Origin of the sequence: Sphingomonas phyllosphaerae (assembly GCA_036946405.1) — a bacterium.
In the GTDB taxonomy this organism is placed as follows: Bacteria; Pseudomonadota; Alphaproteobacteria; order Sphingomonadales; family Sphingomonadaceae; genus Sphingomonas; species Sphingomonas phyllosphaerae_D.
This window is the reverse complement of the sequence record JAQIJC010000001.1, coordinates 1,583,712-1,699,054: the sequence shown is the minus strand read 5'-3', so window position 1 is coordinate 1,699,054 and position 115,343 is coordinate 1,583,712. Positions and strand designations below refer to the sequence as shown.

Annotated in this window: 105 protein-coding genes and 2 tRNA genes (2 of these 107 cut by a window edge); 64 read left to right on the top strand and 43 right to left on the bottom strand. The window is 67.8% G+C overall.

Annotated elements, in window-relative coordinates:
- Positions 1-329, top strand: the 3' end of a protein-coding gene (gene acs / locus PGN12_08125) for an acetate--CoA ligase (GenBank protein MEH3103860.1). 1,600 nt of this gene lie to the left of the window's left edge; the window shows 329 of its 1,929 coding nt (coding positions 1,601-1,929); its start codon lies beyond the left edge, outside the window; the stop codon is at positions 327-329.
- A 265-nt stretch (positions 330-594) separates the two neighbouring features.
- Positions 595-1,533 (top strand): alpha/beta hydrolase, encoded by a 939-nt coding sequence (locus PGN12_08120; protein MEH3103859.1) that lies wholly within the window; start codon positions 595-597, stop codon positions 1,531-1,533.
- A gap of 147 nt (positions 1,534-1,680) precedes the next feature.
- Here PGN12_08120 and PGN12_08115 read toward each other — a convergent pair whose 3' ends face one another.
- The 3 genes from PGN12_08115 to PGN12_08105 form a co-directional block, all read right to left on the bottom strand.
- Positions 1,681-4,497 carry a TonB-dependent receptor gene (locus tag PGN12_08115; protein ID MEH3103858.1) on the bottom strand — a complete coding sequence of 939 codons (2,817 nt, stop codon included), beginning with the start codon at positions 4,495-4,497 and terminating at the stop codon, positions 1,681-1,683.
- Between the two features lie 309 nt (positions 4,498-4,806).
- A complete protein-coding gene (locus PGN12_08110) occupies positions 4,807-4,971 on the bottom strand; it encodes a hypothetical protein (protein ID MEH3103857.1) in 165 nt (54 codons plus the stop codon).
- Between the two features lie 45 nt (positions 4,972-5,016).
- Positions 5,017-7,113, bottom strand: coding sequence for a malate synthase G (locus PGN12_08105; GenBank protein ID MEH3103856.1), 2,097 nt, complete (start codon positions 7,111-7,113; stop codon positions 5,017-5,019).
- Between the two features lie 92 nt (positions 7,114-7,205).
- On the opposite strand from PGN12_08105, the gene PGN12_08100 reads away from it, so the two are divergent.
- Complete coding sequence (locus PGN12_08100; protein ID MEH3103855.1) at positions 7,206-8,150, top strand: LysR family transcriptional regulator; 945 nt, start codon at positions 7,206-7,208, stop codon at positions 8,148-8,150.
- On the opposite strand, the gene PGN12_08095 is transcribed toward PGN12_08100, so the two are convergent.
- Positions 8,088-10,703 carry a PAS domain-containing protein gene (locus PGN12_08095; protein MEH3103854.1) on the bottom strand — a complete coding sequence of 872 codons (2,616 nt, stop codon included), beginning with the start codon at positions 10,701-10,703 and terminating at the stop codon, positions 8,088-8,090. The genes PGN12_08100 and PGN12_08095 overlap by 63 nt on opposite strands.
- A gap of 137 nt (positions 10,704-10,840) precedes the next feature.
- Between PGN12_08095 and PGN12_08090 the strand changes: the two genes are divergently transcribed.
- Positions 10,841-11,518, top strand: coding sequence for a response regulator transcription factor (locus PGN12_08090; GenBank protein MEH3103853.1), 678 nt, complete (start codon positions 10,841-10,843; stop codon positions 11,516-11,518).
- A 1-nt stretch (position 11,519) separates the two neighbouring features.
- Positions 11,520-12,851, top strand: a complete 1,332-nt coding sequence (locus PGN12_08085; protein ID MEH3103852.1) for an ATP-binding protein — start codon at positions 11,520-11,522, stop codon at positions 12,849-12,851.
- Between the two features lie 114 nt (positions 12,852-12,965).
- Here the strand turns inward: PGN12_08085 and PGN12_08080 are convergent, their stop codons facing one another.
- From PGN12_08080 to PGN12_08060, 5 genes are all read right to left on the bottom strand, one after another.
- The gene (locus PGN12_08080) at positions 12,966-13,631 is read right to left on the bottom strand and encodes an epoxyqueuosine reductase QueH (protein ID MEH3103851.1); all 666 of its coding nucleotides are present in this window, start codon (positions 13,629-13,631) and stop codon (positions 12,966-12,968) included.
- Between the two features lie 215 nt (positions 13,632-13,846).
- A complete protein-coding gene (locus PGN12_08075; protein MEH3103850.1) occupies positions 13,847-15,481 on the bottom strand; it encodes a DUF853 family protein in 1,635 nt (544 codons plus the stop codon).
- Between the two features lie 228 nt (positions 15,482-15,709).
- Positions 15,710-17,245 (bottom strand): Do family serine endopeptidase, encoded by a 1,536-nt coding sequence (locus PGN12_08070; protein MEH3103849.1) that lies wholly within the window; start codon positions 17,243-17,245, stop codon positions 15,710-15,712.
- A 109-nt stretch (positions 17,246-17,354) separates the two neighbouring features.
- Positions 17,355-18,230 (bottom strand): protease modulator HflC, encoded by an 876-nt coding sequence (locus PGN12_08065; GenBank protein ID MEH3103848.1) that lies wholly within the window; start codon positions 18,228-18,230, stop codon positions 17,355-17,357.
- Positions 18,230-19,333 carry a protease modulator HflK gene (locus PGN12_08060; GenBank protein ID MEH3103847.1) on the bottom strand — a complete coding sequence of 368 codons (1,104 nt, stop codon included), beginning with the start codon at positions 19,331-19,333 and terminating at the stop codon, positions 18,230-18,232. Before PGN12_08060 ends, PGN12_08065 begins: the two co-directional genes overlap by 1 nt.
- Before the next feature lie 71 nt (positions 19,334-19,404).
- Here PGN12_08060 and PGN12_08055 point away from each other — a divergent pair, with 71 nt between their 5' ends.
- Positions 19,405-20,346, top strand: coding sequence for an Mrp/NBP35 family ATP-binding protein (locus tag PGN12_08055; GenBank protein MEH3103846.1), 942 nt, complete (start codon positions 19,405-19,407; stop codon positions 20,344-20,346).
- A gap of 471 nt (positions 20,347-20,817) precedes the next feature.
- On the opposite strand, the gene PGN12_08050 is transcribed toward PGN12_08055, so the two are convergent.
- Positions 20,818-21,519, bottom strand: coding sequence for a cytochrome c family protein (locus tag PGN12_08050; GenBank protein ID MEH3103845.1), 702 nt, complete (start codon positions 21,517-21,519; stop codon positions 20,818-20,820).
- A gap of 100 nt (positions 21,520-21,619) precedes the next feature.
- Here PGN12_08050 and PGN12_08045 point away from each other — a divergent pair, with 100 nt between their 5' ends.
- Positions 21,620-22,510, top strand: coding sequence for a prephenate dehydratase (locus tag PGN12_08045; GenBank protein ID MEH3103844.1), 891 nt, complete (start codon positions 21,620-21,622; stop codon positions 22,508-22,510).
- A 93-nt stretch (positions 22,511-22,603) separates the two neighbouring features.
- On the opposite strand, the gene PGN12_08040 is transcribed toward PGN12_08045, so the two are convergent.
- Positions 22,604-22,810 carry a hypothetical protein gene (locus PGN12_08040; protein MEH3103843.1) on the bottom strand — a complete coding sequence of 69 codons (207 nt, stop codon included), beginning with the start codon at positions 22,808-22,810 and terminating at the stop codon, positions 22,604-22,606.
- Positions 22,811-22,950: 140 nt separating this feature from the next.
- Here PGN12_08040 and PGN12_08035 point away from each other — a divergent pair, with 140 nt between their 5' ends.
- From PGN12_08035 to PGN12_08020, 4 genes are read left to right on the top strand one after another with little or no spacing between them, the layout of a single operon-like run.
- Positions 22,951-23,622: an HAD-IA family hydrolase gene (locus PGN12_08035; protein MEH3103842.1), complete on the top strand. Its 672-nt coding sequence runs from the start codon at positions 22,951-22,953 to the stop codon at positions 23,620-23,622.
- Positions 23,619-23,825 (top strand): hypothetical protein, encoded by a 207-nt coding sequence (locus tag PGN12_08030; GenBank protein MEH3103841.1) that lies wholly within the window; start codon positions 23,619-23,621, stop codon positions 23,823-23,825. The genes PGN12_08035 and PGN12_08030 overlap by 4 nt, the downstream gene beginning before the upstream one ends.
- Positions 23,822-24,529, top strand: a complete 708-nt coding sequence (locus PGN12_08025) for an ATPase (GenBank protein ID MEH3103840.1) — start codon at positions 23,822-23,824, stop codon at positions 24,527-24,529. The genes PGN12_08030 and PGN12_08025 overlap by 4 nt, the downstream gene beginning before the upstream one ends.
- Before the next feature lie 40 nt (positions 24,530-24,569).
- Positions 24,570-25,112: a hypothetical protein gene (locus PGN12_08020; protein ID MEH3103839.1), complete on the top strand. Its 543-nt coding sequence runs from the start codon at positions 24,570-24,572 to the stop codon at positions 25,110-25,112.
- A 159-nt stretch (positions 25,113-25,271) separates the two neighbouring features.
- Here PGN12_08020 and gmk read toward each other — a convergent pair whose 3' ends face one another.
- The 4 genes from gmk to PGN12_08000 all read right to left on the bottom strand — a co-directional run bounded on the left by gmk (position 25,272) and on the right by PGN12_08000 (position 28,521).
- Positions 25,272-25,931 carry a guanylate kinase gene (gene gmk / locus PGN12_08015; protein ID MEH3103838.1) on the bottom strand — a complete coding sequence of 220 codons (660 nt, stop codon included), beginning with the start codon at positions 25,929-25,931 and terminating at the stop codon, positions 25,272-25,274.
- Positions 25,932-25,962: 31 nt separating this feature from the next.
- Complete coding sequence (fghA, locus tag PGN12_08010; protein MEH3103837.1) at positions 25,963-26,793, bottom strand: S-formylglutathione hydrolase; 831 nt, start codon at positions 26,791-26,793, stop codon at positions 25,963-25,965.
- Between the two features lie 223 nt (positions 26,794-27,016).
- The gene (locus PGN12_08005) at positions 27,017-27,400 is read right to left on the bottom strand and encodes a VOC family protein (GenBank protein MEH3103836.1); all 384 of its coding nucleotides are present in this window, start codon (positions 27,398-27,400) and stop codon (positions 27,017-27,019) included.
- A 14-nt stretch (positions 27,401-27,414) separates the two neighbouring features.
- The gene (locus PGN12_08000) at positions 27,415-28,521 is read right to left on the bottom strand and encodes an S-(hydroxymethyl)glutathione dehydrogenase/class III alcohol dehydrogenase (GenBank protein MEH3103835.1); all 1,107 of its coding nucleotides are present in this window, start codon (positions 28,519-28,521) and stop codon (positions 27,415-27,417) included.
- Positions 28,522-28,735: 214 nt separating this feature from the next.
- On the opposite strand from PGN12_08000, the gene PGN12_07995 reads away from it, so the two are divergent.
- Positions 28,736-29,875, top strand: coding sequence for a CaiB/BaiF CoA-transferase family protein (locus PGN12_07995; protein ID MEH3103834.1), 1,140 nt, complete (start codon positions 28,736-28,738; stop codon positions 29,873-29,875).
- A 351-nt stretch (positions 29,876-30,226) separates the two neighbouring features.
- On the top strand, positions 30,227-30,871 hold the full coding sequence (locus PGN12_07990) for a DUF4375 domain-containing protein (protein ID MEH3103833.1): 645 nt from the start codon (positions 30,227-30,229) through the stop codon (positions 30,869-30,871).
- Positions 30,872-30,971: 100 nt separating this feature from the next.
- Here PGN12_07990 and hisF read toward each other — a convergent pair whose 3' ends face one another.
- The 5 genes from hisF to hisB all read right to left on the bottom strand — a co-directional run bounded on the left by hisF (position 30,972) and on the right by hisB (position 34,823).
- The gene (hisF, locus tag PGN12_07985) at positions 30,972-31,739 is read right to left on the bottom strand and encodes an imidazole glycerol phosphate synthase subunit HisF (protein MEH3103832.1); all 768 of its coding nucleotides are present in this window, start codon (positions 31,737-31,739) and stop codon (positions 30,972-30,974) included.
- A 40-nt stretch (positions 31,740-31,779) separates the two neighbouring features.
- Positions 31,780-32,757 carry a bile acid:sodium symporter gene (locus PGN12_07980; GenBank protein ID MEH3103831.1) on the bottom strand — a complete coding sequence of 326 codons (978 nt, stop codon included), beginning with the start codon at positions 32,755-32,757 and terminating at the stop codon, positions 31,780-31,782.
- Positions 32,758-32,762: 5 nt separating this feature from the next.
- Positions 32,763-33,497, bottom strand: coding sequence for a 1-(5-phosphoribosyl)-5-[(5-phosphoribosylamino)methylideneamino]imidazole-4-carboxamide isomerase (hisA, locus tag PGN12_07975; GenBank protein MEH3103830.1), 735 nt, complete (start codon positions 33,495-33,497; stop codon positions 32,763-32,765).
- Complete coding sequence (gene hisH, locus PGN12_07970) at positions 33,485-34,090, bottom strand: imidazole glycerol phosphate synthase subunit HisH (protein MEH3103829.1); 606 nt, start codon at positions 34,088-34,090, stop codon at positions 33,485-33,487. Before hisH ends, hisA begins: the two co-directional genes overlap by 13 nt.
- Positions 34,091-34,235: 145 nt before the next feature.
- Positions 34,236-34,823, bottom strand: coding sequence for an imidazoleglycerol-phosphate dehydratase HisB (hisB, locus tag PGN12_07965; protein MEH3103828.1), 588 nt, complete (start codon positions 34,821-34,823; stop codon positions 34,236-34,238).
- 75 nt (positions 34,824-34,898) lie between these two features.
- On the opposite strand from hisB, the gene PGN12_07960 reads away from it, so the two are divergent.
- The 8 genes from PGN12_07960 to PGN12_07925 all read left to right on the top strand — a co-directional run bounded on the left by PGN12_07960 (position 34,899) and on the right by PGN12_07925 (position 40,846).
- The gene (locus tag PGN12_07960; GenBank protein MEH3103827.1) at positions 34,899-35,384 is read left to right on the top strand and encodes a ClpXP protease specificity-enhancing factor SspB; all 486 of its coding nucleotides are present in this window, start codon (positions 34,899-34,901) and stop codon (positions 35,382-35,384) included.
- Positions 35,385-35,597: 213 nt separating this feature from the next.
- On the top strand, positions 35,598-36,011 hold the full coding sequence (locus tag PGN12_07955) for a GNAT family N-acetyltransferase (GenBank protein MEH3103826.1): 414 nt from the start codon (positions 35,598-35,600) through the stop codon (positions 36,009-36,011).
- Positions 36,012-36,209: 198 nt separating this feature from the next.
- Positions 36,210-37,604, top strand: a complete 1,395-nt coding sequence (gene fumC, locus PGN12_07950) for a class II fumarate hydratase (protein ID MEH3103825.1) — start codon at positions 36,210-36,212, stop codon at positions 37,602-37,604.
- A gap of 239 nt (positions 37,605-37,843) precedes the next feature.
- Positions 37,844-38,056 (top strand): hypothetical protein, encoded by a 213-nt coding sequence (locus PGN12_07945; protein ID MEH3103824.1) that lies wholly within the window; start codon positions 37,844-37,846, stop codon positions 38,054-38,056.
- Complete coding sequence (locus tag PGN12_07940) at positions 38,053-38,277, top strand: hypothetical protein (GenBank protein MEH3103823.1); 225 nt, start codon at positions 38,053-38,055, stop codon at positions 38,275-38,277. Before PGN12_07945 ends, PGN12_07940 begins: the two co-directional genes overlap by 4 nt.
- A 196-nt stretch (positions 38,278-38,473) precedes the next feature.
- Positions 38,474-38,821, top strand: coding sequence for a phosphoribosyl-ATP diphosphatase (locus PGN12_07935; protein MEH3103822.1), 348 nt, complete (start codon positions 38,474-38,476; stop codon positions 38,819-38,821).
- Positions 38,822-38,831: 10 nt separating this feature from the next.
- The gene (locus tag PGN12_07930; GenBank protein ID MEH3103821.1) at positions 38,832-39,224 is read left to right on the top strand and encodes an HIT domain-containing protein; all 393 of its coding nucleotides are present in this window, start codon (positions 38,832-38,834) and stop codon (positions 39,222-39,224) included.
- A gap of 86 nt (positions 39,225-39,310) precedes the next feature.
- Positions 39,311-40,846, top strand: a complete 1,536-nt coding sequence (locus tag PGN12_07925) for an amino acid permease (GenBank protein ID MEH3103820.1) — start codon at positions 39,311-39,313, stop codon at positions 40,844-40,846.
- 194 nt (positions 40,847-41,040) lie between these two features.
- Here the strand turns inward: PGN12_07925 and mscL are convergent, their stop codons facing one another.
- Positions 41,041-41,508 (bottom strand): large conductance mechanosensitive channel protein MscL, encoded by a 468-nt coding sequence (gene mscL, locus PGN12_07920; protein ID MEH3103819.1) that lies wholly within the window; start codon positions 41,506-41,508, stop codon positions 41,041-41,043.
- Positions 41,509-41,598: 90 nt separating this feature from the next.
- Between mscL and PGN12_07915 the strand changes: the two genes are divergently transcribed.
- Positions 41,599-42,138 (top strand): NUDIX domain-containing protein, encoded by a 540-nt coding sequence (locus PGN12_07915; protein MEH3103818.1) that lies wholly within the window; start codon positions 41,599-41,601, stop codon positions 42,136-42,138.
- Between the two features lie 324 nt (positions 42,139-42,462).
- Positions 42,463-43,026, top strand: a complete 564-nt coding sequence (locus tag PGN12_07910) for a hypothetical protein (GenBank protein ID MEH3103817.1) — start codon at positions 42,463-42,465, stop codon at positions 43,024-43,026.
- A gap of 423 nt (positions 43,027-43,449) precedes the next feature.
- Here PGN12_07910 and PGN12_07905 read toward each other — a convergent pair whose 3' ends face one another.
- On the bottom strand, positions 43,450-43,731 hold the full coding sequence (locus PGN12_07905) for an ETC complex I subunit (protein MEH3103816.1): 282 nt from the start codon (positions 43,729-43,731) through the stop codon (positions 43,450-43,452).
- Between the two features lie 179 nt (positions 43,732-43,910).
- Here PGN12_07905 and dnaK point away from each other — a divergent pair, with 179 nt between their 5' ends.
- The 6 genes from dnaK (at position 43,911) to PGN12_07875 (ending at position 52,524) form a co-directional block, all read left to right on the top strand.
- Complete coding sequence (gene dnaK / locus PGN12_07900; GenBank protein ID MEH3103815.1) at positions 43,911-45,815, top strand: molecular chaperone DnaK; 1,905 nt, start codon at positions 43,911-43,913, stop codon at positions 45,813-45,815.
- 142 nt (positions 45,816-45,957) lie between these two features.
- A complete protein-coding gene (gene dnaJ / locus PGN12_07895) occupies positions 45,958-47,076 on the top strand; it encodes a molecular chaperone DnaJ (GenBank protein MEH3103814.1) in 1,119 nt (372 codons plus the stop codon).
- Positions 47,073-48,047 (top strand): GTPase Era, encoded by a 975-nt coding sequence (gene era / locus PGN12_07890; GenBank protein ID MEH3103813.1) that lies wholly within the window; start codon positions 47,073-47,075, stop codon positions 48,045-48,047. The genes dnaJ and era overlap by 4 nt, the downstream gene beginning before the upstream one ends.
- 282 nt (positions 48,048-48,329) lie before the next feature.
- The gene (locus PGN12_07885; protein MEH3103812.1) at positions 48,330-49,982 is read left to right on the top strand and encodes an MFS transporter; all 1,653 of its coding nucleotides are present in this window, start codon (positions 48,330-48,332) and stop codon (positions 49,980-49,982) included.
- Positions 49,979-51,136, top strand: a complete 1,158-nt coding sequence (locus tag PGN12_07880) for an HlyD family secretion protein (protein MEH3103811.1) — start codon at positions 49,979-49,981, stop codon at positions 51,134-51,136. Before PGN12_07885 ends, PGN12_07880 begins: the two co-directional genes overlap by 4 nt.
- Positions 51,133-52,524 carry an efflux transporter outer membrane subunit gene (locus PGN12_07875; GenBank protein MEH3103810.1) on the top strand — a complete coding sequence of 464 codons (1,392 nt, stop codon included), beginning with the start codon at positions 51,133-51,135 and terminating at the stop codon, positions 52,522-52,524. Before PGN12_07880 ends, PGN12_07875 begins: the two co-directional genes overlap by 4 nt.
- A gap of 112 nt (positions 52,525-52,636) precedes the next feature.
- On the opposite strand, the gene PGN12_07870 is transcribed toward PGN12_07875, so the two are convergent.
- On the bottom strand, positions 52,637-53,623 hold the full coding sequence (locus PGN12_07870; protein ID MEH3103809.1) for a hypothetical protein: 987 nt from the start codon (positions 53,621-53,623) through the stop codon (positions 52,637-52,639).
- A gap of 12 nt (positions 53,624-53,635) precedes the next feature.
- Positions 53,636-54,415: a glycosyltransferase family 2 protein gene (locus PGN12_07865; GenBank protein ID MEH3103808.1), complete on the bottom strand. Its 780-nt coding sequence runs from the start codon at positions 54,413-54,415 to the stop codon at positions 53,636-53,638.
- Between the two features lie 57 nt (positions 54,416-54,472).
- On the opposite strand from PGN12_07865, the gene PGN12_07860 reads away from it, so the two are divergent.
- Together PGN12_07860 and PGN12_07855 are read left to right on the top strand one after the other, a co-directional pair.
- Positions 54,473-55,528 carry a glycosyltransferase gene (locus PGN12_07860; protein ID MEH3103807.1) on the top strand — a complete coding sequence of 352 codons (1,056 nt, stop codon included), beginning with the start codon at positions 54,473-54,475 and terminating at the stop codon, positions 55,526-55,528.
- Entirely contained in the window at positions 55,525-56,295 is a 771-nt protein-coding gene (locus tag PGN12_07855; GenBank protein MEH3103806.1) for a glycosyltransferase family A protein, read from the top strand. The genes PGN12_07860 and PGN12_07855 overlap by 4 nt, the downstream gene beginning before the upstream one ends.
- A gap of 155 nt (positions 56,296-56,450) precedes the next feature.
- On the opposite strand, the gene PGN12_07850 is transcribed toward PGN12_07855, so the two are convergent.
- Complete coding sequence (locus PGN12_07850) at positions 56,451-57,527, bottom strand: NAD-dependent epimerase/dehydratase family protein (GenBank protein MEH3103805.1); 1,077 nt, start codon at positions 57,525-57,527, stop codon at positions 56,451-56,453.
- 117 nt (positions 57,528-57,644) lie between these two features.
- On the opposite strand from PGN12_07850, the gene clpB reads away from it, so the two are divergent.
- The 6 genes from clpB (at position 57,645) to PGN12_07820 (ending at position 64,386) form a co-directional block, all read left to right on the top strand.
- A complete protein-coding gene (gene clpB / locus PGN12_07845; protein MEH3103804.1) occupies positions 57,645-60,224 on the top strand; it encodes an ATP-dependent chaperone ClpB in 2,580 nt (859 codons plus the stop codon).
- Positions 60,225-60,712: 488 nt separating this feature from the next.
- Positions 60,713-62,386, top strand: coding sequence for a malate dehydrogenase (quinone) (gene mqo / locus PGN12_07840; GenBank protein ID MEH3103803.1), 1,674 nt, complete (start codon positions 60,713-60,715; stop codon positions 62,384-62,386).
- 114 nt (positions 62,387-62,500) lie between these two features.
- Positions 62,501-63,229, top strand: a complete 729-nt coding sequence (gene dapB, locus PGN12_07835) for a 4-hydroxy-tetrahydrodipicolinate reductase (GenBank protein MEH3103802.1) — start codon at positions 62,501-62,503, stop codon at positions 63,227-63,229.
- Positions 63,226-63,885 carry an endonuclease III gene (gene nth / locus PGN12_07830; GenBank protein ID MEH3103801.1) on the top strand — a complete coding sequence of 220 codons (660 nt, stop codon included), beginning with the start codon at positions 63,226-63,228 and terminating at the stop codon, positions 63,883-63,885. Before dapB ends, nth begins: the two co-directional genes overlap by 4 nt.
- Complete coding sequence (locus PGN12_07825) at positions 63,882-64,250, top strand: hypothetical protein (protein MEH3103800.1); 369 nt, start codon at positions 63,882-63,884, stop codon at positions 64,248-64,250. Before nth ends, PGN12_07825 begins: the two co-directional genes overlap by 4 nt.
- A 59-nt stretch (positions 64,251-64,309) precedes the next feature.
- Positions 64,310-64,386 (top strand) — tRNA-Arg (locus tag PGN12_07820).
- A 245-nt stretch (positions 64,387-64,631) separates the two neighbouring features.
- On the opposite strand, the gene PGN12_07815 is transcribed toward PGN12_07820, so the two are convergent.
- Positions 64,632-65,261, bottom strand: coding sequence for a DUF4198 domain-containing protein (locus PGN12_07815; protein MEH3103799.1), 630 nt, complete (start codon positions 65,259-65,261; stop codon positions 64,632-64,634).
- A gap of 581 nt (positions 65,262-65,842) precedes the next feature.
- Between PGN12_07815 and PGN12_07810 the strand changes: the two genes are divergently transcribed.
- Together PGN12_07810 and PGN12_07805 are read left to right on the top strand one after the other, a co-directional pair.
- Positions 65,843-66,910: a radical SAM/SPASM domain-containing protein gene (locus PGN12_07810; protein MEH3103798.1), complete on the top strand. Its 1,068-nt coding sequence runs from the start codon at positions 65,843-65,845 to the stop codon at positions 66,908-66,910.
- A 53-nt stretch (positions 66,911-66,963) separates the two neighbouring features.
- A complete protein-coding gene (locus PGN12_07805; GenBank protein MEH3103797.1) occupies positions 66,964-68,346 on the top strand; it encodes a methyl-accepting chemotaxis protein in 1,383 nt (460 codons plus the stop codon).
- 16 nt (positions 68,347-68,362) lie between these two features.
- Here the strand turns inward: PGN12_07805 and mutL are convergent, their stop codons facing one another.
- On the bottom strand, positions 68,363-70,174 hold the full coding sequence (gene mutL / locus PGN12_07800; protein MEH3103796.1) for a DNA mismatch repair endonuclease MutL: 1,812 nt from the start codon (positions 70,172-70,174) through the stop codon (positions 68,363-68,365).
- 143 nt (positions 70,175-70,317) lie between these two features.
- Between mutL and PGN12_07795 the strand changes: the two genes are divergently transcribed.
- From PGN12_07795 to PGN12_07745, 11 genes are all read left to right on the top strand, one after another.
- Positions 70,318-71,358, top strand: coding sequence for a rod shape-determining protein (locus PGN12_07795; protein ID MEH3103795.1), 1,041 nt, complete (start codon positions 70,318-70,320; stop codon positions 71,356-71,358).
- 106 nt (positions 71,359-71,464) lie between these two features.
- On the top strand, positions 71,465-72,367 hold the full coding sequence (gene mreC / locus PGN12_07790; protein MEH3103794.1) for a rod shape-determining protein MreC: 903 nt from the start codon (positions 71,465-71,467) through the stop codon (positions 72,365-72,367).
- Positions 72,364-72,873, top strand: coding sequence for a rod shape-determining protein MreD (mreD, locus tag PGN12_07785; GenBank protein MEH3103793.1), 510 nt, complete (start codon positions 72,364-72,366; stop codon positions 72,871-72,873). The genes mreC and mreD overlap by 4 nt, the downstream gene beginning before the upstream one ends.
- Positions 72,870-74,999 carry a penicillin-binding protein 2 gene (gene mrdA / locus PGN12_07780; GenBank protein ID MEH3103792.1) on the top strand — a complete coding sequence of 710 codons (2,130 nt, stop codon included), beginning with the start codon at positions 72,870-72,872 and terminating at the stop codon, positions 74,997-74,999. Before mreD ends, mrdA begins: the two co-directional genes overlap by 4 nt.
- Complete coding sequence (gene rodA / locus PGN12_07775) at positions 74,996-76,108, top strand: rod shape-determining protein RodA (protein ID MEH3103791.1); 1,113 nt, start codon at positions 74,996-74,998, stop codon at positions 76,106-76,108. Before mrdA ends, rodA begins: the two co-directional genes overlap by 4 nt.
- 100 nt (positions 76,109-76,208) lie before the next feature.
- Positions 76,209-76,284: transfer RNA gene (locus tag PGN12_07770), tRNA-Lys, on the top strand.
- A gap of 168 nt (positions 76,285-76,452) precedes the next feature.
- Positions 76,453-77,940 (top strand): DUF4173 domain-containing protein, encoded by a 1,488-nt coding sequence (locus PGN12_07765; protein MEH3103790.1) that lies wholly within the window; start codon positions 76,453-76,455, stop codon positions 77,938-77,940.
- Positions 77,941-77,972: 32 nt separating this feature from the next.
- Positions 77,973-78,674 carry a response regulator transcription factor gene (locus PGN12_07760; GenBank protein ID MEH3103789.1) on the top strand — a complete coding sequence of 234 codons (702 nt, stop codon included), beginning with the start codon at positions 77,973-77,975 and terminating at the stop codon, positions 78,672-78,674.
- On the top strand, positions 78,671-80,224 hold the full coding sequence (locus PGN12_07755) for a HAMP domain-containing sensor histidine kinase (protein MEH3103788.1): 1,554 nt from the start codon (positions 78,671-78,673) through the stop codon (positions 80,222-80,224). The genes PGN12_07760 and PGN12_07755 overlap by 4 nt, the downstream gene beginning before the upstream one ends.
- Positions 80,217-80,759, top strand: coding sequence for a DUF2809 domain-containing protein (locus tag PGN12_07750; GenBank protein ID MEH3103787.1), 543 nt, complete (start codon positions 80,217-80,219; stop codon positions 80,757-80,759). The genes PGN12_07755 and PGN12_07750 overlap by 8 nt, the downstream gene beginning before the upstream one ends.
- Positions 80,743-81,486, top strand: coding sequence for a dienelactone hydrolase family protein (locus PGN12_07745; GenBank protein MEH3103786.1), 744 nt, complete (start codon positions 80,743-80,745; stop codon positions 81,484-81,486). The genes PGN12_07750 and PGN12_07745 overlap by 17 nt, the downstream gene beginning before the upstream one ends.
- A gap of 134 nt (positions 81,487-81,620) precedes the next feature.
- On the opposite strand, the gene kduD is transcribed toward PGN12_07745, so the two are convergent.
- The 6 genes from kduD to PGN12_07715 form a co-directional block, all read right to left on the bottom strand.
- The gene (gene kduD / locus PGN12_07740; GenBank protein ID MEH3103785.1) at positions 81,621-82,376 is read right to left on the bottom strand and encodes a 2-dehydro-3-deoxy-D-gluconate 5-dehydrogenase KduD; all 756 of its coding nucleotides are present in this window, start codon (positions 82,374-82,376) and stop codon (positions 81,621-81,623) included.
- Positions 82,373-83,209, bottom strand: a complete 837-nt coding sequence (kduI, locus tag PGN12_07735; protein MEH3103784.1) for a 5-dehydro-4-deoxy-D-glucuronate isomerase — start codon at positions 83,207-83,209, stop codon at positions 82,373-82,375. Before kduI ends, kduD begins: the two co-directional genes overlap by 4 nt.
- Before the next feature lie 14 nt (positions 83,210-83,223).
- On the bottom strand, positions 83,224-84,336 hold the full coding sequence (locus PGN12_07730) for a glycoside hydrolase family 88 protein (GenBank protein ID MEH3103783.1): 1,113 nt from the start codon (positions 84,334-84,336) through the stop codon (positions 83,224-83,226).
- Positions 84,333-85,619: an MFS transporter gene (locus tag PGN12_07725; protein MEH3103782.1), complete on the bottom strand. Its 1,287-nt coding sequence runs from the start codon at positions 85,617-85,619 to the stop codon at positions 84,333-84,335. The genes PGN12_07730 and PGN12_07725 overlap by 4 nt, the downstream gene beginning before the upstream one ends.
- A 61-nt stretch (positions 85,620-85,680) precedes the next feature.
- A complete protein-coding gene (locus PGN12_07720; GenBank protein ID MEH3103781.1) occupies positions 85,681-88,602 on the bottom strand; it encodes a TonB-dependent receptor in 2,922 nt (973 codons plus the stop codon).
- Positions 88,603-88,670: 68 nt separating this feature from the next.
- Entirely contained in the window at positions 88,671-89,405 is a 735-nt protein-coding gene (locus PGN12_07715; GenBank protein MEH3103780.1) for a FadR/GntR family transcriptional regulator, read from the bottom strand.
- Between the two features lie 127 nt (positions 89,406-89,532).
- Between PGN12_07715 and PGN12_07710 the strand changes: the two genes are divergently transcribed.
- Both PGN12_07710 and PGN12_07705 read left to right on the top strand, forming a co-directional pair.
- Positions 89,533-90,456 (top strand): DUF4861 family protein, encoded by a 924-nt coding sequence (locus tag PGN12_07710; protein ID MEH3103779.1) that lies wholly within the window; start codon positions 89,533-89,535, stop codon positions 90,454-90,456.
- Positions 90,453-91,730: a DUF2264 domain-containing protein gene (locus tag PGN12_07705; GenBank protein MEH3103778.1), complete on the top strand. Its 1,278-nt coding sequence runs from the start codon at positions 90,453-90,455 to the stop codon at positions 91,728-91,730. The genes PGN12_07710 and PGN12_07705 overlap by 4 nt, the downstream gene beginning before the upstream one ends.
- 160 nt (positions 91,731-91,890) lie before the next feature.
- Here the strand turns inward: PGN12_07705 and PGN12_07700 are convergent, their stop codons facing one another.
- From PGN12_07700 to PGN12_07680, 5 genes are all read right to left on the bottom strand, one after another.
- A complete protein-coding gene (locus PGN12_07700; GenBank protein ID MEH3103777.1) occupies positions 91,891-92,973 on the bottom strand; it encodes a glycoside hydrolase family 43 protein in 1,083 nt (360 codons plus the stop codon).
- Between the two features lie 47 nt (positions 92,974-93,020).
- Positions 93,021-93,590 (bottom strand): sugar O-acetyltransferase, encoded by a 570-nt coding sequence (locus tag PGN12_07695; GenBank protein ID MEH3103776.1) that lies wholly within the window; start codon positions 93,588-93,590, stop codon positions 93,021-93,023.
- 5 nt (positions 93,591-93,595) lie between these two features.
- Positions 93,596-93,808 carry a hypothetical protein gene (locus tag PGN12_07690; protein ID MEH3103775.1) on the bottom strand — a complete coding sequence of 71 codons (213 nt, stop codon included), beginning with the start codon at positions 93,806-93,808 and terminating at the stop codon, positions 93,596-93,598.
- Positions 93,809-93,835: 27 nt separating this feature from the next.
- The gene (locus PGN12_07685) at positions 93,836-95,191 is read right to left on the bottom strand and encodes an alpha-L-fucosidase (GenBank protein ID MEH3103774.1); all 1,356 of its coding nucleotides are present in this window, start codon (positions 95,189-95,191) and stop codon (positions 93,836-93,838) included.
- A gap of 64 nt (positions 95,192-95,255) precedes the next feature.
- On the bottom strand, positions 95,256-96,380 hold the full coding sequence (locus PGN12_07680) for a glycoside hydrolase family 43 protein (protein MEH3103773.1): 1,125 nt from the start codon (positions 96,378-96,380) through the stop codon (positions 95,256-95,258).
- Positions 96,381-96,665: 285 nt separating this feature from the next.
- On the opposite strand from PGN12_07680, the gene PGN12_07675 reads away from it, so the two are divergent.
- The 6 genes from PGN12_07675 (at position 96,666) to PGN12_07650 (ending at position 105,783) form a co-directional block, all read left to right on the top strand.
- Positions 96,666-98,498, top strand: coding sequence for an arylsulfatase (locus tag PGN12_07675; protein ID MEH3103772.1), 1,833 nt, complete (start codon positions 96,666-96,668; stop codon positions 98,496-98,498).
- A 65-nt stretch (positions 98,499-98,563) separates the two neighbouring features.
- A complete protein-coding gene (locus PGN12_07670) occupies positions 98,564-98,740 on the top strand; it encodes a YezD family protein (protein ID MEH3103771.1) in 177 nt (58 codons plus the stop codon).
- Between the two features lie 398 nt (positions 98,741-99,138).
- Positions 99,139-101,553, top strand: coding sequence for a TonB-dependent receptor (locus PGN12_07665; protein ID MEH3103770.1), 2,415 nt, complete (start codon positions 99,139-99,141; stop codon positions 101,551-101,553).
- A 12-nt stretch (positions 101,554-101,565) separates the two neighbouring features.
- The gene (locus PGN12_07660; protein ID MEH3103769.1) at positions 101,566-102,927 is read left to right on the top strand and encodes an MFS transporter; all 1,362 of its coding nucleotides are present in this window, start codon (positions 101,566-101,568) and stop codon (positions 102,925-102,927) included.
- Positions 102,928-102,967: 40 nt separating this feature from the next.
- Positions 102,968-103,900, top strand: a complete 933-nt coding sequence (locus PGN12_07655) for a TauD/TfdA family dioxygenase (GenBank protein MEH3103768.1) — start codon at positions 102,968-102,970, stop codon at positions 103,898-103,900.
- Positions 103,901-104,037: 137 nt separating this feature from the next.
- Positions 104,038-105,783: a methyl-accepting chemotaxis protein gene (locus PGN12_07650; GenBank protein MEH3103767.1), complete on the top strand. Its 1,746-nt coding sequence runs from the start codon at positions 104,038-104,040 to the stop codon at positions 105,781-105,783.
- 9 nt (positions 105,784-105,792) lie between these two features.
- Here PGN12_07650 and PGN12_07645 read toward each other — a convergent pair whose 3' ends face one another.
- The 5 genes from PGN12_07645 to PGN12_07625 all read right to left on the bottom strand — a co-directional run bounded on the left by PGN12_07645 (position 105,793) and on the right by PGN12_07625 (position 109,502).
- On the bottom strand, positions 105,793-107,124 hold the full coding sequence (locus tag PGN12_07645) for a hypothetical protein (GenBank protein MEH3103766.1): 1,332 nt from the start codon (positions 107,122-107,124) through the stop codon (positions 105,793-105,795).
- Between the two features lie 27 nt (positions 107,125-107,151).
- Positions 107,152-107,844: a hypothetical protein gene (locus tag PGN12_07640; protein MEH3103765.1), complete on the bottom strand. Its 693-nt coding sequence runs from the start codon at positions 107,842-107,844 to the stop codon at positions 107,152-107,154.
- A 1-nt stretch (position 107,845) separates the two neighbouring features.
- A complete protein-coding gene (locus PGN12_07635) occupies positions 107,846-108,556 on the bottom strand; it encodes a C39 family peptidase (GenBank protein ID MEH3103764.1) in 711 nt (236 codons plus the stop codon).
- A 2-nt stretch (positions 108,557-108,558) separates the two neighbouring features.
- Complete coding sequence (locus tag PGN12_07630) at positions 108,559-108,918, bottom strand: hypothetical protein (GenBank protein ID MEH3103763.1); 360 nt, start codon at positions 108,916-108,918, stop codon at positions 108,559-108,561.
- A gap of 71 nt (positions 108,919-108,989) precedes the next feature.
- Entirely contained in the window at positions 108,990-109,502 is a 513-nt protein-coding gene (locus tag PGN12_07625) for a hypothetical protein (GenBank protein ID MEH3103762.1), read from the bottom strand.
- On the opposite strand from PGN12_07625, the gene PGN12_07620 reads away from it, so the two are divergent.
- From PGN12_07620 to PGN12_07595, 6 genes are all read left to right on the top strand, one after another.
- The gene (locus tag PGN12_07620; GenBank protein MEH3103761.1) at positions 109,492-109,833 is read left to right on the top strand and encodes a hypothetical protein; all 342 of its coding nucleotides are present in this window, start codon (positions 109,492-109,494) and stop codon (positions 109,831-109,833) included. The two genes, PGN12_07625 and PGN12_07620, sit on opposite strands and share 11 nt — an antisense overlap.
- The gene (locus tag PGN12_07615) at positions 109,834-110,388 is read left to right on the top strand and encodes a hypothetical protein (GenBank protein ID MEH3103760.1); all 555 of its coding nucleotides are present in this window, start codon (positions 109,834-109,836) and stop codon (positions 110,386-110,388) included.
- 410 nt (positions 110,389-110,798) lie between these two features.
- Complete coding sequence (locus PGN12_07610) at positions 110,799-111,962, top strand: hypothetical protein (GenBank protein MEH3103759.1); 1,164 nt, start codon at positions 110,799-110,801, stop codon at positions 111,960-111,962.
- A 192-nt stretch (positions 111,963-112,154) separates the two neighbouring features.
- A complete protein-coding gene (locus PGN12_07605) occupies positions 112,155-112,829 on the top strand; it encodes a helix-turn-helix domain-containing protein (protein ID MEH3103758.1) in 675 nt (224 codons plus the stop codon).
- Between the two features lie 152 nt (positions 112,830-112,981).
- Complete coding sequence (locus PGN12_07600; protein MEH3103757.1) at positions 112,982-114,253, top strand: PQQ-dependent sugar dehydrogenase; 1,272 nt, start codon at positions 112,982-112,984, stop codon at positions 114,251-114,253.
- Between the two features lie 126 nt (positions 114,254-114,379).
- Positions 114,380-115,343, top strand: partial view of a TonB-dependent receptor gene (locus PGN12_07595; GenBank protein ID MEH3103756.1) — the 5' portion only. 1,502 nt of this gene lie beyond the right edge of the window; only the first 964 of its 2,466 coding nucleotides appear in the window; its start codon is at positions 114,380-114,382; its stop codon lies beyond the right edge, outside the window.

Sequence of the window (115,343 nt, the reverse complement as noted above, 5' to 3'; positions counted from 1 at the left end):
ATGCGCAGGTCGCCGAGGCGGCGGTGGTCGGGATGCCGCACGAGGTGAAGGGTCAGGGCATCTATGCCTTCGTGACGCTCAACAGCGGGGTCGAACCATCGGAAGAGCTGCGGACCGAGCTGCGGCAATGGGTCCGCGGAGAGATCGGGCCGATCGCCAGCCCCGATGCGCTGCAATTCGCGCCCGGCCTGCCCAAGACCCGCTCGGGCAAGATCATGCGCCGCATCCTGCGCAAGATCGCCGAGAACGACACCGGCAATCTGGGCGATACCTCGACGCTCGCCGATCCGACGGTGGTCGAAACGCTGGTTGCCGAGCGGGTGCAATAGGGCCGGAGTGCTGCTCCCCTCCCCTTCAGGGGAGGGGCTGGGGGCGGGGGACGCTTACGCGGTCGGCGTTCGAGGACGGGCCCCACCCCAACCCCTCCCCCGAGGGGGAGGGGCTTGATCTGATCGGGCGATGCTTCCGCACTAAACCAGCGGCAGACGGCGACATTTTTGCACGGACGCGACTTGTTAGCCGCTCAACGTTAGCGCTATCTTTTCTCTCGCTCGCCACGGCGGGACGCGAAAAGATAACGACGGAGGGATGGCCATGACGAGGCGCGAGGTTCGGAACGGATGGGTCGCGGGCTGGGCGGCGGTGCTGCTCGCGGGGGCAGCAGGTCCGGCACTGGCACAGGCCGACAAGATGACGCCGATCGCGACCCCGGCGCAGCCGACCGCGATCACGCTCGACACCGGGCCGCTGCCCGATGCGCCCAACAAGGAAGCGTGGCACCGCCAATATGGCAGCACCTTCACGCGCAACGTGACGGTCGCGACGCTGACGCCGTTTCTCCCTGCGCCCGGCACCGCGACCGGCGCGGCGGTGGTGGTGGCACCCGGCGGCGGCTTCCGCACGCTGTCGATGGAGAATGAGGGCTGGGACGTCGCCAGGGCACTGGCGAAGCGCGGGGTTGCGGCGTTCGTGCTCAAATACCGGCTGAACCAGACGCCGGCCGACATGGCCGGCTTCGAGAAGTCGATGAGCGAGATGTTCTCCGGTTCCGCGCCGCGCCCGCGGGTCGATCCGACCGCGATGACCGCACGGCTCGGGCCGCAGATCGCCGATGCGCGCGCCGCCTTCGCGCTGATCCGGCGCCGCGCCGGAGAGTGGAAGGTCGATCCCGACCGGATCGGGATGATCGGCTTCTCGGCGGGTGCGATGCTGACGATGGCGACGACGCTGGCCGGGGGGGATGCGAAGCCGGCGTTCGTCGCCGACATCTATGGCCCGCTCGGCGCGGTCGACGTGCCCGCCGACGCGCCGCCGCTGTTCATCGCGCTGGCGGCCGACGATCCGTTCTTCGCCAACGACGGGATCGGGCTGGTCGACAAATGGCGCGCGGCGAAGCGGCCGGTCGAGTTCCACCTCTACGAACAGGGCGGGCATGGTTTCGGCATGTACCAGAAGCCGACGACCAGCACCGGCTGGTTCGACGCCTATGTCCGCTGGCTGGGGATGCATGGGTTGCTGGCGAAGAAGCAGTAATCGCACATGCCGTCGCCCCTGCGCAGGCAGGGGCCTATGTCTGTATCGTCGCGCGGACGGTTGACACAGCAGCCGGCCGGCATGTGTCAAATGTCTCGACAAACGAAACAGTCATAGGCCCCTGCCTTCGCAGGGGCGACGGTATACCTAGAAGCGGAAGCGGATGCCGAGCGAGTAATAGCGCCCTTCCTCGCGGACATCGACCGGATAGCCGGCGTCGGCCGCGAAGTTGCGATAGTTCTGCCACGGCTGCGCGAGGATGTTGCTGACGTCCGCGGTCAGCGTGATATTCTCGAATGGCGTGTAGGACGCCGAGAAGTCGAGGCGCGAGATCGGCCGCACCGTCACGCCCGCAAATTGCGCCTCGCCCGGATTGCGCGTGAAGCTGTCGACATATTCCGAACGGCGATTGTACGACAGGCGCGCCGAGATCGGGCCCTTTTCGTAGAAGCCGGTAATATTGTACGTCCACTTCGACACGCCGGTGATCGGCACGACCGGCGCCGCCTCGCCCAGCGTCGACGGCAGCTGGTTGGTGCCGTCGAGATAGGTGACGTTCAACTGCGTGCCGAAGCCGCTGAGCAGGCCGGGCAGGAAGTCGAAGAAGGTCTGGAAGTTGGCCTCCGCGCCCTTGATGCTGCCTGAACCGGCGTTTTCGGGACGCGAGACTTGCAGGCGGCCGTAGGTCGGATCCTGGACGATCGACGTATAGTTGCTGATGAAGCCGAACAGGTCGCGGTAGAAGACCGAGGCGGTGAACGAGCCGGTCGGCGCAAAATACCACTCCAGCGTCGCGTCCCAGTTGTTCGAGGTCAGCGGCACCAGATCGGGGTTGCCGCCGCTGCCGCTCGCATCGAACGCGCCGCCGGTGACGGTGCTGCGCGTGATGTTGAAGGCCGGGTTCAGCTGACCGAAGTTCGGACGCGTCCGCGTCTCGGTATAGGCGAGGCGCGCCTGCAACTTTGGCGTGAACTTCAGCCGCGCGCCGAACGACGGCAGCACGTCGACGTAATTCTGGCGGTTGATCTGCGAGACGAACGAAATGACGTTGTCGGTGTTGAGCCGCGTCGTACCGCGATAGGTGCCGTCGTTGTTGACGACGCGGACGCCCGCGGTGCCATCCACCTCGATCCCGGCGACGGTGAAGTCGTAGCGCGCCATCGCATAGGCGGCGTAGGTGCTTTCCTGCGCGCTGAACCCGCCGTCCTCGCGTAGCGCGATCTCTTCCTGCCCGAAGCGGGCGACGCTGTCGCGCAGGTCGACGTTGTTGGGATCGCGCGCGATCAGCTGCGGGCCGACCGAATAGGTGAGCGCGCGGAGCGCATCGAAGTTCGAGCGGATCGAGGCGCGCGACGGCATCAGCCAGTTGCGGAATTGGGCGGCGGGCTGACGGAAACCATCCTCGACCTTTTCCAGCGCGCCGGTCGGCAGGCTGGCGAGCGGGATGCCGAGCGCATCGGTGGCGAGATAGCGGTCGCCCTGCTCCAGCTTGGCGGTGCGCGAGACCCAGCGCACGCCGAAGTCGAGCCGCTGGATCAACGGCAGCTCGGTATCGAGTTGCAGGTCGGCGCGCCACTGATGCCCGCCGCCGGTGGCGTGGTAGCGCTTCTGGTAGAAGCCGCGCCAGATGTAGTTGTCGGGGTTGAGCGCGTCGAAGCCGGGGAAGCTGAACGACGCGCCGCCGTCGCGATCGAACTCGACATCGACCTGCGGCGATGAGGCGAAGCGCGCGTCGAGGCTGTATTCGAGCTGCGAATAGGTGCTGTAGGTATACGCATAATCGCTGCTGATCTTCGCGCGGTCGCCCTTCCATACGAAGCCGATCGCGCCCTGATAGGTATCGGTGCGGTCGTTGAAGCTCGAGCGGAACTGCTGCGGGGCGAGCCCGCCGGTCTTGGTGAGGCTCAGCACCTTGCGCGGATCGCTGGGGTCGAGCACGACGTTGCTGAGCGTCGGGCGCGTCCCGGTCTGGCCGGGCAGCGCCAGCGTCGCTGACTCGAGCAGCGCGGTGAAATTCTCGTTCGACTGTTCGCCGCGATACGCCTGCCACAATCCGTCGGCATAGACCTCCAGCCGGTCGCTCGGGCGCCATTGCAGGCTGCCGTTGACGGAGGGGCGCGTGCGGGTGCCAGTCGCGAAGTAATTGCCGACCGAATTCGGGATGCGGAAATCGGTGCCGACGCCCGGTGTGGTGACGGTCAGATCGTCGGTGGTATTGCCCGCGTCACCCGCCGCGGTGCGCGTCCCCTGATCGTTGAAGCGGACCGCGTTACGGTAGCGGGTGCGCGTGATCGCGAAATTGACCAACGCGCCGATCTCGCCGATCCCGGTGTCCCAGCGGTCGGTGATCAGGATATTGCCGACCGGGTCGAGCTTGCCCGACTGGTCGTTGTACGCGCCGCGGATGCCGCCCGCGATCTCGAAGCCGGTGAAGTCGAACGGGCGGCGCGAGCGGACGTTGACCAGCCCGGCCAGCCCCGGCTCGATCAGGTCGGCGGTGCCGGACTTGTAGACCTCCAGCGCGGCGAGCGCGCCCGCGGGGAAGTCCTGCAAGGCGACGCCGCGGTTCTCGGCGGTGAAGATTTCGCGGTTGTTGAAGGTGGTGCTGATGTCGCCGAGCCCGCGGATCAGCACGCCATTGGCTTCGTCGTTCGAGCGGTTGACCTGCACGCCGGTGACGCGCGCCAGCGCTTCCGAAGCGTTGTTGTCGGGCAATTTGCCGATGTCCTCGGCGACGACCGCATCGAGGATCGAGGCGGAATCGCGCTTGAGCGCCTGCGCCGAACGAAGGCTGGCGCGCACGCCGGTGACGACGATGTCGTCGGCGGCGGGTCCGGTCGATGCGACCGGCGAGGTCGGTGCGACGGCGCTCGCCTCCTGCGGCAGCGGTGCATCCTGCGCGGCGGCGAAACCCGGCGTCAGCGCGGTTCCGGCGAGCAGCGCCGTTCGGAACAGGGTTTTCATCGTCGCCGTCATCGCATCTCTCCCACCTCCGCGATCCCGTTCGCGGCGTTTATTAATCAGACATAATCCGGGGAGGATTGCAGCGTCAACATCATCAAGGCTTCATGAAGCGCCGAATTGCAAGATTTGGCGGCCTGATTGCAGCTTGTTAGCAACATGGAATAGGAATGGAAGCGACGCGGAACGGCACAGCTTGTCTGACATTCAGTGCAAGTGACCGCGATTTTTCGGCGGTTTGCCCGGACCCGCGCGTCTGCCCGCGCGCCCACCCCTCAACGGTTTCGAGGAACGTCGCTCACCCGAGGACGATCAGGCGCCGAATTCGGCCACGACGGCGGCGGCCCGTTCGGCCCTCGCGCGATATCCCGCCGCCATCGAGTTCAGAAAGGCACTGTCGCCCCGCGAATCGAGATGACGCGCCAGCCGGCTGTAACGATCGGCCTGAGCGCGCAAATGAGAGATGACCGTTTCCACGAAGAAGGAGCGGATGACGCAATGTTCCGTTCCTTATGTTCACCGTTATGGGTCACCAACAAATTTACTACGCCGGCGATAGTCGTGGAGCAGCGGCTCGGTATAGCCGTTGGGTTGCGCCAACCCTTTGAAAACAAGTGATCGTGCCGCCTGCATTGCCAAAGCGTTCGATCTGAGCGGCCGATAGATCGGATCCGCGGCATTCTGTTCATCGACCCGCGCGGCCATGCGTGTAAATGCCGCGTCGACCTGTGCAGGGGTCGCGACGCCGTGATGCAGCCAGTTGGCGAGATGCTGCGAGGCGATGCGCAGCGTCGCGCGATCCTCCATCAGGCCGACGTCATGGATGTCGGGAACTTTCGAACAGCCGATGCCCTGATCGATCCAGCGCACGACATAGCCGAGGATGCCCTGCGCATTGTTGTCGAGTTCGTCGGCAATTTCCCGTTCCGACCAGTTGCGTCCCGCGGCGAGCGGGATCGTCAGCAACGCGTCGAGCGGCGCGACCGGCTCGGTCGCCCGCGCCGTCTGACGTTCGACGACCGACACGCGATGATAATGGGTGGCGTGGAGCGTCGCGGCGGTCGGCGACGGCACCCACGCGGTGGTGGCGCCGGCCCGCGGGTGCGCGATCTTCTGTTCGAGCATGTCCCGCATCCGGCCGGGCGCGGCCCACATCCCCTTGCCGATCTGCGCACGTCCCGCAAAGCCGCAGGCGAGCCCGATCTGGACGTTGCGATCCTCATAGGCGGCGATCCATGCGCTGTCCTTCATCTGCGCCTTGCGGACCATCGCGCCCGCCTGCATCGAGGTGTGGATCTCGTCGCCGGTGCGATCGAGAAAGCCGGTGTTGATGAAGACGACGCGGTCGCGCACCGCATGAACGCACGCGGCGAGGTTCGCGCTGGTGCGGCGTTCCTCGTCCATCACGCCGACCTTGATCGTGTGGCGCGCCAGCCCCAGCAGGTCCTCGACCGCGTCGAACAGCCGGTCGGTGAACGCCGCCTCGTCCGGGCCGTGCATCTTCGGCTTGACGATGTAGATCGCACCGACGCGCGAATTGGCCCGCGCGCCGTCACGATCGTGGAGGGCGATCAGGCTGGTGAGCGCCGCGTCGAGAATCCCCTCAGGTGCCTCGCTGCCATCGGGCAGCAACAGCGCGGGGGTGGTCATCAGATGCCCGACGTTGCGGACGAACAGCAGCGCGCGCCCCGGCAGCGTGAACGGCGTGCCGTCCGGCGCGACATAGGCGCGATCGGCGGCGAGCCGACGCGTGAGCGTCGCGCCATGCTTAACGAACGTCTCCTCCAGATCGCCGCGCATCAGCCCCAGCCAATTGGCGTAGGCGGCGACCTTGTCCGCGGCATCGACCGCCGCGATCGAATCCTCGAGGTCGCAGATCGTGGTCAGCGCCGATTCGAGGATCACGTCGGCCAGCCCCGCCGAATCGGTGCGGCCGATCGGATGCACACGGTCGATCACCAATTCGATATGCAATCCGTGATGGCGCAGCAGCCAATTGTCGCCCGCGCGCCCGGCAAGCTGCGCCGGATCGGCGAGCGCGGGTGGGTCGCCTGCCCAGTCGCGCCACCTGCCATGCGCCAGCGGCACCGCCTCGTCGAGGAAGCCGCGTGCCCAGTCGATCACCTGCGCACCGCGCGCGGGATCGTAGCCGGGGCCGGCCGGCGTGCCCGGCAGCGCATCGGTGCCGTACAGCGCGTCGTACAGGCTGCCCCAGCGGGCGTTGGCGGCGTTGAGCAGGAAGCGCGCGTTGAGGATCGGCACAACGAGTTGCGGCCCAGCGACGCGCGCCACTTCGTCGTCGACCACACCGGGCGCGATCGTGAACGGTGCAGGCTCGGCGACCAGATAGCCGATCTCGCGCAGGAACGCCTGATAGGCGGCCGGATCGTGCGGCTGCCCGGCGCGTGCGCGATGCCAGCCGTCGATCTGCGCCTGCAATGCGTCGCGATGCCGGAGCAGCGCCGCATTTTCGGGCGCGAAGCGCGCGTAGAGGTCGGCGAGGCCGCGCCAGAAGACGCCGGCCGCGATGCCGGTGCCGGGGAGTGCACGATCCTCGACGAAGGCGGCGAGTTCGGCGGCGACCTGCAATCCGGCGCGATCGGTATAGGGGTCGGTCATCGTCCAAATCCTCCTGACCGACAGCCTTAAACGGCTTGCGATCCCGTCGGTAGCAGGCAAAAGTTCCAAACACCTTTTCCTGTGGAGAACAAATGCTCGATCCCGATCACGTGCTGTTCGCGCAGGTCATCGAGGCGGGCAGCCTCTCCGCGGCGGCGCGCGCACTCGGCATCTCACCGGCGATGGCATCGAAGCGGCTGGCGCGGCTGGAGGCGCGGCTGGGCGTGCGGCTGATCCAGCGGACGACGCGGCGGTTGGCGGCGACGGACGCGGGCGAGCGGTTCCACGCCGATGTGCTCGCGATCCTGCGGGAGATCGCCGCCGCCGAGGCACGGGTAACAGGGATCCGCGACGAACCGGCCGGCGCGCTGCGCGTCTCCGCGCCGACCTCGTTCGGACGGCTGCACATCGCGCCGCGCCTCCACGACTTTCTGCGCGTGGCACCGCGCGTGTCGCTGGAACTGAACCTCACCGATGCCAATGTCGATCTGGTCGCCGAGCGCGTCGACGTCGCGGTGCGGATCGCGCGCGACATCCCGCCGAGCCTGACCGCGCACCGGCTTGGCGGCAGCCCGCGGCTGTTGTGCGCCGCGCCCGCCTATCTCGCCGAGCATGGCGCGCCGCGCACGCCCGCCGACCTGGTGCGGCACCGGCTGCTCGCGGCCGACGGGCAATGGCCGTGGCAGCTGGTCAACGGCCGGCGGCGACAGGCGATCGATGCGCAGAGCCGTGTCCGCACCAATTCCAGCGAGATCGTGCGAGAGCTGGCGCTGGCGGGGGTCGGCATCGCGATGCGATCGATCTGGGATGTCGACGACGCGTTGGCGGCGGGGCGGCTGGTCCCGGTGCTGCCCGGCTGGGAGGGCCCGCGCGACCTCGCGATCCACGCGCTCTACCCGCGCGCGCCGACGGTGCCGGCGGCGGTGACCGCCTTCGTCGCCTTCCTGCGGCGGACGCTCGACCCGCCGCCGTGGTCAGCCGGCGGCGTGGCGGGAGATCGGGATCGCGATCCGGCAGCGGACGCCGTCCACGCCTAGCACGAAGGAGGTCCGTGCGCCGAGCTGATAGGGCAGCGCATGTTCGATCAGCTCGCGCCCCTCGCCCGAGCCGAGCGGCGTGGTGCCCGGCGGCGGCATCGCGACGCCCGTCTCATGCCAATCGATATGCAGCCACGGCGTGCCATCCTCAGCCGGCGCGACCGTCCAGGTGATCGACAATCGCCCGCCCGCCGCGCGCAGCGCGCCGTATTTCACCGCGTTGGTGGCGAGTTCGTGGAGCGCCATCGCCAGCGTCTGGACGATCGACGACCGCAGCCGCACCCCCTTCGGACCGGCGAGCGTGACCGCGGTCGCCTCTCCGTCGAGCGCCGCCAGCTCCGCGTCGAGCAGACTATCGAAGGTGACGCGATCGTCGTCGGACAGTCGCGACAGCAAGCCCTGTACGCGCACCAGCGCCGACAGGCGATCGCCGAAGCGCTGGCGGAAATCGGGCAGGTCACGGCTCGACCGCGCACTCTTGTCGGCGATCGCGCGTACCACGCCGATCAGGTTGCGGGTGCGATGCTGAAGCTCGGCGATCAACACCTGCTGGCGCTCGGTCCAGGCGCGCCGTTCGGTGACGTCGATGATCGCGCCGACCATGCGCACCGGCTGCGCGGCTTCGTCGAAGAAGAAGCGACCGCGCGCGGAATGCCAGTGGAGCGAGCCATCGGGATGGACGACGCGAAACTCCTGCGCATAGGGACGACCGCCGCCCATCGCCTCCTGCATCAGCGTCTCCGCCTCGGCGCGGTCGTCGGGATGCAGGCGCGCCAGCCATGCGCCGTAGCTGGGCTCGACCGAACCGACCGGATAGCCCTGCAGTCGGTAGTGTTCGGCCGACCAATGAACCTCGTCGGTCGCGACATTCCAGTCCCATAGCCCGATGCCGCCGACCTCGACCGCGTTGCGCAGCCGTTCCTCGCTACGCGTCACCGCCTCGCGCGCCTGGCGCGACGCGGTGACGTCGGAGGTGATCCCGCCGATCAGCACCACCTGCCCCGCGCCATCGCGGATCGGGAATTCGGTCGTCCGCAGCCAGCGAATCGTGTCGTCGGACGCACAGCGGATGCGGTAGTCGACGGTGACATGCTCCCCGCCGCGCACCCGCGCCACCGCCGCCTCGACCCGCGCGCGGTCCTCGGGAAGGATCAACGCCAGCCAGTTGCGATAATGATCGCCGGTTAGCACCACGCGCCGCCGCTGGCCGTAGATCGTGCGGAACGCCGGGGTCACGTAGCGCCAGCGCAAGGTATCGGCGTCGCGAATCCACAAGGCGTCGCGCGAGGCGTCGCCGAACAGCCGCAACAGCTCCTCGCGCTCACGCAGCCGTTCGGTCGCCTGCCGCTGCGCCGTCACGTCGAACACGACGCCGTGGAGGATGCGCGTGTCCGGGCCATCGGCGCGACCGCGCCAGCGTAGCCAGCATCTCGCGGTCGGGCCGGCGACGATCTCCAGCTCGCCATCGAACTCCTCACCCGGCGCGATGCGACGCGCGGCGAAGCCTTTCACCGCGGCAAGACCATCCGGCGACAACCGGCCGTAGAAATCCGTCGCCGCGCGTGGCTCGTCGCTGGCCGGCATCCCCCACAAAGCGAAGAAGCGCACATCGCCGCGCACCTCGCCGCTCGCGAGATCGACGCGCCACGCCCCCATGCCGCCACCGTCGAGCGCGATGCGGCGCAGTTCCTCGCTGCGCCGCACGACCTCGGCGGCGGTGCGGCGCGCGGTGATGTCGATCCCGCTGCCGAACCATTCGGTGACCTGCCCCTCGGCGTCGAGCACCGGCAGCGCGCGCGACGCGACCCAGCCGATCGAGCCGTCCGCGCAGCGGACCCGATGCTCCAGCTCGAACATCGCCGGACCGTCGAGCGCCGCCGCGATCGCCGCGAACACCACGCCGCGATCCTCGTCGGGGATGAAGCGCTCCACCCAGTCGCCGATCGGCGCATCGACATCGGGCAGCATCTCGCGCCCGTCGAGCCGCAGCAATCGTCCCCAATCGGCGCTCATCCGGAACTGCATGTGCCGGCCGGTCGCCGCCATCATCCGCATCTGCGCCTCGCTGTCGCGCAATAGCGCGGCGGCGCGGCGGTGGTCGGTGACCTCGACGAGTTGCTGCAACGCGCCCGCGACCGCGCCGCTCGCATCGCGCACGGGAATCCAGGTGAGATCGAAGGTGCGGCGGTGGAAGGTGCCGCTCTCGTCGCGCAACGACGCCTCGCGCCCGGCGACCTGCACCGCCTGCCCCGCCCAGACGGTCGCCAGCCGCTGCGCGACCTCCTGCGTGTAGATCTCGCGCCAGCCCTCCCACACCGGACGACCGAGCAGCGCCGGATGCCGGTCGCGCGCGATCTCGATATAGGCGTCGTTGTAGAGTTGCAGCAGCGCCTCGCCCCACAGCAACGTCGCGGGGCGCGGCATCGCGAGCATCGTCTCGACCGCCGCCATCAGCTCGGCCGACCAGCCCGCGATCGGGCCCAGCGCGGTCGCCGACCAGTCGAAGGCGCGGATGCGCGCCGCCATGTCCCCGGTGCCGAACGGTCGCGTCATCACTGGCTCCATCCCGTCAGCAAAGCGCCCAACATTAAACTTTGGCAAGATAAGCCATTGGCGCTGCAAGCATGATAGCCGTCCGTGCGCCGATCCGATAGTGTCGGCGACAGTCATCAACATGGCGACAACCGATCATGAAGCTGCTGATCGTCGAGGACGACGTCGAATATGCCACCGCATTGCAGGCCGAACTGGCGCAACGCGATCATCACGTCACGATCGCCGAGACCGGGCCAAGCGCGCTGACCGCGGTCGAGCGTGACGCCTTCGACGCGATGATCCTCGATTCGATGCTGCCGCAGCTGAGCGGGGTGCGCGTCGTCGAGCGGCTGCGCGACGCGGGGCACAATCTGCCGGTGCTGATGCTGTCGGCGCTGGGGCGCTCGGCGGAGAAGATCGGCGGGCTGACCGCGGGCGCCGACGATTATTGCGTCAAGCCGACTCCCGCCGCGGAGATCGAGGCGCGGCTCAACGCTTTGCTGCGCGCGCGCGGCTGGACCGCGGTCGGCGACGGCGACATGCTGCGGGCGGGCGATATCGTCGTCAGCCCCGGCCAGCATCGCGCCTGGCGCGGCGAAGAGCCGCTCGACTTGACGCGGCTGGAGTTCGGATTGCTGACCGAGCTGGTCCGGCACGCGGGCAGCTATCTGACGCGCGCGATGCTGATCGAACGCGTATGGGGCTATGATTTCGAGCCGGGCACCAACATCGTCGACGCGCAGGTAAGGCTGCTGCGCCGCAAGCTGACCGCGGGCGGCGGCGACGATCCGATCGCGACCAAGCGCGGCGTCGGTTACATGCTGCGCGCGTGAGATGCGGCTGCTGGAGGCGTCGCTCGGGCGGTTGACCGCGCTGTTCCTCGGCGCGTTCGGCGCGGCGACCGCGCTGACCGGCTATGCCAGTTATTCGGCGTCGCGGCACACGATCGAGACATTGGTCGACCGCCGGCTCGACGAGGTCAGCCGCGCGCTGCTCGACGAATCGCTGCGCGGCAATGCGCCCGCGATCCTGTCGCGGATCGCCGCCTTGTCCGCGCAGCGCGAGACGGGCGACCTCGGCTTCGAACTGATCGACGCCAGGGGCGAGCGGCTGGGCGGCAACGTCACCGTGTCCGGGCCGGTGCCGGCGGGCTTTTCGACGCTCGGTGACAGCATGCTGCCCGGCGCCGCGACGTTCCGGATGCAGCGTCGTGACGCCGGCGGCGGCCTGCGACTGGTGACGCTGGTCGAAACCGAACCGATCGAGGGCTTTGCGGCGGTATGGCTGCGCAGCTACGCGCTCGGCTTCGGGTTGATCGTGCTCATCGTCATCGCGGGCGCAGTATCGTTCAGCACGATCGTGCGGCGGCGGATCGGCGAGCTGCGCACGACCGCCGAGGCGATCATCGACGGCGACCTGACGCAGCGCGTGCCGGTGGAGCCGGGCAGCGGCGCGTTCGCGGGGCAAGCGGCGACCTTCAACCGGATGCTCGACCGGATCGCGGCGCTGGTCGAGAGCCTGCGGCATGTCGGCGGCGATGTCGCGCACGATTTGCGCACCCCGCTGGCGCGGCTGCGCAGCCGGCTGGCGCTAATCGTCGCGGAGACGCCGACGCCCGCGCTGGAGGCGGCGCTGGAGCAATGCGACGAGTTGCTGGCGATGTTCTCGGCGATCCTGCGCATTTCCGAGGTCGAGGGCGGCGAGCGGCGGACGGCGTTCCGCGCCTTTCCGCTGGCGGCGGTCGCGGCCGACGTGACCGAGACGCTGGCGGCGAGCGCGGAAGAAGGCGGGCATCTGTTGACGCTGACCGCCGCGGAAGATGGTGACATCGAGGGCGACCGGCAATTGCTGACGCAGGCGGCGCTCAATCTGGTCGGCAATGCGCTGACGCACAGCCCGCCGGGAACGCGGGTGACGGTGGCGGTGACGCGTGCGGCGGCGCAGATGCGGCTGACGGTGACCGACGATGGGCCGGGCATCCCCGCCGCGGAGCGCGCGACGGCATTGCGGCGCTTCGGCCGGCTGGATGCGAGCCGACATCGTCCCGGCCATGGACTGGGGCTGCCGCTGGTCGAGGCGATCGCGCGGATGCACGGCGGGACGCTGGTGCTGGACGATGCGCGACCGGGGCTGGGCGCGACGATCGCGCTGCCGGTGGCGGGCTAGTAGCGACGTTAGCGTTCACGACACGCCCTTCGACAAGCTCAGGGCGAACGGAAGGCCATCTCCAACGTTCGTGCTGAGCTTGTCGAAGCACGTGCCCGACGCGCTCCGCCGTTGCTACTCCGCCTTGACCTCGTCGCCGTAGAACAACTCGCCGATCCTGATCTCTTCCCGGCCTTGCGACACGCGATGTGCATTGGTGTCGCGCAGCGAATAGACGCAGCCGCAATATTCCTGCTGGTAGAAATGCTCGCGCTTGGAGATTTCGATCATTCGCGCCGCGCCGCCGCCCTTGCGCCAGTTGAACGTCCAGTAAGCGATATCGGGATAATGCGCCGCGGCGCGCTCCCCGCAATCATTGATCTGCGCCATGTTCTTCCAGCGCGAGATGCCGAGCGACGAGGTGATGACCGGGAAGCCGTGCTCATGCGCATAGAGCGCGGTGCGCTCGAACCGCATGTCGAAGCACATCGTACAGCGCAGCCCGCGTTCGGGTTCGAACTCCATCCCGCGTGCGCGCTTGAACCAGTTGACGGTGTCGTAATCGGCATCGACGAACGGAATGTCGTGCTTCTCGGCGAAGCGGATATTCTCCTCCTTGCGGAGGATATATTCCTCCTTGGGGTGGATGTTCGGATTGTAGAAGAAGATCGTATAGTCGATCCCGCTCGCGGTCATCGCCTCCATCACCTCGCCCGAACAGGGCGCGCAGCAGGAATGGAGCAGCACTTTCTTCTGCCCGTCGGGCGGGGTGAGCAGCGGGCGGTCGTAATCGGTCGTCATGCGCGCGGCCTTAGCGGAAAATATGTGAGGGGTCAGCCGGGTTTGCAGCCCCTCCCCTTCAGGAGTCGCAGGTCGGTCATGCCCCCGGCATGACCTAAACGATGCTGGGCATTGTTTACCTGCGACTGGGTTGGGGTGGGGAATGTCTCACAGAGACGTCGGCCCGAGACTCCCCCACCCCCGGCCCCTCCCCTGAAGGGAGGGGTGGATGCCCACTACCGCCGCATCAACCCGCCGAGCACGCCGCGCACCACTTGCCCCAGCAAGCCGCCGCCGCTGCTCCCCCGCCGTGATCCGCCGAAAACCGCCTTGGTCAGCTCGTTCGCCACCGCGCGGCCGACCGCCGACGATGCCGAACGCGACGCGGAGGTCATCGCGCGGTTCCACGGATCGTTCGCCGCTTCGCGCTCCGCCGCGCGACGCGCGCGCTCTTCCTCGCGGGCGGCGCGATCCGCCTCGCGTGCCGCACGCGCGTCTTCCTTCGCCTGCGCCGCGGCGGCCTTCTCCGCGTCGGTCGAGGCGCGCGCGGCGGCGGCGGCGGCCGCCGCCTCCTGCGTCTTGGCGCCCAGCAACTCCTCGGCCGATTCGCGGTCGACCAATGTGTCGTATTTGGTGCCGATCGCGTCGGTCTGGATCAGCACGCGACGTTCCTCGGGCGTGACCGGGCCGACGCGGCTCGACGGCGGACGGATCAGCGTGCGCTGCACCGGCGACGGCGCACCGTCGCGCTGGAGCAGCGACACCAACGCCTCGCCGGTCCGCAGCTCGGTGATCGCGGTCGCGACATCGACACCGGGGTTGGCGCGGAACGTCTCCGCGGCGGCCTGCACCGCCTTGCGGTCGCGCGGGGTGAAGGCGCTGAGCTTGTGCTGGACGCGATTGCCCAATTGCCCCGCGACGCTGTCGGGCACGTCGATCGGGTTCTGGGTGATGAAATAAACCCCGACGCCCTTCGAGCGGATCAGCCGCACGACCTGCTCGATGCGGTCCAGCAGCGCGGGCGGCGCCTCGTCGAACAGCAGATGCGCCTCGTCGAAGAAGAAGCACAGCTTCGGCTTGTCGGCGTCACCGATCTCGGGGAGAAATTCGAACATCTCGCCGAGCAGCCACAGCAGGAACGTCGAATAGAGCTGCGGCGAGGCCATCAATTTGTCGGCGGCGAGGATGTTGACCAGCCCGCGCCCGTTGTCGTCGGTGCCGAACAGGTCCGTCAGCGCCAGCGCCGGCTCGCCGAAGAAATGCTCAGCCCCCTGCGCACGCAATTGCAGCAGCGCGCGCTGGATCGCGCCGACCGATTGCTTCGAGACATTGCCGTAGCGGGTGGTGAGTTCCTCGGCGCGCTCGGCGCAATGCGCGAGCATCGCCTGCAGATCGTCGAGGTCGAGCAGCAGCAAGCCTTCCTCATCGGCGACATGGAAGGCGATCGTCAGCACGCCTTCCTGCACCGCGTTCAGCCCCATCAGCCGCGCGAGCAGCAATGGCCCCATCTCGCTGATCGTGGTGCGGACCGGATGCCCCTGTTCGCCGAACAGGTCCCAGAATTGCACCGGGGTATCGGCATAATGCCAGTCGGTTACGCCGATCTCCGCGGCGCGCGCGGCGAAGATGTCGTGGGTCTTGGCCGTTGCCGCGCCCGGCATCGCCAGCCCCGACAAGTCGCCTTTCACGTCAGCAAGGAAACAGGCGACCCCGGCGTTCGAAAAGCCCTCGACGATCCCCTGCAAGGTCACGGTCTTGCCGGTGCCGGTCGCGCCGGCGATCAGGCCGTGGCGGTTGGCGCGCGCAAGGTCGAGCCGCTGCGGATCGGCCCCGCCCTCGCCCGCGCCGATCAAGATGCCGCCGTCCGCCACGCGTCTGTCTCCCGAACCAAAAGGGCCGCCGCATCATGCGATGCGACGGCCCGTTTTGCTAGTTGTTCGTCGCGCCACTGCATTCGTCACCCCGGACGTGTTCCGGGGTTCATGGTTCCGCAAACTCTACGGCTTGTGCGTTCGCGGTGCGGTGGATGCCGGAACAAGTCCGGCATGACGGAGGGCATTCGGGCGAGGCGCGATCATGATCGACGCGACGGCAAGGACTTACTTGATCTTCACCGCCATGAACACGCCGGTGGTCCGACCGCGCGTCAGGCTGAGCAGCACCGACGGACGGCCCGCCGCCTTGGCCGCTGCGACGACACGCGCGACATCGGCGCCGGTGCGCACCGGCTGCGAGTTGACCGCCGAAATCACGTCGCCGCGCTTCAGCTTCTGCCCGGCATCGCTCGACAGATCGACGCCGGCGACGACCACGCCCTGCACGGTCGAGTCGACGCCGATCGAACGCGCGATCTGCGGGGTGAGCGGCTGGACCGAGATGCCGATCGAACTCGACCCCGGCGTCGCCTGCGCGCCGCTGTCGTCCTCGGGCAGGCCGTCGTCGCCATCATTGTCGCCGTTGATCGCAGCGAGCTGATCGTCGGCCGGGCGCGTCGCCACGGTCGCGTTCAGCGACTGGCGCTTGCCGTCGCGGATCACGTCGAGCTTGATCGTCGATCCCGGCGCGGCGTTGGCAACCAGCGACGACAGCGTACGATCCGGCGTCACCGCCTCGCCATTGATCGCGACAACGACATCGCCCGCGCGCAGCCCGGCCTTCGCACCCGGACCGCCCGGCTCGACGCGGCCGATGATCTCGCCCTGATCCTTGGGAAGCCCCAGCGCCCCGGCGATATCGTCGGTCATCCGCTGAATGCTGACACCCAGATAGCCGCGCTTAACCGGTTCGCCCTTCATCAGCGTGGCGAGGATCGGCTTTGCCTCGGTCGCGGGGATCGCGAAGCCGATGCCGATGTTGCCGCCCGACTGCGAATAGATCTGGCTGTTGATGCCGATCACTTCGCCATTCAGGTTGAACATCGGACCACCCGAATTGCCCTGATTGATCGCGGCGTCGGTTTGGATGAACGTGTCGAAGGGACCCGGCTGCCCGGTCGAGCGGTGCACCGCCGAGACGATGCCCGCGGTGACCGTGCCGCCCAGCCCGAACGGCTGACCGATCGCGACCACCCAGTCGCCGACACGTGCGCGCGTCGAGTCGCCGAGTTTCACGAACGGCAGCGGGGTCGGCGAGGTGATCTTGAGCACCGCCAGATCCGAGGTCGGATCGCGGCCGATCAGCTTGGCCTTATATTCCTTGCGGTCCTGCAGCGTGACGGTGATCGACTCGACCGTCGCGCCCTTTGCCGCGGGCGCGATGACGTGGTTGTTGGTGACGACATAACCATCGGCCGAAATCAGGAAGCCCGAGCCGAGCGACTGGCCCTCGCGCGTCACCGGGGCACCACCGCCACCGCCGCCGAACTGGCCGAACAGGTCGCCGAACGGCGTGCCCGCGAACGGGTTCGCCTGCTGCTGGACGGTCACCTTCTGCGTGGTGGAGATGTTGACCACCGCCGGCTGAAGCTTCGCGACCATGTCGGCGAAGCTCATCGGCGCGCCGGCGCGCGGCGCGGCGGCGCTGATCGCGCCCGGCTCGTTCTGCGCGATCTGCGCGGTGGCCGGGTTCTGGAGCGCGAGCGACGCGGCCGTGCCGCCAAGCAGCAGGGCCCCGGTCAGGGCGTAAGCGTAACGCACGGTTTTCATGTCCTCTTGGTCACCCGATCCGAAAGTGAAGAATACACAGCCCCATGTGCGGCAATCGCGATGAACGGCGTTTGAATATGAACGCCTTGCTCATCGCCGATTAACGACCGCCGCCCTCGAACGCACGAAGATAGCCATTGTTCGGGCTCATGATGATATTGGTCGAACCTTCCGGCTGCTGATTGCCATCGGCCCCGAACGTGTGACGATAGCTCTGCATCGCGCGATAGAAGTCGTAGAAATCAGCGTCCTTGCTGAACGCCTCGGCATAGATGCGCGCCGCCTGCGCATCGGCCTCGGCGCGGACGATCTGCGCCTGCTTCTGCCCCTGCGCGCGGATCGTGTTCGCTTCCTGCTGACGTGCGGTGCGCATCCGCTGGAGCGCGCTGTCGAGCGGGCTGCCGTCGGGCAGGTCGGCATGCTTGATCCGCACGTCGACGATCTCCGCACCATACTGCCGCGCCGAGCCCTGCAGCGAGTTCTGGATCGCGTCCATCACCGCGCCGCGTTCCGGGCTGAGCAGCACCGCGAACGGCACCTTGCCGAGTTCGTTGCGCAGCGCGGTGCCGAGCAGCGGGCGCAGCTGATCCGCGACGCGCTCCTCGGTGTTCGAGGTGCTGCCGGTCGAGGTCACCGCCTTCAGCGGATCGACGATCCGAAAGCGCGCATAGGCATCGACGTTGAGCCGCAGCTGATCGGTCGACAGCACCAGCGTATTGTCGAGATCGGCGTCGAGCACGCGCTTGTCGACCCACACGATCTTGTCGATGAACGGCACGCGTGCGATCACGCCCGCACCGGTGTTGCCGATCATCTGCCCCGGCTGCCACTGGTTTACCAGCCGCACCGGATTGTTGAGCCGCAGCACCACCGCCTGCTGCGTCTCCGGGACGATCGCGAAGGTCGCTGCGGCAAGGATCGCCAGCACCAGCGCCAGCATCCCGATCGCGATCGGGTTACGCGTCAGCTGGCCCATCAGCGCTGCCCTCCCTGCGCCGGCGCGGCGGGCGCGGTCGAGGTTCCCTGCGTCGGCTCGACCAGCTTGCGCGCGCGATCGAGCGGCAGATACGGCGTCACGCCCGGCGTCTCGACGATCGTCTTGTCAGTCTTGGCCAGCACGGCCTCCATCGTCTCGTAATACATGCGGCGGCGCGTCACCTCGGGGGCGAGGCGATATTGCGCATAGACCTGGTCGAAGGCCGACGCCTCGCCCTGCGCGCGCGCGATCACCTGCTGCGAATAGCTGCGCGCGTTGTTGAGGTTGCCGACCGCTTCCTGCTGCGCGGCGGTGACGGCGTTGAAGTCGTCGACCAGCGCCGCCGGCGGCGACGCCTGCTTGATCGACACGCCCTGCACGCGCACCCCGGCCTGATAGCTGTCGAGGATCTGCTGCATCGTCTGCGTCACGCGCGCCTCGATCAGCCCGCGCCCGGCGCCGATCGCGTCGTTCATCCGCGTGGTGGCGAGCACCGCGCGCATCGCGCTCTCGGCGGTCGCGCGGACGGTTTCCTGCGGATCCTTGATCTCGAACACGTAGTTGCGCGGATCGGACACCCGCCAGCGCACCGTATAGGCGAGATCGATGATGTTCTGGTCGCCGGTCAGCACCGTCTCCCCGCCGTCCTGCGGAAACTCGTCGGTGCGCACCTGCTCGACGTCGACCTTGGTGACGTTGACGATCGGCGCGGGCAAGGTGACCCGGATGCCGGGCTCCAGCATCCCCGAATATTTGCCGAAATAGGTGACGACCCCGCGCTGCTGCGGCCCGATCTGGTGGATGGAGGTAAGCAGCAGCCAGATCGCGACCAGCAAGCCGACGCCGATCAGCCACAAGGTGCGCGCCGACGTACCGAGCGGCAGCTGCGGACGACCGCCGCCACCGCCGCCGCCGCCGACCCGCGTCTTCTTGAGGAATTCGTCGAGCGCGGTCGGCTTCGATGCGCCGCGCCGTCCGCCGGGGGGCACCGACCACGGATTGCGCGGGCCGGCACTGTCGTCGCCACCGCCTCCCCACGGTCCATTATTGTTGTCGGCAGCAAGGATGATCGGGCGCCGGAGCCAGCGTCGCAGGATGGTCATATGGTCTTTATAGGTGCGCCGTTCACGAAAAACAGTGGCAAGCGGCCTGCACCCGCCTACGGATCGCCGCCATGGACCAGAAAGATGTGGCAGCGGCGGTCGCCGCGGTGGCCGGAACCCGGGCGACCGTCCGAATCGAGGGCCAACGGATCGGGGTCGTGATCGACGCCGCCGGGCTCGACACGCCGGCGCGCGACGCGCTGGAGGCGAGCGTGCGGATGGCGGCGGCGCGGCCCGGCTACGAGGTGCGCACCGTTGTCACCGCCGAGCGCGTCGCGCGCCGGATCGTCGCCGTCGCCAGCGGCAAGGGCGGGGTCGGCAAGTCGACGCTGTCCGCCAATCTCGCCATCGCGCTGGCCAAGGCGGGGCGGCGTACCGGGCTGGTCGATGCCGACATCTACGGCCCGTCGCAGCCGCGGCTGATGGCGGTCGAGGGCACGCGGCCCGAGGCGCGCGACAAAGTGTTGCTGCCGGTCGCGACACCTTATGGCGTGCCGTTGCTGTCGATGGGGCAGTTGGTCGAGCCGGGCCGCGCAATCGCGTGGCGCGGGCCGATGACTGCGGGCGCGTTGGGGCAGTTGATTGATGCCGACTGGGGCGCGACCGACACGTTGGTGGTCGACCTGCCGCCCGGGACCGGCGACGTGCAGCTGACGATGGTGCAGAAGCACCGCCCGGCGGGCGCGGTGATCGTCTCGACCCCGCAGGACCTTGCGCTGATCGACGCGCGTCGCGCGATCGACCTGTTCGAAAAGGCGGGGGTGCCGATCATCGGACTGGTCGAGAATATGGCCGGCTATGCCTGCCCGCATTGCGGCGAGGTGTCGGATCCGTTCGGGCGCGGCGGCGCGGAGGCAGCGGCGCACGAGGCCGGGATCGCGTTTCTGGGGCGCGTGCCGCTGGATATTGCGATTCGCACGGCGTCGGATGCCGGGCAACCGCCCGCAGCGGGGGCGGACGATCGCGTGTTCGCGCCGATCGCGGCGCAGGTCGCGGCGTGGCTGGCGGGGTGATGGTGATGTCGCCGCGGAGTTGATCCGCGGCTTCGATCGTCACGCGAACGGCGCTCGTTCTGGGCACGTCCTTCAACAATCTCAGGACGAACGGAGCGGGTTAGGTTCGAGACAGACCTGATGTTTGATCCACCCGGCCTGAACCGTTTTTCCCATCGTCACCCCGGCGAAGGCCGGGGCCTAGTTGGGATGGCCCGCGAAATAAGGCGCTACCTCCATCATCAGCGTCCCCCAACTGGGCCCCGGCCTTCGCCGGGGTGACGCTTCAACTTGAATGAATCATCGTCTGGCGGGCGAAGCATCTCCTCACATGTCGCCTCGGACCTGATCCGGTGCCCCGCTTCTTCTTTCGCGCGTGAGAAAAAGCAGGCGACGAAGGAATGGCCGTCATTGCGAGCGTAGCGAAGTTATCCAGCGCCGGATCAGGACGCCCTGGATTGCTTCGCTACGCTCACCGTGACGAGCCGAACCCTACTGCTTTGCCGGCGGCGTTGCGCCCAGCGCCTTGTCTTCCTTCGCGGCGGGATCGACCGACGGCGCGCCCGAGGCCGGGGTGCCGGTGTTGGCGAGGTCGGCGGTGTCGCCCTTGGTCGCCTCGGTGACGTTCGCCACCGCCGGGTCGGTCGGTGCCGCCGCGCCTGCCGCCGGGGCGGTGGGAAGCGGGAGGTTTGAGCCCTGCTGGTTCAGATAGGCGATGATGTTCGCGCGGTCCTGCGGGTTGCCGAGCCCGGCGAAGGTCATCTTCGTGCCGTTGGCGAACTTGCGCGGGCTGGTCAGCCACGCGTTCATCTTGTCGAAGTCCCAGTTGCCGCCGACGCTCTTCAACGCGTCGGAGAAGGCGAAGCCGCCCTTGCCCTGCCCGATCGGCTCGCCCAGCGTGCCGTACAGGTTCGGGCCGATCCCGTTCGCGCCGCCCTGGTTGATCGTGTGGCAGGCCGCGCACTTCTTGAAGACCTCGGCGCCCTTGGCCGGATCGGCGCTGCCGAGCAGCGAGGCGATCGGCACCTCGGCCGCGCCACCGCCGCCACCGGCCTCCTCGACGCCCTCGATCGCATAACCCTTCTTCTCGGGGTTCTCGCCATGAAACAGCATGCCGCCCGCGATCGACAGCCCCAAGGCCGTCCCCGCCGCCGCCAGCGCCCAGCCGAAAATCGTGTTGGTCCGATCGTCCATGTCGCCGTTTCGCCCCTCTTCCGTGCCCGTTCCATAGAAAGGGCTCCCGCACACCGCAAGCGCTTGAGCGGCGCGACACGCTCTTCTAGGCGATCGGGTCATGCAAAGTTACGCCGCCCCCGCCCGTCCGATCGTCGCCGCCATGGCCGCCGCCGCCGCCGCCGACCCGGCGCGCGCGGTCGCTTTTCAGGGGGCGCCGGGCGCGAACAGCCATGTCGCGGTGCTGGAGGCCTTTCCCGACGCGCTGCCGCTGCCGTGCTTCAGCTTCGAGGATGCGCTGGACGCGGTGAAGACCGGCGCGGCCGATTGCGCGATCATCCCGATAGAGAATTCGCTGCACGGCCGCGTCGCGGACATGCATTTCCTGCTTCCCGAATCCGGGCTGGTCATCACCGGCGAGCATTTCCTCGCCATCCGCCACGCGCTGATCGGCTGCGGTCCGCGCGACGGGGTGCGGCAGGCGATGAGCCATCCGCAGGCGCTCGGGCAATGCCGCCACTGGCTGAAGGCGCACGGCATCGCGCCGATCAATTACCCCGACACCGCCGGGGCGGCGGCAGTGGTCGCCGAATTGCGTGACCCGAGCGTCGCAGCGCTCGCCCCGCCGGGCGCGGCGGCGATCTACGGGCTGGAGCTGCTGGCGACCGACATCGCCGATGCCGACCACAATACCACGCGCTTCGTCACGCTGGCGCGCGGCGCGCGATCGCTGTCGGGCGAAGGACCGTGGATGACGACCTTCATCTTCGCGGTGAAGAACGTCCCCGCCGCGCTCTACAAGGCGATGGGCGGGTTCGCGACCAACGGGGTCAACATGACCAAGCTGGAAAGCTACCAGCGCGGCGGCAGCTTCGCGGCGACCGAATTCTATTGCGACATCGAGGGGCGCCCCGGCGACCCCGCGTTCGACCGCGCGATGGAGGAACTGGGCTTCCACACCAAATGGGTGCGCGTGCTCGGCACCTATGCGCAGGCGCGCAAGCGGGGGTGAATTCTCGCGTCATTGCGAGCGTAGCGAAGCCATCCAGGGCGTCCTGATGCGGCGCTGGATTGCTTCGCTACGCTCGCAATGACGAAACGAGGATCAGATCGCCAGGGCCGAATCGGTGATGACGCCCCACGCCGCATAGCTGGCGGCCATCAGCGCCACCGAGCAGGTGATCCCGAACAACACATAGCCGATATAATTGAGCACCGGCGGGTTGGCGCGCTCCAGCTTGCGATTGCGCGATGCACCGCTCAGCACGAAACTCAACAGCATCCCATACGTTAGTGCAACGGCTTCGATCATTACCCGCCCTCGGCTCCAGCTAAAGTTGCGCACGCCCCCCGGCGTCCGTGCGCGATTAACCATAGCTTCGGTCCGTCACGAAGTCGTTAACGCGCGCCTCGCCGCTTGCCTCCCACGCTTCGCCGACTAACAGGCGGTATATGCCCATCAAGCTCGCGGTTTTCGACTGTGACGGCACGCTCGTCGACAGCCAAGCCAACATCTGCCGCGTCATGGAACACGCGTTTGCGACGTTTGGACTGCCCGCTCCGCCGCGCGCCGCGACTCGCGCGATCGTCGGGTTGAGCGTCGTCGAGGCGATGACATTGCTCGCCCCGGCGCTGGACCCTGCGACGCATCTGGCGCTCAGCGACACGTACAAGGCGACCTTTCGCCGGATGCGCGAAGCCGGCGAGCTGGACGCCGAGCCGCTGTACGACGGGTTGGTCGCCGCGCTCGACGCGCTGGCGGCGGACGGCTGGTCGTTCGGCGTCGCGACCGGCAAGTCGGATCGCGGCCTCGCGCATGTGCTGGCGGTGCATGGCCTCGCCGACCGTTTCGTCACGCTCCAGACCGCCGACCGTCATCCGTCGAAGCCCGATCCCGCGATGCTGCGCGCCGCGATGGCGGAGGCGGGCGCGCTGCCCCATATGACCGCGATGATCGGCGACACCACTTTCGACATGGCGATGGCTCGCGCGGCGGGTGCGCGCGCGATCGGCGTCAATTGGGGCTACCACCGCGAGGCGGCCTTGTGGCAGGCCGGGGCGGAGCGCCTCGCGCAGCGCTGCGCCGACCTGCCCCGGTGTCTGGCGGAATGTCTGGCGGCATGAGCGATCCGGCACGCGCGCGCTGGGCAGCGATCGTCGCGACGCGGCTGGCGGGAACCGCCGGCGCGTTGTTGGGGGTGGTGTTGCTCGGGCGCGCGCAGGCGCTTCCGGCGAAAATACTCGGGGTGGCGATCGTCGTCAGCGCCCTGTGGATGATCGCCACCGTGCCGCGCGCGCTGGCACGGCGCTGGAGGAGCCCGAAGTGAAGCGTTTCTGGACCGAGGTGTCGGTGGACGCCGACCGCGCGATCCGGCTCGACACGCGCCCGGTGCGGACGCCGGGACGCGCGCCGCTCGCGCTGCCGACGCTCGCACTGGCCGAGGCGGTCGCCGACGAATGGCGCGCGGTCGGCGAGACGCTCGACCCGCGTGCGATGCCGCTGACCGGGCTCGCCAATGCCGCGATCGACCGGATTGCGCCGGCACCTGACTCGTTCGCCGCCGGGCTGGCGGCCTATGCCGAAAGCGACCTGCTCTGCTACCGCGCCGACGCGCCCGCCGAGCTGGTCTCCCGGCAAGCCGCGGCGTGGGACCCGCTGCTCGACTGGGCGCGCGACCGCTATGACGTGCATTTCGCGATCGTCACCGGCGTGATGCACCGCGCGCAGCCGCCCGCGACCGTCGCGCGGCTCGGCGAAGCGGTGACGAGTCACGACGCCTTCGCGCTCGCGCCGCTGTCGCCGCTGGTGACGCTGACCGGCACATTGGTCGGCGCGCTGGCGCTTGCGGAGGGTGCGGTGACGCCGGACGCGCTGTGGACGGCGGCGATGGTCGACGAGAACTGGCAGGCCGAACGCTGGGGCGAGGACCCGCTCGCGACGCAGGCGCGCGAGGGCAAGCGCCGCGACTATGACGCGGCGGCGCGGTTCCTGTCGTTGCTGGACGGTGGTTGCGACCACGATCGCGAATAAGGCATACCCCCGTAACGATCGACGACGGGATGGATGAACGATGCGGGCGAGCGGAATGATGGCGATGATCGCGGCAGCAGCGATCGCAGGAGCGCCCGCACTGGCGCAGGATAGCGACGGGAGCGATCATCCGCTGCTTCCGCGCTACGTCGGTGCGGAGATCGACGGCTATCGGGGGCCTTCGCAGGACGAGGTGACGATCCCGACCGGCCCGATCGCCGCCGAGGATGACACCGCCAACCGTCGTCTGCTCACCGGGATCGTCACCCATATCGATTATCGTATCAAGCCGGCGACCGCCCCGCTGCAGATTGAGCGTTATCATGCCGATCTGCTGAAGGCCGCCGGGTTCGAGACGGTGTTCGCCTGCACCGGGCCCGCCTGCGGGCGCGACATGGGCGCGCTGATCCTCAATTCGGGGAAGATCGCGCCGAACGGACTGGCAGACGGATTGTTCAACGACCGTATCCGCGTGCGCATCGCGCGGCGCGCCGACACCTGGGTGCTGCTCCACATCGCCGAGGGGCCGGACCGGTCGCAAGTATTCGAGACGGTGGTCGAGGACGCGACGGCGGAGCAGTGACGGCATGCCCGTCAACACGCATCGGCGAAAAGCGCGATAATTGATCGCAAAACCCGTCATTCCCGCGCAGGCGGGAATCCAGACGCGCAGGTCTTTGCAACAGCCACTGCCGTAAGAGATTCTGGATTCCCGCCTGCGCGCGAATGAGCGTCCTCGCCCCTACCCCGCCGGTGTGCGCAGCTTGCGGATGAAGCCGATCAGCCCGGTCTGCCGCGAGCGCTTCAGCCGCTCGGCGGCGAGGATCGTCTTCACCTTGGCGTAGCAGCTCTCGACATCGTCGTTGACCAGCACATAATCATAGCCGTCCCAATGGCTGATCTCGGCATCGGCGCGGCTCATCCGGCGCTCGATGATCTCCTGCGCATCGGTGGCGCGGCCCTCCAGCCGGCGGCGCAGTTCCTCCATCGATGGCGGCAGGATGAACACCCGCACCACGTCGCCGCCCGCGATCTGGTGGAGCTGCTGCGCGCCCTGCCAGTCGATGTCGAACAGCACGTCCTTGCCGTCCGACAGCATCGCATCGACCGGCGCGCGCGGCGTGCCATAGCGTTGGTCGAAGACGTGCGCCCATTCGAGAAATTCGTGATTGCCGACCATCTCGCGGAATTTCTCCAGCGAGACGAAATGGTAATCGCGCCCGTCCTGCTCGCCCTTGCGGATCGCGCGGGTGGTGGCGGACACCGACAGCGACAATTCGGGCTCGCTGGCGAGCAACATCCGCGCGATCGTCGACTTTCCCGCGCCGGACGGCGAGGACAGGACGAACAACAATCCGCGACGCTTCATATGGTGCGGGTCGGCGGGGAGGCGATCGGGCATGGGGGCTGATGCCCCGCCCCGCCCGCTTGCGTCAAGCGCGCAGCCGCGCCGCGTGCCACGCCAGATGATCGGCCATGAAGGTCGAGATGAAATGATAGCTGTGGTCGTAGCCCGGCTGCATCCGCAACGTCAGGTCGATACCGGCATCGGCGCAGGCGGTGGCGAGCAGATCGGGGCGGAGTTGCTCGGCGAGAAACGAATCGGCATCACCCTGATCGATCAGGATTTCCGGCACGCGCGCGCCATCCTCGATCAGTGCGACCGCGTCGTGGCGGCGCTTGCCGGGCGCGTCGTCGCCGAGATAGCGGTCGAGCGCCTTGCCCCACGGCACCTTCGTCGGGGCGACGATCGGCGCGAAGGCCGAAACGGCGCGGAACCGCTCCGGGTGGCGAAGCGCGACGGTCAGCGCGCCGTGCCCACCCATCGAATGTCCCATCATCGACTGGCGGGCCATGTCGGCGGGGAAGTGTTCGCCAACCAGCGCGGGCAGTTCGGCGGTGACATAGGACCACATGCGATAATGCGTCGCCCATGGCTGCTCGGTCGCGTCGACGTAGAAGCCCGCGCCCTTGCCGAAATCCCACGCATCCTCATCGGGCACGTCATCGCCGCGCGGACTGGTGTCCGGCGCGACGAAGATCAGCCCGTGCTCGGCGCAGGCGCGGCGGAACTCGCCCTTGTCGGTGACATTGGCGTGCGTGCAGGTCAGCCCCGACAAATACCACACCACCGGCAACGTCGTGCCCGCCGCGTGCTCGGGGACATAGACCGAAAAGGTCATGTCGGTGCCGGTCGCGGTCGAGCGGTGGCGATACACGCCCTGCGTCCCGCCATGCGCGCGAGCGGTGGAGACGATTTCCATGGATGATCCTTTCAAGGCCGTTCTGTCAGGACATCGCCCCTATCCGTCACCCCGGACTTGATCCGGGGTCCCGCTCTTTAACTTCGGTCACCCCGAGAAGCGGGGCCCCGGATCAAGTCCGGGGCGACGAAATCGGGGGTGTCATTGCGAGCGCAAGCGAAGCAATCCAGTGAGTCGCGCGGAACTCTGGATTGCTTCGCTACGCTCGCAATGACGGCGCCGCTCACGCCGGCACGCGATACGCCCCGCACAGCTTGTTGCCGTCCGGATCGCGCAGATAAGCGAGGTAAAGCTGCCCGAACGGGCTGGTCCGCACCCCAGGCGCGTCCTCGATCGCGGTGCCACCATGGGCGACGCCTGCGTCATGCCACGCCTGCGCCTGCTCCGGCCCGCTCATCCGAAAACCGATCGTCCCGCCATTGGCGTGGCACGCCGGCTCGCCGTCGATCGGACGCGAGATCATGAACAGCGCGCCGTCATGCGCATAGACGACGCGGCCCTTGTCGTCCTGCCGCCCCTCGCGCCCGCCCAGCGCCGCGAAGAGCGCGTCGTAGAATGTCTTCGAGCGCGCCACGTCGTTAGACCCGACCATCACATGACTGAACATCGTCGTCCCCTCCCTCAATATACCACGACGCTGCGGATGCTCTCGCCGGCATGCATCAGGTCAAAGCCCTTGTTGATCTCGTCCAGCGTCAGCCGATGCGTGATCATCGGATCGATCTGGATCATGCCGTTCATATACCAGTCGACGATCTTCGGCACATCGGTGCGCCCGCGCGCGCCGCCGAATGCGGTGCCCTTCCAGACGCGCCCGGTGACGAGCTGGAACGGTCGCGTGCTGATCTCCTTGCCCGCCTCGGCGACGCCGATCACGATCGACTCGCCCCAGCCGCGATGCGCGCTTTCCAGCGCCTGCCGCATCACGACGGTGTTGCCGGTGCAATCGAACGTATAATCGCCACCGCCATCGGTCAGCGCGACCAGATGCTGGACGACGTCGCCGACGTCCCTCGGATTGACGAAGTCGGTCATCCCGAACTGCCGCCCCCAATCCTCGCGATCGGGGTTGATGTCGACCCCGACGATCCGCGCCGCGCCGGCCAGCCTCGCGCCCTGGATGACGTTGAGCCCGATCCCGCCGAGCCCGAACACGATCACCGTCGCGCCGACCTCGACCTTGGCGGTGTTGACCACCGCGCCGACCCCGGTGGTGACGCCGCAGCCGATATAGCAGCTGGTGTCGAACGGCGCGTCCGGCCGGATCTTCGCCACCGCGATCTCCGGCAGCACGGTGAAGTTCGAGAAGGTCGAGCAGCCCATATAATGGTAGATCGGCTGCCCCTTGTAGCTGAAGCGCGTCGTGCCGTCGGGCATCAGGCCCTTCCCTTGCGTCGCGCGGACCGCGGTGCACAGGTTGGTCTTGCCGCTGAGGCACGACTTACACTGGCGGCACTCGGGCGTGTAGAGCGGGATGACGTGATCGCCCGGCGCGACGCTGGTCACGCCCGCGCCGACCTCGCGGACAATCCCGCAACCCTCGTGGCCGAGCACGCTGGGAAACAACCCCTCGCTGTCGAGCCCGTCGAGCGTATAGGCATCGGTGTGGCAGATGCCGGTCGCCATGATCTCGACCAGCACCTCACCTGCCTTCGGACCTTCGAGATCGAGTTCAACGATCTCTAGCGGCTTCTTCGCCTCGAACGCGACGGCGGCGCGGGTCTTCATGGGGCAACCTCTTCGTGACTGGTGCGCGGGGTCTTAGGCGTCGATCAGGGACGGTTTCAAGGCTCGCTACACGCGGACTGTCCGGCCGACACGCTCCACCGTTCGTGCTGAGCTTGTCGAAGCACGCGAACAAGGCGCGCCCTCCGCAACACGCACTTCGACAAGCTCAGTGCGAACGGTTTGGTTTCGGCGCTCGCTGCTCTAGACCACACCCATGACCAATCGCCCCCTCGCCGGCCTGCGCGTCCTCGAACTCGCGCGCATCCTCGCCGGACCATGGGCGGGGCAGTTGCTCGCCGACCTTGGCGCCGACGTCATCAAGGTCGAGCGCCCCGGCGAGGGCGACGACACCCGCCACTGGGGCCCACCGTTCGTCGCCGACACGCCCGGCGAGCGCGGCTCGGCCGCCTATTATCACGCCTGCAACCGCGGCAAGCGCTCGGTGGCGATCAACATCGCCACCTCGGAGGGACAGGCGCAGGTGCGCGCGCTCGCCGCCGGGGCAGACGTGGTGATCGAGAATTACAAGGTCGGCGGGCTGACCAAATACGGCCTCGACCCCGCCGCGCTGCGCGCCGCCGATCCGCGGCTGATCGTCTGTTCGATCACCGGCTTCGGGCAGGACGGCCCCTATGCGCAGCGTGCCGGCTATGACTTCATCATCCAGGGCATGGGCGGGATGATGTCGATCACCGGCGAGCCCGACGGCTCGCCGCAAAAGGGCGGCGTCGCGCACGCCGACCTGTTCACCGGCGTCTATGCGACGGTCGCGGTCCTTGCCGCCGTGGTAGCACGCGCGTCGAGCGGCGTCGGCACGCATATCGACATGGCGCTGCTCGACACGCAGGTCGCGGTGCTCGCCAATCAGGCGCTCAACTGGATGGCGAGCGGCGTGGTGCCGCAGCGCGTCGGCAACGGCCACCCGAACCTCGCGCCGTACCAGAGCTTCCCGACCAGCGACGGCGACCTGATCGTCGCGGTCGGCAACGATCGCCAGTTCGCGAAGCTATGCGCGGTGCTGGCGGTGCCGGCGTTGGCCGAGGACGCACGCTTCGCGACCAATCCGGCGCGCGTGGCCAACCGCGCCGCCTTGCTCCCGCTGCTGGTCGCGCGCACCGTGCTGTGGCGCGGCGCCGATTTGCTCGCCGCGCTGGAGGCGGCGGGGGTGCCGGTCGGCCCGGTCAACCGCATCGATCAGGTCTTCGCCGACCCGCAGGTGATCGCGCGCGGGATGCAGCTGGCGATGGCCGGCATCCCCGGCCTCGCCTCGCCGATCCGCTTTGATGGCGAGCGCGCGGTGGCGGCGCGACCGAGCCCACGGCTTGGGGAACATGCTGGGGCGGCGTGGCTGTGAGACAAAGGAAGGGAGCATCCCGCTTCTGTATCGCATTGGGTCCCAACTAAAGATGCCCGGTCGCGTCCAGGGCAAGATGTTCGGGTTACCGATGGCGGTCGTCCATTGAACACGATTTTTCCCGTTTCCACGTGTCCCTTGGGAGGTTTCGGGAAAGTGCAATCGGGAACAGGTTTTGGGAAAGCGAAACCCGCAGGCATCCGTCAGCGCGACCGGCGCAGCGTGAGCCCCGTGATTGGTTCTCTTGCGGGAATGATGCCGGCGCCGGTTGCGATATAATTATCGGCCAAGTGGCATGTCCCCATTCGACATGGCAGGGAGTGATCCGAAAGATCGCCCGAGATACCAAGCATGTCCGATTGCCGGATCGCACACCTGTCCATCACGAGGCACGAGGCACGCTCCCCCGATCCGAGCGAGGCTTGCCTTTGGCTTGGTTACTTTATCGAAGAAGCGCTTGAACGTGGCTGGGCTGAGAACGAGCTCCCGCCTGACGCCATGCAGTTTGCCGCGCTATGGGATTATCATGGCGAGCGTGCCAATGGCGGACATGCTCAATATTATGAGAACAGGGATGGCGATCTAACCGCGTTGAGGAACGGATCGGAACTTCTTGGCCGTATTGGTCTGAGCCAACATGGAAAGCTAATCAATCACTTTATCGAGATCGCAAATACAAATGAAGATCGTATCAATGACCTTTATGCCAGCGGCAACAATGAGAATGTGAAAACTATATTCTACGACCTCGACGACTCGTTTGCGGAGTTGGAGATAAGCGAGGGCAAGCTCCTACATCATCTTCATGCCTGGGTTTTGCAGCAAAATTGGGTTGTTGTTGATGGTGCGGATGGCCCGGCCAACACCGATTGGTTGCGGCACATCGTTCCCGAGCCTCCATTGCGCGCAGCCCGCATGGCTGCACGCGAGAGACGCCGTCACGCTGAACATCACGGGTCGATGATGGCCCTGATCCATAAGCTCTGGCGTCGCTAACTACGGCCGACTTCCCGCATCCGGCTTCCCGATACTCGATCGTTTTCGGAAAAAGAGGCTGCACTGCATTTCGGCTAATGCGCCCCCCGCCCCCTCGCACCTACCCCAACGGCGCCCGCACCGGCACCCCCGCCGCCGCCAGCGCTTCATGCGCCTCCGCCACCGTCGCCTGCCCGAAGTGGAAGATCGACGCCGCCAGTACCGCCGAGGCGTGCCCCTCGACCACCCCCGCGACCAGATCGTCCAGCGACCCGACCCCGCCGCTCGCCACCACCGGCACCGCGGTGCGGTCGGCGATCGCGCGGATCAGGTCGAGGTCGTAGCCGCCCTTCGTGCCGTCGCGGTCCATCGACGTCACCAGCAACTCGCCCGCCCCCAGCTCGGCGAGCCGCAGCGCATGCTCAACCGCGTCGATCCCGGTCGCGCGCCGCCCGCCGTGCGTGAACACCTCCCAGCTGTCGCCGCTGCGCCGCGCGTCGATGCTGGCGACGCAGCACTGGCTGCCGAACCGCTCGGCGATGTCGGCGACCACCTCGGGACGCGCCACCGCGGCGGAATTGACCGCGACCTTGTCCGCGCCGGCCAGCAGCAGCGCGCGCGCATCCTCGGCGGTGCGCACCCCGCCGCCGACGGTCAGCGGCATGAAGCACACCGCCGCGGTGCGCCGCACGACGTCGAGGATCGTGCCGCGCGCCTCATGGCTGGCGGTGATGTCGAGGAAGCAGAGTTCGTCCGCCCCCGCCGCGTCATAGGCGCGCGCCTGTTCGACGGGATCGCCGGCATCGATCAGATCGACGAAATTGACGCCTTTGACGACGCGCCCGCCGGCAACGTCGAGGCACGGGATCACACGGGCGCGAACGGTCATGCGCGGCTCATGCCCGCGCGGCGGCAGCGGGGCAAGCGGATCACTCGGCCCGCTCCGCATAGCGCCGCGCCAGCCACGCGCAGACGAACAATTGCACCTGATGGAAGATCATCAGCGGCAACACGACCAGCCCGACGCTGTGCGACGGGAACAGGATCGCCGCCATCGGGATGCCGCTCGCCATGCTCTTCTTGGACCCGCAGAAGACGGTCGCGATCTCGTCGGGTACCGTAAAGCCCAGCGCGCGCGACGCCAGCGTCATCGCGCCGATCACGATCGCGAGGATCACCAGCGAGACGAGCACGATCGCCACCAATGTCAGTGGCGAGACATGCTGCCACAGCCCCGCGACTACCCCGGCGCCGAACGCGGCATAGACGACCACCAGCACCGATCCGCGATCGACCACCTTGGTCAGCAGCGGATGCGCGAGCAGCCACGCCTGCGCCCACGGCCTGATCGCCTGCCCGACGACGAACGGCAGCAGGATCTGGAGGGCGATGTCGCGCAGCGCGTCGAGCGACAGCCCGCCGCTCGCGGTCGCGAGCAGTTGCGCGACCAGCAACGGGGTGATGACCACGCCGACGAGGTTCGACAGCGACGCGCTGCACAGCGCCGCGGGGACGTTGCCGCGCGCGATCGAGGTGAAGGCGATCGACGACTGGACGGTCGACGGCAGCAGACAGAGATACAGCAGCCCGGTGACGATCGGCGCCGGCAGCCACGCGTGCGTTGCCGCCGCGACGCCGAGCCCGATCAACGGGAACAGCAGGAAGGTGCTGGCGAACACCAAAAGCTGTAACCGCCACTGCGCCAGCCCTGCCCAGATCGCCTGCGGCGCGAGCCGCGCGCCGTACAGCAGGAACAGCAACGCCACGGCGACGGTGGTGCCATGTTCGACCCACACCGCCGCTTGCCCACGCGCCGGCAGCACCGCGGCGAGCGCGACGGTCGCGATCAGCAGCAGCAGGAAGCGGTCGGCGCGCGCCAGCACCGCCTCGATACGCCCCGTCCTCACGCGAGTCAGCGTCCCGCCACCCGCAGCGCGTCGCCGAGGTCGAGCCGCCCGTCGTACAAGGCGCGCCCGGTGATGACGCCCTCGACGCCGTCATCGGCGTGCGCGGCGAGCTGGTGGATGTCATCGATATCCGCGACCCCGCCGCTCGCGATCACCGGGATGCGCACTTCACGCGCCAGCGCGACGGTCGCGGCGACGTTGCAGCCCTTGAGCAGCCCGTCACGCCCGACGTCGGTGAACAACACCGCCGCGACGCCCGCATCCTCGAATTGCCGTGCGAGGTCGGCGACGCGGGTGGTGGACACCTCCGCCCAGCCCTTTGTCGCGACCATCCCGTCGCGCGCGTCGACCGCGACGACGATCTGCCCGGGATAGCGCGCCGCCATGTCGCGGACGAACTGCGGCTGTTCGAGCGCGGCGGTGCCGATCACCACGCGCGCGACGCCGAGGTCGAGCCACGCCGCGACCGCCTCGGGCGTGCGGATGCCGCCGCCAAGCTGCACCTTGCCCGGAAAGGCCGCGACGATCCCGCGCACCGCCTCACCGTTGACGCTCTCGCCCGCAAACGCGCCATCGAGATCGACGACGTGCAGATGCGTCGCCCCCGCCGCCGCGAAGGCGCGCGCCTGCGCCGCCGGATCGTCGCCATAGACGGTTGCGCGCGCCATATCGCCCTCGGCGAGCCGGACGACCTGCCCGCCTTTGAGGTCGATCGCGGGGAAGACGATCAGGGACGCCATGCCAGAAACCTTTCGAGCAGCGCCAGACCGTAGCGCTGGCTCTTTTCGGGGTGGAATTGCACGCCCAGCACCGTGTCGCGTGCGATCGCGGCGGTCACTGACCCGGCATGGTCGGTGGTCGCGACCACGCCATCGCCGGCAAAGGCGTAGCTGTGGAGGAAATAGGCCTCGCCGGGGACGATCAGCGGATGGTCGTCGGTCGGCACCACGTCGTTCCAGCCCATGTGCGGGACTTTGGCGTCGCTGCCCGCCGGGTCGATCCGCCGCACGCTGCCCGCGATCCAGCCGAGCCCCTTGTGGACGCCGAGCTCTTCACCGGTTTCGGCGAGCAATTGCATCCCGACGCAAATGCCGAGAAACGGCGCGCCCTGCCCCAGCGCACGCTCCTCCAGCGCCGCGACCATCCCCGGCACCGCGCGCAGGTTCGCCGCGCAGGAACCGAACGCGCCGACACCGGGCAGCACGATCCGGTCCGCACGCCGCACCACCTCCGGGTCGGCGGTGACGGTCAGATCGGCGCAGCCCGCCGCGCGCAACGCATTCTCGACCGAGTGGAGGTTGCCGGCCTGATAGTCGATCAGCGCGAGCGTCATGCCCCCTCGCTTTCTTCGTCATGCCGGACTCTTTCCGGCATCCACCGTTCCACAAACACGCCAGCCATAGTGTTCGCGGCACGGTGGACCCCGGAACCAGTCCGGGGTGACGTCGTGCGCGGAGCCGGCGTCCCGAACCCCGAGGTCACAATATCCCCTTGGTCGAGGGGATCGCATCGGCCTTGCGCGCGTCGATCTCGACCGCCGCGCGCAGCGCGCGCGCCAGCCCCTTGAACATGCTCTCGGCGATGTGATGGTTGTTGTCGCCGTACAGCGTCTCGATGTGCAGCGTAATCCCGGCGTTCTGCGCGAAGCTGTGGAAGAAATGCTGGAACATCTCGGTGTCCATGTCGCCCAGCCGCGCCTGCGAGAAATGCGCGCGCCACACCAGCCACGGCCGCCCCGAGATATCGAGCGCGACGCGGGTCAGCGTCTCGTCCATCGGGCTCAGCGCGTCGCCGTAGCGGCGGATTCCGCGCTTGTCGCCGAGCGCCTGCGCCACCGCGCTGCCGATCGCCAGCGCGGTGTCCTCGACGGTGTGATGCGCGTCGATATGCAGGTCGCCGTCGCAGCGGACGTGCAGGTCGATCAGCCCGTGGCGCGAGAGCTGTTCGAGCATATGGTCGAAGAAGCCGACGCCGGTCTTCACGTCGTAGACGCCCGTCCCGTCGAGGTTGACGGTAACGGCGACCTTCGTCTCCGAAGTGTCGCGGCGGATCGTGGCGGTGCGCATATCGCGTCGTCCATAACGCGCATGACGTTCCAAGCAACCTTGACCATGCCGCGCACCGCGCTACCCATGGCGGCCATGAGCGATATGCTGCCCGACAGCCTGATACCTTACGACGAAATCGTGCAGGAAGCCCTGCGCGCGGTCGTGGGACGCGTGCTGGGAACCGTGGCCGAGTCGGGCGGTCTGCCGGGCGAGCACCACTTCTACATCACCTTCAAGACGCAAGGACCCGGGGTCGACATCCCGCAGCGGCTGATCGAGCGTTTCCCGGACGAGATGACGATCGTGCTTCAGAACCGCTTCTGGGACCTGACGGTCGATCAGGAGCGCTTCTCGGTGGGCCTCAGCTTCAACCAGGTGCCGTCGAAGCTGGTCATTCCCTATTCGGCGATCACCGGCTTCCACGACCCGACGGTCAATTTCGAGCTGCGCTTCCAGGCGCAGGAAGGCCCCGGCGACGGCCCCGGCCCGCACGACCCGGCCGAGAACGACGGTCCGAGCGTGACGCCGGTCGAGGACGGCTCGAACGTCGTGGCAGTGGATTTCAAGAGGAAGAAGTGACCGCGCCAGCGGCGCACCGGTGCGCCGCGGTCGCGAAGCGAGGCGCGGGCACGGCCGGCGCGCAACAAGCGCGTCCGACGTCATGGGATTTACTCCCATGACGTGCCTAACTGGTCCGTCACCCCGGACTTGATCCGGGGTCCCGCTTCTGCCGCGATCGGAAGAAGCGGGGTCCCGGATCAAGTCCGGGACGACGACAGAAAGGTTCACCGCATGATCGACCACATCCCCAATCCGGGCGAGGCCGAACTCGACGCGATCCTCGCGCCGCTCGCCGCCCACAACGACGCCGCCGCCGGCCCGACCGAGCGGCACAAGGTCGCGCTGGTCCTGCGCGACGAGGCCGGCACCGCGATCGGCGGCTTGTGGGCGGAGGCGAGCTACCGCTGGCTGTTCGTCAAATATCTCGCGCTCCCGCCGGACGCCCGCGGCAAGGGACAGGGCCGCGCGCTGATGCTGGCGGCGGAGGACGAGGCGCGGCGGCTGGGCTGCGTCGGGATCTGGCTCGACACGTTCAGCTTTCAGGCGCGCGGCTTCTACGAGAAGCTCGGCTACGGCGTGTTCGGCCAGATAGACGACTACCCGCCCGGCGAGGCACGCTTCTTCCTGTCGAAGCGAATCGGCTGAGCCACACACCCGTCATCCCCCAGCCACCCCTTCCGTCATCCCCGCGCAGGCGGAGATCCAGAACCTCTGACGTCGCGGCCCTTGCGAAAACCTGCGCGTCTGGTTTCCCGCCTTCGCGGGAATGACGAAGGTATATGTACGGGCGGACGGGGAGCGGCTTGCGCAACGACCGCCCGCCCGGTCAGTTATCCCCGCATGATCCACGCCACCCGCACCGAAACCGACTCGATCGGCCCCATCGAAGTCCCCGCCGACGCTTATTGGGGCGCGCAGACCGAGCGCAGCCTCGAGAATTTCCCGTTCGGCGCGCGCGAGCGGATGCCGATCGAGATCGTCCACGCGCTGGCACGCGTCAAACAGGCCGCCGCGCGCGTCAACCGCCGCCACGGGCTCGCCGCCGACAAGGCCGAGGCGATCGAACAGGCCGCGCAGGAAGTCGCATCGGGCCAGCTCGACGACCACTTCCCGCTCGTGATCTGGCAGACCGGCAGCGGTACGCAGAGCAACATGAACGTCAACGAGGTGATCGCCGGCCGCGCCAACGAGATCCTGACCGGCACGCGCGGCGGCAAGTCGCCCGTCCACCCCAATGACGACGTCAATCGCGGGCAATCCTCGAACGACAGCTTCCCGACCGCGCTGCACATCGCCTGCTCGATCGCGGTGCGGCAGCGGCTGTTGCCGGCGGTCGAGCGGCTCCACGCCGCGCTCGACGCCAAGGCGCAGCAATGGCGCGACCTCGTCAAGATCGGGCGCACGCATCTGCAGGACGCGACCCCGCTGACGCTCGGCGACGAATTCTCCGGCTATGCGCACCAAATCTACCGCTGCCTCAGGCGGATCGGGCCGGCGGTCGAGCAGGGCACCGACCGGCTCGCGCAGGGGGGCACCGCGGTCGGCACCGGGCTCAACGCGCCCGCCGGGTTCGCGCGCGATGTCTGCGCCGAACTCGGCGCAATCACCGGCATCGCGTTCAGCCCGGCCGAGAATTTCTTCGAGGCGCTGGCGAGCAACGATCCGCTCGTCCATCTGTCGGGCACGCTCAACACGCTGGCGGTGGCGTGCACCAAGATCGCCAACGACATCCGGCTGCTCGGCTCCGGCCCGCGCTGCGGGCTCGGCGAACTCGACCTGCCCGCCAACGAGCCGGGCAGCTCGATCATGCCCGGCAAGGTCAATCCGACCCAGTGCGAGATGCTGACGATGGTCGCGGCGCAGGTGATCGGCAACCATGTCGCGGTGACGGTCGGCGGCGCGCAGGGGCATCTCGAACTCAACGTCTTCAAGCCGGTGATCGGCGCGGGGGTGCTGCGCTCGATCGACCTGCTCGCGACCGGCTGCGACAGTTTCGCCGAGCGCTGCGTCGAGGGGCTGACCGCCAACGAGGCGCGGATCGGGGAACTGCTCGACCGCTCGCTGATGCTCGTCACCGCGCTAGCGCCCGAGATCGGCTACGACAATGCCGCGAAGATCGCCAAGCACGCCCACGCCGAAGGGCTGACGCTCAAGGAGGCCGGGCTCGCGCTGGGGCTGGTCGATGCGGAGACCTTCGACCGCGTGGTGCGACCCGAGGCGATGCTGGGGCGTTCGTAAGGCCCGTCGCCCCGGATTTGATCCGGTATCCACATTCTATGTTGCAGCCCATGCAGAACTAAAGCGCCACCCCGGCGAACGCCGGGGCCCAGTTGGGAGGCGCTGATGAGGTGCGTCGCGCTTCATCTCTCCGGCCTTTCCAACTGGGCCCCGGCCTTCGCCGGGGTGACGACCATAACTTGCCGGAACCCCGCCGCCCTACCGGCATTGTTGATGCGAAACGAACAGGGGTCATCACCATGGGTGCTACCACGATCGGCGCGCTGATCGGCGGCGCGATCGACTCGATGTCGGGCGACGACAGCGCGGCGGACGGCGCATTGTACGGCGCGATCACCGCCAATGTCCTGAAGGTCGTGCTGCCGGTGGTGGCGACCTGGGCGATCGGCTGGGGCGTGCTGAAGGGAATCGAAATCCTCGGTGACAGCGTATCGGAAAGGATCAAGGCATGATTCGCAGCATATTGGGTGGATTGATCGGGCGCGAACTCGACCGGCGCGGGCGTAACGGTGGCGCGGGCGGCGCGATCCTGGGCGCGGTCGCCGCCCGCGCGGTGACGCGGATGGGCCCGCTCGGCTGGGCGCTGGGCGGCGCCTATGTCGCGAAAAAGGCCTATGACCGGCACCGCGCGAGCAAGGCAGGCCAGCCGTCGCGTTACCCGCCGGCGGTTTGATCTCTCGATCGTCACCCCGGACTTGTTCCGGGGTCCACCGTTCCGCAGATCAGACGCGCGCACGCTCGCGAAACGGTGGATGCCGGAACAAGTCCGGCATGACGGGCAAGGCGTTCGCCGGGGTTTGGCCGCGTCCGGCATGACGACACCTTGCATCATTCTTGACCCCGCCCGCGCGACGCGGCACCCCGTCGCCATGACCGCTACCGACACGTTCGACCGGCTGTTCGCGACGATCGCCGCGCGCAAGGGCGCCGATACCGACGGCTCGTACACCGCCTCGCTGTTCGCGCGCGGCCGCGCCCGGATCGCGCAGAAGATCGGCGAGGAAGCCACCGAGATCGTCATCGCCGCGATGGGGCAGAGCCCACGCGCGATCATCCCGGAGGCGGCCGATTTCATCTACCATCTCTTCGTGCTGCTCGCCGATGCCGGACTGACCCCCGACGACATCCGCGCCGAGCTGGCGAAGCGCGAGGGCACCAGCGGACACGAGGAAAAGGCCGCGCGCGGCCCGCTTCCCCTCTCCTTCCGCCCCGAATGAGGACGAGCGCATGAGCGTCGACGCCACCCTGCCCTATGACGACGGCAACATCTTCGCGCGGCTGCTGCGCGGCGAGATCCCGTCGAAGCGTGTCTACGAAGACGATCATACGATCGTCTTCCACGACATCGCCCCTTGGGCACCGACGCACCTGCTGGCGGTGCCACGCGGCAGCTACGTCAGCTGGGATGATTTCTCCGCCAACGCCAGTGAGGCGGAGATCGTCAGCTTCACCCGCGCGATCGGGCAGGCGGCGCGCGCCGCCGGGCTGGTCGCCAGCGGCTATCGGCTGCTCGCCAATACCGGGCGCGATTCGCATCAGGAGGTGCCGCACCTGCACGTTCACATTCTCGGCGGGCGCGCGCTGGGTCCCATGCTGGTGCATAACGACGGCCGCGAATGAAACCGTCATCGTAACGCAACACTATTGCGCGCGCGCGATCCGCCGCTAGGCTCCCGTCATCTGAGATTCCGGGGGCTTCGACCTACATGATATTCGGGCGCGTCAAACCTCTCGACGCCATCCTCGCCACCGCCGAGAAAAAGTCGCTGCATCGCACGCTCGGCTGGTTCCAGCTCACGCTGTTCGGCATCGGCTGCGTGATCGGCACCGGCATCTTCGTGCTGACCGCGGCGGGCGCGCAAAAGGCCGGTCCCGGTCTGATGCTCGCCTTCGCGATCGCCGGCGCGATCTGCATCGTCGCCGCGCTCTGCTATGCCGAGATCGCGGCGATGATCCCGGTGGCGGGATCGGCCTATACCTATACCTATTCGACGATGGGCGAGTTGCTCGCCTGGACGGTCGGCTGGGCGCTGATCCTCGAATATGCGGTCGCCGCCAGCGCGGTCGCGGTCGGCTGGTCGGGTTATTTCACCGGCACGATCCTCAACCAGTTTCTCGGCGTCCATCTGCCACCCTGGCTGTCGGCAGCGCCGCTGGCACTGGGCGGCGCACCGGGCGGGCTCATCAACCTGCCCGCGGTGGTGATCGCGCTGCTCATCACCTGGCTGCTGATGATCGGCACCACCGAGAGCGCGCGCGTCAACGCCGTGCTGGTCGCGATCAAGGTCACCGCGCTGACCGCGTTCGTCGCGCTGACGTTGCCGAGCGATTATTTCAGCACCGATCGCTTCAACCCGTTCCTGCCCGCGGGCGTCTTTGGCGGCTTCGGCACCGGGGTGGGTGCGGTCGGCGCGGCGGCGACGATCTTCTTCGCCTATGTCGGGTTCGACGCGGTTTCGACCGCCGCCGAGGAAACCAAGGATCCGCAGCGCAACGTGCCGATCGGGCTGATCGGGTCGCTGCTGTTCTGCACCGTCTTCTACATCCTCGTCGCGGCGGGCGCGATCGGCACGATCGGCGGGCAGCCGATCATGGGGCCGAACGGCATCCCCTTCCCGGCCGGCTCCGAGGAACTGGCCCGCGAATGCGCGCTGCCGCAGTATAAGGATGCTTTGGTCTGCTCGGGCGAGGCACTGGCGCACGTCCTGCGGACGATCGGCTGGTCGGGGATCGGCAATCTGCTCGGCATCGCCGCCTTCGTCGCGCTGCCGTCGGTGATCCTGATCCTGATGTTCGGCCAGACGCGCATCTTCTTCGTGATGAGCCGCGACGGCCTGCTCCCGGAGCGGCTGTCGACCGTCCACCCGAAGTGGAAGACCCCGCATATCGTCACCGCGATGACCGGCGTCGGCGTCGCCTTTGCGGCGGCCTTCCTGCCGGTCGGTCAGCTGGCGGACATCGCCAATGCCGGGACGCTCTACGCCTTCGCGATGGTCGCGGTGGCGGTGATGATCCTGCGCCGCACCGCCGCCGCGCACCCCCGCAGCTTCCGCACCCCGGCGCTGTGGCTGGTCGGGCCGCTGACGATCGTCGGCTGCGTGTTCCTGTTCTTCAACCTGCCCTCGGCGGCGATGCTGGTGCTGCCGATCTGGGGCGCGATCGGGCTGGTGATCTACTTCGGCTACAGCCGCCGCAACAGCCATCTCGGGCGCGGGATCGTCGAGGTCCACGAAACACACTGATCGCGGGGATCGCGCAGCAAAACGGGCCGGGCGGAGCGATCCCCCCGGCCCTTTTTACGTCGCCCCTGCGCCGGGCAGGGCCCCATGTCTGTCTCGTACGGCGCATCCTCTGACACATACAGCGACGCAACTGTGTCAGACCGCTCACGACATTCGACAGCCATAGGCCCCTGCCTGCGCAGGGGTGACGGCGGTTAGGCCTGCGGCGGCACCGGCCCGCGCGCCTTCAGTTCGTCGCGGATCTCACGCAGCAGCACCACCTCGGCAGGATCGGCGGCCGGCTCGGCATCGCCCGCGGCCTTTTCGCGCTCGACGGTCGCGATCAGCTTGTTGACGCTGCGCATCAGCAGGAAGACGATGAACGCGAGGATCAGGAAGTTGATCACGACGGTGATGAACTCGCCATAGCCCAGCAGCGGCACCCCCGCCGCCTTGAGCTGCGCATAGCTGGCGAGCGACCCCTTGTAGTCCGCAGGCACCGGCCCGAGCCGGATGAAATAGCTGGAGAAGTCGAAGCCGCCGAACAGCGCCCCGACGATCGGCATGATGACGTCGTCGGTCAGCGATTTGGTGATCGTCGCGAACGCGCCGCCGATGATGACGCCCACCGCCAGGTCCAGCACGTTGCCGCGCGCGATGAACGCCCGGAAATCCTTGAGCATGATCGGCTTCCTTCCCTGTTGCACGATGTGACCGAGGGTAGGCGCGGTTTTTCGCTTCGCCAAGCGCCGCCGCGCCGATAAACGGGCGGCATGACCCATCCGCACCGCGACGCCGCCTTTCCGCCCGAAACCGCCTGGGAAGGTCGCTATATCAAGGTCGTCAAGCAAGGCGGCTGGGAGTTCGTCGCCCGCCAGCGCGGCATCCAGGCGGCGGTGATCGTCGCGATCGACGACGCCGACCGCGTCGTGCTGGTCGAGCAATATCGCGTGCCGCTGGGGTGTCGCTGCCTCGAACTGCCCGCCGGGCTGATCGGCGACGAAAACGAGGGCGAGGCGGTCGCGGTCGGCGCGGCGCGCGAGTTGGAGGAGGAAACCGGCTATCGCGCCGGGCGGATCGAGGAGCTGGGCTTCTTCCATTCCTCGCCGGGGATGAACAGCGAGGGCTTCACGCTGGTGCGCGCGCACGATCTGGTCCGGGTCGGCGACGGCGGCGGCGAGGCCGACGAGGATATCGAGGTGCATCTGGTGCCCCGCACCGGGATCGCCGCCTTCGTCGCGCAGAAGCGCGCTGCGGGCGTGGCGATGGACGTCAAGATGCTGGTGCTGCTCGCGGATGCGTTGATCGCGTAAGCGTCGCGTCAACCACCGTCGCCCCTGCGCAGGCAGCGGCCTATGACTGTTTCGTCTGTCGGAGCGTTGGACACACCAAGCGCCGCGCCTGTGTCGAACCACGCTCATCAACTTGAGAGACATGGGCCCCTGCCTTCGCAGGGGCGACGGTGTTTGGGGCGAACCGCCATCCCGAATACGTCGCCCCGGACTTGATCCGGGTGTGGATGCACAATCGAAGTGCAACGGGAAGAAGGCCTCGGCTGGGGTTTGGAAGCCGAGGCATTTTCTTGGTGTATGGTTGTGTCTGGCAAGGATGGCGCCGAGCGTTTGCTGTGACAAGCCGTGGCGATCGGTTTTGCGGGGGATGTCGCGGCGGAGTCGTCCGATGGCGTTCTCGACGCCGCCCTTTTGCCACGGCGAGCGGGGATCGCAGAACCAGGTATCGAGCCCGAGCTGGCGTTCGATCTGTGGGTAGCGGGCGAATTCCGAGCCGTTATCGAAGGTAATGGATCGTCGTGCGCGCGGCGGGACCGCGCGCAGCATCCGCACGAGCGCGGCGGCGACGGGATCGGCCTTGAGGCTGTCCTGACGCACCGCGATGGTGAGCCGCGACGTGCGTTCGTGTGCGATGATCACCGCATGTCCGGGCTTGGAGAAGAGCATGGCGTCTGCCTCCCAATGCCCGGGTTCCTGGCGGGTGGCGACATGCGGCGGCCGATCGTGGATCGAGGGGCCGGTTCGGCGCGGCCATCCGCCTTTGGTGCGCCAGCCCCGCTTGTACTTGGCGCGCGGCAGATAATGCCGCCACCGCCGGTCGTTGGTGCGCTTGAGCTGGGCATGGACGAAGCGGTAGATCGTCTCGTGGCTGATGATCCGGTGGCCGGCCTCGCGGGCGAGGCGGCCTGAAACCTGCTCGGGCGACCAGCCGGCGGCGAGACGGTCGAGGATGTTTTCACGCAGCGCGTCCTCGCGCTCCAGCCGGCAGCCATGCCAGCGGCGAGCCTCGGCCTGCGCCCGCGCATAGCCGGGGCGGTATCCGATCCTGGCACCGGCATTGCGCTTCAACTCACGCGAGACGGTCGACGGCTCGCGATCCAGAGCTGCAGCGATTTTCCGGATCGATTGCCCGGCTTCATGAAGCCGGGCAATCGAACACCGTTCCTCAAGCGATAGCTGGCGATAGGTCGACATGGCCGCACCTGTTTCAGGTGTTGCACTTCGCTTGTGAACTCAGGGGGGTCCCGCTTCTTCTTGCCCGGATCGCCGAAAAGCAGCGGGGCCCCGGATCAAGTCCGGGGCGACGGCATCGCGTGCTGAAACGATGTCACCTCAACGAAAATTATCCGCGTAGCTCTGCAGCTTTAGCTTCTTCTCCGGCGTCGGGATCACCGTATACGCCAGCCCCTGTGCCTCGGCATAGGCGACCGCCGCCTCGCAGGTCGGGAAGAACAGCCGGATTTGGTCGCGCGTGTCGCCGCTCCCGGCCCAGCCGGTCAGCGGATCGGGGCGCTTCGGCTCGCCGGGCTCGAACTCCAGCTGCCACGTATCGGTGCGGGCCTTGCCGGACTGCATGGCGTTCTTGGGGCGCTGGTAGATGCGGGCGGTCTGCATGATGGCTTCCTCCTACGGCGCACGCGGCGAACAGGCAATGGTTCCCGCCGACATCGCGCGGCAATCTTGCGGGCCGGATCACGCCACCTATATCGCCCTTCGTCACACGCGGTTGCGCTGCCGTAACGGGGCGTGGCGGCGATGAAGTCACAAATATGCAGGGGCTAGGTAAAGCACTCATGGCAAAAGTTATCGGTATCGACCTCGGCACCACCAATTCGTGCGTGGCCGTGATGGAAGGCGGCAAGGCCAAGGTTATCGAGAATGCGGAAGGCGCGCGCACCACGCCGTCGATCGTCGCCTTCGCCAAGGATGGCGAGCGACTGATCGGGCAGCCCGCCAAGCGTCAGGCCGTCACCAATGGCGACAACACGATCTTCGCGGTGAAGCGCCTGATCGGCCGCCGCTTCGACGATCCGGTCACCAAGAAGGATACCGAGCTGGTCCCGTACAAGATCGTGCGCGGCAGCAATGGCGACGCCTGGGTCAGCGCGGGCGGCAAGGAATACAGCCCGTCGCAGATCAGCGCCTTCACGCTCCAGAAGATGAAGGAAACCGCCGAATCGTATCTCGGCGAGACGGTCACGCAGGCGGTCATCACCGTGCCCGCATACTTCAACGACGCGCAGCGTCAGGCGACCAAGGACGCCGGGCAGATCGCCGGGCTGGAAGTGCTGCGCATCATCAACGAGCCGACCGCGGCGGCGCTGGCCTATGGCCTCGACAAGCAGGACGGCAAGACGATCGCGGTCTATGACCTCGGCGGCGGCACGTTCGACGTCTCGATCCTCGAGATCGGCGACGGCGTGTTCGAGGTGAAGGCCACCAACGGTGACACCTTCCTGGGCGGCGAGGATTTCGACAACAAGATCGTCGAATATCTGGCCGAGGGCTTCAAGAAGGATGAGGGCATCGACCTCGCCAAGGACAAGCTCGCGCTGCAGCGGCTGAAGGAAGCCGCCGAGAAGGCGAAGATCGAGCTGTCCTCGGCGGCGTCGACCGAGGTCAACCTGCCGTTCATCACCGCCGACCAGAACGGCCCGAAGCATCTGGTGAAGACGATCACCCGCGCCGATCTGGAGCGGCTGGTCGAGGATCTCATCAAGCGCACGCTCGATCCGTGCAAGAAGGCGCTGGCGGATGCCGGCGTGTCGGCCAGCGAGATCAGCGAAGTGGTGCTCGTCGGCGGCATGACCCGCATGCCGCGCGTCCGTGAGGTCGTGAAGCAGTTCTTCGGCAAGGACCCGCACACCGGCGTCAACCCGGACGAGGTCGTCGCGATGGGCGCCGCCATTCAGGCCGGCGTGCTGCAGGGCGACGTCAAGGACGTGCTGCTGCTCGACGTGACCCCGCTGTCGCTGGGCATCGAGACGCTGGGCGGCGTGTTCACGCGCATGATCGACCGCAACACCACGATCCCGACCAAGAAGTCGCAGACCTATTCGACTGCCGATGACAATCAGCAGGCGGTGACGATCCGCGTCTTTCAGGGCGAGCGCGAGATGGCGGCGGACAACAAGCTGCTCGGCCAGTTCGACCTGCTCGGCATCCCCCCCGCCCCGCGCGGCGTGCCGCAGATCGAGGTGACCTTCGACATCGACGCCAACGGCATCGTGAACGTGTCCGCCAAGGACAAGGGCACCGGCAAGGAGCAGCAGATCCGCATCCAGGCCTCGGGTGGCCTGTCGGACGCCGACATCGACAAGATGGTCCGCGACGCCGAATCGTTCGCCGAGGAGGACAAGAAGCGCCGGGCGGCGGCCGAGGCGAAGAACAACGCCGAATCGCTGATCCACACCACCGAGCGTCAGCTCGCCGACAATGGCGACAAGGTCGACGAATCGCTGAAGGGCGAGATCCAGTCGGCGATCGACGCGGCCAAGGCAGCGGTCGAGGGCGGTGACCCGGAGCAGATGAACGAGAAGAGCCAGGCGCTGGCGCAGGTCGCGATGAAGCTCGGTCAGGCGATCTACGAGAAGCAGCAGCAGGCCGATGCCGCGCCGCAGGGCGAGGCGGGTGCCGAAGAGGCCAAGAAGGACGACGTGGTCGACGCCGAATTCTCGGAAGTCGACGAGCAGAAGTAATGAAACGCCCTCCCTCTCCCCTGCGGGGAGAGGGTCGGGGTGAGGGGTAGTGAGGCAGGGTGGTCATGCAACAGGCGATAGCGTGCGTGGCCGCCCCTCACCCAACCCTCTCCCCACAGGGGAGAGGGCTAGAAGTGCCAGCATGACCGAAATCGACTATTACGAGCTGCTCGAATGCGAGCGCACCGCCGATGCGGCGACGATCAAATCGTCGTACCGCAAGCTCGCGATGAAGTACCACCCCGACAAGAACGCCGGGTGCAAGGACTCCGAGGCGAAGTTCAAGGCGGTCAGCGAGGCGTACGATTGCCTCAAGGACCCGCAGAAGCGCGCGGCCTATGATCGCTTCGGCCATGCCGCGTTCCGCAACGGTGGCGGCGGGCATCAGGCGCAGGATTTCGGCGGCTTCTCCGATATCTTCGAAAGCGTGTTCGGCGAATTCATGGGCGGCCAGCGCGGCGGGGGGCGGCAGCAGACGCGCCGCGGCGCCGACCTGCGCTACGACATGGAGATCACGCTGGAAGAGGCGTTCCATGGCAAGGAGACGGAGATCACCGTCGATATCTCCGCGCCCTGCGACACCTGCCACGGCACCGGATCGAAGCCCGGCACGCACGCGCACACCTGCCAGCATTGCCACGGCCACGGCAAGGTGCGCGCGCAGCAGGGCTTTTTCGTGGTCGAGCGCGCCTGTCCGCTCTGCCACGGCTCGGGGCAGGTCATCACCGATCCGTGCGGCGATTGCCGCGGCGAGGGTCGCGTCGAGAAGACCAAGACGCTCGCCGTCTCGGTGCCGCCCGGCGTCGACGAAGGCACGCGCGTCCGGCTGACCGGCGAGGGCGAGGCGGGCGCGCGCGGCGCACCGGCCGGCGACCTCTACATCTTCCTCCACGTCAAGCGGCACGCGCTGTTCGAGCGCGAGGGCACGACGTTGTTCGCGCGCGCGCCGATCAGCTTCACCACCGCCGCGCTCGGCGGGACGATGTCGATCCCCGGGCTCGACGGCAAGCGCCACGAGGTGAAGATCCCGGCCGGCATCCAGTCGGGCAAGCAGCTCCGCCAGCGCGGTGCCGGGATGCCGGTGCTGCAAGGCCGCGGCCACGGCGATCTGGTCATCCAGATCGACGTCGAGACCCCGACCAAGCTCAGCACGCGCCAGCGTGCCTTGCTGGAGGAGTTCCGCGAAACCGAGACCGGCGAGGAATGCCCGCAGAGCCAGGGCTTCTTCTCGCGGCTGAAGAGTGTCATTGCGGGCGAATGACCGATCCTGAAGAAAACGCGCCTCCGGAATCCAACGCGCCAGCGTCTCAACATTCGCAACATTCGGCGTCCGACGCGGGGGCGCAACATTGCGGCCTCGTCGCGGTGGTCGGCGCGCCGAACGCCGGAAAGTCGACGCTGGTCAATGCGTTGGTCGGGCAGAAGGTCGCGATCGTCAGCCCCAAGGCGCAGACGACGCGCACCCGGCTGATGGGCGTGGCGATCGAAGGCGATACGCAGCTGCTGCTGGTCGACACGCCCGGCATTTTCGAGCCGAAGCGCCGCTTCGACCGCGCGATGGTGTCGGCGGCATGGGGCGGGACCGAGGGCGCGGACGTGATCGCGCTGGTCGTCGACGGCAAGGGCGGGCTCGGCCCCAAGGTGACCGAGATCGCCGAGGCGCTGAAGGGCCGGCCCGAGCCGATCTATCTCGTGCTCAACAAGGTCGACCTCGCCGACAAGCCCAAGTTGCTGCTTCACGCGGAGAAGCTCAACGCGCTGCTACCGTTCGCGGAGACGTTCTTCATCTCCGCGCAGACCGGCGACGGCGTCGCGCATTTCAAGCGCGAGCTGGCCAAGGCGCTGCCCGCCGCGCCGTGGCATTATCCCGAGGATCACGTCTCCGACGCGACCGAGCGCGCGATGGCCGCCGAGGTGACGCGCGAGCAATTGTACCTGCAACTCCACGCCGAGCTGCCCTACGCCAGCGTCGTCGAGACCGAGAAGTTTACCGACCGCGCGGACGGCTCGACCGAAATCCACCAGCAGATCATGGTCGAACGCACCTCGCAGCGCGCGATCGTGCTCGGCAAGGGCGGCGCGCGGATCAGGGAGATCGGCGCGAAGGCACGCGCCGAGCTGGCGGTGCTGCTCGACCGCCCGGTGCATCTATACCTGCACGTGAAGGTCAAGCCCGGCTGGGACGAGGACCGCGGCGTCTACCGCGATCTCGGCCTCGACTGGGTGGAGTGACGCCTGGCCCCCCCCACCGTCGCCGCTGCGCAGGCCGGGGCCCATGTCTCTCTCCGCCGGTATGACCCTGATGGCGAACGCTGAGGCACAACCATTTGCCGCCACCCCGGCGAACGCCGGGGTCCAGTCACGCAGCGTACCTGGTTATCCGGCGCAGTCCCTCAACTGGGCCCCGGCCTTCGCCGGGGTGGACGTCGCGCAAATCGGCGGGCGACGTGCTCAAGGCACGAGGACTTGCCCACCCCTCATGACAGCGCCCGCAACCGCAGGCATGTAATTGAAATGGCGCTCCTCACCCGCCTCCGCACCGTCCTCGCCGAGGAACGCTGGGACTATGCCCCCCACGAGCGTCCGGTCATGCCCGGCTCGCCGGGCTCGCCCGACCACCCGCGCCGCCGCAAGCTCGCCTATGCTTTGGTCGCGATTCTCGTCGGGCTGACCAGCGGCTTCGGCAATGCCCTGGTCAGCGCGAACACCTTCACGCTGGCGGGCGCGCTCGGGCTCGATCCGGCCGAGATCGCGTGGCTGCCGACGGTCTATGTGATGACCAACGTCAGCATCAACCTGCTGCTCATCAAGTTCCGCCAGCAATTCGGGCTGCGGCCGTTTGCGATCATCTTCCTGTCGCTGTACCTGCTGCTGACGCTCGGGCATTTGTTCGTGCGCGATTTCTGGTCGGCGGTGCTGGTGCGCGGCGCCAGTGGCATGGCTGGCGCAGCGCTCAACACCTTCGCGCTCTACTATCTGATGCAGGCGTTCCCCGCCAAATGGCGGCTGCGCGCGATCGTGCTGGGGATCGGCATCCCGCAGCTCGCCACCCCGCTCGCGCGATTGTTCTCGCCCGAATTGCTGTCGATGAGCCAGTGGCGGACGCTCTATCTGTTCGAGCTCGGTCTGTCGGCGCTCAGCCTCGCCGCCGTCCTCGCCTTCCGCCTGCCGCCGACGACGCGGCAGAAGGCGTTCGAGAAGCTCGACTTCGTCACCTTCGCCTTGTTCGCCGGGTCGATGGGGCTGTTCGCGGCGGTGCTCGGGCTCGGGCGCTACGTCTGGTGGACGCAATCGGCGTGGATCGGCTGGGCGCTGCTCGGCGCGATCCCGATGCTGGCGGCAGCGCTCATCATCGAGCATCACCGCGCCAATCCGTTGCTCAACACGCGTTGGCTCGGCAGCGCCGACATCATCCGCTTCGCGGTCGTGACGTTGATGGCGCGGATCGTGCTGTCCGAACAGACCTATGGCGCGGTCGGGCTGCTGACCGTGCTCGGGCAGAACAACGACCAATTGGTGCCGTTCTTCACGATCATCTTCCTCGCCACCGTCGCGGGGTTCGTCATCAGCGCGATCACGCTCGACCCGACCAAGCTCGCACATCCGGTGATGCTCGCGATCGGGCTCGTCGCGATCGCCGCATGGGTCGATTCCTATTCGACCAGCCTGACGCGCGCGCCACAACTTTACGCGACGCAGGCGACGATCGCCTTCGCCGGCGCCTTCTTCCTCGGTCCGTCGCTGTTGTTCGGGATGACGCGCGCGCTGCAACAAGGCGCCGGACACGTCATCAGCTTCCTCGCGCTGTTCGGCGTGCTCAACTCGATCGGCGGGCTCGCCGGCACCGCGATCCTCGGCACGTACCAGGTGGTCCGCGAGAAGGCGAACAGCGCCGCGCTGGTGCAGGCGATCGACCCGACCGACCCGATCGTCCAGGCCCGCCTCCAGTCGGGCGCGAGTGGCGTCGCACGCGTCGTCGGCGATCCGACGCTGCGCAGCGCCGAGGGCGGCGCGCTGCTGTCGCAAGCCGCGACGCGCGAGGCGAACGTGCTCGCCTATGACGACATGTTCCGGTTGATCGCGGTGCTCGCGGCGCTCACCTTCTTCTATCTTCTGTTCCTCCTGCTGCGCCGTTCGTGGCGCGCGCGCGTTCAGGCCACCGCATGACCGATAGTCGTTCCCCCGTTGCCCCCGACCCCGTCACCGAGGAGAAATTGGCCGAAGACGCCGCCGCCGCGGCCCCTGCCCCGCCCGCCGGATCCGGGTGGCGCCCGCCCGCGCTGTCGCGCACCGCGGTCGCGCTGATCCTGCTGCTCGCGGTCGCCGGGATCGCTGCGGTGCTCGCTGCATGGCGGGTATGGCCGTTCACCACCGCGTACGAGTCGACCGACAATGCCTATGTCCGCGGCCGCACGACGGTGATCGCCCCGCAGGTGTCGGGCTACGTCACCCGCGTGCTGGTCCGTGACTTCGAGAATGTGAAGGCCGGCCAGCCGCTCGTCACGATCGACGACCGTATCTACGCGCAGCGCGTCGAACAGGCGCAGGCGCAGGTCGAGACCGCGCAGGCGACGCTCGCCAACGCCACCCAGACCGCCGCCAGCCGACAGGCGTCGTTCGGCGCGCAGGGTGCGGCGGTCGCCAACGCCCGCGCGCAGCTGATGCGCGCACAGGCCGACATGAACCGCGTCAACGATCTCGTCACTGACGGCTCGGTGTCGTTGCGCGAACGCGACCAGACCCTCGCCGCGCTGCGACAGGCGCAGGCGCAGCTGAATCAGGCCGAGGCCGCGCAGGAGATCGCGCGACAGGACATCCGCACCGTCGAGGTCGGGCGCGGCGGCCAGCAGGCCGGCGTGTCGGGCGCGCGCGCCGCGCTGCGCCTCGCGAGGATCGACTTCGCCAACACCGTGATCCGCGCCCCGGAAGCGGGCCGACTGAGCGAAGTCGGGGTGCGCGTCGGGCAATATGTGACCGCCGGATCGCAACTGATGTTCCTCGTGCCGCCCGAAACGTGGGTGATCGCCAATTTCAAGGAAGCGCAGACCGCGCGGATCTCGGTCGGGCAGCGCGCCAGCTTCACCGTCGACGCGCTCGCCAACGCGCGGCTCACGGGCCGCGTCGAGCGGATCTCGCCCGCCGCCGGCAGCGAGTTCGCGGTGCTCAAGTCCGACAACGCCACCGGCAATTTCACCAAGGTGCCGCAGCGGATCGCGGTGCGCATCCGCGTCGACCCCGGCCAGCGGCTCGCCGAGCGGCTGCGCCCCGGCATGTCGGTGCAGGCGCGGGTCGACACCGATGGTGTGCCGAGCCCGCAATGAGCAGGACCCGCGCGCTGTTACTCCCGCTGTTGCTGGCAGGCTGCGCCCTGCCGGGCGCGCGCCGCGCCGCGCCGGAGAGCGCGGCAGTCGTGCCGCCCCCGGCGTGGCGCAACGCTTTGCCGGTCGGTGGCCCGGTACAGGCCGGCTGGTGGCAGGGGTTCGGCGACCCGGTGCTGACCGCGCTGGTGGACAGGGCGCTGGCCAACAATCTCGACATCCAGACCGCCGCCGCGCGCGTCGAGGAAGCGCGCGCCGCCGAGGCACTGGCGCGCGCGCAATTGCTCCCGCAGGTCGGCGGCGCGGTGCCCGAGACGCAGGGGCAGCAGATCAGCGCGCTCGGCACCACCGCGCGCTCGGCCGCGGTGCAGCCGGGGTTGACGCTCAGCTACGATCTCGACCTGTTCGGGCGCCTGCGGCAGGCGACCCGCGCGGCGCGCGCGCAACTGCTCGCCACCGAAGCGGCGGCGGATACGGTGCGGCTCGCGGTCGCGGCCACCACCGCGCAGGGCTACATCACCTTGCGCGCGCTCGACCATCGGCTGGCGATCGCGCGCGATACGCTCGCGGCGCGCGCCGAGGCGCTGCGGATCGCGCAGCGGCGCTTCGAGGCCGGCTATACCTCGCGGCTCGAATACCGGCAGGCGCAGGCCGAATATGCCAGCACCGCGCAGCTCGTCCCCACCGCCGAACTCGCGATCACCCGCGCCGAAAATGCGCTGGCGCTGCTGACCGGCGACGTGCCGCGCGCGATCGACCGCGGGGTGACGCTCGAGCGGCTCGCCACCCCGGCGATCCCCGACGGACTGCCCGCCGACCTGCTCCGCCGCCGCCCCGACCTGTTTCAGGCCGAACAGACGCTGGTCGCCGCCGACCGCTCGCTCGACAGCCAGCGTGCGGCGATGCTCCCGAATCTCTCGCTGACCGGCGCGGCGAACCTCGTCCTCTCGACCGCGCTCGCGCAGCCGGAGCTGGTGTTCTCGCTCGGCGCCAGCATCCTCGGCCCGATCTTCGACGGCGGGCGGCTGCGCGCGCAGGAACGCGGCGCGACCGCGCGGCGCGATCAGGCCGCGTTCGCGTATCGCCGCACCGCGCTGACCGCGTTCCGCGAGGTCGAGGATGCGCTGGCCGGCGTGCGCCGCACCGGCGAGCAGGCGCAGGCGCTGTCGGAGCAGGTCGCGGCGTCGCGCGGCGCGCTCCAGAACGCCACCAACCGCTACCGTGCGGGCTATTCCAGCTATATCGAGCAGCTAGATGCACAACGCACGCTACTGACCGCCGAACTGTCGCTGGCGCAGGCGCGCGCCGATCGGCTCAACAGCTATGTCGCATTGTATCAGGCGATGGGCGGCGGCTGGTCGCGCGCCGATGTGGCGACGGTGGAGCGGTGACGCCATCCTTCGTCATTCCCGCGAAGGCGGGAATCCAGAACCTCTGACGTTTGTGACCCTTGCGAAAACCTGCGCGTCTGGATTCCCGCCTGCGCGGGAATGACGGGAGCGTTCACGGCAATCCCGCGATCTTGTCGCCGTCCGGCTCCTCCGCCTCGATGACGTCGGCACCCTCCACCACCGGCGGCTGCTTCGACAGCGACGTCAGCAGGTAGAAGACCAGATTGCTCCCCTGCGTCAGCGCGCCGCCTGCGAGCAGCAACCCCGCCATCGCCTCGCGCGGGCCGTGGATCGTCCCGCTCATTTCCAGCGCGGCACTGAGGAACAGCAGGTCGCGGTTCGGGATCACCGGCAATCGCGAGATCACCATCTGTGCGGTCAGGAACACCAGCCAGACGCTCCACGGCTCCTGCGGCAACACGACCGCCCATTGCGTCGCCTGCAACAGGACGGTGGCGACGATCCGCGCGCTGTGGATCGCCATGACCTGCGCCATCCGGCGCGCGGGCATCGCGATCAATTGCCGGCGCAGGCGAAACAACAGGGGCGCGACGAAGATCGTCCCCAACACACCGGCGATCAGCAGTGCCGGACCGGGATCCAGCCATTTGGCGATGCGCCGCGCGTCACCCGCCAGCGCAAAAGCGATCAGCAGCATCAGCGTCACGCCCCCGGAGGCGAGCGCGGACAGGATCGCATTGTCCTTCAGCCCGATCGCGATCGTCCTCTTGGACAGGCCGATGGTGCGTCGCAGCCAGACGAATAGATATAGCTCACCCGAATAACCGACCAGCGCACTGTTGAGGATGCGCTTGCGGATATAGATCGGAAAGCCGCCGGGCAGCGGTCGCGCGAAGATCGTGCGGAACACCGCGATCTCCGACGCCGGCAGGATCAGGAAGCCTATGACGAACAGGATGTAGAATAACGGATTGACCGGCAGGCTGGCGACCACGTCGCGCCAGCCGATCGCGCGGACCTTCAACACCATCCACGCGATCATGCCGACGAAGAAGGCGATCCGCGCCACCTTGCCCGCGACCTTCGCGCCCGAGCTTTCCGCCAGCGTGCGCCAGCGTTCGAGACGGTGCTCCAGCATCGCTGTGACGCGTCAGAAGATACCGAGCGCGCGCGATTCCGCGTAGAAGGCGTCGAACGACGCCTGCTGCCGCGGCGTCAGGCGGAATTGCGAGTAATTGGCGGTGGCGCCGAACAGCTTGCGGATGTTCCACTCGATGACGTGCTGCGGGCGCAGCGCCACCCGCCGGGTGAAGTGGTTGCGTTCCCACGTATTGCTGCCGTGGAAACAGCGGATCAGCAGCCCGGCCCATTCGGCCCCCATCGTCACGACGCCGCGCTTCACCCATGCGTCGCGGAAGGTGCTGTCCTCGCCCTTGCGCTCGGAGGGATAACGGATGCTGTCGTCGCGAACGTGCAGGATCGTGCTCGGCGCACCGCCCTGGATGTAACCGACATACGGCCGCTCCAGCCACGCCGGATCGTCGAGATGGACGAGCGTCGCGGTGGTCCAGCACGCCGCCTTGCCCCCCAGCACCTGCTGCTGGCGCGACAGACGTTCCGGGTCGAACCAGTCGTCATCGTCCCAATGCGACATCAACGCACCGCGCGCGATGTCGAGCGACAGGTTGCGCAGGTCGCCCAGCGTGCGCGCCGGATCCTTGACCAGCCGGTGGTGGATCAGCCGCTCGGGCGGAATTGCGGCGAGGATCGGCGTGTAATCCTCCTCGCCGTCGTCGACGATCACCATCTCGCGATTGGGGTAATCCTGCGCAAGGAAACAATTGATCGACCGCTCCGCCAGCTTGCGGCGATTGGCGGTGACCATCAGGCACGAAATGCGCGGACCGTCGTCGTTGAAGGGCGCGATCATGCGTGCGCTCCCGCGTGCTGGGCAGGAGCCCGCGAACCGGCTACCAGCGACCACTGCATGACGCGTATCATCTTCATCCTCAGCTATCCCACCTACGTCAGCGTCGCCGACCAGGCCGAATGGCTGGCGTGGAACAATCGCGATCGTCGGATGCCCGCTATATTATCGGCGATGGGGGTGGAAGTCGAGTTATGGGGGATAGGGCGCACACCGCAGGTGGTTGAGGCGGCGGGCGATGCCGGCACGCGCTACACCATTCGGCTGTTCGGCGCCGACAATCCGCGCCGCGCGCCGCGCGAACATGTCAGCGCCGCGATGCTGGCGGCGGCACGCGCCGCGAGCGACGCGCTGTTCGTCGTGATCGGCACCAACGGCGGGATCGGCTATCATCTGTACGACCGGCTGCTGAAGCCGGACGCGCGGCGCTATGCGGTCATCATCGGCGGTGACTACTGGAGCCGGTTGCTGCCGCACGCGAAGATGGTCTTCCCCGAATCGGCGTTTCAAGAAGATGCGCTGGCCCATCCGCGCTTCTTCTGGCGCACGCCGATCCCGCGCACCCGCATGCTGCGGCTGCCCAAGGCGATCGACACCGATCTGTTCCATCCCGAAGCGCGCCCGGCCCGCTGGGACGTGATCGCGGTCAGCCGGCTGTCGCGGTGGAAGAGCTTCGACGAGGTCGGCGCGCTGTCGCAGCGTTACCGCGTCGCGGTGGCCGGTGGCGGGCCGGATGCAGCGGCGCTGGCGAAACGCTATCCCATGATCGACTGGCTTGGGCACGTGCCGCATCGCGACGTCCCCGGCCTGCTCCACCAATCGCACGTCTATTTCCACGCCGGTCGCCGCGACTATTTCCCGCGTGCGATCGTCGAGGCGATGGCATGCGGGAAGCCGGTGGTCGGTTTCGGCACGCGCATGGGCGATGACGTCATCCCCCCCGACTGCGGATTGCGCGTCGACCGTGCCAGCTTCGCCGCCGCGACCGCCGCGCTGCTCGACGATCCGGCGCGGATCGCGGCGATGGGCGCGGCGGCGCGGCGGCACGCGGTGGCGACACATGGGCTGGATAGCAGCGTCGCGGCCTGTCAGGTGCTCGCGGGGATGCTTCGGTGAACTGGTCGTTCGTCATCCCTTACTACAACGAGGCCGACTATCTGCCCGCGACGCTCCAGAGCCTCGCGGCGCAGACGTTGCGACCGTTCCGGCTGGTGCTGGTCGACAATGGTTCGACCGATACGTCGGCGGCACTTGCGCGCGACATCGGCGCGACGCTGGCCGATGTCGACGTGGTGCATTTGCACGAGCCTCGCCCGGGCAAGATTCATGCACTGGAACGCGGCCTCGCGGCGGTGACGACGCCGTTCGTCGCGTTCGGCGATGCCGACACGATCTACCCGCCGCATTATCTCGCCACCGCCGAGGCCGCCTTCGCGCCGGCGGTCGTGGCGGTAATGGCCACCGACGTGCCGGCCGACGACGCCGCGGCCGCCTTGCGTAAGCGACGCCACATCCAATGCGTCAGCCGGCTATGGCCGCGACAGACGCACACCGGCGGCTATGGCCAGACGTTCCGCACCGACGCGCTGCGCGCCGCCGGCGGCTATGGCGAACGGTGGTGGCGGTACGTGCTGGAGGATCACGAGATCATGCAGCGCGTCGGCAAGCACGGCCGGATCGTCTATCCGTTCGACCTGTGGTGCGTGCCGTCGCCCCGCCGCGCGGACCGCAGCGCCGTGAACTGGACGGTCACGGAGCGGCTGCTCTACCATTTCACCCCCGCGGCCGCGAAGGACTGGTACTTCTACCGCTTCCTCGGCCCGCGGCTCGCGGCGCGGCGGATGGACAACCTCAACCTGCGCGACAAGACGTGGCTGAGCTAACCTGTTATCAGCCGTCGCCCCTGCGCAGGCATAGGCCCATCTCTGCCGAATGATGTGGAGAGATTGACACATGACGGTCGGCCTATGTGTCGACCTCTTTCACTGACGATATAGACATGGGCCCCTGCCTGCGCAGGGGCGACGTGGATAAGCGTTTACATTTCCGGCTCCACCCCGCGCGCCAGCCGTCCGCGCGCATAATCGAGCGCGCGTCCGATGCCTTCGTCGAGCGGGATCGTCTGCACCCACCCCAATTCGTCCCTGATCCGCGACGCGTCCGAATAGCGTTCCGCGACCCCGACCGGCTTGCCCTCGGTCCCCAGCACCGGCGCGTCATAGCCCTCGATCGCAACCATCCGCGCCGCGAGGTCGAGGAAGCTGGTCGCCTTCCCCGATCCGATGTTGAACGCCCGCGCGTCGCTCACTCCGCGACACACCAGCAGGCACGCCGCGCACGCATCGTCGATATGCACGAAGTCGCGCGTCTGGTGCCCCGATCCCCACACCCGCACCGGGTCGCGCCGCGCCGCGACCCGCAGCGCGATCGCCGGGAACGGATAGACCACGTCCTGATCCTCGCCATAGCCCGAGAACGGCCGCACCACGCCGACGCTCAGCCCGTATTTCTCATGCGCGATCCGCCCGAGATACTCGCCGGTCAGCTTGCTCCAGCCATAGGTATAATCGGGCAGCCCCAGCCGCTTCTCGAACGAGATATCGTCCTCGCACAGCGCGCGGCTCTCGCCAGCTTCCTGCAGGTCGATCGGATAGGCCGCGCTGGACGAGGCGTAGAGGATGCGCGCCGGCCGCGCGACCTTCGCCGACCACAGGAAGAAGGTGCTGTCGATCGCCAGATCGATCCCGACCGCCAGCGGATCGTTGTCGATCACGTTGCGCCCGCCGACCACGCTGGCGAGGTGATAGACTTCGTCGAACGCGGGCAGCTTCGCCAACCCCAGCGATGGCGTCATCCCCAGTTCGGCCTGCGCCACCGCGACGAAATCGGCGCGGATGAACCGCACCACCGCATCGTGCCCGACGACCTCGTGGAATGCCACGCCGTCCTCATCGCCGACATGGCGAAGCTGCGGCACCTCCCAGTCGGCCGGCGCCTTGCCGGTCGACAGATCGTCGATGATCCAGACCTCGTTGCCGCCCTCCGCGGCCAGCCTGGCGACCAGATGGCGCCCCACGAACCCACAGCCCCCGGTCACCAGAACACGACGCGCCACTTCTGCCTCCATGCTTGCGGGGGTCGCGGTGCCACCCTAGCTTCGGTGGCGCAACCCACCCCCTTGTGTTGCCCAAAGGCAACACCATCTGACACCCAAGAGAAACAGGGCTTACAGATGAACCTAGAGAAATTCACCGACCGCGCACGCGGCTTCCTCCAATCCGCGCAAACCGTTGCGTTGCGCATGAACCATCAGCAGATCGCGCCCGAGCATCTGCTCAAGGCGCTGCTGGAAGACGAGCAGGGCATGGCTGCCGGGCTCATCACCGCTGCGGGCGGCGACGCACGCCGCGCGGTGAGCGAAGTTGACGCCGCGCTCGCCAAGATCCCCGCGGTCAGCGGCTCGGGCGCGCAGAACCAGCCGGGCCTGTCGGCGGATGCGGTGCGCGTGCTCGATCAGGCCGAGCAGATCGCCCAGAAGTCGGGCGATTCCTATGTCACGGTCGAGCGGCTGCTGGTCGCGCTCGCGCTCAGCCTCAACACCGCGGCCGGCAAGGCGCTCAAGACCGCCAATGCCTCGCCGGAGGCACTCAATGCCGCCATCACGCAATTGCGCGGCGGGCGCACCGCCGACACCGCCAGCGCCGAGGACCGCTACGACGCGCTCAAGAAGTTCGCGCGCGACCTGACGCAGGCGGCGCGTGACGGCAAGCTCGACCCGGTGATCGGCCGCGACGAGGAAATCCGTCGCACGATCCAGGTGCTCGCGCGCCGCACCAAGAACAATCCGGTGCTGATCGGCGAGCCGGGCGTCGGCAAAACCGCGATCGTCGAGGGCCTGGCGCTGCGCATCGCCAACGGTGACGTCCCCGACGGGCTCAAGGACAAGACGCTGATGGCGCTCGACATGGGCGCGCTGATCGCGGGCGCGAAATATCGCGGCGAGTTCGAGGAGCGGCTGAAGGGCGTCATCGACGAGGTCAAGCAGGCCGATGGCGACATCATCCTGTTCATCGACGAGATGCACACGCTGATCGGCGCGGGCAAGTCCGAGGGCGCGATGGACGCCGGCAATCTGCTCAAGCCCGCGCTGGCGCGCGGTGAGCTGCATTGCGTCGGCGCGACCACGCTCGACGAATATCGCAAGCACGTCGAGAAGGACCCGGCGCTGCAACGCCGCTTCCAGCCGGTGTTCGTCGGCGAGCCGACCGTCGAGGATACGATCAGCATCCTGCGCGGGCTCAAGGAGAAGTACGAGCTGCACCATGGCGTGCGGATCACCGACGGTGCGCTGGTGTCGGCGGCGACGCTCAGCAACCGCTACATCACCGATCGCTTCCTCCCCGACAAGGCAATCGACCTCATGGACGAGGCCGCGAGCCGGCTGCGCATGGAGGTGGAGAGCAAACCCGAGGAAATCGAGACGCTCGACCGCCGCATCCTGCGGCTCAAGATCGAGCGCGAGGGACTGAAGCGTGAGACCGATGCCGCATCGCTCGACCGGCTCGACACACTGGAAGGCGAACTCGCCAATCTCGAACAGCAATCCGCCGAGCTGACGACGCGCTGGCAGGCCGAGAAGGACAAGATCGCGGGCGAGGCGAAGCTGAAGGAACAGCTCGACGCCGCGCGGCTCGAACTCGAACAGGCGCAACGGCAGGGCGATCTCGCCAAGGCAGGCGAGCTGTCCTACGGGCGCATCCCCGCGCTGGAGAAGCAGCTGGCCGATGCGCAGGCGACCACGCAGGGCGCGATGCTGCGCGAGGAAGTGACCGCCGATGACATCGCTGGCGTCGTCAGCCGCTGGACCGGCGTGCCGGTCGACCGGATGCTGGAGGGCGAGCGCGAGAAGCTGCTGCGCATGGAGGAAGTGCTCGGCAAGCGCGTGATCGGTCAGGCCGATGCGGTGCGCGCCGTCTCCACCGCGGTGCGCCGCGCGCGCGCCGGGTTGCAGGACCCGAACCGGCCGCTGGGCAGCTTCCTGTTCCTCGGGCCGACCGGCGTCGGCAAGACTGAGCTGACCAAGGCGCTCGCCGAATTCCTGTTCGACGATCCCAGCGCGATGGTGCGGATCGACATGAGCGAGTTCATGGAGAAGCACGCCGTCGCGCGGCTGATCGGTGCCCCGCCGGGCTATGTCGGCTATGAGGAAGGCGGCGTGCTGACCGAGGCGGTGCGGCGTCGCCCCTATCAGGTCGTGCTGTTCGACGAGGTCGAGAAGGCGCATGGCGACGTGTTCAACGTGTTGCTTCAGGTGCTCGACGACGGCCGGCTGACCGATGGTCAGGGGCGCACGGTCGATTTCTCGAACACGCTCATCATCCTGACCTCGAACCTCGGCAGCCAGTATCTGGCGAACATGCCCGACGATGCGCCGGTGGAGAGCGTCGAGCCGCAGGTGATGGAGGTGGTGCGCGCGCACTTCCGGCCGGAGTTCCTCAACCGGCTGGACGAGATCATCCTGTTCCACCGGCTGGGGCAGGCGCACATGGGGCCGATCGTCGACATACAGGTCGGGCGCGTCGGCAAGCTGCTGGCGGATCGCAAGGTCACGCTCGACCTCACTGATGCCGCGCGTGCGTGGCTCGGGCGTGTGGGGTACGACCCGGTCTATGGCGCGCGCCCGCTCAAGCGTGCGGTGCAGCGCCACCTGCAGGACCCGCTCGCCGAGCTGATCCTGCGCGGCGAGGTGAAGGACGGCGCGACCGTCCATGTCGACGAGGGCGACGGCAAGCTGGCGCTGTCGGTGAATTGACCGGGCGCTCGGGCGGGGTGGGTACACAACCCTCCCCGCCCTTCCCCACCCACCCTTCCCCACCCACCCTTCGTCATCCCCACCCTTCGTCATTCCCGCCCTTCGTCATCCCCGCGAAGGCGGGGATCCAGACGCGCAGGTCTTCGCAAGGGTCGGGACGTCAGAGGTTATGGATTCCCGCCTTCGCGGGAATGACGAAGGTCGCCGGAATGACGAAGGTCGCGGGGATGACGGTAGGCACCGGGTAACCTCGATGACCGAAACTCCTGCCATCTAGGGCCGCCCCTGGCACACCTTGTCACGCCCACAAGCCTTGCGCGGCGCAGGCGCCGGTGCCATTTGCCCTTCCGAACGATCCATTTTGGGTGAGGATTTCCTTCGGTTGCGCTCGCCCGCACGGCGCTGCGCTGCGCCCGAAACGATCACGAGCGATGATCTCCCGACGCGAACGGGTCGGGGGCCTGTCGTCATAGCGGAAAGACTCCCCGATGCAGACCAACCCGCCCACTTCCGGCGTCACCCGCCGCAACCTTCTAGGCGCCAGCCTCGCCGCCGGCACGGCCGCGCTCGCGCCCACCGCGCGTGCCGCGGCGACCGAGCGCAAGGTCGACGTGCTGCTCATCGGCGGCGGGATCATGAGCGCGACGCTGGGCGTGCTGCTCACCCAGCTCGAACCCGGCTGGTCGATCGACTTGGTCGAGCGGCTCGATACCGTCGCCGACGAAAGCTCGAACGGCTGGAACAACGCCGGCACCGGCCATTCCGCCTTGTGCGAGCTGAACTATACCCCGGTCAACGCCGCCGATGGCCGCGTGGAGATCGCCAAGGCGATCGAGATCAACGAACAATTCCAGATCACCCGCCAATTCCTGTCGTCGCAGGTGAAGGCCGGGGTGCTCGGCAACCCGCGCAGCTTCATCAATTCCACCCCGCACATGAACCTCGTCTGGGGTGACGAGAATGTCGCCTTCCTGCGCAAGCGCTACGAGGCGCTCGGCGCAAGCCCGCTGTTCTCGGGCATGGAATTCACCAACGACCCCGCGCGGATCGCTGAGTGGGTGCCGCTGATGATGGAGGGCCGCGCCCCCGGTCAGAAGCTCGCCGCGACGCGCTCCCCGCTCGGCACCGATTGCGACTGGGGCGAGGTGACGCGGCAATATATCGCGTCGCTCCGCAAGCGGCCAAACTTCACGCTCACCACCGGGCACGAGGTACGTTCGCTGGAGCGCAACACCGACGGCACGTGGCGCGTCACCGCGCGCGGCATGAAGGACGACAGCGAGCAGGTGATCACCGCGCGCTTCGTCTTCGCCGGGGCGGGCGGCGGCGCGCTGCCGATCCTGCAGAAGTCGGGCATTCCGGAAGCGGACGATTATGCCGGCTTCCCGGTCGGCGGGTCGTTCCTCGTCACCGAAAATCCGGCGGTGGCCAAGCGCCATCTCGCCAAGGTCTATGGCAAGGCCGCGACCGGATCGCCGCCGATGTCGGTCCCGCATCTCGACACGCGCTATCTGAACGGCAAGCAGGTATTGCTGTTCGGCCCGTTCGCGACCTTCTCGACCAAGTTCCTGAAGCAAGGCTCGTATTTCGACCTGCCCGCGTCGGTGACGCTCGACAACTTCCGCCCGATGCTCGCCGTCGGCTGGGACGATTTCGACCTCGTCGAATATCTCGCCGGGCAGCTCATCATGAATGACGCCGATCGGATGAACGCGCTGCGCGAATATCTGCCGGGCGCGAAGGATGACGACTGGCGGCTGTGGCAGGCCGGGCAGCGCGTGCAGATCATCAAGCGCGATCCGAAGAAGGGCGGCGTGCTCAAGCTCGGCACCGAGATCGTCGCCGCGAAGGACGGCTCGATCGCGGCGCTGCTCGGCGCATCGCCCGGCGCGTCGACCGCCCCGTCGATCATGCTCGACCTGCTCAAGAAGGTCTTCGCCGACCGGCTCGCGACCCCGGCGTGGCAACAGCGTATCCGAGCAATCGTCCCCAACTATGGCACGCCGCTCAACACGCAGCCCGATCTGCTCGCACGCGAATGGGCCGCGACCGCCGAAACGCTGCAACTGACGATCGCCCCGCCGGCCGTCCATGTCGCGTCGCAGCCCGCGCCGGCCGCAACGCGCGTCAAGCCGGATCGTCATCCCGATCTGGCGCTGTAACGTCGGCCCGGACCGGGGGAGCGGTACGGAAAAACTCCGCCCTCCCCCTGCCGCCGCGCGCGCTTTCGTGCGAAGGGGATTTGTCCGACACAATCCCCGGCAGAGTGACCAAGCATGACCAGCATCGGCATCTATGGCAGCAACGGTCGCATGGGCCGCGCGATCGCCACGATCGCGGCCGCCGAGGGCGTGACGGTTGCCGGCGGCGGCGATGCGGGCAGCGATCCGTTCCCCGTCGCGCACGCGGCCGATGTTCTGGTCGATTTCTCGACACCGGCCGCGCTCGAATCGCATTTGACGGCGGCAATTTCGGCGCGAACGCCGATCGTGATCGGCACCACCGGGCTGCTCGCGACGCACCAGACGTTGATCGAACGCGCCGCGGAATCGGTCGCGGTGCTCCAGACCGGCAATACCTCGCTCGGCGTGACGCTGTTGAGCGTCCTGGTGCGCGAGGCCGCGGCACGGCTCGGCGCGGATTGGGACATTGAAATCACCGAGATGCACCACCGCCATAAGGTCGACGCCCCCTCCGGCACCGCGCTGCTGCTCGGCGAGGCCGCGGCGGCGGGGCGCAACACCCGGCTCGCGGAGGTCCGCGTCGACAGCCGCGCCGGGCTGGTCGGCGCGCGCAGCGAAGGAACCATTGGTTTCGCGAGCTTACGTGGCGGATCGGTGGTCGGCGACCACAATGTCATCTTCGCGGGCGAAGGCGAGCGGATCGAGATCGGCCACCGCGCCGACGACCGCACGATCTTCGCGCGCGGCGCGGTGAAAGCCGCGCTGTGGCTCGCTGGCCGCGCACCGGGGCGCTACGCAATGGCCGAGGTGCTCGGGCTTTGAAGAAGGCCGACATTCTCGAATTCTACCGCCGTCTCGCCGAAGCCAATCCGCACCCTGAAACCGAGCTGGAATCGGTCAACGACTACACGCTGCTGGTGGCGGTCGTGCTCTCGGCGCAGGCGACCGACGCGGGCGTCAACAAGGCGACCCGCGCGCTGTTCGCGACGGTCGACACGCCGCAGAAGATGCTCGACCTGGGGCTCGACGCGCTCAAGCAGCACATCCGCACGATCGGGCTGTTCAACACCAAGGCCAAGAACGTCATCGCCTTGTCGCAGGCCCTTGTCGACGAACATGGCGGCCAAGTCCCCGCCAGCCGCGAGGCGCTGGAGAAGCTGCCCGGCGTCGGGCGCAAGACCGCCAACGTCGTGATGAACGTCGCGTTCGGCGCGGAGACGTTCGCGGTCGACACGCACATCTTTCGTGTCGGCAATCGAACCGGGCTCGCCAGGGGCAAGACGGTGCTGGCGGTCGAGAAGCGACTCGATGCCGCCACCCCCGCGCCGTTCCGCGTCCATGCGCATCACTGGCTGATCCTGCACGGGCGCTACGTCTGCAAGGCGCGCCGCCCCGAATGCTGGCGCTGCATCGTCGCCGACCTGTGCGCGTTCAAACCGAAGACACCACCCCCGCCGGCCCGCTCGGAGAGTTCATGATGCGCTTGTTGCCGGTCGCCGCCCTGCTGATCGCCGCACCGTCGTTGGCCCGTGACCGCGTCGCCGACCTACCGCCCGCGACGGTCGCCGGACCCTCGCGCACCTGCCTCTCGCTGGCGTCGATTGAGGAAACGCTGGTGCGAAGCGATCGGGTCATCGATTTCCGCACCTCCGATCGTCGCATGTACCGCGTCACCTTGTCGCACCGCTGCCCCGGCCTCGGCACCGAACGTCGCTTCGGCTATGCGACATCGATCGGGCAATTGTGCGCGCAGGATCTCATCACCGTCCTCTACGCCAGCGGTCCGATGCAGGGCGCGCGCTGCGGCCTCGCCCCCTTCCAGCCGGTGACGCTGCCCCGCTGACGATTTGCGATCAAAACGGGTAGCGCGACGCGGCGGTGCCTGCTAGGCGACGCAAATCGGCACCCGTAGCTCAGCTGGATAGAGCGCTGCCCTCCGAAGGCAGAGGCCACAGGTTCGAATCCTGTCGGGTGCGCCAGCTTTCCAAGGGAAAACGCTCAAGCCCCCGCCAATTCTTGCGAGAACACGCAGGAAAATGCGCTCCCAAAACCGGAACGCGCGTACAAAGCCCGTTCGGCCCACACCCGCGAGCACGTTGATCGCGAGGGTGCAATCATCTTGATTTCGTGACGCTCAAACGGTCGGCCGGTCGGCTGCGATAGATTCGCCGATCCCCACTCCCCACCCCCGAGCGCGCGCCGATCTGCCCGGCACGCTCGCGCATCACTCCACAAAATAGCTGGTCGTCGTCACGTGGTGCAGCGTGTGGATCGTCACGCCGCCGTGCTGCTGCTCGCCATCGTCGCGCGCCGCGGCGGTCAGCAGGTAACGCCCCTTCCCCGACGAAGGGACCGCCACTTCGCCCCGCTCGTCGGTGCGCAGCTTGCGGGTTTCGCGCGCCGGCGTCACGAGCGTGACCTCGGCACCGCCCAGCGGCTGGCCGTGGCGGACGACCGTAAACCGATCTGCGGACGCCGCCCCCGGAACGATCTCGAACGGCAACATCGCCCTCGGCTCACGTCGACCAGCACGCGCATAATAGACGATCGCCTCTCGCTTGGTGGCGGGGCCCCATGCGGGGAAGACGGCGTCGTCGATCGCACGCACGTCGTCGGTGCCGGCAGCCACCTCGATATGGTCGGTGCGGCGAACCATCGCCGCTTGCGACGACGGGATCAGTCGCGGCGCTTTCAGTTTCGCAAACTCCGGATCACCGCCGGCCGGCACCGGCTCAGCCGGCTCGCCAAGATAGATCCGGGCGGGAGCGTTCCCGTTGCGCTCGATCCAAACCTCGTGCGCCGCCGCAAGCGTCGAGGTGCCGAGCAAGGCGGCGGCGAGGATTGGCTTGATCATACCTTGTCTCCAACGAAGCGGTCAGTCGCCCTATTTCCCCAAGAACGGTAATAGGATGACTGCCGTACTGCACATGGCTATCATTCGCAACCTCACGCGTTGCGGTCGACGACCGGCGAGACACAGCTGCGCTCGCCCAGGGCCGACGGGCAACCAACGCTGGCCGCGGCAACGCTGGTTTCGGCGATCCGTGGTGCGAGCTGCACCCGCCGACCGCGACGCATCGTATCCCCGAGCTGCCATGGTTACCGACCAAGTGGCGGAGCACTGACCTCGCCCCACCGTCGAATAGACCTCTCAGCCAATTTCACGCCAATGATCGTTGCCCGTGACCTGAATCGGGACAGGACAATGGTGTCGAAGCGGCCCGGCATCGTTGCCCGCAGCACCTTTGCTCTCCGCCATCCTGCGGCCAAGTCGTCGGGTCGCGGAATATTTACCTTGTTCTCGACCGTCCGCTGCCCGCACTGACGAGACCGCGACTCCGGCGGATTGTTTCTTGACGTCAAAGCTTTGACCGGCTCAATGATGGTTCTGTGAAACCGCGATGACGCGCGGCAGAACTCTCCTAGAGGTGATTCTTGGTCGAAAGTAGCGCCGAGAAGGCGATCGCCAGAGCCGCGAGCGTGCTGGCGGGCAAGCTGCCGCAAGTACGCCAGATTTCGCGCAAGAGTTACGTACTCCGCAAGAATCTGACGACAAGGAAGATCCTCAATCTGGCGTCGCTCGCTTATTGCTTCGTGCGGGGGAAGACCGACGGCAAAGGCGTGCCCTTTCACATGAAAGTGGACGTCACGCCGCGGTGCCAGCTTAGCTGCCCGGTCTGCTTCCACGGCCAGCTGCAGAAATCCGAGCGGAACAAGCTGCCGAAAGCGATGGATTTGCAGATGTTCACGCAACTCGTCGATCAGGTGCGCGGCCGGACGCATGTCATGGCCCTGTACAACCTCGGGGAGCCGTTGCTGAACAAAGCGCTGATCCCGATGATCAAATACGCTCATGCGGCCAATATCAACACGTATATCACGTCGAATTTCAGCTTCCCTCTTTCGGATGCCGCCCTGCTTGAGCTTCTGAATTCGGGCCTGACCTCGCTCATCATCGCCGTCGATGGCATATCCGATACGACGTTCGGGCAGCAGCGGATCGGCGGCAACTGGAAAGCCGTCTCCGAAAATCTCGCGCGGCTCGGAACGCTCAAGAAGCCGGCGGGTCTGCAAATCACCCTTCAGTACATCGTTTTCGATCACAACAGACATGAACTGGATGAGGTCGAAGGGTTTTGCAGGAAACTGGGCATCGATCTGGTCGTGTTCGAGGGATCGACGACACCGTGGCTGATCCAGTTCAAGCCACGTGACGGCTGGAAGCCGCGCGCCAAGAAGACGCTGCCGCGTTGTGCATGGCCGTTCTTCTCGGCACTCGTCGGGTCGGACGGCAATGTTTACGGCTGCTGCAATTATCGGATGGACGAGGTCAACGACAGGAACGTCGATGCACGCCCGCTGGGGAGCATCGCGACCCACTCCATCGCCGATATCTACAAGGGGGAGCGATACCGGGAGGCGCGGCGTCTCGTCACCAATCCTCCGGCATCGGGGCCGAGCGTCGGCCACTTCTGCCATGGCTGTTCGGTCATCCAGGAATAAATCGATCAATCGTTAACCATCAGCCGCTACCGCTGCGGGCGGAGGTGCTGATTTTGACGCTAGATCAGACAATTACCGGGGCCTCGCGCGTTGCGGGCGAGCTGGGGATCAGGACGCTTGATCTGCAGGCGGACATCTCGGAGCTTTCGACGCGCGTCACCGCGCAGGCACGCACGATCGAGAGCGTCGATGCGCAGACCAGCCGCCTCACCGACGACGTCGAGAATGTCGCGGATGCCGCGCGCGAGGCGTCGGGCGCGACCACCGGCGCGCACGGGCTGCTCGCCAGCTCGCACGTCCAGATCGACGCCGCGATGGGTGACGTCGTCGATCTGATCGCGCAGGTCAGCCGCATCCACGACAGCCTCGGCGCGTTCACGTCGGCGTTGGAGGAGGTCGGACGCGTCACCGCGACGATTGATGCGATCGCCAAGCAGACCAACCTGCTTGCACTCAACGCGACGATCGAGGCGGCGCGCGCCGGCAACGCCGGGCGCGGCTTCTCGGTGGTCGCGGGCGAGGTCAAGAAGCTGGCGTCGGAAACCGCCGCGGCGACGTCGCGGATCAACACCTCGATCGCAGCGCTGACCACGCAGGCGGACGCGATGCTCGGCCGTGTCGACACAGGCGTCACCAAGGCGCGCTCGGCGCACCAGGGAACGCATGAGGTCAAGGCGCTGGTCGCACAGCTGCGCGGGCTGATGGACGGGCTGGAACGCAACAGCGAGAGCGTCGTGCGGCGGATCGGGTCGATGCTGTCGGCGGTGGTCGAGGTGAAGACCGGGCTCGGGCAATTGTCGGCGACCTCCAGCGACAATGCTGCCGGCCTGCACCGGCTGTCCAAGCGGCTGACCACCGTCAGCGACGACACCAACGAATTGCTCCAGTTGCTCGCCGAAAGCGACGCCGACACGCCGGATCGCCCCTACATCCACTTTGCGACCGCCGCGGCGCGGCAGGTGTCGGAGGGGCTGGCGCAGGCGGTGGCGTCGGGCACGCTCGACGACGCGACGATCCTCGGCGACACCTACCAGCCGGTCGCAGGCAGCGATCCGCCGCTCTTCACCCACCCAGCGATGGCGACGATCACGGCGCTCGCCCGTCCGCAGCAGGAGGCGGCACGCGCCCTGCCCGGCTTCTTCGGAATGAGCTTCACGGACCGGCGCTGCTTCGGCGCGGTGGCGATGCCGGAACGGTCGCTGCCGCAGCGTCCCGGCGAGCGTAGCTGGAACACCGAATATTCACGCGCCGGCGTGTTCTTCCACTTCCCCGATACCGAGGAGCAGGTGAAGATCACCAAGCCGTTCTGCCTCAAGGCGTATCGCCGCCTCGCCTCGGATGGCAGCGTGATCCTGCTCAAACAGGTGATCGCGTCGATCAACGTCAACGGCAAGCACTGGGGCATCCTGCAACTGGCGTACAAGGATCAGGGATAGGTCGGGCTGCGGGACGCTAGGTCCGCCCGAACAGCTTGGCGACGCTCTTCATATCCAGCTTCACCCACGTCGGACGGCCATGGTTGCACTGCCCCGAGTGCGGCGTGACCTCCATCTCCCGGAGCAGCGCGTTCATCTCGGCCGGCGACAGCACGCGCCCGGCGCGCACCGAGCCGTGGCACGCCATCGTCCCCGCGATCGCGTCCAGCCGCTCGCGCAGGCTCAGCGCCTCGTCATAGGCCGCGAGTTCGTCGGCCAGGTCGGTGACCAGACCCTTGGGATCGCCGCTGCCGAGCAACGCGGGCGTCGCGCGCACCAGCATCGCGCGCGCGCCGAACCGTTCCAGCTCCAGCCCGAACTCGGCAAGCTCGGCAACGCGCGCCTCCAGCCGGTCGCACGCCGGTTCGTCCAGCTCGACCACCTCGGGGATCAGCAGCGCCTGCGACGCGACCCGCCCGCCGGCGAGCGCGGCGCGCATCCGCTCCAGCACCAGCCGCTCGTGCGCGGCGTGCTGGTCGACCAGCACCAGGCCATCCTCCGCCTCGGCGACGATATAGGTCCTGGCCACCTGCCCGCGCGCGACGCCCAGCGGGAAGTCGGTCGTCGCGGGCGGCGGCGTCCAGTCGGGAACGGAACGTGCGGCCGGCGGCGCAGCAAAGAACGTGGGGCGCTGGTCGTTCAGCCGTAGCCCCTCGCCCATCGGGGTAGGAATTGCGGTGGGGGCATGAGGTTCGAACGGACCGCCAAACAACGCCCCTCCCCCAACCCCCTCCCCAAGGGGGCGGGGGCTATTCTCCTGCATCCACATCGCCATGATATCCGCCGGTGCCGAATGCGCCACCCGGTGCCCCGCCGCATCCAGCGCACGCCGCAAGCCGGAAACGATCATCCCGCGCACCAGCGCCGGATCACGGAAGCGCACCTCGGTCTTCGCCGGATGGACGTTCACGTCGACCTCGCTCGGCGGCACGTCGAGGAACAGCGCGACCACCGCGTGGCGGTCTCGCGGCATCATCTCGGCATAGGCGCCGCGGATCGCGCCGATCAGCAGCCGGTCGCGCACCGGACGTCCGTTGACGAACAGATATTGGTGGTCGGCCACGCCGCGGTGGAAGGTCGGCAGCCCCGCGACGCCGCCCAGCACATGACCCTCGCGTTCCAGGTCGATGGCGACCGAATTGTCGGCGAGCGCGCGATCGGTGAGCGCCGCGACCCGCGCCGGCCGGCTCTCGGCCGCCGCCACCGACAGCGTGCGCCGCCCGTCATGCTCCAGCGAGAAGGCGATGTCGGGCCGCGCCATCGCCAGCCGCCGCACGACGTCGAGGCACGCGGCATATTCCGACCGCGGCGAGCGCAGGAACTTGCGCCGTGCGGGCACCTGCGCGAACAGCGCCTCCGCCACGACGCGCGTGCCCGGCGGCAGCGCGGCGGGGCCGTCGCGCTCCAGCACGCCATTGTCGACCGTGCGCGCCCAGCCCTCCGCACCCGCCGGCCGGCTCTCGATCGTCAGCCGCGCGACCGAGGCGATCGACGGCAGCGCCTCGCCGCGGAAGCCCAGCGTGCGGACCCGGTCGATATCCTCGTCAGGCAGCTTGGAGGTGGCGTGGCGTTCGAGCGCCAGCGCGATCTCTTCGGGGGCCATGCCGCACCCGTCATCGGCGACCTCGATCCGCTCGACCCCGCCCGCGGCGAGCACCACCGCGATCCGCGTGGCACCGGAATCGATCGCGTTTTCGACTAACTCCTTCAACGCGCTGGCTGGTCTTTCCACCACTTCACCGGCGGCGATACGGTTGACCAGATGCGAGGGGAGACGGCGTATTGACACGCGGCAACACCTAGACCAAGCCGCGGCATCCCGCGACCCCGCAGATACCATCGCCAGCATGATTTCTGCGGGACGCGCGGACTTGGACGATCACTGCCGGCGCCCACTGCAATCCGGCGACAACGACACGGACGACAACGTCAATGATATTCTCGCGCCTGTTCAAGATGACCTCGCACGACATGGCGATCGATCTCGGAACCGCGAACACGGTCGTTTACGTGCGCGGCCGCGGCATCGTGCTCAACGAGCCGTCGGTGGTGGCGGTCGAGACGATCAACGGCGTCAAGCGCGTCAAGGCAGTCGGAGAAGACGCCAAGTTGATGATGGGCAAGACGCCCGGATCGATCGAGGCGATTCGGCCGCTGCGCGACGGCGTGATCGCCGACATCGACGTCGCCGAGCAGATGATCAAATATTTCATCGAGAAGGTGCACGGGCGCCGGCGTTTCATGCGCTGGCCGGAGATCGTGATCTGCGTCCCCTCCGGCTCGACCAAGGTGGAGCGTCGCGCGATCCGCGACGCCGCGCAGAATGCCGGCGCCAGCGCGGTGTATCTGATCGAGGAACCGATGGCGGCGGCGATCGGTGCGGACATGCCGGTGACCGAGCCGGTCGGCTCGATGGTCGTCGACATCGGCGGCGGCACGACCGAGGTCGCGGTGCTGTCGCTGCGCGGGCTCGCCTATACGACGTCGGTGCGCGTCGGTGGCGACAAGATGGACGAGGCGATCGTCAGCTATGTGCGCCGCAACCACAATCTGCTGATCGGCGAAGCGACTGCCGAGCGGATCAAGCAGGAACTGGGCTGCGCCAAGCCGCCGGCCGACGGGATCGGCAAGACCGTCTATATCAAGGGGCGCGATCTGGTGAACGGCGTGCCCAAGGAAATCCAGATCACGCAGGCGCAGATCGCCGAGGCGGTCAGCGAGCCGGTCGCCGCGATCGTCGACGGCGTGCGGATCGCGCTGGAAAACACCGCCCCGGAACTGGCGGCGGACATCGTCGATCAGGGGATCGTGCTGACCGGCGGCGGTGCGCTGCTGCAGGGGCTGGACGAAGTGCTGCGCGACGAAACCGGGCTGCCGGTGACGATCGCGGACGACCCGCTGATCTGCGTCGCGGTCGGCACCGGCCGCGCGCTGGAGGATCCGCTGTTCCGCGCGGTATTGCAGAACGGGTAAGCGACGGTCCGTTCGCGCCTGGGGGCTCATCACCCCTTTCCAGGTGCGGGAGCAAGGGCATGGAATGGCAACTCATCACCTAATCTGAAGGCGGGAGGTGGCGGCAATGGCGCCGTCGCGGGATCGGCGCCCCGGCTTTTCGCGGCGCGCGCAATACGGACTGTTCGTCACCTACATCCTCGGCATCGCCGGGGCGGTGGTGGGGGCGGTCCTGCTTGCGCTGTCGACCTTCCATCCCGCCGCCTTCTCCGTGGCGCGCGCCGCGGTGTCGGAGATCACCGCGCCCGCCTCCACGGCGACCGCGGCGATCATCCGCGCCGTCGCGACGGTCCCACAGGAGATCGGGACGTGGTGGCGGGTGCATGACGAGAATGCCGAACTGCGCGCCCGGCTGGCGCGTGCGCGCGAGGCGTTGCTGGTCGGGCGACAGGCGCGGCTGGAGAACGTCAGGCTCCGCGCGCTGCTCGGGCTGCGCGACCGCGCGCCGGAGGTGGTCACCGTCGCACGTATCGTCAGCACCAGCGCGTCGAGCACGCGCCGTTACGGCCTGCTCAACGCCGGAAGCTGGCAGGGCGTCGCCGAGGGTCAGCCGGTCCGCGGGCCAGAGGGGCTGATCGGCAGGGTTCTTTACGCCGGGCCGGATACCGCACGCGTGCTGCTGGTCACCGACGCCGAAAGCATCGTGCCGGTGCGCCGCTCGCGCGATGGCCGCCCCGCGCTGGCCGCCGGGCGCGGCGACGGATTGATCGACATCCGCACGATCGACACCGCCGACGGCAAGTTCCGCCCCGGCGACATCTTCGTCACCTCCGGCACCGGCGGCATCTTCCTGCCCGGCGTGCCCGTTGCGCGCGTGCTGCGCGACGGCACCGATGCCGCGCCCGCACGGCCGTTCGCGCGCCCGGATGCGCTCGATGTCGCGATCGTCCACCGTGCGTTCATGCCGCCCCCGCCACCCGCACCGAAACCCGCCCCCTCCCCGACCCCGAGCCCCACCCCCGATCCGTGACCCTCGCTGCGCGCCCGCCCTTCGAAGAACCGCTCGGTCGTGGCCGCGCGCGGCTGTTGCCGTGGGCGACGGTGATGGTCGGGTCGCTCGTCACGATCCTGCCGTGGAGCGCGACGCTGCCGCTGCTGCCGCCGGCGGGGCTGTTGATTCTGCTGTCATGGCGTCTGCTCGCGCCCTTGTCGCTGCGCGTCTGGGCGCCGGCGCTGCTCGGGCTATTCGACGATCTGCTTTCCGGCCAGCCGCTGGGCAGTGCGATGCTGTTGTGGACGCTCGCCTTCTTTCTCGTCGAGGCGATCGACGCGCGCTCGGGCGTGCGCGATTTCAAACAAAGCTGGGCGATCGCCGCGATCGCGATCGGCTTCGTGCTGGTCGGCGGACGGCTGGTAGCGACGCCGCTCGATGCCCATGTCGATAGCGTGTTATTGCTCCAGATCGTGATCTCGGTTTTGCTCTTCCCCGCCGCGGCGCGGCTGGTCGCGTGGATCGACCTGCGGCGCGCGCTATGAGGCCGCGCGCACCGAAGATCATGACCGAGGCGGCGCAGAGCTACAGCTTCTCGCGCCGTGCCTGGTTGCTCGGCGCGGGTCAGGCGGGGCTGGGCGCGCTGCTGATCGGGCGGATGGGCTATCTCGCGATCGCACAGAACGAGCATTACAACCTGCTCGCCGAGAGCAACCGCGTCAGCATGACGATGATCCCGCCCCGCCGCGGCTGGATCGTCGACCGCCACAACCAGCCGATCGCCAGCAACCGCACCGATTTCCGCGTCGACGTCATCCCCGACCGGATCGAGGACAAGGACCGCGTGCTCGCGCATCTGCGCGGATTGCTCGGCCTCTCCGACGAGGATCTCGCGCAGATCAATGCCGAGCTGGAGCACGCCCCCGGCTTCCGCCCGGTCGAGATCGCCGAGAACATCGACTGGGAACGCTTCGCCGCGGTGCAGGTCCGCCAGCCCGAGCTGCCCGGCGTCGCGCCGACGCGCGGTTTTGCGCGTCATTATCCCGCCGGCCCGGCGGTCGCGCACCTGATCGGCTATGTCGGCGCGGCAACCGCCGAGCAGTATAAGAAGACGCGCGACCCGCTTTACGTCACGCCGGGCTTCAAACTCGGCAAGGACGGGCTCGAAAAGACGATGGAGCCGCTCCTGCGCGGCACCGCGGGGGCCAAACGCGTCGAAGTTACGGCACGCGGCAAGCTGGTCAAGGAACTCGCCACGCGTCCCGACGTGCCGGGGCGCACGCTGCGCCTCACGATCGACGCCGGGCTACAGGAATATGCGGCGCGACGGCTCGGCACCAACTCGGGCTCGGCGGTGGTGTTCGACTGCACCAATGGCGAGATGCTCGCGATGGTGTCGATGCCCGCCTACGATCCCAACACCTTCTCCGAAGGCATCAGCCAGATGGAGTGGAAGATGCTGAGCGAGGACGACCACGTCCCGCTGATGAACAAGGTGACGCAGGGGCTCTATCCGCCGGGCTCTACGGTCAAGCCGATGAATGGCCTCGCGCTGCTCGCCGCCGGGGTCGGCGCGGACGAGCGTGTGTTCTGCTCTGGCGCGATGCGCGTCGGAAATGGCGTGTTCCACTGCCACAAACGCGGCGGCCACGGCCCGCTCGATCTCAAGAACGCGATCATGCAAAGCTGCGACATCTATTTCTACGAAATGGTGCGCCGCGTCGGCTATGATAAGATTGCGCCGGTCGCGCGCGAGCTGGGGCTGGGGCAGAAGTTCGACCTGCCCTTCTCCACCCAACGCTACGGCACCGTCCCCGACAGCGCATGGAAGCAGCGCAAGTACAAGACCGACTGGAAGGTCGCCGATTCGCTCAACGCCTCGATCGGTCAGGGCTATGTGCTCTCCAACCCGCTGCAACTGGCGGTAATGGCCAGCCGGCTGGCGTCGGGGCGCCGGCTGGTGCCGACGCTGATCCGCGATCCGTTCAAGCCACAGGCCGAGCTGCTGCCGATCGATCCCGAGCATTTCCGCATCATCCGCGAGGCGATGGACGGCGTCGTCAATCATGGTGGCACCGGCGGCGCGGCGCGGATGCTCGTCCCCGGCGTCGCGATCGCCGCCAAGACCGGCACCGCGCAGGTGCGCCGCATCACGATGGCGGAGCGGCGCTCGGGCGTGCTCAAGAACGGGCAATTGCCGTTCCGGCTGCGCGACCACGCGCTGTTCGTGTGCTTCGCGCCCTATGACAATCCGCGCTACGCCGCGGCGGTGGTGCTCGAACACAACGGCCATACCGTCCGCAACCTCGACACGCCGATGATCGGCCGCGACATCATGACCTATCTGTTCGATCGCGACCGCGCGATGCGGAGCCTTGCCGAGGTCGAGCCGACCTGGGGCGGCGACATCGCGACGCGCATGGCCGCGCAGCGCGCCGCCTATCGCGCCGCGCACGCTCCCGCGCCGCCGGTCGTCGACGACGACGACGTGCCCGCCTCCAACTCCCCCGCGGTCGAGGCGGCCACCGACGCGTCGAACGCCAGCGCGGAGGCGACCGCGCGCGACGTCGCGGCCGGCGACGGCCCGGCGCGTACCGGCTCGCCCGAGCCCGAAACCGATAGCGAGCGCCGCGCCGATCCGCTCGACCGCGCCGTGAGCCCGCAACGATGAGCGGCTTCGTCCCCGCGCCGCTCGCGGTGCTGCCATGGCGCGTGCTGCTGCTCGTCACCGCGATCGGCGGGTTCGGGCTGATCGTGCTCTATTCCGCCGCCGGGGGCAGCCTGCGCCCATGGGTGATCCCGCAGGGCGTGCGCTTCGCGGTATTCCTGGTCGGCGCGGTGGCGCTGTCGCGCGTCCCGCTCGACTGGTGGAAGAAATCCGCTTTCTACATCTACGGCATCTTTCTGATCCTGCTGGTGCTGGTCGAACTGCTCGGCGCGGTGCGTGGGGGCAGTCAGCGCTGGCTGGGGTTCGGCCCGATTCGTATCCAGCCGTCCGAAACGATGAAGCTGGCGATCGTGCTGGCGCTCGCGCGCTTCTACGACATGCTACCGGCCGCCGAGACGCGCCGCTTCCAGGCGATCTGGCCGGCGGCGGTGCTGATCGGGATGCCGGCGCTGATCGTGATGGCGCAGCCCGATCTCGGCACCGGGTTGATGATCTGCGCGGGCGGCGCGACGGTGATGTTCCTGTCCGGCGTGCCGCTGCGGCTGTTCGTCGGCGGCGCGCTGGCCGCCGCGACCGCGATCCCGCTCGCCTTCAACTACGTGCTCCACGATTACCAACGCCACCGCATCCTGATCTTCATGGACCCGGAAAGCGACCCGCTCGGCACCGGCTATCACATCAGCCAGTCGAAGATCGCGATCGGATCGGGCGGCCTGTTCGGCAAGGGTTTCCTGCAAGGCACGCAGAGCCACCTCGACTATCTTCCCGAGGGGCACACCGACTTCGTCTTCGCGACGATGGCGGAAGAATGGGGGCTGGCGGGCGGTGCCTTCCTGATCATCGCCTTCCTGCTTGTGATTCGCTGGGGCGTGAACGTCGGGGTGCGCGCCGAAGATCGGTTCGCCAAGCTCGCCGCCGCGGGTCTAGCGACGACGATCTTCTTCTACATGGCGATCAACCTGATGATGGTGATGGGGCTGGCGCCGGTGGTCGGTATCCCCTTGCCCTTGGTCAGTTTCGGCGGCTCGGCGCAGATGACGGTGCTGATCTCGCTGGGTATCCTGATGGGCATCGACCGTTCGATCGCGGCGCGGCGATCGACGCGCTGGTGAAAAAAGTCAAAAAAGGGGTTTGCGAATCCGGGAAGCGCTGTTAGAGGCGCGCTTCCCGATCGCGGGGCGGTTCTTCGGAAACGCTTCTCCCACGGTCACTGGACGCATAGCTCAGTTGGTAGAGCAGCTGACTCTTAATCAGCGGGTCCTTGGTTCGAGCCCAAGTGCGTCCACCAGTTTCATCGACGGTCTCGCGAGCGATCGCGGGGCCGTTGTGCTTTCGGGCTCCTTGATAACGAGCTGCACCGCATCTGCACGACCGCTGCACCGAATGCCCTTGGCCTCCGCGCGAGCAGCCCAACCGCACCGCCTAACCTGACCGCTCACGACATCAGGAGCGTTCGGTGCGGTACAGTTTCCTCATCAAGTCCGTCGTCGCGGTGGCGCTGGTCCTCGCGTTCGATCGATTGTTCCCAAGCGACATGGCAGGCTCGGCGATCGGTGCGTTCGCCGGTGCGTGGCTGATCGGCGTTATCGCCACGCGATCCGACGTCCGACGCGACCTGCGCGCGCTCGTCGCGGTGCTGGCAGCGGCGCTGTTCGTCACCGCGCTGATCGACGATCCCGGCCCGCTGGCATGGACGATGTTCTGGTGCGCGCTGTCGATCGCGGCGCTGATGCCGCGCACCGCGCGGTTCGACGACGCATGGCGCTGGGCGGCACGACTGGCGATCCATGCGGCGAGCAGCGCGGCCCGACCACTGCGCGATCTGCGGCAAGGCCTGCGTCGCCCCCGCGGGAAGCGGCGCGGCGTGCGCGCCACGCTCGCCATCCTCGCCTTCCCGCTCGTGGGCGGCGCGCTGTTCCTCGGGCTGTTCGCCGCCGCCAATCCGCTCATTGCCGACGCGCTCGCTGCGATCCGCCTGCCCTCGCTGTGGCAGGTCGCGATCTGGACGATCGTCGGGTGCGGCAGCTGGCCCGGCCTGCGCCCGCACCCCGCGGCGACGCGCCTCGCAGCGCGCCTGCCGGATCCCGAACCGGTGCTGCCCGGCACCTCGCTGCCGTCGGTGCTGATCGCGCTGGCGCTCTTCAACACGCTCTTCGCGGTCCAGAACGCGCTCGACGTCGCCTTTCTATGGAGTGGCGGACCGCTGCCGACCGGCGTGTCGCAAACCGAATATGTCCACCGCGGCGCCTATCCGCTGATCGTCACCGCACTGATCGCGGGCGTGATGGCGCTGGCGATGCTCCGCCCGGGAAGCGCCAGCGAGCGGCATCCGTGGGCGCGGCGCATGGTGGTGCTGTGGGTCGCGCAGAACCTGATCCTCGTCGCCTCCAGCGTGTGGCGGACGATCGACTATATCCAGACATCGATGCTCACGGAGTGGCGGATCGCCGCGCTGGCGTGGATGGCGCTGGTCGCGCTGGGCCTCGCGACGATCTGCCGGCGGATCATCGAGGGACGTAGCGCGCGCTGGCTGGTCAATGGGAATGCAGCGGCGGCGCTGGTGGTGCTGACGCCGTGCACCTTCCTCGATCTGGGCGCGATCGCCGCAGCGTGGAATGTTCGCCATCAGACTCCGGCGGCGGTCGATCTCTGCTATCTGAACGAGGTTGGAGACGGCGCACTGCTGCCCATTCTGGAGCTCGAGCGGCAACCGACCGACGCAGCGACCCGTGACCGGATTCGCTACGTTCGCCATGAGCTTTACGTCAACCTTGAAGAGCGACAGGGCAATTGGAGAAGCTGGACGCCTCGTGGAGCTCGCCGCCTCGCACGCGCCCGTGCCGCCCTCGCGGCACGTTCTTGGCCCCAACCGCCAAACGACGCCCGCGTGTGGCGTGGCTGCGATGGCGCGATCATCGGCTATGACAAGGCGCTCCGGCCTTGACCGGGGGCGTCATGATGATGATCCCCTGCCCCATGCCGCGCACGATCCTGATCGCCGACGACGACCCGCACATCCGCCAGTTGCTGGTCTTCGCGCTCGCCAAGGCCGGCCTCGACACGATCGAGGCCGGTGACGGAGAGGCGACGCTGGCGGCGGCGGCATCCGCGCCCGACCTGATCGTGCTGGACATCAACATGCCGCGCCTGGACGGGATCGAGGTCTGCCGCCGCCTGCGCGCGAGCAGCGACGTGCCCATCCTGTTCCTGTCGAGTCGCGACGACGAACTCGACCGTGTGCTCGGAATCGAGCTGGGCGCGGACGATTACGTCACCAAGCCCTTCTCCCCGCGCGAGGTGGTGGCGCGGGTGATGGCGATCCTGCGCCGCGTCGCCGCGCGTCCGCCGATCGTGGCGGAGGCGACGGCCGGCGTCCTGCGCCGCGGGCGATTGTCGCTCGACACCGACGGATGGCAGGCGAGCTGGGCGGGACAGTCCGTCACGCTGACCGTCACCGAATTCGGCATCCTGCGCACCCTGGCGACGATGCCGTCGAAAGTGTTCGGTCGCGACGCGATCATTGACCGGCTGCACGGCCCCGGCTTCGCCGTCACCGATCGCACGATCGACAGCCACATCCGCAACCTGCGGGCCAAGTTCGCGCGCGTCGGGGCCGACGACGTGATCGAGACGCGCGCCGGGATCGGCTATCGCCTCGGCAATTGCGGCGCGGCGTGATCGAGCCGTTCAAGCGCGTCGTCCGCCGGCACTGGCCGCGGCTGCGACTGCGGACGATCCTGCTACTGACCTTTACCTTCGTCGCCGCACTGCCGGGCTTCGGCGCATTGTTCCTGCGCGTGTACGAAAACGCCCTGGTGCGACAGACCGAAGCGGAGATGATCGCGCAGGCCTCGGCGCTTTCGGCAACCGCAGCGCTGGCATGGAACGGCGACGGGCCGGTCGCCGTGCCGCGCGCACGATCGCCCGCGATCGATCTGCGGTTGACCCCGATCCTCCCGGCGCGCCCCGCGCCCCGCGCGGCGGCCAGCACGTCGGACGCGGTCGCTCGTGACTGGAGCCGCCGCGTCGCCCCCGCCTTGCGCCTTACCTCGGCGGCGACGGGCGCCGACATCATATTGCTCGACGATCACGGCCGGCTGCTCACCGGGGGGCAGGCTGGCGGCGATGATAGCGGCTTGCCGGAGGTGTGCGCGGCGCTCCGCGGGCAGCCGGCGACCGTCCTGCGACGCAACCCCGGCTACCAGCAACCGGGCGGCGTGGAATGGCTGAGCCGAGCCGCCGATCTCCACATCGACCTTGCCACCCCTGTCATCGCCGATGGCCGTGTTGTCGGCGTCCTTCTGCTCTCGCATCAACCCCGCGCGCTGCTCGATGGGCTGCAAGCGGACCGCGGCAAGATCGCGCTTGGCGTCGTCCTGATCTTCGGCACGTTGGTCGTACTCAGCGGTCTGCTGTCGCGCGGCATCGTCCGCCCGGTCGAGGCGCTCGGCACCGCCACGCGCGCGGTAGCGAGCGGCGGCGGCAGCGTGCCCGATGCACCGACCACCGCCGCGATCGAGATCCAGGCGCTCTACCGCGATTTCGGCAGCATGGCCGCGGCGATCGAGCGGCGCTCGCGCTACCTGCGCGACTTTGCGCACGCGGTCAGCCACGAGTTCAAGACGCCGCTGGCCGGGATCGGCGGCGCGGTCGAGCTGCTGCAAGACCACCCCGACATGGCTGCAGCGGATCGTGACCGCTTCCTCGCCAACATCGCCGAGGATGCCGACCGTTTGACACATCTCGTCAGCCGCCTTCTCGACCTCGCACGCGCCGACATGGGCGAGAACGCGGACGGCGTGACGACCGATGTCATCGGCGCTGCGCGCCGCATCGTGGATGCGCACGGCACCTTCGCCGTCGAACTGCACCTGCCCGTCACATTGCCTCGGGTAGCAGTTCCGCACGGCGCCGTTGAGGCCGTGCTGACCAGCCTCATCGAAAACAGCCGCCAGGCCGGCGCTACCCGCGCTTCGATCACCGGCGGGAAGGTGTTCGACTCAGTGACCCTGACGGTCGGCGACAATGGTCCGGGCATCCCGCCTGGTGACCGCGATCGCGTGTTCGAACCGTTTTTCACCAGCCGTCGCACCGAAGGCGGTACCGGCCTCGGCCTCCCGATCGCGCGCTCGCTGCTCGAAGCGCAGGGCGGCACGATCGCCCTCGATCACGGCGCGGAGAGCGGCGCAACTTTCCGCATCACCTTGCCGCTGGCGCACGATGCATAGGTTCGTGCCGCCCCGGCCTCCATCGCTGTCGGCCGCGCTGATAGCCGGGACGATCGCGGCCGGACTGGCCATCCGCAAACTGCCCGTCGGGCTTCCTCCCGCGGTCGTAAAGCACGGCGGCTCGATCCTGTGGGCGTCGATGGTCTATTGGATCGTCTCGACGCTTCGTCCGAGATGGAGGCCGCGCCGCAGCGGGATCGCCGCCGCTGTCATCACCACCGCCATCGAGCTTTCGCAGCTCTACCACCTCCCGACGCTCAATGCCTTTCGACGCACCAGCCTTGGCGCCCTGTTGCTCGGCCGGGTCTTCTCGGTGTGGGATGTGGCCACATACGCCGCCGCGGTCGGGTTGGCAGCGATGGTCGACCGGATCATCCGCGGTCAACCGACGCCTGGGCTCGTCGTCAATCGTCGGCGGCTCGCGAGCGATCGCGGGGCCGTTGTTCATTATGGTGATCTGGCGAAGACGGTCGTCGCAAAATCTGGCAGGAGGCGCGAACGGACACGAAAGGCCGCCGATGATCCTGCGCAGTGATGAAACCCTCGACGTCGACGTGCCGGGCGGCGGTCCGATGCGGATGCACCTGTTCCGCCCGGTCGCCGCGGGCCGATATCCCGGCGTGCTGCTCTATTCGGAAATCTATCAGGTCACCGCGCCGATCCGGCGGCTGGCGGCGATGCTGGCGGGCAACGGCTATGTCGTCGCGGTGCCCGAAGTCTATCACGAATACGAACCCGCCGGGACCGTGCTGGCCTATGACGCCGCCGGCACCGACCGCGGGAACGCCCTCAAAATCACCAAACCGGTCGCGGCATTCGACGCCGATGCCACCGCCGCGATCGGCGCGCTGGCGGCGCACCCGGCCTGCACCGGAAAGCTGGCGACGTTCGGCGTCTGCCTCGGCGGGCATCTGGCCTGCCGCGCCGCGCTCGATCCGCGCGTGGCCGCCGCGGCGTGCTTCTACCCCACCGACATTCATTCGGGCACGCTCGGCGAAGGTCGGAGCGACGACACGCTGGCGCGACTGGCGGAGCTGACGGCCGAACTGATGCTCGTCTGGGGGCGACAGGACCCGCACGTCCCGCTCGACGGCCGCGCGGCGATCCGCGCGCGGCTGGAGGAGGTCGGCGCCTCCTACGAATGGCACGAGTGGAACGCGCAACATGCCTTCCTGCGCGACGAAGGCGCGCGCTACGATCCCGCGCTGTTCCTGCAGGCGATGCTGCAAACGCTCGCCTTCTTCCGCCGCACGATCGGGTAGCGACGCTCCTCATCCCTGCCGAACTCTACCCCCGTTCGTGCTGAGCTTGTCGAAGCACGTGTCGCATCGCACGCCCTTCGACAGCCTCAGGGCGAACGGCGGAGGCAAGGCGAGCCGGAGCGAGGCAAGCCGCCCTACCGCGCCAGCCACCCGCCATCGACCGCCAGCACATGTCCCTGCACATAGGCCGCGGCGTCCGACGCGAGGAACACCGCCGCCCCGCCCAGATCGCCGGGAGCGCCCCAGCGTCCCGCCGGGATACGCGCGAGGATCGCGCGGTTACGCTCCGGATCGGCCTGCAACGCCGCGGTGTTGCTCGTCGCAATATAGCCCGGCGCGATCGCGTTGACCGTCACATTATGCTTCGCCCATTCGTTGGCGAGCAGCTTGGTCAGCCCGCCTACCCCGCTCTTCGCCGCGGTATAGCTCGGCACGCGGATGCCGCCCTGAAAGGTCAGCATCGACGCGATGTTGATGATCCGCCCGCCCCCGGCCGCGATCATGTGCCGTCCGGCGGCCTGCGACAGGAAGAACACCGACTTGAGATTGGTGTCGATCACCGCATCCCAGTCCTCCTCGCTGAAGTCGACCGCATCGGCGCGGCGGATGATCCCGGCATTGTTGACGAGGATGTCGAGCCGCCCGAACGCCTCCAGCGTCTCCGCGACCACCCGCCCGACGGGCTCGATCGTGGCGAGATCGGCATGGATCACCGCCGCGCGCCGGCCCTGCGCGCGGATCTGCGCCGCCGTTTCTTCCGCCGCGGTACGCCCGACGCAGGCGACGTCCGCCCCTGCCTGCGCCAGTGCGACCGCGATCGCCTGCCCGATCCCGGTGTTCGCCCCGGTGACGATCGCGACCCGGCCGGTCAGGTCGAACGGATGGCTCAGCGCAGCTGGCATATGTCGCACACGTCCATATCGTTATAGTCCTGGTTCTCGCCCGCCATCGCCCAGATAAAGGTGTAGTTGCTGGTGCCCGCGCCCATGTGCACCGACCACGGCGGGCTGATGACGACTTCCTCATTGTCGACGACGATATGCCGCAGGTCGTCGGGGCGGCCCATGTAATGGAAGACGCGATTGTCGTCCTCCAGATCGAAATACAGATAGATTTCGCTGCGCCGCTCATGGACGTGCGGCGGCATCGTATTCCACACCGACCCGGGCTTGAGCTGCGTCAGCCCGAGGCAAAGCGATGCACTGGCGCACAGATGCGGCAGCACCAATTGATAGATGGTGCGGTCGTTCGACGTCTCCAGACTGCCGCGCTGCATCGGATTGGCGTCGGCGAGCGTCACCTTGCGCAGCGGGAACGGCGCATGCGCGGGGACGCTGAGCAGATAGAAGCGCGCCCCCTCGCCCGCGAACGTCACGTCCGACGACCCCATCGGCACGTACAGCGCCTCGTAGCGCGCCAGTTCGAACACCTGCCCGTCGACCGTCACGCTGCCGGTGCCACGCCCGATATTGACCACGCCCAGCTCGCGCCGTTCGAGCAACGGATGCCCGGCCGCGCTTTCCGGCTCGCTGTGCGTCGGCAGCGCCAGCGTCGCCGCGCCGGGCACCGCCCCGCCGATGATAAAGCGCTCGCCATGCGAATAGGTCAGCACGATCTCACCGTCGCGGAACAGCCCGCCGACCAGATAGCGGTCGCGCAGCGCCTGGTTGGAGGCGCCGTCCATCATGTCGGGATGGGTGGCGTAATAGGTCTTGGCGTACACGGTCTTGCTCCTGTTCAACGGGCGCGATCGAGCTGCGCGATCTGCGTCGCCGCCAGCAGGAACGCCCCCACGCCGTAATATTGCGTCTCTTGCGCGGCGACCTTGTCGGGCCGGTCGCTGACCTGCTGCACCCAGCCGAGCCGCCCATCGGGCTGGATCGACCGCTCCAACGCCGCCCAGCCGCGCTTCGCGACCGGCGCGTATTCGGCGCGTGGCAGCACCCCGGCGTTGACACCCCACGCCATGCCATAGGTGAAGAAGCCGGTGCCGCTCGATTCCGGCGGCGAACCCTCGGGGGCGAGCAGCGACGGCGCCCAATAGCCATCGGGCTTCTGCAGCGTCTTCAGCTTCGCCGCCATCTTGCGGAACAGCCCCTCCATCCGAACGCGGTCCGGGCTGTTCCTGGGCAGCAGCGGGATGATCCGCGCCATGCCGGCGAACACCCAGCCATTGCCACGTGCCCAGAATTGCTTGCGACGCTGCGCATCGCGACGCTCGAAGAAGCGGCTGTCGCGGTAGTAAAGCTGTTCAACCGGATCGAGCAGGAAGTCGGTCGTCGCCCAGAATTCGCGCAGCGCGAAGTTGCGATACTTCGGATCACCCGTCTGGCGGCTGAGTTCGACCAACGCGGGCGGCGCCATGAACAGCGCGTCGCACCAGCACCAGCGCGTCAGGCACTCGGTCGCGCCATAGCCCTCCGGCGGCACCGCGAAGGCGAGCGTCGTCACCGCCGGCTTGTCGACCACGCGGTCGAACGTCGCCTTCGCGCTCGCCAGCGCTTGCGGCGGTCCGCCATGCGCTGCGGCCCACAGGTAACTCTGCACGATCGCATGATCGTCGGCGAAATAGGGCTTCTCGCCCGCGCGCCAGCCGTTCGCGCGCCCCATCGCCATGATCGCGTCCTTGATCCGCGGCGGCGCGCCGGCATCGGCGAGCGCGGTCATCCCGACCCAGAAAACCGCTGGCTCCCACGCGCGCATGTCGCCGCTGCGCGGGTTCACGTCCATGTGCGCCAGTTGCCAGTCGGCCAGCTTCACCGCCTGCGCGATCGGCCCCTGTTGCTGTGCCGCCGCGGGCGCGGCGACCGCCACGAGGCTGGCGGCGAGGGCAAAATGTCGAAGGATCATGCGGCGCTCTCCATGGACGCGAAACGGGCCGGGGCCAGCCGGGGGCTGATGATGTGCAGCGACAGCAATGCCAGCAGATAGGCACCGCCCGCCACCGCGAAGATCGGCGCATAGCTGCCCGATATGCCAAGCACGTGACCGACGAACTTGGCGATCAGCATCCCGCCGATCGCGCCCGCCGTCCCGCCGATCCCGACCACCGAGCCGACCGCCGCGCGCGGGAACAGGTCCGACGGCAGCGTCAGCAGATTGGCGGAAAACGCCTGATGCGCCGCGGTCGCCAGCCCGATCAGCGCAACCGCGATCCACAGGCTGTCGACATACTGGACCGTGACGATCGGCAGCACCGCGATCGCACAGCCCAGCATCGTCGCCTTGCGCGCCGCATTCGCCGACCAGCCGCGCCGCAGCAGCCGCGACGAGGTCCATCCGCCCAGGACGCTGCCCGCGTCCGACAGCAGGTAGATTACCACCAGCGGCGGCCCGAACGACTTGAGGTCGAGCCCGTAGCGCTTGCCGAGGAAATCGGGCAGCCAAAACAGGAACATCCACCAGATCGGATCGGTCAGGAACTTGGGCACCGCATAGGCCCAGGTCTCGCGGTAGGCGAACAGCCGCAGCCATGGCTCGCGCTGCACCGCCGGCGCGGGATCGCTGCGGATCAGCGCCAGCTCGCTGGCCGTGACGCGCGGGTGCTCCTCGGGCCGGCGATAGATCGCGACCCACGCGATTAGCCACAGCACGCTGAACGCGCCGGTCGCAAGGAACGCCATCCGCCAGCCGTAGGCGAGCGTGATTGCGGGCACGAGCAGCGGCGTCGCGATTGCGCCGACATTCGCCCCGGCGTTGAACAGTCCGACCGCGAACGCGCGCTCGCACTGCGGAAACCATTCGGTCACCGCCTTCAGGCCGGACGGGAAATTGCCCGCCTCGCCCAGCCCCAGCGCGAACCGCGCCGCACCGAATTGCGCGACGCTGCTCACCAGCCCGTGCGCGACATGCGCCAGCGTCCAGAACGAGAAGGCCAGCGCATAGCCGAGCCGTGCGCCGAAGCGGTCGATCAGCCGTCCCATCATCAGGAACCCGGCGGCATAGGCGGCCTGAAACCAGAAGACGATGTCGGCATATTGCGCCTCGCTCCACCCCAGATCCTTCTGGAGCACCGGCTTGAGCACGCCGATCATCTGCCGGTCGATGTAATTGATCGCGGTCGCCGCGAACAGCAACGCGCAGATCGTCCAGCGATAGCGCCCGGTCGGCGGCGCGGCGGCGATATCCGGCATGGCGATGGCGCTCCGGGAAAGAAGGGCGCGCGACACCGCCGCGCGCCCAGGTGGGGATGGTTCAGAACTTGCCGCGGATGCCGAAGGCGATCGTCGTGCCGTTGTAGAAGGAATTGTCGCGGCGCGACGAGCCGTTGCCCTTCGCCTGATCCGGGTTTTCGTAATAGGTGTAGAGGTTGGTGTTGGTGATGTTCAGCGCATCGACGCGCAACTCGAAATTGTCGTTCAAGCGATAGCTGACCGTCGCGTCGAGGAAGCCCTGCGGCGCGGTATAGCCGATCTGGTCGTTCCCGCTGTTGACCGAGCTGCCACCCCCACGGGCACGATAGTTCCACGATCCGCGGATCGCGAACGGTCCCTTTTCGTAGAAGGCAGTGGCGCTGTACGAATAATCCGGCACGCCGGCGATGCTGACGCGCGTTCCCTTCGACGTGACGAAGTCATTGCCCTCGCGCCACACCTTCGTGAAGCTTCCCAGCACGCCCAACCCGTCGAACGGCGCGGGCAGGAAAGTCAGGTTTTGCTGATAGGCGATCTCCAGCCCCTTCAGCTCCAGCTTGCCGAGATTTTGCACCGTGGTGACGGTGAACGGCTGGTCGGGCGAGATCGTGCCGGTGTCGCTGCCCGTGATCGAACGCCGATCGAACAGATCCTGCGACAATTGCAGCGTGCTGAATGGCACGCCGTAGATGGTCACCGCTTGTGGCGTATCGCGCAGCGACTTCTTGAACGCACCGATGCTCAGCACCGACGCGGGCTGGAAATACCATTCCGCGCTGAAGTCATATTGCGTCGCCACCTGCGGGCGCAGACCCGGGTTGCCGACCGTCACATCGGGGTTGAAGCGGTTGGGGATCGCGATCCCGCTCGCGATGTCGACCAGCGCCGAACGGGTGATCGTCTTGCCCGCCGAGCCACGCACCAGCACCTTCGGCGTGATGTCCCATGCCAGGCTGAGCGACGGCAGCCAGTTGTCATAGCCGCCGCGACGCTGCCGGGGACCAAAGGCCCCGCCGCCGGTCGGCGCATAATTGTCGATGATCGTCTCGGTCTTGGCGTAGCGCATCCCGAAATTGCCACGCAGGTCGCCCTGTCCCAGCGGCAGCTTCATGTTCGTCTCGACGAACGCGGCCTTCACCCGTTCCTCGGCACGGAACTTGGAATTGAGCTGCACCGGCGCCTCGGCATTGGCGCCGTTGGCATCGAGATAGTCCATGACGAACGCACGCGGGAAGGTCGCGAACTCCGACGGATAGCCGGCATTGCCGCCGTTGCGCGTCGCGCCATAGGGCAGGAACGGCACCATGTGCGAGAAGACGTCGATCGTCGCGAACGTGCCGCCGCCCGGCAGCGTCCGCGTGCGCGCGATCGATGTCCCGTCCCGCCGCTCGATCTCCTTCACGCTTGAGATATAGCTCGCGCCGACCAAGGCCGACCATTCCGCGCCCGCGAACTCGCCCGCATCCCAGGTCGCGACCAGCCGCCCGCTCTTCTGCTGGTCCAGCTCGCGCGCCGAGCCGAAGCCGAGGCTGGGATCGGTGAAGTTGCGCGGCTTGGTGAACGACACCGGCGAACTGATCGTCGGATAGCTGACGTTCACGGTCGGATCGAAGGTCGTGCGGATCGAATAGATGTTCGAGACGATCCGGTTGCCCGACGAAAAGGCTTCGCTCTTGTTGATGTTGCCCTGCGCCGAAATCTTCAGCGTATCGGTCGGGCTCCACACCGCGCGGACGATTCCGTAGCGGAACTGCGTCTCGGCATTGCGATAGAAGCTTTCGGTCAGCAACGAGCTATTGTCGAACGTCCCGTACAGGTTGTTGTACTGGTCGATCTTCACGTCGACCGGGATCAGCCCCGAATTGGTGCCGCGCCCCGGCAGGCTGGTCGTGCCGCGCACGGTGCGCGTGTTGCGCACCGGCACGCCGAATGTGAATTCGTCGTTGACGTCGGTCACGCGCGAATAGATGCCGTCGACGCTCGCCTCGAACCGGTCGCTCTTATATTGCAGCGACCCGACGAACCCCAGCCGCTCGCGCTGGTTGCTGGAGGTGAACACGCGGTAGAAACGCGGCAGATAAGCGCCTGCGATCTGGTCGCGGGTCAGATTGCCGAAATTCGCCGCCGGATTGTCGAGATCGAGCGCGAAGGGCGTGAACGGACCTCGCCTGTCGGGCTGCCCGGCGGTCGGTGCCGGCAGCGTGGCCAGTGCCGTCGAATTATAGCCACCGGTCGACTGGAATCCCGATCGCTCGTTGACGTTCTGCGCATAGGCGACGCCGAACAGCGCGCCGAAGTTGCCGACCGTATCGCTGACCAGCAACGAGGCGCGCGGGCGGATCTGCCCCGAACCGGTATTGTAGTTCTGCGCGAGATTGTAGCGGACCACCCGCCCCTTGCTGTCGAACGGCCGCGGCGTCTGCAGATCGACGTTGCCCGAAATGCCGCCTTCCTCAAGGTTGGCGAGCGGGCTCTTGTAGACATCGACGCGCCCGAACAGTTCCGACGGGAAGACGTCGAAATTGAACGTGCGCGACGAATTGCCGACGCCACCGGTCGAGGTCGTGCGAACCGGCGCGCCGTTGATCGTCGTCACCGAGAAGGACGGACCAAGCCCGCGGATGCTGATCTGCTGGCCCTCGTTCGACGCACCGTCGCGCGACAGGAAGATGCCCGGAATACGTTGCAGCGATTCCGCGACGTTCGCCTCGGGGAACTTGCCGATATCCTCCGCGACGATCGAATCGCGCACCCCGACCGCCTCGCGCTTCAGCTCCAGCCCTTCGGCAAGGCTGCGGCGGAACCCGGTAACGACGATGTCTTCGCCGGCGGGATCGGCCGGCGCCTGTGGATCAGCGGTGACCGAGGTGTCGGCCGGTTGCGCGGGATCGGCCTGCGTCGCTTGTGCCGCGACCGGCGCCGCCACCAGCGCCAATGCGATGGCGTGCGCCGACGCCATGCCGATAAACAACGACCTGCCCACGATAACCCCTCCTGTCGCGCCGCTCCTTGCGGCTTGCAGGTCGGTTATCATACAAGTTCATGCGCGCGTCAACCGCCGGGCACGGCACCTCCGGAAAGGTTCGCCGCCTCGCTCAATTCGGTGTGGCGGCTGAGGCTTTCCTGCATGTGGTGCCGCGCCGCGTCGCGCGCGCCCGCGGGATTCATCCGCACGATCGCGTCGACGATCGCCTCATGCTCGATCCGCACCTTCTCGACATAGGCGCGCTGCGCCTCGGGCGGCTGGTCGCGTAGATACAGGTTGCGCGGCGGCACCAGCCGCACGCCGAGGAAGTCGATCAGCTTGACGAACGTCTCGTTCTGCGTCGCGCGCGCGATCGCGGTGTGGAAGCGCGTGTCCGCCGCGGCCGAGGCGACCGGATCGTCGGCGACCGCCGCCATGTCACGCAACGCCGCGCGCATCGCCGAGATGTCGGTCAGCGTCCGCCGCGCCGCCGCGAACGCTGCCATCTCCGACTCGACCGATAGCCGCACCTCGAGCAAGCGGATCACGTCCGCCAGCTCGCTCATGTCCTGCCGCGTGATCTGGAACGCCTGATAGCGCGCGTCATCGGACACGAACACGCCCGACCCCTGTCGCGCGATCGCGATGCCGTGCGCCTCCAGGCGCGCGACCGCCTCGCGCACCACCGTGCGACTGACCTTCTCGTCCTCGGCGATTTCCTTCTGCGTCGGCAGCCGCGCGCCCGGCGGCATCTCGCCCGAGCGGATCCGCGCTTCGAGTTTGACGTACAAAGCGTCCGCCAGCGACATGGTCTTGGTCATCTGCCCTCTATATCAAGGTCGTGGCTCAACCCCCATGGGCAAAGCGCTGCCTTGGCAAAATAGATATGATGCCTTAGGTTATCCTACAACATTGTCGTGGAGGGTAAGGATGAGAGGCGGGCGGCGATTGAGCGCAGCGGTGGCGTGGGGGCTGCTGGCCGGCGTGCCCGCGACCGCCCAGCAACCCGCCACACCGTTGCCGGTGGTGTCGCCCTTGCCCGCACCCGCCGACCGCACGCCGCGCGCGGTCGCGCTGCTCGCCGACTATCGCTACGACGATCTGCTGTGGGAGAATGATCGCACCGCGCATCGCATCTACGGCCATGCGCTGGAGGCGGCGGAACCGCCGTCGGGGTCGGGGATCGACAGCTGGGGCAAGAACGTCCGCTGGCCGTTCGCGGACCGTCAGCTCCGCACCGGCGACCAGCACGCCTATCATGGCGAGGGGATCGACTTCTACAATGTCGGCACCACGCGCGGCGCGGGCGGGCTGGGCATCTGGCACGACAACAAATTGTGGACCTCGCGCAACTTCGTTCGCCACCGCATCCTCGCCAGCGGTGGCGACCGCGCCGACTTCACCGTCGATTATGCGCCCTGGCCGGTCGATACGGTGCGCAAGGTATGGGAAACGCGTCGCTTCACGCTGCCGCTCGGCACGCACTTCACCCGCATGGTCTCGACCCTCTCCTCCGACCGCCCCGGGCCGTTGCTGGTCGGCATCGGCATCGGCAAGCGCACCACCGGGCAGGGCGCGGGCGAGCTGACCGTCGATCGCGCGCGCGGGCTGCTGTCGTGGTGGGGGCCGGACGATCCCGGTCACGGCCGAATGGCAATCGCGATCCGGGTCGATCCCCGGATGATCGCCGAGGTGCGCGCCGATGCCGACAATCAGTTGGTGCTGCTCCGCGTCACGCCCGGCATGCCGTTCGTCTATTATTCGGGCACGGCATGGAGCCATGGCGAGGGTGACTTCCGCACCCGCCAGCAATGGGACCGGTATGCCGCCGGAACGCCACTGACCTTCACCATCCCGAACGCTGGGCAATGACGATGCAGATCGAACGACGGGCGCTTCTGGCGGGCGGCCTTGCGATGGGTGCGCTCGCTACGACGCCGACCAGCGCCGAGGGGCGGCCCGTCGATGCGCCGCTGCCCGACGGCAAGACCGACCGCGCCGACGCGCTCGCATTGCTCCGCCGGATGGCCGAGCCGGTGCTCGGACGCATGGCGCGCGGCCGGCTCCACGCCGAATGGACGCCCGAACTCAGCCCGACATGGGATGGCCGCAACCCCGGCGTCGCCTATCTCGAGGCGTTCGGGCGGCTGATCGACGGCATCGCGCCATGGCTCGCGCTCCCCGACGACGCCAGCGCCGAAGGCCGTCTCCGTGCCCGCCTGCGCACGCAGGCGCTGGAGAGCTACACCCATGCGGTCGATCCGCAGAGCCCCGACTATCTGTTGTGGCGCGGCCACGGACAGGCGTTGGTCGATTCCGCCTATTTCACCAGCGCGCTGCTGCGTGCGCCGGATGCACTGTGGAAGCCGCTCGACGCGAAGACCAAGGCGCGGATCGTCGAGGAGATCAAGGGCCTGCGCCGCATTTCCCCGCCCTATCAGAACTGGCTGCTGTTCGCGGCGATGAACGAGGCGTTCCTGTTCGCGATCGGCGAGGACTGGGACCCGATGCGCGTCGACCTGACGATCAAGAAGATGCTCGAATGGTATGTCGGCGACGGCTGGTACGGCGACGGCGAGCGCTTCCACTACGACTATTACAACAGCTACGTCATCCACCCGATGCTGGTGCAGATCCTCGCCACGCTCGCGGCGGGCAAGCCGAGCTTCAACAATCTCCGCCCCGCCGAGGAACTGGCGCGCGCGGTGAAGCGCGAGCAACGCTATGCCGAGCATCTCGAACGGATGATCGCCCCGGACGGCAGCTATGCCGCGATCGGCCGCTCGCTCACCTATCGCACCGCGGTGCATCAGCCGCTCGGGCATCTGGCGTGGCGCGGGCAATTGCCCGACACCTTGCCGCCGGGGCAGGTGCGTGCGGCGACGATGGCGGCGCAGCGGCGCGTGTTCGCCGATCCCAGCAACTTCAACGCCGACGGCTTCCTGACGATCGGCTTCGCGCGGCACCAGCCGACGCTGGGCGACATCTATTCCAACGCCGGCAGCATGTATATCGCCTCGGAAAGCCTGATCGCGCTCGGCCTGCCCGCCGATCACGCCTATTGGACCGCCCCGCCTCAGCCATGGACGATGCGCCGCGCCTTCGCCGGTCAGGACTTCCGCAAGGACTATGCGGTCAATTATTGACCGGCAGCCATTAAAGCCCCTCCCTCTCGGGGCATTAAGCCCCTCCCCCTCGGGGGAGGGGTTGGGGTGGGGCCTGTCCCTGAAGCTCGAACTCTCGAGATCCCCCACCCCCGGACCCTCCCCTAAACGGGAGGAGTGAAGTCATTTGTCCGACCCTTCCCTAATCCCCCGCCGCCGTCACCACCGGCCGCGTCTCGCCGTCCAGCTCGGTCAGCTCGCGCTCGACCGCGATCGTGTCGCCCAGATCGCGCATCGCATACAGCTTGCCGCGCGCGTTCTCGAACGGACGGTGCAGCACCATCGTCAGTCTGCCCTCGAAGGTGCGGAACAGCATTCCGTGCCCGCTGTCGCCACGCACCAGCGGCGGCAATTGCTCCCACGGTCCGGTAACCTCGCCGCTCTTCGACCGCGCGAGCGACTGGACATAGCCGCGCCGGTCGTAGCTCGACCATAGCATAAGCAACGTGCCGGTGCGGGTGCGGAACAGCTCCGGCCCGTCGGTGACGTTGCCGCCCGTCACGTCGGCGGGATCGGCGCGCTTCACCCACGGCGCATCGGAGGCGCGGAACAGCAGGTGCGGCGGCCCTGCGGCCGCGAGCGTATCGTCGAGCGGCACCGCCTCGATCGTCCCGTCGCCGACCTGCACCCATTCGTGCGCATAGACCATCCACGGCTTGCCCGCGCGATCGACATACAGCGACCCGTCGAGCGTCATCCGTGCGGCATCGACGATCGGCGCCCCGCCGCGCTCCAGCCGGTACGGCCCGCCGAGCGTCGCCGCCGAGGCGAGCAGCGTCGACCGCCGCACCGGCTGACGCCCGTTATCCCCGGGCAGCTTCAAGGCGTCGTTGTAGAAGGTCGAGAACAGATACCAGCGCCCCTTCCAGCGATGCACCTCCGGCGCCCACGCGCCGTCGTTCGCCCAGCTGTCCGCGGGCAGCGTGAAGACCATCACCGGCCGCTGCCAATGCTTCAGGTCGCGGCTGCGATAGGCCATGATCCCCAGCCGTTTGTCGCCGGTCAGCTGCTTCTCGTTGCGCGTGAACAGCCAATAGGTGCGCGTGGCGCGATCGGCGACGATCCACGGATCGTGCAGCGGCATGTCGGGCAGCAGCAACGGTGCATCCGGTGCCGGGCGCGTTGCGCCGGTCGACACCAGCAACGTACCGCACGCGAGCACCATCAACAGGGCGGCACGCAACGCCGCGACCGCGCCGGCACGGCCGGCACTAAGTAAGGTCATCCGTTCTCTCCCGGTTATGTCTGACAATAACCGCGAGGAGCGGACGGTCAACCCGGGAGGGCGCCGTTCCGTTCACGCGCCGGATTGCCCGCGACGGTCGCCCCCGCGCGCACGTCGCGCGTCACCACGCTCCCGGCGCCGATGATCGCATCGTCGCCGATCGTGACTCCGGGCAGGATCAGCGCCCCGCCGCCGATCCACACGTTGCGTCCGATCGCGATCGGGCGGCCCCATTCCGCGCCGGTCGCGCGCGCCGCCGGGTCGCGCGGATGGTCGGCGGTCAAAAGCTGCACCGCGGGGCCGATCTGCGTGCCGGTTCCGATCGTGACGGTCACCACGTCGAGAATGATGCAGCTATAATTGAGGAAGACGTCGTCCCCGAGGCGGATGTTATAGCCGTAATCGCAGTGGAAGGGCGGCCGGATCACTGCCCCCTCGCCCACCGCCGCCAACCGCTCGCGCAGGATCGCGCGCCGCTCCGCCGCGGGCAGCGCCGCCGCACCATTGTAGCGCGCCATCCACGCCAGCGCCGCCTGATGGTCCGCGATAAGTTCTGCGTCGCCCGCATGATAGGGCTCGCCGGCCAGCATCTTCTGCTTCTCGCTGCGCTGTGCCATCGCGCTCAATCCCGCGCCGTCAGCGGCACCGAGGACCGACCGGGTGCACCTTGACGGCGCGTCGCGAAAAGATGCCGTAAAATCAACGCCAAATCCGCCTCGCTCAGCCCCGACGCCGGATCGATCACGATCCCGGCCGGCAGGGGTTCGACCCACGAAGCCAGGCGGTTGCACGCAGCGCCCAGCGCGGGGTCGGCGGAATCATCGAAAGCAGCCATAGACTTACCCTTTGTCCCGACCGCTGCTCAGCGCAACGTCAGCTCGACTACCTGATCCCAGCGCGCACCAAGCGGCGGAAGCCCGGTGATTTCGACGCCATCCCCCCGCCGCGCCACCGCGACCCGCGCTCCGCCATCGAGCAACCGCGCCGCTGCGACCTGCGCCTTCAACGGCAGCACGATCCGCCCGTCATGCGCGCGCAGCAGGTGAACGTACACCGTCTTGCCCTTCTGCGTGGTGACGCCCCAGTCACCCGGCGACACCGGCCCGCCGCGCGTGCCGTAGATGCTGGCGCCGTTCACCTTCAGCCAGTCGCCGATCGTATGGAACGTCGCCAGATTCTCCGGCTGGATTTCGCCATTGGGCATCGGCCCGGTGTTGAGCAGGAAATTGGCGTTGCGCCCCGCCGCCCCGACCAGCGTCTGCACCAGTGTCTTAGGCGACTTATACTGATCGTCGGTCAGGTTGAAGCCCCAGCTGCCGTTCATCGTCTCGGCGGTTTCCAGCGGCAGCGCACCGATCGTCGCGGTGCCGCTGAAGCCGGTCTTGTTCTCGCCGGGCAGGTCGCGCTCGAACGTCTGATAATCCTCGCCCGCGAACGGCGCGTGATGGTGGTTGTTGACGATCAGCGCGCCGGGCTGAAGCTGGTGGATCAGTCTGTAGGTCCGCTCCAGCCGCCAGCGATCGCGCAGCGGCGTCTTCTCCTGATCCCACCAGCCGTCGAACCAAATCCCGCCGATCGGCCCATATTGCGTCAGCAGTTCGCGCAGCTGCGCATCCTGATAATCGAGATACTTGTCCCAGTCGCCCGAATCCGGCCGCCCCGCCGAATGACCGGTGCGCCCGCGCGGGAAGTAATCGGGATGGTGCCAGTCGAGCTGCGAATAATAGAAGAACAGCTTCACGCCCTGTCGCCGGCACGCGGCCGCCAGTTCGCCGATCGGATCGCGCCGGAACGGCGTCGCTTTCACGACATTGTACGGCGACACCTTGCTGTCGAACATCGCGAAGCCGTCGTGATGCTTGCTGGTGATGACGATATAGCGTGCGCCGGCCTCCTCGAATGACCGCACCCAGGCGTCGGCATCGAACTTCTGCGGGTAGAAGAACTTCGCCAGCCGCTCGTACTTGGCGGCCGGGATCTTGTTGTCCTGCATGATCCATTCGGCACCGCCCGACGATCCGGTCCCGCCCAGTTCGCTGTACAGGCCCCAATGGAGGAAGATGCCGAACTTGGCGTCCTGAAACCATTGCCGTGCGGCAAGATTGGCCGGGGCCGGGGTGTAGGTGTCGGTCGATTGCGCCATTGCGGGCGGCACCGCGAGCGCCGCCACTCCGGCCAACGTGAGCGCCTGCCACCAACGACGTCGTGCGCACTTCATCCCACTCTCCCGCCTTGTCTTTCCAACAGGATGACGCGGAAGCGCACCCCTGTCACCCTCCCCGTCAGCCCGCGAAATACTCCCGCAGCCGTGCCGCCTCCTCGGGCGTGATCGCCATCACCGTGCCATGCTTGGGCGCGGTGAAGTTCGTCGTCTTCATCTTCGAGCCCGGATCGTTGAAGCGCCCGATGTTGCGGAAGGTCTTGAAATCGGTCGTCTCGGCAAACCCCATATTGTTCGGCTTGGCGCCGAACACGTCGTACATCAGCACATAGGTGTTCGTCCCGTAGCGCTTCCATAGGTTCGGCGCCTCGGCCGCGACCGTTTCGGGATCGATCTTCTGCGCGTCGTAGACGTATCCACCGTCGACCCGGCGCGACACCGCCTGTCGGATGCTGCCCGGCTTTTCATGCGCGACATAGAACATGTGATAGCGATCGCCGATCCTGGTGATGTCGGCGTCGATCGTGTTCACCGCCGGGCGCGGATAGTGCAGGATTTGCTTCGGCTCGGTCGTCAGGGTCGTGAAGGCGGGGTTGGCGAGCGACTGCACCATGAAGTTCGGTCCGTTACCGATCCGCGTCGTGAAATAGACCATCATCCGCTGACGCGCCGGGTTCCAGATCGTCTCCGGTGCCCAGGCATTGCCCGCCTGCACAAAGGCCGGGAACAGCGCGCTGACGTTGACCTTCGCCAGCGTCCAGTGCAGCAGGTCGTGGCTCTTCATCAGGATCAGGTTGCGGTTGTTGCCCCAGCCATAATCCTTCTCCGGCCGCTCCCAGTCAGTCGCACGCAGCCCCTCGCGCTTGGCGAAGATGTGCAGGTCGGTCATCGACATATAGAAGTCGCCATCCGGCCCGCGCATGATGTGCGGATCGCGGATACCCTTTTGATCGGCGACCGCGCGCCCCGACAGCACCGGCGCGCCGTCATTGACGTCGGTGAAGGTGTAGCCGTCCGCCGAGGTCGCGAAATGCAGCGAATGCGTCTCGTCCTTGAAATAGGCGAGCAGATAGGCCGAGCGCGCCGTCGCGCGGACCTTGGGCGCGGGATAGCGAGCGAGCGCGGGCACCACCGCCAATTGCTGCGCCGACGCGGCCGGTGCGCTCTGTTGCGGCATCGAGCGAGCGGACGACGCCACCGTGCCGAGCATCAACGTCATCGTCGTCGCTGCAATGAACGCCTTCATACCGCCTCCCGTCGACCACGCGAACCTCGCGCTCGTCCCGCGAGTTAAATAGTCCGACAAGATGTTGCAACGATTACAAATCGTTGCCCCCCTCACACTCGGCTGAATGTCGTCGCCCATAGCTGGCCTTTCCGCATCCCAAGAATTGCGGCATTCTCAGATCCTATCGGTTTAGTGTGAATTGCTGGCAGCCACGACATTCCGGCCGGCTACCAATCGATTCCGGTGCGACCGGTGGTGCGCGCCGGCGCTTTCGGCACGAAGGGGGAAACAGTGAAACGATCCATGACGGCACTCGCCGCGATCATGATACTGACCGCGCAGGCACAAGCGCAGGTTCAACAACCATTTCAGGGCAAGGTCGGTCGCACGCTCGCTGAATCGACCGAGGCGTGGCCGACCCCCGTCCGCGCCCCGGCGGGCGCGCCGAACATCGTCTGGATCCTGCTCGACGATGTCGGCTACGGCGCGGCCAGCGCGTTCGGCGGCGGGATCAGCACCCCGCGCCTGGAGGAACTGGCGCAACAAGGGCTGCGCTACACCAATTTCCACACCACCGCGATCTGCGCCCCCACCCGCGCCGCACTCCTTACCGGGCGCAACAGCGCGTCGGTGCACGTGGCCGGCTTCTCGCACCATTCGCTCGCCGCCGGCTTTCCGGGTTGGGACGGCTATCTTCCGTCGTCGGCGGGCACGGTCGCCGAGGTGCTGCGCGACAACGGTTACAGCACCTTCGCGGTCGGCAAGTACGGCGTGACCCCGGACGAGGACGCCACCGACGCCGGCCCGTTCGATCGCTGGCCGACCGGAAAGGGCTTCGACCATTTCTTCGGCTTCCTCGGCTCGCAGACCGATCAATACAAGCCGGATCTGGTGGAGGATCAGGCACATGTCCCGCCCGATGGCCGCCACCTGAGCGAGCAGATCACCGACAAGGCGATCGGCTTCATCGACCGTCAGCAAAGGGCCGCGCCCCGGCGCGGTGTTCTTGGCGCGGCACCGCCGGCGGCGCCCAAGCCGTTCTTCCTCTATTACGCGCCCGGCGCGACGCACGCGCCGCATCAGGTCGCGACCGAATGGAGCGATCGTTACCGCGGCAAGTTCGACGCCGGCTGGGACGTGTATCGCAAGCAGGTCTTCGCGCAGCAGCAGAAGCTCGGCGTCATCCCGCGCAACGCCGTCCTGCCGGAGCGCGACCCGGGCGTGAAGCCGTGGGCGAAGCTCAGCCCCGACGAGCGCAAGATCTATGCGCGCTTCATGGAGGTATACGCCGGCTACCTCACCTACACCGATGCGCAGATCGGACGGCTGCTCGATCACCTGAAGCAGATTGGCCAATACGACAACACGCTCTTCGTGGTCGTGATCGGCGACAACGGCGCGAGCAAGGAGGGTACACTCAACGGCAACATCGACCGCGCGATGACCGCCACTTCGGTTCCGGCGCAGGAGAACATCGCGTATAACGTTGCGCATATCGATCGGATCGGAAAGCCGGAGGGGATCGAGGCCAATTATCCGCTCGGCTGGGCGCAGGCGACCAACACGCCGTTCCGGTGCTGGAAGCAGGATGCCAATTGCGAGGGCGGCACGCGCAATCCGTTGATCCTCACCTATCCGAAGGCGATTTCGGCGCGGGGCATCCGCCCGCAATACGGGCATGTCATCGACATCCTGCCGACGACGCTCGAACTCGCCAGGATCGCGCCGCCGACCACGATCCGCGGCATCGCGCAGCAACCGGTTGAGGGTATTTCGCTCGCCTACACGATCGACGATGCCGCCGCCCCGTCGCGGCATCATACCCAATATTATTACATCTTCGGCGCGCGCGCGATCTATCACGATGGCTGGAAGGCGTCGTTGGCGGCGCACAATCCGCTGATCAACGATGCCGATATCGGCCTGCCTGCGGGCGCGCCGTCGTGGCGGCTGTACAACCTCGACGACGATCCGACCGAGCGCCGCGATCTGGCCGCGCAGAACCCCGCGAAGCTCGCCGAGCTACAGGCGCTGTTCGATCAGGAAGCGCAGGCGCACAATCTCTATCCGCTCATCACCTGGGACGACGTGCGCACCCGCATCCGCCAGGCGGCGAAACCGGGCGGAGCGAACTGATCGTCCACCGTCGGCCGGGCGACGATGCCGCCCGGCCTCTTCCCGTCAGCGAAGGATCATATGCGATGATCGACCAACTATCCGTCGCGTCCGACCGCCCGGTGCCGGCGGCACGCGAGGCAGTGTTACGCGCGGTAGAGGAAGCGATCGCGGGGCTGGACTATGGCTCGATCGTCCTCACCGTCCACGGCGCGCGCGTCGTCCAGCTCGACGTGACCCGGCGGCAACGCTTCTCCGACTGAACTTTGGGCCCTGATACCAAAGCTATGGTGACGCGATCTCCTATTAGATCGATAGATATTCACCAGGCGGTCTGGCCCTCCGCTTTCCGGTTCGCCGGATCACACCGGGCCCGCGGCTTTTGATCGGGATGCAGCTTGCTCCGCGTCACCAACGGCTAAAGCGCACGATGCCGAGGCGACCACGCCAGGCTTCGTGTCTTCCCCTGACGTGAAGGGGAATGTGATGCGTTTGATCTGCTAAAATGATCGAGCCGGGCGGCGCGCCCTTAAGAGGCGCAGCGCAGGCTCCACCCACGTCCAACGAAAATCATCGACCGGTTCGTGCCGTCAGGGGGACGGCCGCCGGATCGTGACGGGAGTTCCACATCTTGTTGCCATCGACCACCTTGGCGGGCGGCGTGTCGCGCTGCGCCTGGCGTCTTCTGCTGACCGGGCTGTTGTCTGCCACCTCGACCACTGCGCTCGCCGCCGAAACCCGTCTCCCGGACATCGCCGCCACCGCCGCGCCGAGCGATCCCGCCGCGACGCCCGCGGACGCCAACCCCTCCGATGCGGCGACGGCCGACGCCGCCGGTGACGAAGTGCTCGTCACCGCCCGCCGCCGTCAGGAGCGCGCGCAGGACGTGCCGATCGCGCTCAGCGTCGTCGGGACGGAAACGCTGGAACGCACCGGCAATTTCACGCTCGGGCAGGTGCAGCAACTCGTGCCCAGCCTTCAGGTCTTCAGCTTCAACCCGCGCAACACCAACATCAACATCCGCGGGCTCGGCTCCAATGTCGCCCTGACCAACGACGGGCTGGAGAATGGCGTCGGCATCTACATCGACAACGTCTTTTACGGTCGCGTCGGCCAGTCGCAGTTCGACCTCGTCGATCTCGACCGCATCGAGGTGCTACGCGGGCCGCAAGGCACGCTATTCGGCAAGAACACCACGGCGGGGGCAATCAACATCTCGTCGCGCGCGCCGAGTTTCACGACCGAGTTCGCGGGCGAAGCGACGCTGGGCGATTACGGCTATCATCAGGTGCGCGGCTCCGTGTCGGGGCCGATCGTGGCCGACACGATCGCCTATCGGCTCAGCATCGCCGACACGCACCGCGACGGTTTCCTCACCAACGTCACCACCCGCCAGCGCGCGCAGGATTACGACAATTTCTCGGCGCGCGCGCAGCTGCTGGTAACGCCGACGCCGGCATTGGCGATCAAGCTGATCGGCGACTATTCGCAGCAGAAGCAGCATTTCGTGCTCGGCATCTTCGCCAACTATTTCGGCACCTACGACAACGGTGCCGCGATCCCGAACAACTTCCGCGACCGCGCGGCGCGGGCGGGCTACACGCCGCTGCCCGTCGATCCGTTCGCGCGACGCGGCGAGGCCAACAGCCATTATCAGTCGAACATGAAGAGCTATGGCGCATCGGCGCAGCTCGACTGGGATCTGGGGCAAGCGGCGCTCACCTCGATCACCGCCTATCGCTGGTGGGACTGGGATCCGGCCAACGACGGCGACAATACCGCCCTGCCGATCGTCACCAAGGCGCAGCAGGCGAACCGCCAGCGCCAGTTCAGCCAGGAGCTGCGGCTCGCCTCGACCGGCACCAACACCATCGATTACGTCATCGGCGCCTATTACTTCTGGCAGATCGTCCGAGGCTATGGCGCGACCGCCTATGGCGCCAGTGCCGCGAGCTGGAACCTGCCTGCGGTCTCCGCGACGATCGGCAACGCCGCGCTTTCCGGCTTCGAAGCACGGTCGACGTCGACACCGGAAACCAAGAGCCTCGCCGCCTTCGGGCAAGCGACATGGAACGCGACCGACGCGCTGCACCTCACCGTCGGGCTACGCTATACCGGCGAAGCGAAGAACGGCCGCTTCAACCAGTTCCACTTTGCCGGCGCGGACCTGTCCGGGCTTCCGGACAAGGCGCGCGCTGCCGCGCTCGCGATCCGCTCCCAGTTCAATCCCGTCATGGATTTCACGACGCGGCTCAACGCCGGCAGCCTCTCGGGGCTGGCGACGCTCTCCTACCGGGTCGCCCCCGACGCCCTGCTTTATGCTTCCTATTCGCGCGGCAGCAAATCGGGTGGGCTCAACCTGACCGCGCTGCCCGCCGGTATCGACCCCAACGTCCGGCCCGAGGGCGTCAACGCCTATGAGGTCGGGCTGAAGTCGCAATGGCTCGACCGCACCGTGACGCTCAACCTCGCCGGCTTCTGGACCGACGTTTCGGACTATCAGACCGGCATCACCGAATTGCTCGCCAACACCGTCACCTATCGCCAGTATATCGCGAACATTCCCGCGGTGCGCTCGCGCGGGGTCGAGGGCGATCTCGTCTGGACGCCGACCCGGCACGCATCGCTCAACGCGTCGTTCAGCTATACCGACGCCACCTACCGCGACTATCGCAACGCCCCGCAGGCGCCCGAGCGGCTGAACCTCGGCGGCATCCAGAACCTGTCCGGGGAACCGCTCGCGGGCGTGCCCAGGTTCACTTACACGCTGGGCGCGGACGCCGCGCAGCCGCTCGGCGGCGCGCTCGAACTGTATGGCCACAGCGATTATTCGCATCGCTCGTCGTTCAACACCACCGCCGGCAACTCGCGCTACGGCGTCATCGACGCGTACGGCGTGCTCAACCTGCGGATCGGCCTGCGCAGCGAAGACGCGCGCTGGGACCTGTCCGCCTGGGTCAGGAATGCGGGCGATACCGAATATTTCCAGACGCTGTCGCCGACCAATTTCGGGTTGGTGACCGGCATCGTCGGCGACCCGCGCACCTGGGGCGTCACCCTTCGCACGAAGCTGTGAGGATCCAGCGACATGGCCACACTCCACGCATCCCTGTTCGCCCCGGCAACACGCGGCGGCACGCGGCTCACTCCGTTACGGCTGGCGGCCTTCTCGTCGCTGGCGCTGCCGATCTACGCCGCGCAGAGCCCGGTGGCGGTCTATCTGCCCGCGATCTACGCCGAGCATTACGGACTGCCGCTCGCGACGATCGGACTGATCTTCCTTCTGGAGCGGATCTGGGGCGCGCTGGCGGATCCGCTGATCGGCGTGCTCGGCGATTACGGCAACAGCCGGCTCGGGCGGCGGCGGACGTGGATCATCGCCGGTGCGATCGTCTATGCCGCCGCGGCCTTGATCCTGTTCTTCCCGCCTGAGGGCTTCGGCGCGCCGCTGCTCGCGGGGGCGCTGTTCCTCTTCTATCTCGGCTGGTCGATGATCCAGATCCCGTATCTGGCGTGGTCGGGTGAATTGTCGAACGATTACGACGAACGCACCCGCATCGCGAGCTATTCGACGGTCGCCGGGTCGATCGCGCTGCTGCTGGTGCTGATCCTGCCGACCATCATCGATCAGATCAGGCCCGACGACGCCTCGTTGAAGCTGGCGTCGTTCGGCCTGGTGGTGATCGGCGGCCTTGCTGTGACGCTGCCGCTGACGCTCGGTGCGGTGGAGGACGACAGCCGGCCGCCGGTCGCGCAGGCGCGGATGCCGTTGGCGCGCGCCGTGCGACTGATCGCGGGCGAGCGGCTGCTCTTGCGCGTGATCGTCTCGGACTTTGCGGTCACGACCGGACAGTTGATCCGCTCGGCGCTGATCGTCTTCTTCGTCAGCGCCTATATGCGCCGGCCGGAATGGGCGAGCGGGCTGTTCCTGTTCCAGTTCGTCTTCGGCGTTGCCGCCGGGCCGATCTGGATGCGGATCGCGACGCGGCTCGGCAAGCACCGCACGGCGATCCTCGGCGAGCTGGTGCAGGTCGCGATCAACCTCGCGCTGCTGCTCGTCACCCCGGCCCGCTTCCCGCTGCTGCTCGCGCTGACGCTGGCACAGGGGCTTGCGCAGGGCTCGGGCAATCTGATGCTCCGCGCGATGGTCGCCGATGTCGCCGACAAGCATCGGCTGGAGACCGGTGCCGACCGCACAACGCTGTTCTATTCGGTGTTCAGCCTGACCAGCAAGGCCGGGATGGCCGCCGCGGTCGGGATCGCACTGCCGCTGGTGGCGTGGCTCGGCTTCACGCCGGGCGCGTCGAACACACCGCAGGCGCTGGACGGGCTACTGCTGGTCTTCGCGCTCGGCCCGGCGATCGCGCACCTGATGTCCGCCGCCTGCCTCTACCGCTTTCCGCTCGATCAGGCCGAACATGCGCGCATCCGCCGCGCGCTCGCCGGCTGACCGCATCACCCCGCATCGACCACGAAGAAGGAGAAGTGCCATGACGTCTCTCGTCCACCGGTTCGTGAATGCCGCCGAAGCGGAAAGCCCGCTCGACATCCACCCCGTCGCTGGCCGCATCGGCGCCGAGATCCGCGGCGTGAAGCTGGGCGGCGACCTCGACCCGCTGACCGTTGCCGCGATCCAGGCCGCGCTGGTCCGCCACAAGGTGATCTTCTTCCGCGAACAGCATCTCACCGACGAAGCGCACGAGGCGTTCGCCGCGTTGCTCGGCGATCCGATCGCGCACCCGACGGTCCCGGTCGCCGAGGGCTCGCGCTACCTGCTCGAACTCGAATCGAAGGAAGGATACGCCGCGTCGAGCTGGCATACCGACGTCACCTTCGTTCCCGCTTATCCCAAGGCATCGATCCTGCGCGCCTTGGTAATCCCGGACGCAGGCGGCGACACGCTCTGGGCGAACGGCGAAACCGCCTATGAGGAACTGCCCGACTCGCTGCGCACGCTCGTCGACGGGCTGACCGCGATCCACAGCAACGATTACGATTATGCCGAGGTGCTCGCCGGCGCGTCGAAGGCGCTGGAAGAGCATCGCAAGGTCTTCACCTCGACGATCTACGAAACCGAACATCCGGTCGTGCGCGTCCATCCCGAAAGCGGCGCGCGCTCGCTGCTGCTCGGTCATTTCGTCAAGCGCTTCGCCGGGCTCAACACCGCGGATTCGCAGCGGCTTTTCGCGATCCTGCAGGATCATATCACCAAGCCGGAGAATGTCGTGCGCTGGCGGTGGCAGGTCGGCGACGTGGCGATCTGGGACAATCGCTCGACGCAGCATCGCGCCGTTGCGGACTTCGGGCTGCAGCGCCGCCACCTGCGTCGCGCCACCGTCGCGGGTGACGTGCCGCGCGGCATCGACGGACGCACCAGCCGCGCCATCAAGCCCGAACCGGCCGCACCCGCCGCGGCGGCCTGAGATGGTCGGCCCGCCCGTTCGCGGGCGGGCCGTTCCAGCGATTGCCACTGGTGCCTGTAAATTAACGCTTTTCCTGCATGTGCCCGATCATCCGCCAATCAGGCGACGAGCGATCAACAGGAAATTGGAAGCGTCAGATGCCGGGTGTGGCAGCACGAATTCGCGATCTCAGCCTCTCTGCGAAGGTGACATGGCTCATCGCGTTGTCGCTGTGCCTCTTGTCGCTGGTCACGGCGGCGGTCACCGCCACGGTGCTGGCGATCAATGCCGAACGGAGCGCGACCGAGCGACAGGAGGCGAACATGCGCGTCGCGTGGAGCGTGCTCCAGCGCCACGGCCGCGCCGCCGCCGTGCAGGGCGATCTGCTCTCGATCGATGGCCACGTCCTCAACGGCGATCACGACGCGGTCGACCGCGTCAAGGAACTGGTCGGCGGCACCGCGACGATCTTCCGTGGCGACACGCGGATCGCGACCAACGTCAAGAACAAGGACGGCAGCCGCGCCACCGGGACGAAGCTGACCAGCGACGCGGTGCGCGACACCGTGCTGCGCGACGGCCGCAACTATCGCGGGCGCGCCGACATCCTCGGCACCAACTATTTCACCGCTTACGACCCGATCAAGGATGCGAACGGCGCGGTCGTCGGGATCCTCTACGTCGGCATCCCGGCCGCCGACTTCCTCGCCAGCGTCCACGAGGTTCAGCGCAGCATCGCGATCGTCGCGGTGCTGGTGACGCTGTGCGCCGCGCTGGTCTGCCTCGCGGTGACGCGGAAGATGTTTCGCCCGCTCGGCGAGATGCGCAGCGCAATGACCGAACTGGCGGGTGGCCGCCGCGACGTCGCGGTGCCGGGAACGGACCGAAGCGACGAAATCGGCGCGATGGCCAAGGCGCTGGTCGTCTTCCGCGACGCGGGCGAGGCGAAGGCGCGCGCCGACGCCGAGCAGCGGCAGGTTGTCGACACGCTCGCGCAGCAGCTCGCCGCGCTCGCCGAAGGTCGCCTGACGCAGCGGCTCGGGCAGACCCTGCCCGCCAGTTATGCGACGCTGGCAAGAGACTTCGACCGCGCGCTGGCCTCGATCCACGATGCGTTGCTGGGGATCAGCAGCGGCAGCGAGACGGTTTATCGCTTCACCGCCGAGCTGACGCAGGCGTCCGACGATCTGTCGTGCCGTACCGAGCAACAGGCGGCGAGCCTCGAGGAAACCGCCGCGGCGATGAGCGCGATCGCCGACACCGTGAACAACGCCGCGACCGGCGCCGCCAGCGCGCAGGCGGCGATGCACCGCGTCCATGGCGAGGCGCGTGACGGCGCACAGGTCGTGCGCGAGGCGGTCGCCGCGATGGGGCGGCTGGAGCAGGCGTCGAACGAGATTTCGGAGATCATCGCGGTGATCGACGGCATCGCCTTCCAGACCAATCTTCTGGCGCTCAACGCGGGCGTCGAGGCGGCGCGCGCCGGTGACGCCGGCAAGGGCTTCGCGGTGGTCGCCAGCGAGGTGCGCGCGCTCGCCGGACGCTGCTCCGACGCCGCGACCGACGTGCGCCAGCGGATCGTGCTGAGCAGCCAGCAGGTCGAGGACGGCGTGCGGCTCGTCAACGACACCGGCAGCGCGCTCGACCGGATCACGACGCAGATCGGCACAATCACCGCGCAGGTCTCCGAGATCGCGACCAATGCCTCCGCCCAGGCCGAGGGCTTGCGTCAGATCGACATCGCGCTGGCGCAGATCGACGGCACCACGCAGCAGAATGCCGCGATGGTCGAGGAAGTCACTGCGGTCACCCGCAAGCTGGAGGCGCAGGCCGGCGCGCTCGGCAGCCAGATCGCGCGCTTCGACGTTGCGCAGGCCCCCGCCCCGTTCGCGCGCGCGGCGTGAACGCAGCCCTCAATAGGCGTTGAACGTGAAGGGGATACGCAGCGTCGTCCGCACATCGGCGGCATCGTCGGTCGCGCCGACCTCGACGTTCCAGTTCAGCGTCGTGGTCGGCGAGGTGCGATAGCTGACCCCGAACAGCAGGCGTCCGATCTGGAGGTCGCGGCTTTCCGCAGTCATCGCGTCGCCCAGCTCCTGTGTCGTCTGGTTGAGCGCGCGGACGCGGGTCTTGGTGCCCAGCGCCCAGGTCTGCGCATAGCCGAAGCTGATCGACGTGCGCGGATTGAGCGCGATCGCGATCCCGGCGCTCGCCGAGGGCTGGCTGCCCGGTGCGACGCGCTCGATGAACGTCGCGCCGATCTGGCGATTGATGTCGCGTGCGAAATTGTAGGTGTAACCCAGGGTCGCGAACAACACCGCCGGATCGCTGGGCAGGATCGCGGTCACGTTCGGTGTCACCGCCCAGAATCCTGCCCCGGTCGCGCCCTTCAGCGCATTGCCGAGCGCGTCGCGGGGCACCCGGAACGGGTCGGTGCCGGTGGGGGCCACCGCCTGCACGCCCGCAATCAGATACGGCGCGCCGTTGTTGCCGTCGGTGAACTGATACCGCAGCCCGAAGTCGATATCGCCGATGTTCGCACCGCTGACCGGCCGGTCGAGCTGCCCCGCATTCGGCTCGGTCGGGTTGGCGACCGGCGCGAGCACCGATTTGTCGGAGCGATAGACGAACGGCAGCCGCCCGTTGATCTCGAGCCGGCTGGTCAGCCCCAGCCGCCCGACCGTTCCGACCGTCAATACGTCCTGTCGGCTCTGGTTGATATCGAAGACGCCGATCAGCACCGCCTCCGGGATCTGCACGCCGCGGAACACGACCTGGTTGCGATCGGCGCGCGCATATTCGAAATTGACCTCGACGGTCGCGCGTCCCGCCTTGGTGATGATCCCGCCCTGCTCCGACAGCACCGCGACCTGAACCTGCCGCTGGTCGGAGGGTGCTTCGCCGACGGTCTGCACCTGCGTCGCGGCGGAGGGTGGTGCGGGCGGCGGCGACGCCGGGAGCGGCACGCCGCCTGGCGGCAAGGCGGCCTGCGCGACCTGCGCCCCCGCCTCGCCGCGCCCGGACAGCCGCGCCTCCAGCCGGTCGATCCGCGCGCGCTGCTCGTCGAGCGCGCGCTGCTGGCGGTCCAGCTCCTGTCGCTCCACCGCCAGTGTCCGGCGCAGCTCGTCGCGATCATCCGCCGCCGCCGGCATCGCCGCGGTCGCCGGGGAGATGGGCTGCTGTGCCGCCGCCGGCGCGGCGATCAGGCCAAGGGAGAGAAACGCGCTGGAGGCCGCCGGTCGCATCGATGATGATCCCCTTTCCCAAGTCATTCAGCGTGGACCGGCCGCCTCGGTCGCGATCCGGTTGACCAGCAGCATCCCGTTCATCAGCCCGGCGGGCAGCCCGACCAGATTGACGTTGACGGTGCTGACGGTGTCGATGACGCGATCGTTGGCGGTGTTCGAGATCACCGCGCCGGTCGCCTGCCCGACCAGATGGCGGATCTCGGTGGTCGGCGTCAGCAACTGCACCTGGCTGCCGCGTTCGTCGCTGGTCAGCCGGATACTCCCCGAACTCGCCTCGACCGCCGGGCCGTTCGCGACCACCGGCACCGGCGTCTGTCCCGATGCGTCGAGCCAGCCGGTCGTCGGCCCGGAGACGATGTTGACGCTGGCGGGTGCGCCAGCGACCGGGGCGGTGACGGTGGTGCCGGTCGGCGTCCGCGATACCGTGACGGTCGGCCAGCTGGGGTCGCCGGTCTCGACGGTGACGGTGCCGGGCACCTCGCTGGGGCTGGTCCGGCCATCGGTGAAGACGCGCACGCCCTGCGCCTCGCTGGAGAAGATCGTGTGCAGCGCCAGCACGCCGTCGATGCGCGTCTGGATGTCGATGCCGATCGCGACGTTCAGCCCGTTGGGCAGCATCAGGCCGCCCCGCATCTTCGCCAGTTCGCTGTCCGGCACCGGCCTCGGCGCTTCGGGGGCGGCGGCCAGTCCGGCGGCGATCAGCAACGCGATCGACATGTCAGAATTCTCCCAGACGCGGGCGGGTGAGCGCGAGCTGCGCGCTTTCCAGCGGATCGGCGGACAGGAACGGGCGACCATGCGGCGCGCGCGCCAGGTCGACGGGCATGTTGAAATGCGCCTGGCCGACCGCGTCGCGCCCGCTGATGACGAAGAACACCCCGTTCCATTGCTTGGCGAACCGCCCGATCGTCTCGCGCCGCAGCCCCAGCGACGGGTCGCCGAGCAGCAGCGTCTGATCGTCGATCCCCTTCACCACGACGAAGTGGCGGTAACCGTCGAAGTCGATCAGCGCGATGCCCGGCACGCGCGCCTGCGCGATCTGCGCGACGCTGACCTTGAATCCGTCGGCGGCGATGCCGCGCGCCGCCAGATAACGTTTCATGTCGAGCAGCGAGAAGCCGAGCCGCCGGATCTGCGCCTGATCGCCGTCGCGGAACATGCCGAGGAACACGCTCTGCTCGTTCTGCGGATCGTCGTAATGGAAGCGCAGCAGCGTCGCGAGCGCCGCCGATCCGCAGCTGAAATCATATTGCTGCCGCACCACCGTCTCGAACCGCCGCCCGATCAGGCTGGTGACGGGAACCGCGAAGTTGAGCGTCGACGAGAAGTTGGTGACATTCCCGCCCTCGGGCAGCGGCATCGCGGTACAGCCGGCGGTCGCCAGCAGCGCCGCCGGCAGCCACCGGACGAGGCGGAAGCGGTCGCGCATCGTTACTGGTTGATCGCGACGTTCACGTTCAGCGACGAATTGATGGAAACGTTGTTTCCGGTGTTCGCGCTGAGCAACGACAGGCCGTTGAGGTTCTGGAACGAATTGGGGTCGAAGCTGATCGTCCCGGTTTCCGAATGCCCGTTGACGCTGTTGCCGCTGACCGTGCTGGTGTTCTGCGCGCGGATCACCTGCGACAGATCCGCCTGGCCGGTGACCGCGCCGAGCTGCGCATTGGCGACCGGAGCCGCCGCACCGAACGGATTGGTCTGCACCGGCGGCGCGGGCGGCGTGCCTTGCGCCACTGCTGCGACCGGCAGCGCGGCGGCGAGCAACGCCGGGGCGATGAGGAGGATACGCATGTCCCGATCTCCCGATCGAACGAAGAAACGGAGGAGGGGCGGCACCGCCACCCCTCCCCACCCCCTGGGTCTTATTGACCGCCGCCGAGGTTGATCGTGCCGGCGGCGACGCTGACGTTCACCGCCGAATTCTGCGATGCGCCCGCGCCGGTGTTCATGTTGAGCGATTGCAGCCCGGCAAGGTTCTGGAACGCGCCGTCGCCGGTGGTCAGGCTGTTGTTGACCGAGTTGGTCGCGCCGCCCGGGGTTTGGCTGTAATCGACCCGCACGCCCGTGACGTAGCTGGCGAGCGTCGCGGAGGAGACCACCGCGCTGGCCCCGAAGACGTTCGAGGTCGAGGCCGCCCCGGTTCCCGCCGATGCCATGCCGGTGCTGCGCATCGAGCTGTCGGAATAGCTGGCATCGCCATTGGTCGCGACCGAACCGCGGCCCGCGTTGCTGGCGGTGTTGCGACGATCCGAATTGTCGTTGATCGACATATCGCGGCTGTCGGTGGCGTCGCCATTGTTCGCCGCCACCTGCGCGCCGCTGGCGGAGCTGGTCTGCGAACGGTTCGAGCGGTCCGAATTGTCGTTGATCGACATGTTGCGGCTGTCGGTCGCCGAGCCACTGCCATTCGACGCGACCTGCGCGCCCGAGGCCGAGGTGGTCGTCGTGTTCGTGTTGGTGGTCGTGGTCCTCGACTGGTCGCGGCTGTCGCTGGCGTTGCCGCCGCTGCTGGCGGCGACCTGCGCACCGCTCGCCGAATTGTCGGTGTTGGTGGTCGTCATCCGCGAATTGTTCGACATGTCGCGGCTGTCGGTCGCCGAACCGCTGCCGTTCGAGGCGACCTGCGCACCCGAGGCCGACGTCGTGGTGGTGGAGCGGTTCGAATTGTCGGTGTTCGTCGTCGAGCGGTCGGCACGATCGTTATAGATGGACGACCGGTCCGAATTGTCGGTGTTGGTGATCGACTGGTTGCGGCTGTCGGTGGCGGTGCTGCCGTTGTTGGCGGCGACCTCTGCGCCCGATGCGCTGCTGTTGTCGGTGCTCATCCGCGAATTGTTCGTATTGTCGGTGGTCGACCGGTTCGAATTGTCGGTCCACGTCGACGTCGAGGTCGCGGTGTTGTTGCTGTCGTGGGTCGAGTTGTTGGTGCGCGAGTTGTTCGAATTGTCGGTCCACGAACGATCCGACGAATCGGTCTGCGTGTTCGTCGCCGTGTTGTTGCTGTCGTTGGTCGAATTGTTCGTGCGCGAGTTGTTCGCGTTGTTCGTCCACGAACGATCCGACGAATCGGTCTGGGTGGTCGTCGAGGTCGCGGTGTTGTTGCTGTCGTTCGTCGAATTGTTGGTGCGCGAGTTGTTCGCGTTGTCGGTCATCGAGTTGTTCGAATTGTCCGTCCATGAACGATCCGACGAATCGGTCTGCGTGTTCGTCGCCGTGTTGTTGCTGTCGTTGGTCGACCGGTCGGTGTTGGTGGTGGTGTAGGTGCTGCCGGGTTCCGTGGTCTGGGCACAGACGGGCGAGGTCCAGGCGAGGACCGGGATCGAGGCGGCGATCAGAAGACGCGATTTCATGGTCAGGCATCCCTTGTTGGCCGGTTCAGCCGGCGATTTCTCCAGCCCGGCAATCCTGCGGACCGAGCCGAATCGGGGGATACCGTTAATCTTTCATTCACCATTCCCCCCCTTCGCAGGCGACCGCCCCTCCCGTTGCGCGGCGCGCACCACCCTCAAATGAGGGGGTAAAAATTGCTGCTATTTGCCTTGTTTCAAAATGGGATAGACAGGATCGAATGACGTGGCGGCCGGTTGGCGTACAATAAAGGTAACCCGACACAGGGAATCGGGTACCGACGGTGGAGAGGTAGTGCATTGCTGGCAGAGCAGGATCTGCGCATGCTCTTTCGTGGAGCCGCTGCGCGCGGCGATCTATTGGCGTCGCGCAACGGGGAGAGCGTGCGGCATTCGACACAGGGGCGGTTACCGGAGCGCGCGGCGCGGCTCAGCTTGCATGACGTCGATGAAGGTGTGGCGGTCTTCGACGATGTCGCCCTCGTCACCGGCCATTTCGCGCGCACGCTCGGTGCCGATGCCTGGGCGCTGACCAGCACCCACGAACAGGGCGCGTCGCACTGCCTCGCCGCCGAGGGCGTCGATCCGGCGACCTGTGCGGCACTGGTCAGGATCGCCGACCGGATCGACTCGGGCTACGGCCACCATGCCGCACCGATCTGGTGCGATCGGGTGGCGGGCGAGCAGGTCGGCTCCGCCCTGGTGATCCCGGTCCAGCGAACGTCTGGCCAGCCGGGCGCATTCGTCAACCTGCTCTTCGAACAGCCCGACGAGGAGGCGCGGCGCGAGATCGAGAACCGCTGCCTGCGCGAATGGCCCAGCGTCGCAGCCTATTTCCGCTTGTGGGAGGCGTCGCGGGCGGCGCAGCAGCGCGCGCTGGGCGTCGAAACCGGCCTCAACCTCGTCGCGATCGGCATCGTCCTGCTGTCGGGTGACGGGCATATCGTCTTCGCCAACGACACCGCCCGGCAACTCATGGAGCGGCACGACGGCATTCGCGAGCATCGCGGACAGGTGCAGGCCACCGACCGCAGCGATGCCGCCGCGCTATCGACCGCGATCGGCTATGTGCTGTCGCAGAGCGGCGCGCACGAGACGACCGAGCGGATGCCGTTGCTGATGCTTCACCGCGATGCCGGGCCGCCGCTGGTCACGTCCTTCGCCGCGACGCCGCACACCGCCACATCGGACGACGACGGCGCGTTGTTGTTCTTCGTCGATCCTGGCCTCGACATCCATCAGCTCGCCGAGCCCGTATGCAAGCTGTTCCGGCTGTCGCGCGTCGAAACCGAACTCACCTGCCTGCTGGCGTCGGGGCAGACGCTGGCCGCCGCCGCCCAGGCGCTGCACGTCAAGCTGGGCACCGCGCGCGGTTATCTGAAGCAGGTGTTCGTCAAGACCGGCAGCAACCGCCAGGTCGATCTGGTCCGCCTGATCTTCAGCAATCTGATTCGCGCCTCGGCACCCGATCAGCTGCAACGGCGCTGATGTAAGGAATCATTGCGGTGCATCCGCTGCGCGATCGGTGCCGTATTCTGGACCGCAATCATCGCGGAGCCGAATTTTTTGGAGAGATCATCGCCTTCGCCCATCGCGCGTGCGCCGGCGCTTGCGTCCGGTGACATCGTCGCCCGATATTTCGCGAAGCGGCCGCCATCGACCGGGCACGGAACGTTGCTGTTGCCCGGCGCGCCGCGGCTCTACGCGCTGCTCGGCGGCACCTCTGACGCGCGGCTGACGACCCGGCGGCGAACCTCGGGCGCCTTGCCGCGGATCGGGTTCATCGGTCCGACGATGAAGATCGCGCATCTGGAGCATGGCGACGCGATCCTGTTCGGCGTGCGGCTGCGCGCGACGGCATGGACGACGTTGTTCGGCGGCGATCTTTCGCGCTTCGCCGACCGCGTCGTGCCGCTGTCGGCGATCGCCCCGTCCGCTCCGCCGCTCGTCTGCGACCCCGACGCCGACCCGACCGCCGCGTTCGCACCGTGGCTGGCCGCCCGGCTCGCCGCCGCCTCCGATCGCGACCGCCGCGCGCAGCGGCTGATCGAGCTGGTCGACGCCGACCCGCGCACCACCGTCGCGGCGGTCGCCGCCGCGTTGCGGATCACGCCGCAACAGCTGTCGGTCGCGTGCCTGCACGGCTTCGGCCTGCCCCCCAAGCGCCTGCTGATGCTCCGCCGCTTCATGCGCGTGCTCCGCCGCCTGCTGCCCGATCCGACCGCCACCGGACGGGTGCTATGGGAGGCGGGCTATGTCGATCACTCGCATTTCGCCAAGGATTGCCGACGCTTTCTGGACATGAGCCTGCACGGCTTCCGCCAGCGCATCGGCGACGTCCATGATCTGGCATAGCGTCGGACCGGCAGCACCGTCGAAACCTCGGCGCGATACCACGTCCGCCCCGCCGCCCGCGCCGCGCGCCGTTGCGCCAGATCACGGAAGCAGGGCTGGCACACACCGGGGTTGTCCGCCACAAGATGCTTCTCTTTTCAGGAAGGTAGCCCGTGGTTCGACAAATCCCGGTCGCGTTGGCGACAATGTTGATGCTGGCCGGATGCGGGAGGGCGCAGGACACCGCTCAACCCGCCCCCACCGCCATGTCGAGCGCCGAGCCGGTCAATTACGGCGCGGCCACTCCCGCGAAGACCAGGCCGTTCAAGGCCACGCCGGTCGCGACCTTCGATTCACCCTGGGCGCTCGCCTTCCTTCCGGACCGGCGGATGCTCGTGACCGAAAAGCCCGGCCACCTGTGGCTGGTCACCGCGACCGGGGAGAAACAGCGGGTCGGCGGCGTCCCGACCGTCCATTTCGAGGGACAGGGCGGATTGCTGTTCGTCGCGGTCTCGCCAAGCTACGCGCAGAACGGCCAGGTCTATCTCACCTATTCCGAACCCGGTGAGGGCGGCGACGGCCTCGCACTGGCGCGCGCGACGCTCGATGACAGCGGCGCGCAGCCAGCACTCAGGAACCTAGCGGTCGTCTGGCGTCAGCTCCCGCGCGGCAAGGGCGGGCAGTTCGGCGGCTATATCGCCTTCTCGCCGGACGGTCGTTACCTGTTCCTGACCTCGGGCGAGCGGCAGCGGTTCACCCCCGCGCAGGATCCCGATCAGGCGCTCGGCAAGATCCTGCGGCTGACGCTCGACGGCAAGCCAGCGCCGGGCAATCCGGGCGCGGGCAAGACCGGCGGCACGACGATCGGCATCATCGATCCGCCCGAAAACACGGGGGCGGCCGCCAAGGCGCCGGTGCGGACGGCGTCGATGCCCGCGCCGAACCTCACCCCCGCCGAGACGTGGAGCACCGGGCACCGCAATCCCTATGGCCTCGCCTTCGATGCGAAGGGTCGCTTGTGGGAAACCGAGATGGGGCCGCAGGGCGGCGACGAACTGAACCTGATCGAAGCCGGTCGCAACTATGGCTGGCCGCTGGTGTCGTACGGCAAGAATTATGACGATACGCCGATTCCGTCGCACAAGGGCAACAGCCGCTTCCAGCAGCCGGCGCTTTATTGGGACCCGATCATCGCACCCGCTGGGCTGACCTTCTACGAGGGCGGCATGTTCCCGCAATGGCGCGGTTCGGCGTTCATCGGCGGGCTCGCCTCGACCGCGCTGATCCGCATCGCCTTCGACGACGCCGTCCCGCGCGAGGCGGAGCGCTGGGACATGGGCGCGCGCATCCGCGCGGTCGTGGCCGGGCCGGACGGCGCGCTGTGGCTGCTCGAGGATGGCGACGGCGGGCGGTTGCTGCGATTGACCGCGGATCGCGCTGGCTGACCCCCCCCCGGCGCGCCGGCCACATTCTGGCGAACGGTCGGCGCGCCGCATCATGGCGACCTTTTCATTAACCTCTATCAGCTAGCGAGCCCGAGCCTAATCGTTTGAATTACTCGGGGTTTTTAAGTGACATCGTTGTTTATTGCTGCTGCCCTGGCGTCGACGTCGCTGTCGAGCGCCACCGTTACCGATGCGCCCGTCGACACCCAAGCTGCCAAGCCCAATGCCGATGACACCGTCACCACTGGCGTCGCCAAGGGGCGCGACCGGCTGGACAGCGCCACCTCGACCAGCAACCTGAAGGAAGCCGATCTCGCCAAGCTCGCGCCGCGCTCGATCGGCGACCTGCTGCGCGACATTCCCGGCATCCGTTCCGAGGCCGCGACCGGCGAGGCACTCGCCAGCGTCTCGATCCGCGGGCTGCCGCTCGCCTCGTCGGGGATCAAGTTCGTCCAGTTGCAGGAAGACGGCCTGCCGGTGCTCGAATTCGGCGACATTCAGGGCCTCGGCCCCGACAGCCTGATCCGCGCCGACCTCAACCTGTCGCAGGTCGAGGTGATCCGCGGCGGCTCGGCGTCGACCTTCGCGTCCAACTCGCCGGGCGGGCTCATCAACTTCATCTCGAAGACGGGCGAGGCCGAGGGCGGCGCGATCGCGCTGACCGGCGGCCTCGACTACGACCAGTATCGCGCTGACTTCGACATGGGCGGCAAGCTCGGCGAAACCGCCCGCTACCACATTGGCGGCTTCTTCCGGCAGGGCGAGGGCCCGCGCCGTACCGGTTACGACGCGCAGCGCGGCGGGCAGGTCAAGCTCAACGTCACCAAGACCTTCACCGGCGGCTATGTCCGCCTGTACGGCAAGTATCTCGACGATCGCTCGCCCTTCTACGACACCGTCCCGGTGCAGGCGACCGGCGACAATGCGTCGCCCAAGGTCCGCGAGATCGCCAATTTCGACGCCAACCGCGATATGCTGCTGTCGCGCCATATCCGCAGCAATCTCGTGCTCGACGGCAACAACAATCCGGTCGTCCACGATCTCGCCGAGGGCGTCACCACCAAGGTGAAGTCGGTCGGCGTCGAGAGCC

Coding starts and splice junctions, on each gene's coding strand:
- PGN12_08120 (MEH3103859.1), top strand. CDS start 595: ATGACGAGGCGCGAGGTTCGGAACGGATGGGTCGCGGGCTGGGCGGCG.
- PGN12_08115 (MEH3103858.1), bottom strand. CDS start 4,497: ATGAAAACCCTGTTCCGAACGGCGCTGCTCGCCGGAACCGCGCTGACG.
- PGN12_08105 (MEH3103856.1), bottom strand. CDS start 7,113: ATGACCGACCCCTATACCGATCGCGCCGGATTGCAGGTCGCCGCCGAA.
- PGN12_08100 (MEH3103855.1), top strand. CDS start 7,206: ATGCTCGATCCCGATCACGTGCTGTTCGCGCAGGTCATCGAGGCGGGC.
- PGN12_08095 (MEH3103854.1), bottom strand. CDS start 10,703: ATGACGCGACCGTTCGGCACCGGGGACATGGCGGCGCGCATCCGCGCC.
- PGN12_08090 (MEH3103853.1), top strand. CDS start 10,841: ATGAAGCTGCTGATCGTCGAGGACGACGTCGAATATGCCACCGCATTG.
- PGN12_08085 (MEH3103852.1), top strand. CDS start 11,520: ATGCGGCTGCTGGAGGCGTCGCTCGGGCGGTTGACCGCGCTGTTCCTC.
- PGN12_08080 (MEH3103851.1), bottom strand. CDS start 13,631: ATGACGACCGATTACGACCGCCCGCTGCTCACCCCGCCCGACGGGCAG.
- PGN12_08065 (MEH3103848.1), bottom strand. CDS start 18,230: ATGGGCCAGCTGACGCGTAACCCGATCGCGATCGGGATGCTGGCGCTG.
- PGN12_08060 (MEH3103847.1), bottom strand. CDS start 19,333: ATGACCATCCTGCGACGCTGGCTCCGGCGCCCGATCATCCTTGCTGCC.
- PGN12_08055 (MEH3103846.1), top strand. CDS start 19,405: ATGGACCAGAAAGATGTGGCAGCGGCGGTCGCCGCGGTGGCCGGAACC.
- PGN12_08050 (MEH3103845.1), bottom strand. CDS start 21,519: ATGGACGATCGGACCAACACGATTTTCGGCTGGGCGCTGGCGGCGGCG.
- PGN12_08045 (MEH3103844.1), top strand. CDS start 21,620: ATGCAAAGTTACGCCGCCCCCGCCCGTCCGATCGTCGCCGCCATGGCC.
- PGN12_08040 (MEH3103843.1), bottom strand. CDS start 22,810: ATGATCGAAGCCGTTGCACTAACGTATGGGATGCTGTTGAGTTTCGTG.
- PGN12_08035 (MEH3103842.1), top strand. CDS start 22,951: ATGCCCATCAAGCTCGCGGTTTTCGACTGTGACGGCACGCTCGTCGAC.
- PGN12_08030 (MEH3103841.1), top strand. CDS start 23,619: ATGAGCGATCCGGCACGCGCGCGCTGGGCAGCGATCGTCGCGACGCGG.
- PGN12_08020 (MEH3103839.1), top strand. CDS start 24,570: ATGCGGGCGAGCGGAATGATGGCGATGATCGCGGCAGCAGCGATCGCA.
- gmk (MEH3103838.1), bottom strand. CDS start 25,931: ATGCCCGATCGCCTCCCCGCCGACCCGCACCATATGAAGCGTCGCGGA.
- fghA (MEH3103837.1), bottom strand. CDS start 26,793: ATGGAAATCGTCTCCACCGCTCGCGCGCATGGCGGGACGCAGGGCGTG.
- PGN12_08005 (MEH3103836.1), bottom strand. CDS start 27,400: ATGTTCAGTCATGTGATGGTCGGGTCTAACGACGTGGCGCGCTCGAAG.
- PGN12_08000 (MEH3103835.1), bottom strand. CDS start 28,521: ATGAAGACCCGCGCCGCCGTCGCGTTCGAGGCGAAGAAGCCGCTAGAG.
- PGN12_07995 (MEH3103834.1), top strand. CDS start 28,736: ATGACCAATCGCCCCCTCGCCGGCCTGCGCGTCCTCGAACTCGCGCGC.
- PGN12_07990 (MEH3103833.1), top strand. CDS start 30,227: ATGTCCGATTGCCGGATCGCACACCTGTCCATCACGAGGCACGAGGCA.
- hisF (MEH3103832.1), bottom strand. CDS start 31,739: ATGACCGTTCGCGCCCGTGTGATCCCGTGCCTCGACGTTGCCGGCGGG.
- hisA (MEH3103830.1), bottom strand. CDS start 33,497: ATGGCGTCCCTGATCGTCTTCCCCGCGATCGACCTCAAAGGCGGGCAG.
- hisH (MEH3103829.1), bottom strand. CDS start 34,090: ATGACGCTCGCGCTGATCGACTATCAGGCCGGCAACCTCCACTCGGTC.
- hisB (MEH3103828.1), bottom strand. CDS start 34,823: ATGCGCACCGCCACGATCCGCCGCGACACTTCGGAGACGAAGGTCGCC.
- PGN12_07960 (MEH3103827.1), top strand. CDS start 34,899: ATGAGCGATATGCTGCCCGACAGCCTGATACCTTACGACGAAATCGTG.
- PGN12_07955 (MEH3103826.1), top strand. CDS start 35,598: ATGATCGACCACATCCCCAATCCGGGCGAGGCCGAACTCGACGCGATC.
- PGN12_07945 (MEH3103824.1), top strand. CDS start 37,844: ATGGGTGCTACCACGATCGGCGCGCTGATCGGCGGCGCGATCGACTCG.
- PGN12_07940 (MEH3103823.1), top strand. CDS start 38,053: ATGATTCGCAGCATATTGGGTGGATTGATCGGGCGCGAACTCGACCGG.
- PGN12_07935 (MEH3103822.1), top strand. CDS start 38,474: ATGACCGCTACCGACACGTTCGACCGGCTGTTCGCGACGATCGCCGCG.
- PGN12_07930 (MEH3103821.1), top strand. CDS start 38,832: ATGAGCGTCGACGCCACCCTGCCCTATGACGACGGCAACATCTTCGCG.
- PGN12_07925 (MEH3103820.1), top strand. CDS start 39,311: ATGATATTCGGGCGCGTCAAACCTCTCGACGCCATCCTCGCCACCGCC.
- mscL (MEH3103819.1), bottom strand. CDS start 41,508: ATGCTCAAGGATTTCCGGGCGTTCATCGCGCGCGGCAACGTGCTGGAC.
- PGN12_07915 (MEH3103818.1), top strand. CDS start 41,599: ATGACCCATCCGCACCGCGACGCCGCCTTTCCGCCCGAAACCGCCTGG.
- PGN12_07905 (MEH3103816.1), bottom strand. CDS start 43,731: ATGCAGACCGCCCGCATCTACCAGCGCCCCAAGAACGCCATGCAGTCC.
- dnaK (MEH3103815.1), top strand. CDS start 43,911: ATGGCAAAAGTTATCGGTATCGACCTCGGCACCACCAATTCGTGCGTG.
- dnaJ (MEH3103814.1), top strand. CDS start 45,958: ATGACCGAAATCGACTATTACGAGCTGCTCGAATGCGAGCGCACCGCC.
- era (MEH3103813.1), top strand. CDS start 47,073: ATGACCGATCCTGAAGAAAACGCGCCTCCGGAATCCAACGCGCCAGCG.
- PGN12_07885 (MEH3103812.1), top strand. CDS start 48,330: ATGGCGCTCCTCACCCGCCTCCGCACCGTCCTCGCCGAGGAACGCTGG.
- PGN12_07880 (MEH3103811.1), top strand. CDS start 49,979: ATGACCGATAGTCGTTCCCCCGTTGCCCCCGACCCCGTCACCGAGGAG.
- PGN12_07875 (MEH3103810.1), top strand. CDS start 51,133: ATGAGCAGGACCCGCGCGCTGTTACTCCCGCTGTTGCTGGCAGGCTGC.
- PGN12_07870 (MEH3103809.1), bottom strand. CDS start 53,623: ATGCTGGAGCACCGTCTCGAACGCTGGCGCACGCTGGCGGAAAGCTCG.
- PGN12_07865 (MEH3103808.1), bottom strand. CDS start 54,415: ATGATCGCGCCCTTCAACGACGACGGTCCGCGCATTTCGTGCCTGATG.
- PGN12_07860 (MEH3103807.1), top strand. CDS start 54,473: ATGACGCGTATCATCTTCATCCTCAGCTATCCCACCTACGTCAGCGTC.
- clpB (MEH3103804.1), top strand. CDS start 57,645: ATGAACCTAGAGAAATTCACCGACCGCGCACGCGGCTTCCTCCAATCC.
- mqo (MEH3103803.1), top strand. CDS start 60,713: ATGCAGACCAACCCGCCCACTTCCGGCGTCACCCGCCGCAACCTTCTA.
- dapB (MEH3103802.1), top strand. CDS start 62,501: ATGACCAGCATCGGCATCTATGGCAGCAACGGTCGCATGGGCCGCGCG.
- PGN12_07825 (MEH3103800.1), top strand. CDS start 63,882: ATGATGCGCTTGTTGCCGGTCGCCGCCCTGCTGATCGCCGCACCGTCG.
- PGN12_07815 (MEH3103799.1), bottom strand. CDS start 65,261: ATGATCAAGCCAATCCTCGCCGCCGCCTTGCTCGGCACCTCGACGCTT.
- PGN12_07795 (MEH3103795.1), top strand. CDS start 70,318: ATGATATTCTCGCGCCTGTTCAAGATGACCTCGCACGACATGGCGATC.
- mreC (MEH3103794.1), top strand. CDS start 71,465: ATGGCGCCGTCGCGGGATCGGCGCCCCGGCTTTTCGCGGCGCGCGCAA.
- mrdA (MEH3103792.1), top strand. CDS start 72,870: ATGAGGCCGCGCGCACCGAAGATCATGACCGAGGCGGCGCAGAGCTAC.
- rodA (MEH3103791.1), top strand. CDS start 74,996: ATGAGCGGCTTCGTCCCCGCGCCGCTCGCGGTGCTGCCATGGCGCGTG.
- PGN12_07760 (MEH3103789.1), top strand. CDS start 77,973: ATGCCGCGCACGATCCTGATCGCCGACGACGACCCGCACATCCGCCAG.
- PGN12_07750 (MEH3103787.1), top strand. CDS start 80,217: ATGCATAGGTTCGTGCCGCCCCGGCCTCCATCGCTGTCGGCCGCGCTG.
- PGN12_07745 (MEH3103786.1), top strand. CDS start 80,743: ATGATCCTGCGCAGTGATGAAACCCTCGACGTCGACGTGCCGGGCGGC.
- PGN12_07730 (MEH3103783.1), bottom strand. CDS start 84,336: ATGATCCTTCGACATTTTGCCCTCGCCGCCAGCCTCGTGGCGGTCGCC.
- PGN12_07725 (MEH3103782.1), bottom strand. CDS start 85,619: ATGCCGGATATCGCCGCCGCGCCGCCGACCGGGCGCTATCGCTGGACG.
- PGN12_07715 (MEH3103780.1), bottom strand. CDS start 89,405: ATGACCAAGACCATGTCGCTGGCGGACGCTTTGTACGTCAAACTCGAA.
- PGN12_07705 (MEH3103778.1), top strand. CDS start 90,453: ATGACGATGCAGATCGAACGACGGGCGCTTCTGGCGGGCGGCCTTGCG.
- PGN12_07700 (MEH3103777.1), bottom strand. CDS start 92,973: ATGACCTTACTTAGTGCCGGCCGTGCCGGCGCGGTCGCGGCGTTGCGT.
- PGN12_07695 (MEH3103776.1), bottom strand. CDS start 93,590: ATGGCACAGCGCAGCGAGAAGCAGAAGATGCTGGCCGGCGAGCCCTAT.
- PGN12_07690 (MEH3103775.1), bottom strand. CDS start 93,808: ATGGCTGCTTTCGATGATTCCGCCGACCCCGCGCTGGGCGCTGCGTGC.
- PGN12_07685 (MEH3103774.1), bottom strand. CDS start 95,191: ATGAAGTGCGCACGACGTCGTTGGTGGCAGGCGCTCACGTTGGCCGGA.
- PGN12_07680 (MEH3103773.1), bottom strand. CDS start 96,380: ATGAAGGCGTTCATTGCAGCGACGACGATGACGTTGATGCTCGGCACG.
- PGN12_07675 (MEH3103772.1), top strand. CDS start 96,666: ATGACGGCACTCGCCGCGATCATGATACTGACCGCGCAGGCACAAGCG.
- PGN12_07670 (MEH3103771.1), top strand. CDS start 98,564: ATGATCGACCAACTATCCGTCGCGTCCGACCGCCCGGTGCCGGCGGCA.
- PGN12_07660 (MEH3103769.1), top strand. CDS start 101,566: ATGGCCACACTCCACGCATCCCTGTTCGCCCCGGCAACACGCGGCGGC.
- PGN12_07655 (MEH3103768.1), top strand. CDS start 102,968: ATGACGTCTCTCGTCCACCGGTTCGTGAATGCCGCCGAAGCGGAAAGC.
- PGN12_07650 (MEH3103767.1), top strand. CDS start 104,038: ATGCCGGGTGTGGCAGCACGAATTCGCGATCTCAGCCTCTCTGCGAAG.
- PGN12_07645 (MEH3103766.1), bottom strand. CDS start 107,124: ATGCGACCGGCGGCCTCCAGCGCGTTTCTCTCCCTTGGCCTGATCGCC.
- PGN12_07640 (MEH3103765.1), bottom strand. CDS start 107,844: ATGTCGATCGCGTTGCTGATCGCCGCCGGACTGGCCGCCGCCCCCGAA.
- PGN12_07635 (MEH3103764.1), bottom strand. CDS start 108,556: ATGCGCGACCGCTTCCGCCTCGTCCGGTGGCTGCCGGCGGCGCTGCTG.
- PGN12_07630 (MEH3103763.1), bottom strand. CDS start 108,918: ATGCGTATCCTCCTCATCGCCCCGGCGTTGCTCGCCGCCGCGCTGCCG.
- PGN12_07625 (MEH3103762.1), bottom strand. CDS start 109,502: ATGTCGATCAACGACAATTCGGACCGCTCGAACCGTTCGCAGACCAGC.
- PGN12_07615 (MEH3103760.1), top strand. CDS start 109,834: ATGGACGACCGGTCCGAATTGTCGGTGTTGGTGATCGACTGGTTGCGG.
- PGN12_07610 (MEH3103759.1), top strand. CDS start 110,799: ATGCTCTTTCGTGGAGCCGCTGCGCGCGGCGATCTATTGGCGTCGCGC.